The organism is Microbacterium trichothecenolyticum (genome assembly GCF_030818955.1).
In the GTDB taxonomy this organism is placed as follows: Bacteria; Actinomycetota; Actinomycetes; order Actinomycetales; family Microbacteriaceae; genus Microbacterium; species Microbacterium trichothecenolyticum_B.
On record NZ_JAUTBF010000001.1, the window covers coordinates 1,027,932 to 1,139,831 of the forward strand.

Annotated in this window: 111 protein-coding genes, 3 rRNA genes and 2 pseudogenes (2 of these 116 running past the window's edge); 31 read left to right on the top strand and 85 right to left on the bottom strand. The window is 69.1% G+C overall.

Going from position 1 to position 111,900, the window contains the following annotated elements; genetic code table 11:
- On the bottom strand, positions 1-293 hold the 5' portion of the coding sequence (locus QE412_RS04925) for a MarR family winged helix-turn-helix transcriptional regulator (RefSeq protein ID WP_307480848.1). Its footprint begins 133 nt before the window's first position; only the first 293 of its 426 coding nucleotides appear in the window; its start codon is at positions 291-293; its stop codon lies off the left edge, out of view.
- A gap of 38 nt (positions 294-331) precedes the next feature.
- Between QE412_RS04925 and QE412_RS04930 the strand changes: the two genes are divergently transcribed.
- On the top strand, positions 332-568 hold the full coding sequence (locus QE412_RS04930; protein WP_307480850.1) for a hypothetical protein: 237 nt from the start codon (positions 332-334) through the stop codon (positions 566-568).
- Between the two features lie 204 nt (positions 569-772).
- On the opposite strand, the gene uvrB is transcribed toward QE412_RS04930, so the two are convergent.
- Positions 773-2,842 (bottom strand): excinuclease ABC subunit UvrB, encoded by a 2,070-nt coding sequence (uvrB, locus tag QE412_RS04935; RefSeq protein WP_307480851.1) that lies wholly within the window; start codon positions 2,840-2,842, stop codon positions 773-775.
- A 91-nt stretch (positions 2,843-2,933) separates the two neighbouring features.
- Positions 2,934-3,536 carry a dephospho-CoA kinase gene (coaE, locus tag QE412_RS04940; RefSeq protein WP_307480852.1) on the bottom strand — a complete coding sequence of 201 codons (603 nt, stop codon included), beginning with the start codon at positions 3,534-3,536 and terminating at the stop codon, positions 2,934-2,936.
- Positions 3,537-3,648: 112 nt separating this feature from the next.
- On the opposite strand from coaE, the gene QE412_RS04945 reads away from it, so the two are divergent.
- Positions 3,649-4,017: a response regulator transcription factor gene (locus tag QE412_RS04945; RefSeq protein ID WP_307480853.1), complete on the top strand. Its 369-nt coding sequence runs from the start codon at positions 3,649-3,651 to the stop codon at positions 4,015-4,017.
- A 35-nt stretch (positions 4,018-4,052) separates the two neighbouring features.
- Here the strand turns inward: QE412_RS04945 and QE412_RS04950 are convergent, their stop codons facing one another.
- Together QE412_RS04950 and QE412_RS04955 are read right to left on the bottom strand one after the other, a co-directional pair.
- Entirely contained in the window at positions 4,053-5,216 is a 1,164-nt protein-coding gene (locus QE412_RS04950) for a diguanylate cyclase domain-containing protein (RefSeq protein ID WP_307480854.1), read from the bottom strand.
- Positions 5,213-6,553, bottom strand: a complete 1,341-nt coding sequence (locus QE412_RS04955) for a sensor histidine kinase (protein WP_307480855.1) — start codon at positions 6,551-6,553, stop codon at positions 5,213-5,215. Before QE412_RS04955 ends, QE412_RS04950 begins: the two co-directional genes overlap by 4 nt.
- A 1-nt stretch (position 6,554) precedes the next feature.
- On the opposite strand from QE412_RS04955, the gene QE412_RS04960 reads away from it, so the two are divergent.
- Positions 6,555-7,732, top strand: a protein-coding gene (locus tag QE412_RS04960; protein WP_307480082.1) for an IS3 family transposase whose coding sequence is annotated in 2 segments (ribosomal slippage) — positions 6,555-6,848 and positions 6,851-7,732 — 1,176 coding nt in all. Because the reading frame shifts where the segments join, the coding sequence is not laid out codon by codon here.
- Here QE412_RS04960 and QE412_RS04965 read toward each other — a convergent pair.
- From QE412_RS04965 to rpsA, 10 genes are all read right to left on the bottom strand, one after another.
- A complete protein-coding gene (locus tag QE412_RS04965) occupies positions 7,733-8,113 on the bottom strand; it encodes a hypothetical protein (protein ID WP_307480857.1) in 381 nt (126 codons plus the stop codon). It lies immediately after the preceding gene.
- 83 nt (positions 8,114-8,196) lie between these two features.
- The gene (locus QE412_RS04970) at positions 8,197-8,868 is read right to left on the bottom strand and encodes a hypothetical protein (protein ID WP_307480859.1); all 672 of its coding nucleotides are present in this window, start codon (positions 8,866-8,868) and stop codon (positions 8,197-8,199) included.
- Between the two features lie 69 nt (positions 8,869-8,937).
- Entirely contained in the window at positions 8,938-9,489 is a 552-nt protein-coding gene (locus QE412_RS04975; RefSeq protein ID WP_307480861.1) for a GIY-YIG nuclease family protein, read from the bottom strand.
- Positions 9,490-9,524: 35 nt separating this feature from the next.
- Positions 9,525-11,774: a maltose alpha-D-glucosyltransferase gene (treS, locus tag QE412_RS04980; protein ID WP_373426565.1), complete on the bottom strand. Its 2,250-nt coding sequence runs from the start codon at positions 11,772-11,774 to the stop codon at positions 9,525-9,527.
- 148 nt (positions 11,775-11,922) lie between these two features.
- On the bottom strand, positions 11,923-13,137 hold the full coding sequence (locus tag QE412_RS04985; RefSeq protein WP_307480863.1) for an MFS transporter: 1,215 nt from the start codon (positions 13,135-13,137) through the stop codon (positions 11,923-11,925).
- A gap of 142 nt (positions 13,138-13,279) precedes the next feature.
- Positions 13,280-13,396: ribosomal RNA gene (rrf, locus tag QE412_RS04990) — 5S ribosomal RNA — on the bottom strand.
- Between the two features lie 100 nt (positions 13,397-13,496).
- Positions 13,497-16,608, bottom strand: a 23S ribosomal RNA gene (locus QE412_RS04995).
- 416 nt (positions 16,609-17,024) lie between these two features.
- A 16S ribosomal RNA gene (locus tag QE412_RS05000) occupies positions 17,025-18,546 on the bottom strand.
- Together the 16S, 23S and 5S rRNA genes form the textbook arrangement of a ribosomal RNA operon.
- Positions 18,547-19,117: 571 nt before the next feature.
- A complete protein-coding gene (locus QE412_RS05005) occupies positions 19,118-19,291 on the bottom strand; it encodes a hypothetical protein (RefSeq protein ID WP_307480865.1) in 174 nt (57 codons plus the stop codon).
- A gap of 101 nt (positions 19,292-19,392) precedes the next feature.
- On the bottom strand, positions 19,393-20,847 hold the full coding sequence (gene rpsA / locus QE412_RS05010) for a 30S ribosomal protein S1 (protein ID WP_154921078.1): 1,455 nt from the start codon (positions 20,845-20,847) through the stop codon (positions 19,393-19,395).
- Between the two features lie 417 nt (positions 20,848-21,264).
- Between rpsA and QE412_RS05015 the strand changes: the two genes are divergently transcribed.
- Positions 21,265-22,260 (top strand): lytic transglycosylase domain-containing protein, encoded by a 996-nt coding sequence (locus tag QE412_RS05015; protein ID WP_307480867.1) that lies wholly within the window; start codon positions 21,265-21,267, stop codon positions 22,258-22,260.
- 347 nt (positions 22,261-22,607) lie between these two features.
- Here QE412_RS05015 and QE412_RS05020 read toward each other — a convergent pair whose 3' ends face one another.
- The 7 genes from QE412_RS05020 to QE412_RS05050 form a co-directional block, all read right to left on the bottom strand.
- Entirely contained in the window at positions 22,608-24,305 is a 1,698-nt protein-coding gene (locus tag QE412_RS05020; protein ID WP_307480869.1) for an ABC1 kinase family protein, read from the bottom strand.
- 49 nt (positions 24,306-24,354) lie between these two features.
- Complete coding sequence (locus QE412_RS05025; protein WP_307480871.1) at positions 24,355-24,933, bottom strand: PadR family transcriptional regulator; 579 nt, start codon at positions 24,931-24,933, stop codon at positions 24,355-24,357.
- 90 nt (positions 24,934-25,023) lie between these two features.
- On the bottom strand, positions 25,024-25,929 hold the full coding sequence (locus QE412_RS05030; protein WP_307480873.1) for a phospholipase: 906 nt from the start codon (positions 25,927-25,929) through the stop codon (positions 25,024-25,026).
- A gap of 381 nt (positions 25,930-26,310) precedes the next feature.
- Positions 26,311-27,990 carry a glucose-6-phosphate isomerase gene (gene pgi, locus QE412_RS05035; protein WP_307480874.1) on the bottom strand — a complete coding sequence of 560 codons (1,680 nt, stop codon included), beginning with the start codon at positions 27,988-27,990 and terminating at the stop codon, positions 26,311-26,313.
- A gap of 94 nt (positions 27,991-28,084) precedes the next feature.
- On the bottom strand, positions 28,085-28,768 hold the full coding sequence (locus tag QE412_RS05040; RefSeq protein ID WP_307480876.1) for an NUDIX hydrolase: 684 nt from the start codon (positions 28,766-28,768) through the stop codon (positions 28,085-28,087).
- A gap of 33 nt (positions 28,769-28,801) precedes the next feature.
- A complete protein-coding gene (locus QE412_RS05045) occupies positions 28,802-29,737 on the bottom strand; it encodes a G5 domain-containing protein (RefSeq protein WP_307480878.1) in 936 nt (311 codons plus the stop codon).
- Positions 29,738-29,831: 94 nt separating this feature from the next.
- Positions 29,832-30,386 (bottom strand): hypothetical protein, encoded by a 555-nt coding sequence (locus QE412_RS05050; protein ID WP_307480879.1) that lies wholly within the window; start codon positions 30,384-30,386, stop codon positions 29,832-29,834.
- A 162-nt stretch (positions 30,387-30,548) separates the two neighbouring features.
- On the opposite strand from QE412_RS05050, the gene QE412_RS05055 reads away from it, so the two are divergent.
- Positions 30,549-30,860, top strand: a complete 312-nt coding sequence (locus QE412_RS05055) for a hypothetical protein (RefSeq protein WP_307480881.1) — start codon at positions 30,549-30,551, stop codon at positions 30,858-30,860.
- A gap of 16 nt (positions 30,861-30,876) precedes the next feature.
- Here QE412_RS05055 and QE412_RS05060 read toward each other — a convergent pair whose 3' ends face one another.
- On the bottom strand, positions 30,877-31,704 hold the full coding sequence (locus QE412_RS05060; protein WP_307480882.1) for an SDR family NAD(P)-dependent oxidoreductase: 828 nt from the start codon (positions 31,702-31,704) through the stop codon (positions 30,877-30,879).
- Positions 31,705-31,891: 187 nt separating this feature from the next.
- Here QE412_RS05060 and msrB point away from each other — a divergent pair, with 187 nt between their 5' ends.
- On the top strand, positions 31,892-32,350 hold the full coding sequence (msrB, locus tag QE412_RS05065) for a peptide-methionine (R)-S-oxide reductase MsrB (RefSeq protein ID WP_307480884.1): 459 nt from the start codon (positions 31,892-31,894) through the stop codon (positions 32,348-32,350).
- A gap of 38 nt (positions 32,351-32,388) precedes the next feature.
- Positions 32,389-32,943 (top strand): peptide-methionine (S)-S-oxide reductase MsrA, encoded by a 555-nt coding sequence (gene msrA, locus QE412_RS05070; protein ID WP_307480886.1) that lies wholly within the window; start codon positions 32,389-32,391, stop codon positions 32,941-32,943.
- Between the two features lie 38 nt (positions 32,944-32,981).
- Here the strand turns inward: msrA and QE412_RS05075 are convergent, their stop codons facing one another.
- The gene (locus QE412_RS05075; RefSeq protein WP_307480888.1) at positions 32,982-33,380 is read right to left on the bottom strand and encodes an arsenate reductase ArsC; all 399 of its coding nucleotides are present in this window, start codon (positions 33,378-33,380) and stop codon (positions 32,982-32,984) included.
- 109 nt (positions 33,381-33,489) lie between these two features.
- Here QE412_RS05075 and QE412_RS05080 point away from each other — a divergent pair, with 109 nt between their 5' ends.
- Both QE412_RS05080 and QE412_RS05085 read left to right on the top strand, forming a co-directional pair.
- Positions 33,490-34,725, top strand: coding sequence for an NAD(P)/FAD-dependent oxidoreductase (locus QE412_RS05080; RefSeq protein ID WP_307480891.1), 1,236 nt, complete (start codon positions 33,490-33,492; stop codon positions 34,723-34,725).
- A 13-nt stretch (positions 34,726-34,738) separates the two neighbouring features.
- Positions 34,739-34,858: pseudogene (locus tag QE412_RS05085) on the top strand (VOC family protein); the annotation flags it as partial.
- On the opposite strand, the gene QE412_RS05090 reads toward QE412_RS05085, so the two are convergent.
- Positions 34,804-36,600, bottom strand: coding sequence for a 2-isopropylmalate synthase (locus QE412_RS05090; protein WP_307480893.1), 1,797 nt, complete (start codon positions 36,598-36,600; stop codon positions 34,804-34,806). The pseudogene QE412_RS05085 and the gene QE412_RS05090 sit on opposite strands and share 55 nt — an antisense overlap.
- A gap of 192 nt (positions 36,601-36,792) precedes the next feature.
- On the opposite strand from QE412_RS05090, the gene QE412_RS05095 reads away from it, so the two are divergent.
- On the top strand, positions 36,793-37,518 hold the full coding sequence (locus QE412_RS05095; RefSeq protein ID WP_307480895.1) for a FadR/GntR family transcriptional regulator: 726 nt from the start codon (positions 36,793-36,795) through the stop codon (positions 37,516-37,518).
- Here the strand turns inward: QE412_RS05095 and QE412_RS05100 are convergent.
- From QE412_RS05100 to QE412_RS05110, 3 genes are read right to left on the bottom strand one after another with little or no spacing between them, the layout of a single operon-like run.
- The gene (locus QE412_RS05100; RefSeq protein ID WP_307480897.1) at positions 37,475-37,975 is read right to left on the bottom strand and encodes a GNAT family N-acetyltransferase; all 501 of its coding nucleotides are present in this window, start codon (positions 37,973-37,975) and stop codon (positions 37,475-37,477) included. The two genes, QE412_RS05095 and QE412_RS05100, sit on opposite strands and share 44 nt — an antisense overlap.
- Positions 37,972-38,925, bottom strand: a complete 954-nt coding sequence (locus QE412_RS05105; RefSeq protein WP_307480899.1) for a dipeptidase — start codon at positions 38,923-38,925, stop codon at positions 37,972-37,974. Before QE412_RS05105 ends, QE412_RS05100 begins: the two co-directional genes overlap by 4 nt.
- Before the next feature lie 3 nt (positions 38,926-38,928).
- Positions 38,929-39,717, bottom strand: a complete 789-nt coding sequence (locus QE412_RS05110; protein ID WP_307480900.1) for a sulfurtransferase — start codon at positions 39,715-39,717, stop codon at positions 38,929-38,931.
- 124 nt (positions 39,718-39,841) lie between these two features.
- Here QE412_RS05110 and QE412_RS05115 point away from each other — a divergent pair, with 124 nt between their 5' ends.
- From QE412_RS05115 to QE412_RS05125, 3 genes are read left to right on the top strand one after another with little or no spacing between them, the layout of a single operon-like run.
- The gene (locus QE412_RS05115) at positions 39,842-40,603 is read left to right on the top strand and encodes a glycosyltransferase family 2 protein (RefSeq protein WP_307480902.1); all 762 of its coding nucleotides are present in this window, start codon (positions 39,842-39,844) and stop codon (positions 40,601-40,603) included.
- Positions 40,603-41,436: an endonuclease/exonuclease/phosphatase family protein gene (locus QE412_RS05120; protein ID WP_307480903.1), complete on the top strand. Its 834-nt coding sequence runs from the start codon at positions 40,603-40,605 to the stop codon at positions 41,434-41,436. The genes QE412_RS05115 and QE412_RS05120 overlap by 1 nt, the downstream gene beginning before the upstream one ends.
- On the top strand, positions 41,433-42,047 hold the full coding sequence (locus QE412_RS05125; RefSeq protein WP_307480905.1) for a hypothetical protein: 615 nt from the start codon (positions 41,433-41,435) through the stop codon (positions 42,045-42,047). Before QE412_RS05120 ends, QE412_RS05125 begins: the two co-directional genes overlap by 4 nt.
- A gap of 184 nt (positions 42,048-42,231) precedes the next feature.
- On the opposite strand, the gene QE412_RS05130 is transcribed toward QE412_RS05125, so the two are convergent.
- Positions 42,232-43,779, bottom strand: a complete 1,548-nt coding sequence (locus QE412_RS05130) for a catalase (RefSeq protein WP_307480907.1) — start codon at positions 43,777-43,779, stop codon at positions 42,232-42,234.
- A gap of 181 nt (positions 43,780-43,960) precedes the next feature.
- On the opposite strand from QE412_RS05130, the gene QE412_RS05135 reads away from it, so the two are divergent.
- Positions 43,961-44,176, top strand: a complete 216-nt coding sequence (locus QE412_RS05135; RefSeq protein WP_307480909.1) for a hypervirulence associated TUDOR domain-containing protein — start codon at positions 43,961-43,963, stop codon at positions 44,174-44,176.
- A 77-nt stretch (positions 44,177-44,253) separates the two neighbouring features.
- On the opposite strand, the gene QE412_RS05140 is transcribed toward QE412_RS05135, so the two are convergent.
- Both QE412_RS05140 and QE412_RS05145 read right to left on the bottom strand, forming a co-directional pair.
- Positions 44,254-45,717, bottom strand: a complete 1,464-nt coding sequence (locus tag QE412_RS05140; protein WP_307480911.1) for a cryptochrome/photolyase family protein — start codon at positions 45,715-45,717, stop codon at positions 44,254-44,256.
- Complete coding sequence (locus QE412_RS05145; RefSeq protein WP_307480913.1) at positions 45,714-45,869, bottom strand: DUF2256 domain-containing protein; 156 nt, start codon at positions 45,867-45,869, stop codon at positions 45,714-45,716. Before QE412_RS05145 ends, QE412_RS05140 begins: the two co-directional genes overlap by 4 nt.
- Before the next feature lie 133 nt (positions 45,870-46,002).
- Between QE412_RS05145 and QE412_RS05150 the strand changes: the two genes are divergently transcribed.
- Positions 46,003-46,134 (top strand): hypothetical protein, encoded by a 132-nt coding sequence (locus QE412_RS05150; protein ID WP_307480915.1) that lies wholly within the window; start codon positions 46,003-46,005, stop codon positions 46,132-46,134.
- A 230-nt stretch (positions 46,135-46,364) separates the two neighbouring features.
- Here QE412_RS05150 and QE412_RS05155 read toward each other — a convergent pair whose 3' ends face one another.
- Entirely contained in the window at positions 46,365-46,658 is a 294-nt protein-coding gene (locus tag QE412_RS05155) for a hypothetical protein (RefSeq protein ID WP_307480917.1), read from the bottom strand.
- Here QE412_RS05155 and QE412_RS05160 point away from each other — a divergent pair.
- The gene (locus QE412_RS05160) at positions 46,645-46,848 is read left to right on the top strand and encodes a cold-shock protein (protein ID WP_013583139.1); all 204 of its coding nucleotides are present in this window, start codon (positions 46,645-46,647) and stop codon (positions 46,846-46,848) included. The genes QE412_RS05155 and QE412_RS05160 overlap by 14 nt on opposite strands.
- 252 nt (positions 46,849-47,100) lie before the next feature.
- On the top strand, positions 47,101-48,195 hold the full coding sequence (locus QE412_RS05165; RefSeq protein WP_373426566.1) for a fatty acid desaturase family protein: 1,095 nt from the start codon (positions 47,101-47,103) through the stop codon (positions 48,193-48,195).
- 107 nt (positions 48,196-48,302) lie between these two features.
- On the opposite strand, the gene QE412_RS05170 is transcribed toward QE412_RS05165, so the two are convergent.
- Complete coding sequence (locus QE412_RS05170) at positions 48,303-48,806, bottom strand: metallophosphoesterase family protein (protein ID WP_307480919.1); 504 nt, start codon at positions 48,804-48,806, stop codon at positions 48,303-48,305.
- On the opposite strand from QE412_RS05170, the gene QE412_RS05175 reads away from it, so the two are divergent.
- Positions 48,771-49,331, top strand: coding sequence for a DUF3054 domain-containing protein (locus QE412_RS05175; RefSeq protein WP_307480920.1), 561 nt, complete (start codon positions 48,771-48,773; stop codon positions 49,329-49,331). The two genes, QE412_RS05170 and QE412_RS05175, sit on opposite strands and share 36 nt — an antisense overlap.
- A 63-nt stretch (positions 49,332-49,394) precedes the next feature.
- Here QE412_RS05175 and QE412_RS05180 read toward each other — a convergent pair whose 3' ends face one another.
- Positions 49,395-49,907: a glycine cleavage system protein R gene (locus QE412_RS05180; protein ID WP_307480922.1), complete on the bottom strand. Its 513-nt coding sequence runs from the start codon at positions 49,905-49,907 to the stop codon at positions 49,395-49,397.
- A gap of 62 nt (positions 49,908-49,969) precedes the next feature.
- On the opposite strand from QE412_RS05180, the gene QE412_RS05185 reads away from it, so the two are divergent.
- Both QE412_RS05185 and QE412_RS05190 read left to right on the top strand, forming a co-directional pair.
- The gene (locus QE412_RS05185) at positions 49,970-50,248 is read left to right on the top strand and encodes a DUF6412 domain-containing protein (RefSeq protein ID WP_307480924.1); all 279 of its coding nucleotides are present in this window, start codon (positions 49,970-49,972) and stop codon (positions 50,246-50,248) included.
- A gap of 146 nt (positions 50,249-50,394) precedes the next feature.
- The gene (locus tag QE412_RS05190; RefSeq protein WP_307480926.1) at positions 50,395-51,126 is read left to right on the top strand and encodes a YidC/Oxa1 family membrane protein insertase; all 732 of its coding nucleotides are present in this window, start codon (positions 50,395-50,397) and stop codon (positions 51,124-51,126) included.
- Here the strand turns inward: QE412_RS05190 and QE412_RS05195 are convergent.
- The gene (locus QE412_RS05195) at positions 51,080-52,339 is read right to left on the bottom strand and encodes an MFS transporter (protein ID WP_307480927.1); all 1,260 of its coding nucleotides are present in this window, start codon (positions 52,337-52,339) and stop codon (positions 51,080-51,082) included. The genes QE412_RS05190 and QE412_RS05195 overlap by 47 nt on opposite strands.
- Before the next feature lie 183 nt (positions 52,340-52,522).
- On the opposite strand from QE412_RS05195, the gene QE412_RS05200 reads away from it, so the two are divergent.
- On the top strand, positions 52,523-53,008 hold the full coding sequence (locus tag QE412_RS05200; RefSeq protein ID WP_307480929.1) for a helix-turn-helix domain-containing protein: 486 nt from the start codon (positions 52,523-52,525) through the stop codon (positions 53,006-53,008).
- 72 nt (positions 53,009-53,080) lie between these two features.
- Here the strand turns inward: QE412_RS05200 and QE412_RS05205 are convergent, their stop codons facing one another.
- From QE412_RS05205 to QE412_RS05215, 3 genes are all read right to left on the bottom strand, one after another.
- Positions 53,081-53,296 carry an SCO4848 family membrane protein gene (locus tag QE412_RS05205; RefSeq protein ID WP_307480930.1) on the bottom strand — a complete coding sequence of 72 codons (216 nt, stop codon included), beginning with the start codon at positions 53,294-53,296 and terminating at the stop codon, positions 53,081-53,083.
- A 23-nt stretch (positions 53,297-53,319) separates the two neighbouring features.
- Positions 53,320-53,661: a TraR/DksA family transcriptional regulator gene (locus QE412_RS05210; RefSeq protein WP_307480932.1), complete on the bottom strand. Its 342-nt coding sequence runs from the start codon at positions 53,659-53,661 to the stop codon at positions 53,320-53,322.
- A gap of 214 nt (positions 53,662-53,875) precedes the next feature.
- A complete protein-coding gene (locus QE412_RS05215) occupies positions 53,876-54,736 on the bottom strand; it encodes an NAD(P)H-binding protein (protein WP_307480934.1) in 861 nt (286 codons plus the stop codon).
- Between the two features lie 93 nt (positions 54,737-54,829).
- On the opposite strand from QE412_RS05215, the gene QE412_RS05220 reads away from it, so the two are divergent.
- The 3 genes from QE412_RS05220 to QE412_RS05230 all read left to right on the top strand — a co-directional run bounded on the left by QE412_RS05220 (position 54,830) and on the right by QE412_RS05230 (position 57,032).
- A complete protein-coding gene (locus QE412_RS05220; RefSeq protein WP_307480936.1) occupies positions 54,830-55,198 on the top strand; it encodes a winged helix-turn-helix transcriptional regulator in 369 nt (122 codons plus the stop codon).
- Between the two features lie 27 nt (positions 55,199-55,225).
- On the top strand, positions 55,226-56,257 hold the full coding sequence (locus QE412_RS05225) for an FUSC family protein (RefSeq protein ID WP_307480938.1): 1,032 nt from the start codon (positions 55,226-55,228) through the stop codon (positions 56,255-56,257).
- Positions 56,258-56,378: 121 nt separating this feature from the next.
- The gene (locus QE412_RS05230) at positions 56,379-57,032 is read left to right on the top strand and encodes an LON peptidase substrate-binding domain-containing protein (RefSeq protein ID WP_307480940.1); all 654 of its coding nucleotides are present in this window, start codon (positions 56,379-56,381) and stop codon (positions 57,030-57,032) included.
- Positions 57,033-57,047: 15 nt separating this feature from the next.
- Here QE412_RS05230 and QE412_RS05235 read toward each other — a convergent pair whose 3' ends face one another.
- The 5 genes from QE412_RS05235 to QE412_RS05255 all read right to left on the bottom strand — a co-directional run bounded on the left by QE412_RS05235 (position 57,048) and on the right by QE412_RS05255 (position 59,822).
- Positions 57,048-57,713: an SDR family oxidoreductase gene (locus QE412_RS05235; RefSeq protein WP_307480943.1), complete on the bottom strand. Its 666-nt coding sequence runs from the start codon at positions 57,711-57,713 to the stop codon at positions 57,048-57,050.
- 1 nt (position 57,714) lies between these two features.
- Positions 57,715-58,098: a PPOX class F420-dependent oxidoreductase gene (locus QE412_RS05240; RefSeq protein ID WP_307480945.1), complete on the bottom strand. Its 384-nt coding sequence runs from the start codon at positions 58,096-58,098 to the stop codon at positions 57,715-57,717.
- 72 nt (positions 58,099-58,170) lie between these two features.
- Complete coding sequence (locus QE412_RS05245; RefSeq protein ID WP_307480947.1) at positions 58,171-58,569, bottom strand: YchJ family protein; 399 nt, start codon at positions 58,567-58,569, stop codon at positions 58,171-58,173.
- A 33-nt stretch (positions 58,570-58,602) separates the two neighbouring features.
- Positions 58,603-59,148 carry a phosphoribosyltransferase family protein gene (locus tag QE412_RS05250; protein ID WP_307480949.1) on the bottom strand — a complete coding sequence of 182 codons (546 nt, stop codon included), beginning with the start codon at positions 59,146-59,148 and terminating at the stop codon, positions 58,603-58,605.
- Between the two features lie 161 nt (positions 59,149-59,309).
- Positions 59,310-59,822 (bottom strand): hypothetical protein, encoded by a 513-nt coding sequence (locus QE412_RS05255; RefSeq protein ID WP_307480951.1) that lies wholly within the window; start codon positions 59,820-59,822, stop codon positions 59,310-59,312.
- Between the two features lie 100 nt (positions 59,823-59,922).
- On the opposite strand from QE412_RS05255, the gene QE412_RS05260 reads away from it, so the two are divergent.
- Positions 59,923-60,843: a 5'-3' exonuclease gene (locus QE412_RS05260; protein WP_307480952.1), complete on the top strand. Its 921-nt coding sequence runs from the start codon at positions 59,923-59,925 to the stop codon at positions 60,841-60,843.
- A gap of 2 nt (positions 60,844-60,845) precedes the next feature.
- Here QE412_RS05260 and QE412_RS05265 read toward each other — a convergent pair whose 3' ends face one another.
- Together QE412_RS05265 and trpD are read right to left on the bottom strand one after the other, a co-directional pair.
- Positions 60,846-61,838, bottom strand: a complete 993-nt coding sequence (locus QE412_RS05265; protein ID WP_307480954.1) for a PHP domain-containing protein — start codon at positions 61,836-61,838, stop codon at positions 60,846-60,848.
- Positions 61,839-61,844: 6 nt separating this feature from the next.
- Positions 61,845-62,906, bottom strand: a complete 1,062-nt coding sequence (gene trpD / locus QE412_RS05270; RefSeq protein ID WP_307480956.1) for an anthranilate phosphoribosyltransferase — start codon at positions 62,904-62,906, stop codon at positions 61,845-61,847.
- 123 nt (positions 62,907-63,029) lie between these two features.
- On the opposite strand from trpD, the gene ctaE reads away from it, so the two are divergent.
- The 5 genes from ctaE (at position 63,030) to QE412_RS05295 (ending at position 68,063) form a co-directional block, all read left to right on the top strand.
- Positions 63,030-63,710 carry an aa3-type cytochrome oxidase subunit III gene (gene ctaE / locus QE412_RS05275; RefSeq protein ID WP_444875325.1) on the top strand — a complete coding sequence of 227 codons (681 nt, stop codon included), beginning with the start codon at positions 63,030-63,032 and terminating at the stop codon, positions 63,708-63,710.
- A 16-nt stretch (positions 63,711-63,726) separates the two neighbouring features.
- Positions 63,727-64,539, top strand: coding sequence for a cytochrome bc1 complex diheme cytochrome c subunit (qcrC, locus tag QE412_RS05280; RefSeq protein ID WP_307480960.1), 813 nt, complete (start codon positions 63,727-63,729; stop codon positions 64,537-64,539).
- A gap of 39 nt (positions 64,540-64,578) precedes the next feature.
- On the top strand, positions 64,579-65,637 hold the full coding sequence (qcrA, locus tag QE412_RS05285) for a cytochrome bc1 complex Rieske iron-sulfur subunit (protein WP_307480962.1): 1,059 nt from the start codon (positions 64,579-64,581) through the stop codon (positions 65,635-65,637).
- A complete protein-coding gene (gene qcrB / locus QE412_RS05290; RefSeq protein WP_307480964.1) occupies positions 65,634-67,478 on the top strand; it encodes a cytochrome bc1 complex cytochrome b subunit in 1,845 nt (614 codons plus the stop codon). Before qcrA ends, qcrB begins: the two co-directional genes overlap by 4 nt.
- 177 nt (positions 67,479-67,655) lie before the next feature.
- A complete protein-coding gene (locus QE412_RS05295; RefSeq protein ID WP_307480966.1) occupies positions 67,656-68,063 on the top strand; it encodes a rhodanese-like domain-containing protein in 408 nt (135 codons plus the stop codon).
- A 33-nt stretch (positions 68,064-68,096) separates the two neighbouring features.
- On the opposite strand, the gene QE412_RS05300 is transcribed toward QE412_RS05295, so the two are convergent.
- From QE412_RS05300 to QE412_RS05325, 6 genes are all read right to left on the bottom strand, one after another.
- Complete coding sequence (locus QE412_RS05300; protein ID WP_307480968.1) at positions 68,097-68,888, bottom strand: PP2C family protein-serine/threonine phosphatase; 792 nt, start codon at positions 68,886-68,888, stop codon at positions 68,097-68,099.
- Between the two features lie 3 nt (positions 68,889-68,891).
- Positions 68,892-69,308 carry a cytochrome c oxidase subunit 4 gene (locus QE412_RS05305; RefSeq protein WP_307480970.1) on the bottom strand — a complete coding sequence of 139 codons (417 nt, stop codon included), beginning with the start codon at positions 69,306-69,308 and terminating at the stop codon, positions 68,892-68,894.
- Between the two features lie 2 nt (positions 69,309-69,310).
- On the bottom strand, positions 69,311-71,074 hold the full coding sequence (gene ctaD / locus QE412_RS05310) for an aa3-type cytochrome oxidase subunit I (RefSeq protein WP_307480972.1): 1,764 nt from the start codon (positions 71,072-71,074) through the stop codon (positions 69,311-69,313).
- A gap of 2 nt (positions 71,075-71,076) precedes the next feature.
- Positions 71,077-71,955, bottom strand: coding sequence for an aa3-type cytochrome oxidase subunit II (ctaC, locus tag QE412_RS05315; RefSeq protein ID WP_307480975.1), 879 nt, complete (start codon positions 71,953-71,955; stop codon positions 71,077-71,079).
- A 165-nt stretch (positions 71,956-72,120) separates the two neighbouring features.
- A complete protein-coding gene (erpA, locus tag QE412_RS05320; RefSeq protein WP_136587724.1) occupies positions 72,121-72,486 on the bottom strand; it encodes an iron-sulfur cluster insertion protein ErpA in 366 nt (121 codons plus the stop codon).
- A 70-nt stretch (positions 72,487-72,556) separates the two neighbouring features.
- A complete protein-coding gene (locus QE412_RS05325; protein WP_307480979.1) occupies positions 72,557-73,951 on the bottom strand; it encodes a dipeptidase in 1,395 nt (464 codons plus the stop codon).
- Positions 73,952-73,997: 46 nt separating this feature from the next.
- On the opposite strand from QE412_RS05325, the gene QE412_RS05330 reads away from it, so the two are divergent.
- Complete coding sequence (locus QE412_RS05330; protein ID WP_307480981.1) at positions 73,998-74,570, top strand: DUF3043 domain-containing protein; 573 nt, start codon at positions 73,998-74,000, stop codon at positions 74,568-74,570.
- A gap of 105 nt (positions 74,571-74,675) precedes the next feature.
- Here the strand turns inward: QE412_RS05330 and QE412_RS05335 are convergent, their stop codons facing one another.
- The 34 genes and pseudogenes from QE412_RS05335 to rsmH form a co-directional block, all read right to left on the bottom strand.
- Complete coding sequence (locus QE412_RS05335; protein WP_307480983.1) at positions 74,676-75,701, bottom strand: quinone-dependent dihydroorotate dehydrogenase; 1,026 nt, start codon at positions 75,699-75,701, stop codon at positions 74,676-74,678.
- 10 nt (positions 75,702-75,711) lie between these two features.
- Positions 75,712-76,200: a transcriptional regulator NrdR gene (gene nrdR, locus QE412_RS05340; protein ID WP_307480985.1), complete on the bottom strand. Its 489-nt coding sequence runs from the start codon at positions 76,198-76,200 to the stop codon at positions 75,712-75,714.
- A gap of 12 nt (positions 76,201-76,212) precedes the next feature.
- Positions 76,213-77,514: a histidinol dehydrogenase gene (gene hisD / locus QE412_RS05345; RefSeq protein WP_307480987.1), complete on the bottom strand. Its 1,302-nt coding sequence runs from the start codon at positions 77,512-77,514 to the stop codon at positions 76,213-76,215.
- A 63-nt stretch (positions 77,515-77,577) separates the two neighbouring features.
- Positions 77,578-78,858, bottom strand: a complete 1,281-nt coding sequence (locus QE412_RS05350; protein WP_307480989.1) for a hypothetical protein — start codon at positions 78,856-78,858, stop codon at positions 77,578-77,580.
- Positions 78,859-78,948: 90 nt separating this feature from the next.
- On the bottom strand, positions 78,949-82,413 hold the full coding sequence (dnaE, locus tag QE412_RS05355) for a DNA polymerase III subunit alpha (protein WP_373426567.1): 3,465 nt from the start codon (positions 82,411-82,413) through the stop codon (positions 78,949-78,951).
- Positions 82,414-82,608: 195 nt separating this feature from the next.
- Positions 82,609-83,532 carry an RluA family pseudouridine synthase gene (locus QE412_RS05360; protein WP_307480992.1) on the bottom strand — a complete coding sequence of 308 codons (924 nt, stop codon included), beginning with the start codon at positions 83,530-83,532 and terminating at the stop codon, positions 82,609-82,611.
- 1 nt (position 83,533) lies between these two features.
- Positions 83,534-84,124 carry a signal peptidase II gene (gene lspA, locus QE412_RS05365; RefSeq protein ID WP_307480994.1) on the bottom strand — a complete coding sequence of 197 codons (591 nt, stop codon included), beginning with the start codon at positions 84,122-84,124 and terminating at the stop codon, positions 83,534-83,536.
- A 9-nt stretch (positions 84,125-84,133) separates the two neighbouring features.
- Positions 84,134-84,748: a DivIVA domain-containing protein gene (locus tag QE412_RS05370; protein WP_307480996.1), complete on the bottom strand. Its 615-nt coding sequence runs from the start codon at positions 84,746-84,748 to the stop codon at positions 84,134-84,136.
- Between the two features lie 120 nt (positions 84,749-84,868).
- Positions 84,869-85,171, bottom strand: coding sequence for a YggT family protein (locus tag QE412_RS05375; protein WP_307480997.1), 303 nt, complete (start codon positions 85,169-85,171; stop codon positions 84,869-84,871).
- Between the two features lie 5 nt (positions 85,172-85,176).
- Complete coding sequence (locus tag QE412_RS05380; protein WP_307480999.1) at positions 85,177-85,650, bottom strand: cell division protein SepF; 474 nt, start codon at positions 85,648-85,650, stop codon at positions 85,177-85,179.
- Between the two features lie 31 nt (positions 85,651-85,681).
- The gene (locus QE412_RS05385) at positions 85,682-86,365 is read right to left on the bottom strand and encodes a YggS family pyridoxal phosphate-dependent enzyme (protein WP_307481001.1); all 684 of its coding nucleotides are present in this window, start codon (positions 86,363-86,365) and stop codon (positions 85,682-85,684) included.
- A gap of 67 nt (positions 86,366-86,432) precedes the next feature.
- The gene (gene ftsZ / locus QE412_RS05390; RefSeq protein ID WP_307481003.1) at positions 86,433-87,620 is read right to left on the bottom strand and encodes a cell division protein FtsZ; all 1,188 of its coding nucleotides are present in this window, start codon (positions 87,618-87,620) and stop codon (positions 86,433-86,435) included.
- Positions 87,621-87,771: 151 nt separating this feature from the next.
- Positions 87,772-88,710 (bottom strand): FtsQ-type POTRA domain-containing protein, encoded by a 939-nt coding sequence (locus QE412_RS05395; protein ID WP_307481005.1) that lies wholly within the window; start codon positions 88,708-88,710, stop codon positions 87,772-87,774.
- Between the two features lie 2 nt (positions 88,711-88,712).
- The gene (gene murC / locus QE412_RS05400) at positions 88,713-90,119 is read right to left on the bottom strand and encodes a UDP-N-acetylmuramate--L-alanine ligase (RefSeq protein WP_307481007.1); all 1,407 of its coding nucleotides are present in this window, start codon (positions 90,117-90,119) and stop codon (positions 88,713-88,715) included.
- 222 nt (positions 90,120-90,341) lie between these two features.
- Complete coding sequence (locus QE412_RS05405) at positions 90,342-91,805, bottom strand: aldehyde dehydrogenase family protein (protein WP_307481009.1); 1,464 nt, start codon at positions 91,803-91,805, stop codon at positions 90,342-90,344.
- Positions 91,806-91,816: 11 nt separating this feature from the next.
- The gene (locus QE412_RS05410) at positions 91,817-93,331 is read right to left on the bottom strand and encodes an FAD-dependent oxidoreductase (protein WP_307481011.1); all 1,515 of its coding nucleotides are present in this window, start codon (positions 93,329-93,331) and stop codon (positions 91,817-91,819) included.
- Positions 93,328-93,714, bottom strand: coding sequence for a (2Fe-2S)-binding protein (locus QE412_RS05415; RefSeq protein WP_307481013.1), 387 nt, complete (start codon positions 93,712-93,714; stop codon positions 93,328-93,330). The genes QE412_RS05410 and QE412_RS05415 overlap by 4 nt, the downstream gene beginning before the upstream one ends.
- Positions 93,711-94,868: an NAD(P)/FAD-dependent oxidoreductase gene (locus tag QE412_RS05420; RefSeq protein WP_307481015.1), complete on the bottom strand. Its 1,158-nt coding sequence runs from the start codon at positions 94,866-94,868 to the stop codon at positions 93,711-93,713. Before QE412_RS05420 ends, QE412_RS05415 begins: the two co-directional genes overlap by 4 nt.
- Entirely contained in the window at positions 94,865-95,647 is a 783-nt protein-coding gene (locus QE412_RS05425; protein ID WP_307481016.1) for a GntR family transcriptional regulator, read from the bottom strand. Before QE412_RS05425 ends, QE412_RS05420 begins: the two co-directional genes overlap by 4 nt.
- A complete protein-coding gene (locus QE412_RS05430; protein WP_307481018.1) occupies positions 95,644-96,678 on the bottom strand; it encodes an ornithine cyclodeaminase family protein in 1,035 nt (344 codons plus the stop codon). The genes QE412_RS05425 and QE412_RS05430 overlap by 4 nt, the downstream gene beginning before the upstream one ends.
- Positions 96,675-97,677 (bottom strand): annotated as a pseudogene (locus QE412_RS05435) (proline racemase family protein). The gene QE412_RS05430 and the pseudogene QE412_RS05435 overlap by 4 nt, the downstream one beginning before the upstream one ends.
- A gap of 12 nt (positions 97,678-97,689) precedes the next feature.
- A complete protein-coding gene (locus QE412_RS05440) occupies positions 97,690-98,598 on the bottom strand; it encodes a dihydrodipicolinate synthase family protein (protein WP_307481020.1) in 909 nt (302 codons plus the stop codon).
- Between the two features lie 94 nt (positions 98,599-98,692).
- Positions 98,693-99,583, bottom strand: a complete 891-nt coding sequence (locus tag QE412_RS05445) for a substrate-binding periplasmic protein (RefSeq protein ID WP_307481021.1) — start codon at positions 99,581-99,583, stop codon at positions 98,693-98,695.
- Between the two features lie 67 nt (positions 99,584-99,650).
- The gene (locus QE412_RS05450) at positions 99,651-100,310 is read right to left on the bottom strand and encodes an amino acid ABC transporter permease (protein ID WP_307481023.1); all 660 of its coding nucleotides are present in this window, start codon (positions 100,308-100,310) and stop codon (positions 99,651-99,653) included.
- A complete protein-coding gene (locus tag QE412_RS05455) occupies positions 100,307-100,957 on the bottom strand; it encodes an amino acid ABC transporter permease (protein ID WP_307481025.1) in 651 nt (216 codons plus the stop codon). The genes QE412_RS05450 and QE412_RS05455 overlap by 4 nt, the downstream gene beginning before the upstream one ends.
- Positions 100,957-101,739, bottom strand: a complete 783-nt coding sequence (locus QE412_RS05460) for an amino acid ABC transporter ATP-binding protein (protein WP_307481027.1) — start codon at positions 101,737-101,739, stop codon at positions 100,957-100,959. Before QE412_RS05460 ends, QE412_RS05455 begins: the two co-directional genes overlap by 1 nt.
- A gap of 327 nt (positions 101,740-102,066) precedes the next feature.
- Positions 102,067-103,140 (bottom strand): UDP-N-acetylglucosamine--N-acetylmuramyl-(pentapeptide) pyrophosphoryl-undecaprenol N-acetylglucosamine transferase, encoded by a 1,074-nt coding sequence (locus QE412_RS05465; RefSeq protein ID WP_307481029.1) that lies wholly within the window; start codon positions 103,138-103,140, stop codon positions 102,067-102,069.
- A gap of 91 nt (positions 103,141-103,231) precedes the next feature.
- Positions 103,232-104,485: a putative lipid II flippase FtsW gene (gene ftsW, locus QE412_RS05470; protein WP_307481031.1), complete on the bottom strand. Its 1,254-nt coding sequence runs from the start codon at positions 104,483-104,485 to the stop codon at positions 103,232-103,234.
- A 10-nt stretch (positions 104,486-104,495) separates the two neighbouring features.
- Positions 104,496-106,028, bottom strand: coding sequence for a UDP-N-acetylmuramoyl-L-alanine--D-glutamate ligase (gene murD, locus QE412_RS05475; RefSeq protein ID WP_373426532.1), 1,533 nt, complete (start codon positions 106,026-106,028; stop codon positions 104,496-104,498).
- On the bottom strand, positions 106,010-107,116 hold the full coding sequence (mraY, locus tag QE412_RS05480; protein ID WP_307481033.1) for a phospho-N-acetylmuramoyl-pentapeptide-transferase: 1,107 nt from the start codon (positions 107,114-107,116) through the stop codon (positions 106,010-106,012). The genes murD and mraY overlap by 19 nt, the downstream gene beginning before the upstream one ends.
- Positions 107,113-108,525, bottom strand: coding sequence for a UDP-N-acetylmuramoyl-tripeptide--D-alanyl-D-alanine ligase (locus tag QE412_RS05485; protein WP_307481035.1), 1,413 nt, complete (start codon positions 108,523-108,525; stop codon positions 107,113-107,115). Before QE412_RS05485 ends, mraY begins: the two co-directional genes overlap by 4 nt.
- A gap of 64 nt (positions 108,526-108,589) precedes the next feature.
- Complete coding sequence (locus QE412_RS05490) at positions 108,590-110,380, bottom strand: peptidoglycan D,D-transpeptidase FtsI family protein (RefSeq protein ID WP_307481037.1); 1,791 nt, start codon at positions 110,378-110,380, stop codon at positions 108,590-108,592.
- A gap of 5 nt (positions 110,381-110,385) precedes the next feature.
- Complete coding sequence (locus QE412_RS05495; RefSeq protein WP_307481039.1) at positions 110,386-111,006, bottom strand: hypothetical protein; 621 nt, start codon at positions 111,004-111,006, stop codon at positions 110,386-110,388.
- Positions 111,003-111,900, bottom strand: the 3' portion of a protein-coding gene (gene rsmH, locus QE412_RS05500; RefSeq protein ID WP_307481041.1) for a 16S rRNA (cytosine(1402)-N(4))-methyltransferase RsmH. 56 nt of this gene lie beyond the right edge of the window; only the last 898 of its 954 coding nucleotides appear in the window; the start codon falls outside the window, past its right edge; it ends in the stop codon at positions 111,003-111,005. Before rsmH ends, QE412_RS05495 begins: the two co-directional genes overlap by 4 nt.

The following is a 111,900-nucleotide window of genomic DNA, read 5'->3' on the forward strand; positions in this document are numbered from 1 at the left end:
GTGAGGGCGATGTCCAGCACTCTCTCGTCGTCGGTGCGCCGGGTGCGCGCAACCCTCCCCTGCGCCTCGAGCCGCTTCACGAGGGGCGAGAGGGTCGCGGGCTCCATGGCGAGCTCGGAGGCCAACGCGCCCAGGGATCGTGGCGACTCTTCCCAGAGCGCGAGCATGACGAGGTACTGCGGGTGCGTGAGCCCGAGCGGCTCCAGCACCGGACGGTAGATCGACACGACGTTCCGCGCTGCGGTCACGAGCGCGAAGCAGACCTGGTTCTCGAGTTTGAGCGAATCCTCCACGCACCCTCTCCGTCCATTTCGTTAGTACACTAATTATCATGACACAAAGCGATTCGGACCGTCCGCGTCTCCGCGACCGCGTGCGCGAGGCCGGCGGTTGGTACCAGTACTTCAACACACGCCTCATCCGTGTCGCCGGCCCGGCATCGGTCGGCCCCTACGAGACCACCCCGGAGCCCGAGCGGACGGGACGCGCCTGCCCGCTCTGCGCTCACCCCATGTCGGAGCACACGGTGGACCGATCCGGGCCGAAGCCTCTCTTGCACTGCCCCTGAGCCCGGCGGCCCCGACCTTCACCCGCGCCCGGGGCTCACCCGCGCCCAGCACTCGCCCGCGCCCGGGGCTCACCCGCGCCCGGGGCTGACCCGCGCTTGTGGCTCACCCGCGCCCGGCATCCGCACACGCTCAGCACTCGCCCGCGCCCAGCACTCACCCGCGCCCGGGGCTCACGTCTGGCCGCTGGTGCCGGTGCCCCGCAATCACGCGTGCCCGGCCCGCTCCATCGCCCGGAGTTCCTTCTTCAAGTCCTGCACCTCGTCTCGGAGACGCCCGGCGAGCTCGAATTTCAGCTCCCCGGCCGCTGCGAGCATCTGCTGCGTGAGGTCGGCGATCGTCGACTCGAGCTGATCGGCGCCCTCCGCAGCGATCCCGGTACGACGCAGCTGCGGAGTGGGTGACTTGCCCTTGCTCGCCTTGTCGTTGCGCGCCAGCAGCTTGCGGGTGTCGGTGGCTTCGCGAGCGAGGACCTCGGTGATGTCCGCGATCTTCTTCCGCAGCGGCTGCGGGTCGATCCCGTGAGCGGTGTTGTACGCGATCTGCTTCTCGCGACGGCGTTCGGTCTCGTCGATGGCGTTGCGCATCGAATCGGTGATCTTGTCGGCGTACATGTGCACCTCCCCCGAGACGTTGCGCGCCGCGCGACCGATCGTCTGGATGAGCGAGGTTCCGCTGCGCAGGAACCCTTCTTTGTCGGCATCCAGAATGGACACCAACGACACCTCGGGAAGGTCGAGTCCCTCACGCAGTAGATTGATGCCGACGAGCACGTCGTACACGCCCGCGCGCAACTCGGTCAGCAGTTCGACGCGACGCAGGGTGTCGACGTCGGAGTGCAGGTACCGCACGCGCACGCCGTGCTCGCCGAGGAAGTCCGTCAGCTCCTCGGCCATCTTCTTCGTCAGGGTCGTCACGAGCACACGCTCGTCACGCTCGACCCGCACGCGGATCTCTTCGAGCAGATCGTCGATCTGGCCCTTGGACGGCTTCACGACGATCTCGGGATCGACGAGCCCGGTCGGTCGGATGATCTGCTCGACGACACCGTCGGCGATCCCCATCTCGTACCGGCCGGGGGTCGCGGAGAGGTAGACCGTCTGCCCCACCCGCTCCTTGAACTCGTCCCACCGGAGCGGGCGGTTGTCCATCGCGCTCGGCAGGCGGAAGCCGTGCTCGACGAGGGTGCGCTTGCGCGACGCATCTCCCTCGTACATGGCGCCGATCTGCGGGACCGTGACATGCGATTCGTCGATAACGAGCAGGAAGTCGTCGGGGAAGAAGTCGAGGAGGGTGTGCGGCGGGTCGCCCGGCATGCGCCCGTCCATGTGACGGGAGTAGTTCTCGATGCCCGAGCAGAAACCGAGCTGCTGCAACATCTCGAGGTCGAAGGTCGTGCGCATCCGCAGGCGCTGCGCCTCGAGGAGCTTTCCCTGCGCCTCGAGCTCCTTGAGCCGTTCCTCGAGCTCGTGCTCGATGGTGCCGATGGCGCGCTGCACCGTATCCGTACCGGCGACGTAGTGCGACGCCGGGAAGATCGGCACCGAGTCCATCTTCTCGATGACGTCGCCGGTGAGCGGGTGCAGGGTGTACAGCGCCTCGATCTCGTCGCCGAACATCTCAATGCGGATGGCGTACTCCTCGTACACCGGGATGATCTCGATCGTGTCGCCGCGCACCCGGAAATTGCCCCGCGAGAAATCGACGTCGTTGCGGTTGTACTGCATGGAGATGAACTTGCGGATCAGGGCATCGCGGTCGTACCGTTCGCCGACCTGCAGGGCCACCATCGCGCGCAGGTACTCCTCCGGGGCGCCGAGGCCGTAGATGCACGACACGGTGGACACCACCACCACATCGCGCCGGGACAGCAGCGAGTTGGTGGTCGAGTGCCGCAACCGCTCGACCTCGGCGTTGATCGAACTGTCCTTCTCGATGAAGGTATCGGTCTGGGGGACGTAGGCCTCGGGCTGGTAGTAGTCGTAGTAGGAGACGAAGTACTCCACCGCGTTGTTCGGCATGAGCTCACGGAACTCGTTCGCCAACTGCGCCGCCAGGGTCTTGTTGTGCGCCAGCACCAGCGTGGGACGCTGCACCTGCTCGACGAGCCAGGCCGTGGTGGCCGACTTGCCGGTGCCCGTCGCCCCCAGCAGCACGACGTCGGTCTCACCGGCGTTGATGCGCGCCGCGAGTTCGGCGATCGCCTGCGGCTGATCGCCGGACGGGGAGTATTCGCTGATGACCTCGAAGGGACGGACGGAACGCGTGGCCTGCATGCTCCCAGCGTAGGCGGGGCCTCCGACATCGGGGGCGGCTTGCGTTTCGCCCTCGGCGAGCGAGGAGTCGGGGCGCGTCTCAGATGCGCCGTCAACGTGCGTGGAGCACCCGCTCCCACAGGTCGTCGACCTGCCGGCGAGTGGCGTCCAGGTCGTCGGCGGTATCGATGACGACGTCGGCGAGAGCGAGGCGTTCGTCGTCACCGGCCTGTGAGGCGATCCGCGCACGGGCGTCGTCTTCCGTCATCCCCCGCGTCTCGATCAGGCGCCGCGCGCGCACCTGCGCGGGCGCGTGCGCGACCACCACCAGATCCCACGCATCGCCGGCCCGCGCCTCGGCGAGCAGCGGCACGTCGTACACGACGACGGCGTCGGGGTCGGCGGCGAACGCCGCGCGGAAGCGGGACTCCGATTCCTCACGCACCGCGGGATGCACCAGGGCGTTCAACGCGGCCAGCCGCTCGGGGTGCCCGAACACGCGAGCGGCTAGCCGCGCGCGATCGAGCGAGCCGTCGGAGCGCAGGACGTCCGCACCGAACTCCCCGGCGATACCGTCGAGAACAGGCGTTCCCGGTGCCTGCACCTGACGGACGATCGCGTCCGCGTCGACGACGATCGCGCCGCGCTGGGCCAGCAGAGCGGCGATGGTGGACTTTCCCGACGCGATACCGCCGGTGAGCGCGAGAAGAGGCACCCCACGAGGATGCCACACCCCCGCCGCCACACCCGGACCGCGTGCTCATCGGGTGGTGGTCTAGCATGCCTCCAGGGGCCGGATTCTCCGGCCGTGAGGATGGAAGCCCCCGATGACATCTTCGAACAGCGCGGTGGTGATCGAAGATGATCTCGATATCCGCACGCTGATCGCCGCTGTTCTCGCAGACGAGGGTTTCGACGTCCACGCGGCGCCGAACGGTATCGACGGCATCGAGCTCGTCCGTCGGTACACCCCCCTCATCACGACCCTCGACGTGAGCATGCCCGGGATCGACGGATTCGAGGCGGCTCGCCGTATCCGTGCGTTCAGCTCCACCAGGATCCTGATGCTCACGGCACGCATCGACGCTCTCGATCGGCTGACGGGCTCGACCCCCGAAGCCGATGACTATCTGACCAAGCCCTTCCGTCCGCGAGAGCTGCGCGAGCGCGTGCGAAAGCTCACAGCCCCGCTCTGAGGCGACGTCCGCGGAACGACGCCCGCGGAGCTCGGTCAGTGCCCCGTCAGGCCGAAGGGCTGCTCCCCCGTCGATGCGGCCTGGGCCGCAGCATCGTCGGCATGCTGGACGAGCGCGACCGCGTCGTACCCGTGCGTCTCCGAGAGCGCCATGCCCACCCCCGCGACCGGCACCACCGAGGCGCCCAACGCCGAAAGGTCGGTCACGACCCGTTCGTGAAGCATTCGAGCGGCTCGGCGTACGTCTGCCGTCGCCGTGGTCGTGAACGCGGCGACGAGGCCCGCGGCATCCCTCTCCCCCACCAACGCCATCGTGGGCGCATGGCGACGCACCGATGCCCAGAGCTCGCGCGCGATCTGCTCCGCGTCATCCGGACCGAATGCCGTGGACACCCGACGCAAGTCGTCGATACGGATGGCGATGACGCAGACGCCCTCGCCCATCTCCGCGGCGCGGACGCATATCATCGCGAGCGCGACCTCGAACGACTCGCGCAGCAGAACACCGTGGCGATCGACCGACAGCCGCAGGATGTCGGGGAGCCCGCGCAGGGCGGATTCGTTCGCGCGCAGGACCGAGGTGACGATCACGGCGGCGAGCACGAGGCTGATCGTCAGCAGCGCGGAGATGCGGGTGTCGAAGGCCGTGCGGAAGAGGTCGCTGTCGGGCCCGAGCGTGACGAAGACGCCGGTACGGCCCAGGAACCACACCCCCTCGATGATCAGCACGGCCGTGAGCCCGCCCGAGCTCCACCGCCGGACGATGGTTCCCCGGCGGGTCTCGATGGCCCCGAGGACGGCGAACAAAGCGTTGCCGAGGAACAACGGGACCGCTCCGGCCCAATCTCCGCCGTCCGGGCCCGCGGCGAGGGCCGAGACCACGACGATCGTGATCGCCATGGCCATCACGAGAACCGGCCCTCGCAGCGCGCCACGGTTGTAGGACACGCAGCCCAACCAGATGAAGCCGGTCGCAGCGACGAAAGCGCCGTTACCCAGCGCGACCGCCGTCCACGCCGCCGGAAGCAACAGCCACGCGAGGTAGCACACCGCCGACAGCGTCCCCGACAGAAAGGCGCTGGCCCAGAGCCGACCAGCCGAGGAGTCTTTCGACATCAGGGTGTCGAGCAGGTACATGACGGTCGCGACGAAGATCACGAGCGATGCCGCGGCGTGAAGGGTGAGTACGTCGAGGTTCATGTGTCGTCCCTGTGGAGCGGGAGTCGGACGAGGAAGGCGGCGCCTTCGCCGGGGGCCGCACGTACGGAGATCTCTCCCCCGTGCGCCTGCACGATGTCGCGACTGATGGCGAGCCCCAAGCCGCTGCCGTGGGTCGAGGACTTGCGCACCGCGTCGCCTCGGAAGAAGCGGTCGAACAGGCGTTCCTGTTCGCCGACGCTGATGCCCGGCCCGTCGTCAGAGACCACGATGAGCACGCTGCGGTCGTCGCCGGTGACGCTGACGGTGACCGTTGCACCCCTGCTGTTGTATTTGACCGCGTTGGCCAGGAGGTTGTCGACCACCTGGCGCATCCGACGCGCGTCGATGACGGCGGTCGTCTCATCGACCCCCGAGGCATCGACGCGGATCCCCTGTTCCGTCGCCCCCGGCAGAATCGACTCGATCGCCGCGCGCACGAGCGCCGACACGTCGGTGGCCTCGAACTCCAGCGCGACACCGAAGCCTTCGCCCGGCGCGGTGGAAAGCGCGAGGATGTCGGCGACGAGCTCAGACAGGCGCGACGCGTTGCGCTGGGCCACCTCCAGCCTCTCCCGCGTGACCGTGGTGAGCGCGGGATCCTCCAGCACTATGTCGAGATAGCCGAGGATCGAGGTGAGCGGGGTACGCAGTTCGTGCGAGACGCTGGCCACGAAGTCCTCACGTTCCCGACGCGCCTGTTCCTCGACGGTGACGTCACGCGAGACGACCACGGTCCCGGCATCCACCCCTTCTCGAGCGGGCAGGCGCCGCGCCGTGACGCTGAGAGCACGACGATCCTCCCCCGGTTGCCCGTACCAGACGAGCTCGCCCTCGAAGATCTCGCCGGCCCGAGCTCGTGCCAGGGGCGTGTCGCGGTCGGCGATGGGCGTCGTCCCATCGCCCCGGAAGACGGGCAGCTCCTGGCCGGAAGCGTCGTCGCGGTCGAGCAGTCTCGCGTGCGCGACGTTCGTGACGGCAAGCTCCCCGGAGGAGGTGATGCGGGTCACACCGAAGTCGACGGCGTCGAGCACCTCGGTGACCAGATCCTCCTGTCGTCGCGACCGATCCACGGCACGGCGCAGCTCCGACGACTGCTTCTCCAGGAGGGCCCGCTGCGCCCGGGCGCGGCGCGCGGTGACGTGCGCGATGCAGGCCACCGCCGCGAGGGTGAAGGGAAGCAGCAACGACGAGGCCGAGAACCGCTGGAGTGGATCGGTACTCAGCTGATGGAGCATGACGGCGCAGATACCGGCGATCAAGACGAGCACGGGTCTGCTGCACGGATAGGTGACATCTGATCTGGCTTGCCCCGCAGGACGGGCCTGGAAGGATGCCATCGTGCCCAAGCCTTATCCGAAGGAGTTCCGCGACGACGTGGTGCGTGTCGCCGAGAACCGTGAGCCCGGTGTGACGATCGAGCGAATCGCCGCCGACTTCGGGGTCCACCCGATGACCCTCACGAAGTGGCTCGCCCGCTCCCGCGCCGAGAAGACCGCTGCCGATACCGGTGCTCCGTCGCCAACTAACCGAGACGCCGAGGTCCGCGAACTGCGGGCGCGCAACCGGCTGCTGGAGCAGGAGGTCGAGGTGCTGCGACGGGCGACGGCGTATCTGTCGCAGGCGCATCTGCCGGGAAAAGGCTCTACCCGCTCGTGAAAGAGCTCGCCGGTGACGGGATCCCCGTCACGGTGACGTGCCGGGTCCTCAAGCTCGCCCGCCAGCCCTACTACCGCTGGCTCGCCAACCCCATCACCAACGCGGAGCTGGTGGAGGCATTTCGCGCGAACGCGCTGTTCGACGCGCACCGCGACGACCCCGAGTTCGGACACCGCCTCCTCGCCGATGAGGCCCGCGACGCCGGGGAGGCGATGTCCGACCGGACCGCATGGCGTATTACGTCGGAGAACGGCTGGTGGTCGGCGTTTGGCAAGAAACGCGCCCGCGGGAAAGGCCGCAAGGCCGGCCCTCCTGTTCACGACGACCTCGTCCAACGCGAGTTCATTGCGGACGCGCCGAACCGGCTCTGGCTGACCGACATCACCGAGCATCACACCGGCGAGGGCAAGCTCTACCTCTGCGCGATCAAGGACGTCTTCTCGGGCAAGATCGTCGGCTACTCGATCGACTCCCGGATGAAGTCCCGTCTCGTCGTCAACGCGATCGACAACGCCGCCGCTCTGCGCGGGAACGTCGCCGGTTGCGTCGTACATTCCGACAGGGGCAGTCAATTTCGCTCCCGGAAGGCAATCCGCGCCCTGGCCCGTCACCGCATGGTCGGATCGATGGGCAGAGTGGGAGCTGCGGGCGACAACGCCGCCATGGAGTCGTTCTTCTCGCTCCTGCAGAAGAACGTCCTCAACCGACGCTCCTGGACCACCCGCGAACAGCTGCGCATCGCGATCGTCACCTGGATCGAGCGAACCTACCACCGACGCCGTCGGCAAGACCGTCTCGGCCGTTTGACCCCGGTCGAGTTCGAGACAATGATGACCAAGACCCTGGCCCTCGCGGCCTGACTAACCCCTGTCACCTATCCGTACAGCAGACCCCACCCCGCGCAGGGCCAGAACGGCACCGATCCACATCGCGGGGAACGCCCAGAGCAGTCCGAACCCATCGGTCGGGGCGCTCTCGCGGAGCAGGGCGATCGCCACGACGTCCGCTACCGGCACGATGGGCGCGGCCCACGCGGGCAGCGACGCCCAGGGTACGAGCACCGCGACGATCCCGAGGACGAAGATGACGCCCGCGCCCGTCACGAACAGGGGTGCGCTGACGATGTGGCCCGACAGCATCGAAGCGATCGCACCGATCAGGGTGGCCGCCGACAGCATCAGCTGATTAGCGACGAGAGTCCGGCTCACAGCGGGGCGCTCACCGATGATCATGGGCGCCATGGGTCCGACCATAGCGTTCACCGGCCGGGCGCGGCGCGAGCGGGCCTGCGGCACGCCGGAGCCGGGGTACTCCCCCGGAGCGGTCAGAACCCGAAGTCGCCCCCGAAATCCCCACCGAAGTCGCCCCCGGCATCTCCCCATCCGGCGTCGACCGCCCCGGCATCCACGCCGCCGTCCCCGGCGAGATCCGCGCCCTCCGCCTCCATGCCGTCGGCGAAGCCCGCGTCGTAACCGGGATCGAACAGCGCCCCCACCAGCGCCGACCCCACCACGTAGCCGCCGATCGTGCCGAGCATCGAGGCGCCGAGCAGGGAACCGAACCCGGGCCCGTTCGAGAACGACCGTCCGCCGAACGTCCGCTCCATGAATCCGGGCTGCGTGTACTCGGCCCGCGTGGCGGCACGAGCGAGCGACGAGGGGTCGGCGTTCACCGGTCGCTCGGTCGGCGCCAAGCCCGACGACATCTCCTGGAGCACCTGCTGGCGCTGGGCGGGCGTCAGCCGGCCGAAGGCCTCGGCGTGCACCTGCTCCACGGTCTCGGGCGGGGCGGTTCGCAGAAGGTAGCGGTAGCGATCCACCGCCTGCTGGTCCTCGGCGGAACCGCTCGCGCTCGCGCGGGTATTCGGTGGCGGTGGCGGTGCGTACCGCCCGTCGCCGTCGCGCAGGTCGCTCGCCGAGCGACGCGGCGCCTCGGCGGCGTCACCACCGCGCCGGGGGTCGTCGCCGGAGCCGAACAGTCGATCGAGGAAGCCCATGACGTGTCCTTTCGCGTGTGATCCCCCACGGTAGAGGGCGCCGCTCGGAGCTGGCTGGGGCTTGCCTCGCTAACCGCGTCTCGCCAGCGCCTCACTCGTCCAGCGCGCATATCGCGCCCAGGGATCATCCACGCCCGCGGCAACGGCGGCGACGTGGATGTCGAGAGCGGCGCTGCGATGGAACCACTCGCTGCGGCCGAGGCGCTCACCGGCGAACTGCGCGTGGCGCCGGCGCTCCACGAGCCGGTCTCCGGGCTCGAAGGCAAGCACTTCGTCGTGCCAGATCGCGGCGAGGCGTCGGCGCGGGTGCGCGGTGGTGCCGATCTTGATCCGGTCCTCGTACCGCAGGTAGTACACCACGTCGACCCGGGGCGGGGGCAGCTCGTGATCGACCGGGTCTCCGTGACGCCACTCGCACACCGCGCAGAGCCAGCCGCTCGGCCACCGCACCCCGAGGCGCGAGCCGCACACGATGCACGGCGACGGCAGCAGATCGGTGACGCCCTCGGCGGAAGCTGCCCAATCGACGCTCGCGGCGAGATGCCAGGTGCACAGCGCCACGGGCGCGTCGCGCGCCGCCGAAGCGGGGCAGTCGCTGACGAGGCAGTGGGGATCGGACACGGGCCCACGCTACGTCCGACCCCCGACATCGTGCGTCAGTCGTCGGTCGACGCACCCTCGAGCACCAGGAAGAGACCGGCGTAGGGCCCCAGCTCGAGCGAGAAGCTCTGCAACTCGTCCACGCGTCCCACCACATCACCCGTCGTGGCATCGACGGCGGTGCTCTGCGGCACGAGCCACTCCGAACGCACCGTTCCCTCGATCGTCTCGCCCGAGAAATTCAGAACCGTGATCTGCAGAGGCGCGTCCTCGCGCAGGCGGTCCCCGCCGTCGAGGCGGTGCACCATCACGAGCATGCTCGGGTGCCCCACCTGCGGAATGTCCACCTGCGACGCCACCGCGATGCCGTGGTCGCGTCGCGTCCGCAGCACGTCTCGCAGCCCCGTCAGGAACGAGTCCGGGTCGGCCTGCTGGCGGCCGAGCGAGCCGTACAGCGAGCGAGCGCGTGTCATGCCGGACGCCGACGATGCGGCATCGGGGGCGACGTCGAGCAGATCGTGCGCGCCGCGCTCGATCCAGCGGGTATCGCCCGAGGAGATGAGGTGGCGAACGTCGTCGGCGGGCAGGGTCAACGACCCCGTGAGGTCCCACCCCGAGAGCGCGAACACGCCGGGCTGCCACGAGTTGTACTTGGCGAGCAGCAGGTGGGCATCGCGGATCGCGGGGACGTCGGACTCGGTGACGTCGGCCAACGTCGCCTTGCCCTGAGTGGCGGCGATGAGGGATGCCGTGGTGCAGGCGATCCCGTTCTGCGTGAACACGAGATTGAAGTCGGCCTCGACGGTCAGCTTCTCGGTCAGCTCGGCGCGCACCAGCTCGGCGATCTCGCCGCCGGTGTACTCACCATGACGGAAGGGGTAGACGGTGTCGCGATGCGTCGTCGCCCAGTGGACGAGCTCGTAGGTGAGCTCGTCATGATTCTGCATACCGTGGACGAGCTGGGCCGGCTCGAGTCCGGTCTCGAGGGCGGTCGTGAGTGCCAGGCGGAGGAACTCCGTGTTCGCGGTTGCGAGGGCGTGGTGATAGCCCGGACGCGTGACGAAGTCGTAGGAGAGGTCGGCGCCGACCGCCCCCGTGTCGCGGATGTCCTCCATCGTCAGATTCAGTTCTTGGAAGGTGAATCCGCCGACCTTGCGCACCATCCCGGCGATGATGTGGTTCGCGGCGTGCGACAGCGGGTGCCCCTCCGACCAGGCGGGCAGACCCTCGGCACTCTTCTCGACGCCGAGGAACCCGTTGGCGTCGAGCCGCAGCGCACTGGTGCCGAGATCGCCCAGTGAGTGCAGGGCATCGCCGATGACCAGGCGCATTCCCGCGAACGTCGGGTCGAGCCAGTTGATCGACGGCTGTCCCTCTTTGAAGTAGTGCAAGTACACCCAGCGCCGTTCCAAGCCGTCGGCACCGACCACGGGCGCTGTCGCGCTCCAGTTCGTCTCTTTCACCCCGGGCGTGTAGAAGATGACGCGCTGCAGCTCACCGATGATGTAGCCGCGGGCACTGAGTTCGCGCTCGGTGTCGGCGTCGAGGTTGACGGAGTCCCGTCCCGCGGGCACCTCGGGCAGCAGCCCCCAGTCCTCGCGCGGGATCTCCACCATGTGGTAGATACCGGGGTAGTCCTTGTAGGCCATCTCGGCCAGCCGGAAGTCCGCGCCTTTGCCGGTGTGACCGGGCACGATGTCGTCGATCACACTGCCGCCGTGCGCATCGGCGACATCGGCGACACGGCGGAACGCGTTCTCGTCGCCGAAGTCGGGGTCGATCTGCGTACTGATGCGGTCGAAATGCCCGTCGACGCTGGGCGTCTCCTGCCACCCGGTGATGCCGCCCGCACGCTTCACGGGCCCGGTGTGGATGCCGTTGATCCCCACCCACTCGAACGCCTCCCACAGCGCTTCATCACCGAGCGCGTCGAGGAACGACTCCCCCGGACGCGTGATGAGCGAAATGGGATAGGCGGTGAACCAGACGTCGGTGGACTCGATCGCTCGGCGCGCATCCGGTCGTGCGTAGGGATTGCGCCACATCGAGGGCTGGCCCGACAGTTGCCGGCTCAACACGTCGGCGTCCTTCAGCATCGACTGCCGCACGAGCCACTCGACATAGGACGGGTTCAAACCGTTGGCGTTGCGCGGGTCGGTGAGGAAGCGTCGAAGCGTCCCACCGCGGAACTGGTCGCGAGGGCGCAGACGTCGTGGGCGCGCGGGATACCTCTGCTCGTCGTAGCTGATCTCCGACGCCGGCTCGCCGGTCTCCTCTGCGGTGGACCCCTCGGTCACCTCCGTCACGTCGGGGCTCCGTTCGATCGCCCTCTCGTCGGCGTCTTCCACTCGCGACCTCCTCGCATCGTCGATACCCGACGCTACCGGGTGCGTACGACATCACTCCGGCCCATTGACCGCGACGGGTGGCGTGCGAGAAAGAGGGCGGACGCCGTCACGTCGACCGCGTCGGCGCGTGGCGAAGAGCCGCCCACGCCGACATCACGGCGATCGCGCACATCACGAGCACGACAATGAGGAACCAGAGCCATCCCGCCACGCCGAAGACCACGCCGAGAGCCCATCCGAACAGGCTCGATCCGCCGTAGTACCCGAGGTAGTAGAGCGACGACGCCTGCGCGCGCCCCACGGGTGCCGCGGCGACGGGCGTCCAACCGGACGCCACGGCGTGCGCGCCGAAGAAACCGGCCGTGAACAGCACGAGCCCGATCGCCACCACCCCGGTCTCCGGGACGGCCAAGAGCACCACTCCCGCTGCCATCACACCGGTCGACACCGCGAGGACGGGAAACCGCCCGTAACGGACCGCGAGGGCACCCGCGCGCGGCGATGACAACGTCCCCGCGAGGTACGCCGAGAACAGCAATGTGACGATGCCCGGCGCAAGCGAGAACGGCGGTTGCACCAGGTGGAACCCGAGGTAGTTGTACACGGCCACGAAGGCGCCCATCAGCAGAAACGCCTGGGCGTACAACGCCAACTGTACCGGTGATCGCAGATTCACGCCGATCCGACGCCACACGCCGGGCCCTCGCTCGGCCCTGTCGCGACCCGACACGAAGCCCCGCGCACGGGGAACCATGACGAGGAACAGCGCCGCCGCCACGACGCACAGCAGAATGACGGATGCCACTCCCCACCGCCATCCGCCGAGGTCGCCGACCCAGCCCGACACGACGCGACCCGACAGCCCACCCACCGTCGTGCCCGCGATGTAGGAGCCGGCGGCCGCCGCCACATGACGGGGATGGACCTCCTCGCTCAGATAGGCCAGCGCGACGGCGGGCACCGCGCCGAGCGCCGCCCCCTCGAGCAGGCGAATCGCGAGCAGGATGCCAAGATCGTGCGCGACAAGGCTCAGCGCCCCGAGAACAGTGGCGAGGATCACGCCCCACGCCATGGCCCCCACCCGGCCGATGCGATCGGCGACGACGGACCAGGGCAGCACCGCAGCCGCGAGTCCCAGCGTGGAAGCCGACACGGTCAGTGCCGCCGACGCGGGGCCCGATCCGAGATCGGCCGAGATCAGCGGCAGGACGGCCTGCGTCGCGTACAGCTGAGCGAACGTCGCCACACCGCCGAAGAACAGTCCCGCAAGCAGCAGACGGTAGTCGCGACTCCCGGGAACATGCCCTGGGAATGTGCTCACACATCGACTGTAGCGAGCACACGCGAAAACGACGAAGCGCCTCGTGCAGACCCCCGGAGAGGATGGCACGAGGCGCTTCGTCGATACACGTCGTAAATGCGAAATGGCCACCCAGCTTTGGGTGGCCATTTCGTTAAAGGAAGTCCGGCGGTGTCCTACTCTCCCACAGGGTCCCCCCTGCAGTACCATCGGCGCTGAGAGGCTTAGCTTCCGGGTTCGGAATGTAACCGGGCGTTTCCCTCTCGCTATGGCCGCCGAAACACTATTGATGTTTCAAAAACCAACAACGATCAATCATTGCTGCGTTCCCGACCGTACATCGAGAACCACTCAGTGGACGCAAGCACCAAAAACGGTGTGTTATCAAGTCATCGGCTTATTAGTACCGGTCAGCTTCACGTATTACTACGCTTCCACATCCGGCCTATCAACCCAGTAGTCTGGCTGGGAGCCTCTCACCCCAAAGGGCATGGAAGTCTCATCTTGAGGCCGGCTTCCCGCTTAGATGCTTTCAGCGGTTATCCATCCCGAACGTAGCTAATCAGCGGTGCTCCTGGCGGAACAACTGACACACCAGAGGTTCGTCCAACCCGGTCCTCTCGTACTAGGGTCAGATCCTCTCAAACTTCCTACGCGCGCAGCGGATAGGGACCGAACTGTCTCACGACGTTCTAAACCCAGCTCGCGTACCGCTTTAATGGGCGAACAGCCCAACCCTTGGGACCTACTCCAGCCCCAGGATGCGACGAGCCGACATCGAGGTGCCAAACCATGCCGTCGATATGGACTCTTGGGCAAGATCAGCCTGTTATCCCCGAGGTACCTTTTATCCGTTGAGCGACAGCGCTTCCACAAGCCACTGCCGGATCACTAGTCCCGACTTTCGTCCCTGCTCGACCTGTCAGTCTCGCAGTCAAGCTCCCTTGTGCACTTACACTCGCCACCTGATTGCCAACCAGGTTGAGGGAACCTTTGGGCGCCTCCGTTACATTTTGGGAGGCAACCGCCCCAGTTAAACTACCCACCAGGCACTGTCCCTGAACCGGATCACGGTCCTAAGTTAGATATCCAGAGTGACCAGAGTGGTATTTCAACAATGACTCCACACTCACTGGCGTGAATGCTTCAACGTCTCCCACCTATCCTACACAAGCCACACCGAACACCAATACCAAGCTGTAGTAAAGGTCACGGGGTCTTTCCGTCCTGCTGCGCGTAACGAGCATCTTTACTCGTAATGCAATTTCGCCGAGTTCGCGGTTGAGACAGTTGGGAAGTCGTTACGCCATTCGTGCAGGTCGGAACTTACCCGACAAGGAATTTCGCTACCTTAGGATGGTTATAGTTACCACCGCCGTTTACTGGGGCTTAAATTCTCAGCTTCGCCTTGCGGCTAACCGGTCCTCTTAACCTTCCAGCACCGGGCAGGCGTCAGTCCGTATACATCGTCTTGCGACTTGGCACGGACCTGTGTTTTTAGTAAACAGTCGCTACCCACTAGTCTCTGCGGCCACCACACCCTTTCGGAGCAAGTCCTAATAAGTGGATGGCCCCCCTTCTCCCGAAGTTACGGGGGCATTTTGCCGAGTTCCTTAACCACGATTCTCTCGATCTCCTTGGTATTCTCTACCTGACCACCTGAGTCGGTTTGGGGTACGGGCAGCTAGAACCTCGCGTCGATGCTTTTCTCGGCAGCATAGGATCACCCACTTTTTATCCGCATCGTGTCTCAGCCTGAATGACTCCCGGATTTGCCTAAGAGTCGGCCTACGCACTTGCACCAGGACAACCATCGCCTGGCTTGGGCTACCTTCCTGCGTCACACCTGTTAATACGCTAGCCGCACCAGCATGGGGTCGAGCGTTCACACACACCCGCCTCACCCCGAAGGGATCAGCTAAAGCATGAGCTAGGACTCTTAGCACCACTGGATTGACTGGGGCGGTTCTTCGCCGGTACGGGAATATCAACCCGTTGTCCATCGACTACGCCTGTCGGCCTCGCCTTAGGTCCCGACTTACCCAGGGAAGATTAGCTTGACCCTGGAACCCTTGGTCTTTCGGAGGACGTGTTTCTCACACGTCTTTCGCTACTCATGCCTGCATTCTCACTCGTGTAGCGTCCACGGCTGGGTCACCCCGCCGCTTCACTCGCCACACGACGCTCTCCTACCCATCAACACGGCTGGACCACGAAGGCCTACCAAAAATGTCAATGCCACAACTTCGGTGGCGTGCTTGAGCCCCGTTACATTGTCGGCGCGGAATCACTTGACCAGTGAGCTATTACGCACTCTTTCAAGGGTGGCTGCTTCTAAGCCAACCTCCTGGTTGTCAAAGCAACTCCACATCCTTTCCCACTTAGCACGCGCTTAGGGACCTTAGTTGGTGGTCTGGGTTGTTTCCCTCTCGACTATGAAGCTTATCCCCCACAGTCTCACTGCTGCGCTCTCACTTACCGGCATTCGGAGTTTGGCTGACGTCAGTAACCTTGTAGGGCCCATCGGCCATCCAGTAGCTCTACCTCCGGCAAGAAACACGCAACGCTGCACCTAAATGCATTTCGGAGAGAACCAGCTATCACGAAGTTTGATTGGCCTTTCACCCCTATCCACAGCTCATCCCCTCAGTTTTCAACCTAAGTGGGTTCGGTCCTCCACGACGTCTTACCGTCGCTTCAACCTGGCCATGGATAGATCACTTCGCTTCGGGTCTAGGACACGCGACTGAATCGCCCTATTCAGACTCGCTTTCGCTACGGCTACCCCACACGGGTTAACCTCGCCACGTATCGCTAACTCGCAGGCTCATTCTTCAAAAGGCACGCTGTCACCCCTACTAAGGAGGCTCCAACGGTTTGTAAGCAAACGGTTTCAGGTACTATTTCACTCCCCTCCCGGGGTACTTTTCACCTTTCCCTCACGGTACTTGTCCGCTATCGGTCATCTGGGAGTATTTAGGCTTATCAGGTGGTCCTGACAGATTCACACGGGATTTCTCGGGCCCCGTGCTACTTGGGATACTCTTCACGCCAAGAACAGGCATTTCGACTACGGGGTTCGCACCCTCTATGACCGGCCATTCAAAACCGTTCGTCTATACCCTCTTGTCACGTCGACTGCTCGGCAGAACAATCAGAAAAGTCCCACAACCCCCAACATGCAACGCCTGCCGGCTATCACACACGCTAGGTTTAGCCTCTTCCGGTTTCGCTCGCCACTACTCACGGAATCGCTGTTGCTTTCTCTTCCTGTGGGTACTGAGATGTTTCACTTCCCCACGTTCCCTCTACCCGCCCTATATATTCAGGCGGGAGTCACCAGGTACGCACGCGCCCTGGCGGGGTTTCCCCATTCGGACATCCTCGGATCAAAACTCGCTTATCAGTTCCCCGAGGCTTATCGCAGATTGCTACGTCCTTCTTCGGCTCCAGATGCCAAGGCATCCACCGTTTGCTCTTAAAGACTTGAAATCACATGAGTTGAATCGTCAAAAAATTGACTAATGATCTTTAAGATCATCTTCACGACACCATCCCGAAGGATCATGTCGAAGATGCTCGCGTCCACTGTGTAGTTCTCAAAGTACGGGCGGTACCCACCCCAGCAACCACAACCGTGGCGCCAGAACAGGCCCTCGAGGAACAGCCACCAACCACCACCAGCCTTCCGACTAGCCCGATCAGCGCCCGGCCCCTCAGGACCCAACAGCGTGCATGTCCCCACCCCTCCAACCCGGACCGTTCCCACAGCAAACTGCGTACTAGACCCGAAGATATCGGCATGAGCACCAAGTCAAATGTTCCACCCATGAGCTAACCAGCAGCACACATTCGGTACTGACCTGGCGCCTGAACAACCCCACTACAGGGCGTCAGATGCTCCTTAGAAAGGAGGTGATCCAGCCGCACCTTCCGGTACGGCTACCTTGTTACGACTTAGTCCTAATTACCGATCCCACCTTCGACGGCTCCCTCCACAAGGGTTAGGCCACCGGCTTCAGGTGTTACCGACTTTCATGACTTGACGGGCGGTGTGTACAAGACCCGGGAACGTATTCACCGCAGCGTTGCTGATCTGCGATTACTAGCGACTCCGACTTCATGAGGTCGAGTTGCAGACCTCAATCCGAACTGGGACCGGCTTTTTGGGATTCGCTCCACCTCACGGTATTGCAGCCCTTTGTACCGGCCATTGTAGCATGCGTGAAGCCCAAGACATAAGGGGCATGATGATTTGACGTCATCCCCACCTTCCTCCGAGTTGACCCCGGCAGTATCCCATGAGTTCCCACCATTACGTGCTGGCAACATAGAACGAGGGTTGCGCTCGTTGCGGGACTTAACCCAACATCTCACGACACGAGCTGACGACAACCATGCACCACCTGTTCACCAGTGTCCAAAGAGTCCCGTATTTCTACGGTGTTCTGGTGTATGTCAAGCCTTGGTAAGGTTCTTCGCGTTGCATCGAATTAATCCGCATGCTCCGCCGCTTGTGCGGGTCCCCGTCAATTCCTTTGAGTTTTAGCCTTGCGGCCGTACTCCCCAGGCGGGGAACTTAATGCGTTAGCTGCGTCACGGAAACCGTGGAATGGTCCCCACAACTAGTTCCCAACGTTTACGGGGTGGACTACCAGGGTATCTAAGCCTGTTTGCTCCCCACCCTTTCGCTCCTCAGCGTCAGTTACGGCCCAGAGATCTGCCTTCGCCATCGGTGTTCCTCCTGATATCTGCGCATTCCACCGCTACACCAGGAATTCCAATCTCCCCTACCGCACTCTAGTCTGCCCGTACCCACTGCAGGCCCGAGGTTGAGCCTCGGGATTTCACAGCAGACGCGACAAACCGCCTACGAGCTCTTTACGCCCAATAATTCCGGATAACGCTTGCGCCCTACGTATTACCGCGGCTGCTGGCACGTAGTTAGCCGGCGCTTTTTCTGCAGGTACCGTCACTCTCGCTTCTTCCCTGCTAAAAGAGGTTTACAACCCGAAGGCCGTCATCCCTCACGCGGCGTTGCTGCATCAGGCTTCCGCCCATTGTGCAATATTCCCCACTGCTGCCTCCCGTAGGAGTCTGGGCCGTGTCTCAGTCCCAGTGTGGCCGGTCACCCTCTCAGGCCGGCTACCCGTCGACGCCTTGGTGAGCCATTACCTCACCAACAAGCTGATAGGCCGCGAGCCCATCCCAGACCGAAAAATCTTTCCAACCCCCACCATGCGGTGAAAGCTCATATCCAGTATTAGACGCCGTTTCCAGCGCTTATCCCAGAGTCCAGGGCAGGTTGCTCACGTGTTACTCACCCGTTCGCCACTGATCCACCAAGCAAGCTTGGCTTCACCGTTCGACTTGCATGTGTTAAGCACGCCGCCAGCGTTCATCCTGAGCCAGGATCAAACTCTCCGTAAAAGAAAAATGCCGCCCAACCGGAATAAGGCCGGGACAAGCGAGTTCAATCTGACCAAAAAGATAAATCATTGCTGACTATCCATCGCCAACCCCCGAAAGAGTTGGACTTTGATCCAAAGGAATTTCTCGCAATCCGAAAAACGGACCGACGAGGAATAAATTGGCATTTGACAAGTGCACGCTGTTGAGTTCTCAAGGAACGGACGCACCCACAGAAACGATCTCTCGACCTACCCGTGAGGCAGTTCACTTCTATATGAGACCATTCGAACCTTGTGATTCTCACCGTGGGACCTATCAAGAAGATCAGCGTCGTAAGAACCGGTCGAATGACCAGAACCAAAACTCTACACCATCCGGCGGAGGTTTTGGACTGTTCACCACTTGAGAGGACGCGGGGCCTTTCGGCCGCTCCGCTCTCCCCTGTGGGGCGAACAAGTAATAAGTTACGCGGATCCCGCCCACTCGTCCAATCCACAGCGCCGCCCGGGCGTGTCGCGACGCCGAAACCGCGGAAAAACGCGGTTTTCGAGAGTTCGGCCCGCACCGGGCCGCCTGTGGCCCCGGAGAGTCAGACGAGCGATGAGATCGATGCCAGCGAGGCCGCGGCATCCGTGTGTCCCCCGGTGAACTCGATGCCACCGAAGAACATGGCGCCGAGGACGAGCGCGAAGACGAACAGGATCGACAGGAACAGCACGGCCACGCCGGCGAGGGTGATCAGGAGCGGGAGTCGGTTTGCCATGGAACGATCCTGCCCTGGGCTGTGGTCTGAATGCGGGGGCTTGCGCGGAAACGACCGAAGGCCGGCACCCCGAGGGGTACCGGCCTTCGATGAGGAACCGATCAGCGACCGGAGAGCTTCTCGCGAAGCGCAGCCAGCGACTCGTCGTCGGCGAGGGTGCCCTGGGCGGGCGACTCGGACGAGAACGAACCACCGAACGAACCGGTGTCGGTGGGGTTGGCAGCCTCGGCCTCGAGAGCCTTGGTGACGGCAGCCTTGTGAGCCTCCCAGCGACCCTGGGCCGCGGCGTACTCCTGCTCCCACTGCTCGCGCTGAGCGTCGAAGCCCTCGAGCCACGCACCCGACTCGGGGTCGAAGCCCTCGGGGTACTTGTACTCGCCACGCTCGTCGTACTCGGTGGCCATGCCGTACAGCGCCGGGTCGAACTCGGTGCCGTTGGGGTCGACCGACTCGTTGGCCTGCTTGAGCGACAGCGAGATGCGGCGACGCTCGAGGTCGATGTCGATGATCTTGACGAAGACCTCTTCGCCGACCGACACGACCTGCTCGGCGAGCTCGACGTGCTTGCCGGACAGCTCCGAGATGTGCACGAGGCCCTCGATGCCGTCTGCGACGCGCACGAACGCACCGAACGGAACGAGCTTGGTGACCTTGCCCGGAGCGATCTGGCCGATCGCGTGGGTGCGGGCGAACACCTGCCACGGGTCTTCCTGCGTCGCCTTGAGCGAGAGCGACACGCGCTCGCGGTCGAGGTCGACCTCGAGGATCTCGACGGTGACCTCCTGGCCCACCTCGACGACCTCGGAAGCGTGCTCGATGTGCTTCCAGGAGAGCTCGGAGACGTGCACGAGGCCGTCTACGCCGCCCAGGTCGACGAACGCACCGAAGTTGACGATCGACGAGACCGTGCCCTTGCGGACCTGGCCCTTGTGCAGGTTGTTGAGGAACGTGGTGCGCGACTCGGACTGCGTCTGCTCGAGCAGGGCGCGGCGCGAGAGCACGACGTTGTTGCGGTTCTTGTCGAGCTCGAGGATCTTGGCCTCGATCTCCTGACCGAGGTACGGCGTGAGGTCGCGGACGCGGCGCAGCTCGATGAGCGAAGCCGGGAGGAAGCCGCGGAGGCCGATGTCGACGATGAGACCACCCTTGACGACCTCGATCACGGAACCGGTGACGACACCGTCGTTCTCCTTGATCTTCTCGACGTCGCCCCACGCACGCTCGTACTGTGCGCGCTTCTTGGACAGGATGAGGCGACCTTCCTTGTCCTCCTTCTGGAGAACGAGGGCCTCGACGTGATCGCCGACGTTGACGACCTCGTTGGGGTCGACGTCGTGCTTGATCGAAAGCTCGCGCGAGGGGATGACACCCTCGGTCTTGTAACCGACGTCGAGGAGCACCTCGTCGCGGTCGATCTTCACGACGGTGCCCTCGATGAGGTCGCCGTCGTTGAAGAACTTCAGGGTCTTCTCGACAGCGGCGAGGAAGTCCTCGGCCGAGCCGATGTCGTTGATCGCGACCTGCTTGATAGCGGGAGCGGTCGTTGCGGTAGTCATGTAGTGGGTTGTCCTAGTTGGGTGTGGTGTCGGGCTCCGACTCCTGTGCTCATCGGTCGAGACCGGGAGCCGTCGCGCACACGCCCGCCGGAAGGCGAACGGATGCCACGAGTCGAAGCGAAGCGGATTGATCGTGCGATGCCACGGGGCAGCCGGAGAAACAGGCAAAGCCCCACGTGTGACGCCTCAGTCTAGCGCACACGTCTCCTCGCCGTCGTCGACCGGTGACGGACGCCCTTCCGCACTGCACGCGGTGGATGCACATACGGGCCGAGACCAGCGTTTTCTCCTCGGGCGATCTTGCACGAGGCGCCCAGGTGGTGTCCAGACAGGCGTGCCAGGCTCCCGGGCTTGTGCTCGCTCGACGCGGGCCGGACGGCGGTACCCGCGCCGTCCCCCTCACGTGAAACCGGTTCTATGCGATCTGACTCGACACCCCTGTCCAACCGCCGTACCCGCCGTCTCGCCTCTCGTCGCCTTCGCCGTCGCCCCGTACTGGCGACCGGCGCCCTCGTGATCGGCGTGCTGTCGGCAGCCACGCTCACCGGCACCGCGCCGGCGGCGACCGCCTCCGCCGTCGACCTGTCCGCCGCGACGTTCACACGGGTATCCGTGACCACGCCCACCGTACTCGCGACGCCGCCCCGACCCGAGGTCGACCAGGCACGCGCAGCGAGTGAAGCGGCGACGCAGGCCCTCGCGGCGGTGGCGACCGTACAGAACGACATCGCGGCATCCGGTCTCGACATCGGACAGCCCACGACCGTCGACACCGCGCCCCTCGAACAGGCCACCGAGCGTCTCAGCGATGCTCAGGTGTTGCCGGCGACCTTCCTGCCCGCCATTTCCGACGACGTGACGACCCTGACGACGTCGGTCGATCAGCGTGTCGCCGAGCTGCGAGGCGGCCTCGACGCCGCCGTCGCGAAGAAGAAGGCCGAGGAGGAAGCCGCCGCCGAGAAGGCCCGCCAAGAAGCCGAGGCGGCAGCCGCGGCCGAACGCGCCGCCGCTGAGGCCCGTGCGTCCGACTCGGGCAGCAGCACCGGCGGCGGAGGCGGCGCATCGTGGACGCCGGCACCCTCGGGTGGCGGCGGCTCCGGCGACAACAGTCCCTCGGGCGCTCAGGCCAGCGCACGCGCCATGCTCGGCAACTACGGCTGGGGTGACGACCAGTTCGGCTGCCTCGTGTCACTGTGGAACAAAGAGTCGGGCTGGAACTACCAGGCCTACAACGCCGGAAGCGGTGCCTACGGCATTCCCCAGGCGCTGCCCGGCAGCAAGATGTCGTCGGCCGGCGGCGACTGGCAGACCAACGCGGCGACACAGGTCGCGTGGGGGCTCGGCTACATCTCGGGTCGATACGGCAGCCCGTGCGGCGCCTGGGGCCACTCGCAGTCCGTCGGATGGTACTGAGCCGCAGCCGACCGGCCCGCACGACCGCCCGCACAGTCCACCATCACGCGCGCCGCGCCGGATTTCTCCGGCGCGGCGCGCTTTTGCGAGCACCCGGACATCATCGATCCAGGATCCCGGGTGAGACGCGCCTGGACAGGCCGGTGGGCAACGGGAGAAGGGAAGACGTGGACCTGCGCGGGTTGGACGCTCTGGCCTCCGCCGTGTTCGCGGAGAAAGCCGACGCGGGGCGGCGCCCCGATGGGTGCCCACACGGCGGCGACTGCTGGTGCGGCTGAGCGCCGCCGCACTGCTGTGGAGCGGTCTGACCTCGCTCATGGTCGCGTCGACCAGCGCCAGGACGGGGGTCAGCCGCCGTTGCGGCGGGCGATGAACCCCGCCAGAAGTGCGTGCGCGAGCGGTGCCACCGACACGATCATCAGAATCGTGCCGAGAGCGGCCTGCTCGGCCTGCAGCAGCACTCCCCCGATCAGGAGGCCGGTGAACAGCACCGACGACACCACCCTCCGCACCATGCGCTCGAGGTCGCGGAGCCGGCGCTCGATCCGCGGGGTCTCCACGGCGAGCGAGCCCTCTTCCAACCGCGAGATGAGGTTGTCGGCGCGCCGCGGCAGGCGTGCGGTGACAGCGGCCGCCGCCCCCACCTCGCGCACGAGGGCCTGCGCGGTGTGGCCGCTCTCCTCGCGGATCAGGCGCTGCGCATAGGGCTCGACCGCGTCCCAGAGATTGAAAGCGGGGTCGAGGGCGCTGCACATGCCGCTCGTCAGCGACATCGCGCGCAGGACCAGGAGGAAGTTCTCGGGCAGCTGGAACGGCAGGGCGCGCACGACGTCGCCGAACTCGATCGCGAAAGCTCGGAACTCGCGGGGGTCGACCTCTTGCAGTTCGGCGAACCCCATGCCGCCGAATCGCGCGAACAAGTGCGTCATCGCACGCTCGAGCTGGATCGTGTCTGCCGAGGGCAACAGCACCCCGACGTCGCGGATGCCGTCGACCAACCCCTTGCCGTCGCGGGAAGCCGCCGCGATGAGCACGCGGCGCAGCCCCCGCCTCAGGCTCGGCGGGACCTCGCCCATCATGCCGAAGTCGATGAAGGTGAACCGCCAGGCGGGGGCACCGGGCTCGGCGGACGGGACGGGCGTCACGAACACGTTGCCGGGGTGCGGGTCGGCGTGGAAGAAGCCCTCGTCGAAGAGCTGGTCGAACATGACCGCGGCGAAGCGCGCGGCGACCTCGGACGGGTCGATGCCGGCGGCGCGCAGGGCCTCGACGTCGTTGATCTTGATCGCCGTGACGTCTTGCAGCGTGAGCACGCGGCGGGTGGTGCGCTCCCAGACCACTTCGGGCACGTCCACGCCGCCCTCTCCCCCGAAATCGGCGGCGAAGCGCTCGGAGTTCGCGGCCTCGTGGAGGTAGTCGATCTCCTCGAGGCTCGTGGCGGCGAACTCCTCGACGAGCTGGGGCATGTCGACGCGGTCGCGCACGAGCGCCACCTTGCTGAGCCACACGCCCACCTTGCGCAGAGCCCGTAGGTCGACGTCGACGATCCGGTCGATGCCCGGGCGCTGAATCTTCAGCACGACCGCGCGCAGACCAGTCTCGTCGGCCAGCTCGTCGTTGAGGACCGCCCGATGCGCCTGACCGAGGGAAGCGGCGGCCAGGGGACGCTCGTCGACGCTCGCGAACGCCCGCTCCAACGGCATCCCGAGCTCTTCCTCGGCCCGCGCCCGCATCTGTGTGAAGGGCACCGCGGGCACCTCGTCCTGCAGGCCCTCGAGTTGCTTCGTGATCGAGGGAGGCAGCACGTCGAGACGTGACGACATGAACTGGCCGACCTTGATCATGAGGCCACCGAGATCGACCGCGAGCACGTGGAAACGCTGCGCGATGCGCTCGAGCCGACGGGTGCGGCCCCGGGCGGAGATCCACCCGAGGCCGAACCGCGGCAGGAACAACTCGTACCACCACGCCTGCACGAGGTAACGCGCGGCGAATCGCGTGATGCGGCGATAACGGGCCTTCAGCAGGGCATCGTCGTCGGTCATCGATTCTCCTGGATGCCGACGCGCGCAGTGCCGTCGAACAGGGCCGGCCTCAGCCCTGGGCGAGGATGGAGTAGAGCTTACGACGGGCTTCGTCGAGGATCTCGACCGCTTGCGCCACCTGCTCCTTGTCTCCCGTGCGTGCGACCTGGGCTGCCGCCTGCGCCAGCTCGACACCGGCTTTGGGCAGCGCGGTCATGCGTCCGCTGTCGCGGGTTCCGGCAGATTCCCACGGCGCCGTGCGCTCGGTGGTCTCGTCGCCCGCGGCGGCGCGCCCCTCGGCGGTGAGGGAGTACGTCTTGCGCCCGTTCGACTCCTCGGACTGTACGAGCCCCTCGTCGGTCAACAGCTGCAGCGTGGGGTACACGGATCCAGGACTCGGCTTCCACGACCCGCCGCTGCGCTCCTCGATCTCTCGGATGATCTGGTAGCCGTGCATGGGTTGCTCGATCAGGAGCGAGAGCACCGCCGAGCGAACATCGCCCTTGTTCATGCGCGGCCCCGAGTTGGTCTTCTGCTCGAACTGCGTGCGCAGCTGCTCGAGACCCTCGAGGATGTTGGACACCGGCCAGCCCGGGGTGTTGCCGCCGCCGCGTCCACCGAACGCGTCTCCCAGGAATGAACCACTCATGACGACCTCCTTGGCGCGGACCCGATCTGGGTCAGCGATACATAACGATATATCGCTGAGGGGCATGTGGGGCCGCAGTGCGGCGAATCGTCAGTACCAGTTCATCGCCTGCGAATGGCCCCACGCGCTGCACGGAGTGCCGTAGCCGCGCGAGATGTAGTCGAGACCCCAGGCGATCTGCGTCGCGGCGTTCGTCCGCCAGTCATCGCCGAACGTCGCCATCTTGCTCCCCGGCAGCGACTGCGGGATGCCGGTGGCGCCACTGGGGTTGTAGGCCTGGTAGTCCCAGCCCGACTCCTTGTTCCACAGCGACGACAGGCACGAGAACTGATCGCTCCCCCACCCGTACGTGTCGGACGCCAGCTGCGCCGCGTAGGCGCGGGCACCGTCGGGGGTGTTGACCCTGGCGAGGGCCTCCGCCGCCTCTTGCTGACGCTGGGCCTCAGCCGCGGCGGCAGCCTCGGCCTGGCGCTGCGCCTCAGCGGCGGCGTCGGCGGCCGCCTTCGCGGCCTTGGCCTCGTCGAGGCTGCCCTTCACCTCGGCCACGCGGGCAGCGACCCGGTCGGTCTCGACCTCGGCGTTCTGACTCAGCGCGGGCACGAGCAGGACGGGCAGCAGGTCGGTCGATCCCAGACGCTCGACCGCGTCTTGCAGCGCCCCGGTGTCGATCGAGGCGTCGCCGATCGAGAGCGGCAGGCCGGTGGAGGCGACGTCGGCCTGAACCGTCGTGGCACTCGAGAGCGCGGCCTGCGCCCCCGACATCGCGGTGGCTGCATCGGAGGTGATGGCATCGAGCGTGGGAGCGGTCGACACCGAGACCGCCGTGCCGGGCGCGGCGAACGACGACGCCGATGCGTCCGGCAGCGAGGTCGGCGCAGCGATCGCGAGACCGGTCGTGGCCACCATGCCGAGCGCGAGGCCCGCGCACGTGGCGGCGGTGACGAGAGTGCGACGGGCGCGGTTGACGTGGGCGATCTTCAGGTCGGAACGCAGCAAGGAGAAATCTTTCGTTTCGGGGCGCGGCTCGTCGGGAGGGAGCGCGGATTCGTGCCGTCGGGTCGACACAAGTCCCCGAGTGTGGGGGCTGCTTCTGGGCGTTATCTCCTCGTTACCTGAAAGAGACGTGGGAACGCGTCGGTGAGCCCCACCGCATGGAGCGCCCCCGACAGCGTTCCCGAAGACACGCGGGAACGCTCCTCGCATCACGGGCGGAAAAAGCTTTGACCGGGCTTTTCTTCGGGATCCTCGCCCTCGCGGGAGATCGATCGCCACCGCGGTCGCGTCGGAGAGCGCGCGCAGAACGCGAAACGGGCCGATCCGCGAGAGAAATTTCTCGACGGATCGACCCGTTCGGTCGCACTCAGCGCGTGGCAGCGGTCACGAGCGGTGAGCGCGGTAGTACTGCAGCAACCCCGCCGTCGAGGCATCCTGCGCCGCGAGCGCCTCGTCATCGCCCTCAACGGCGGGCGCGATCTGCAGGGCGAGCTGCTTGCCGAGCTCGACGCCCCACTGGTCGAAGGAGTTGATGCCCCAGACCGTGCCCTGGGTGAAGGTGATGTGCTCGTACAGCGCGATGAGCTGACCGAGCACCGACGGCGTCAGCGACGGCGCGAAGATCGACGTCGTCGGCCGGTTGCCCGGGAAGGTGCGAGCGGCGACGAGGGCTCCGGTCGTGCCCTCGGCCTCCACCTCTTCGGCCGTCTTGCCGAAGGCCAGCGCCTTGGTCTGCGCGAGGAAGTTCGCCAGGAGAAGACCGTGCACATCGCGGCCGTCGTCGGCCAGCGGGTAGGCCGGGTTGACGAAGGCGATGAAGTCGGCGGGGATGAGGCGCGTGCCCTGGTGGATGAGCTGGTAGAAGGCGTGCTGACCGTTCGTGCCGGGCTCGCCCCAGAACACCTCGCCGGTGTCGGTCGTCACGGGCGTGCCGTCCCAACGCACGGACTTGCCGTTGGACTCCATGGTGAGCTGCTGCAGGTACGCCGGGAAGCGGTGCAGCTGCTGCGCATAAGGGAGGACGGCGTGCGACTGGGCACCGAGGAAGTTCGTGTACCAGACGTTCAGCAGCCCCATGAGGACCGGCACGTTCTGTTCGAGGGGGGTGGATGCCACGTGCACATCGACCGCATGGAAGCCGGCGAGCAGTTCGCGGAAGACGTCGGGCCCCAGCGTGATCGCCAGCGACAGGCCGATGGCGGAGTCCACGGAATAGCGACCGCCCACCCAATCCCAGAAGCCGAATGCGTTGGTGGGGTCGATGCCGAACGCGGCCACCTTGTCGAGCGCGGTGGACACGGCGACGAAGTGGTGCGCGACGGCGGCGGTGCGGGCTTCGTCGGTGTCGGCGATCGCGCCCGCGGCGGCCAGCTTCTCCCACAGCCAGTCGCGCGCGAGGCGGGCGTTGGTCAGGGTTTCCAGCGTCGTGAACGTCTTCGATGCGACGATGAAGAGCGTGGTCTCGGGGTCGAGATCGGCGGTCTTCTGCGCGATGTCGGTCGGGTCGATGTTCGACACGAAGCGCGCGTGGATGCCCGCATCGGCATACGGGAGGAGGGCCTCGTAGACCATCACGGGACCGAGGTCGCTGCCGCCGATGCCGATGTTGACGACGGTCTCGACCTTCTTACCCGTGACGCCGCGCCACTCGCCCGCGCGCACGCGGTCGGCGAAGGCGCTGAGCCGGTCGAGCACCTCCTGCACGTCGTGGTCGACCTGCTGCCCGTCGACGACGAGCGCGGGCTCCGCACCGGCGGGTCGGCGAAGCGCCGTGTGCAGCACGGCGCGGTCTTCGCTGGTGTTGAGGTGCGCACCGCGGAGCATGTCGGCAAAGCGCTCGCGCACTCCGGTCTCAGCGGCGAGCGCCACGAGCGCGTCGAGAACCTCGGGCGTCACGAGGTTCTTCGACAGGTCGACGTGCAGGTCGCCGACGGTGCGGGTCAGAGCGCTCACGCGGTCGGGGGTGGTGGCGAACCAACCGCGGAGGTCGGGCTCGAAGTCGTCGCGCAGAGCACTCAGACGGGACCAGGCGGAGGTGGTGGTGGGGTCGATAGGCGCAGTCACGGAGACCACGCTAGCGACCCGCGCCGCACGCCGCGCCGCACGTGACGAACTGTGGGAGAACAGCTAAGGCGTCGCGCTCCGGGCAAGAGCGGGCTTACTCCCCCGGGAGCGGAATCTCGCGCGTCGCATCCCAGGGCTCCGTCCACCCGAGCCGGTCGAAGAGGCCGTCGAGCACCATCGCGGTGAAGCCCCACAGCGTCTGCGGCCCGGAAGCCGTCTCGAGTGCGAACGCCGGTCCGTGCCACTCGCGACCGTCGCGGCGGATCACCGTCGACCCGCGGCGCGCCGGGTCGAGCAGGTCGGCGACCGGGGCGCGGAACACGTCCGCCGACTCGGCCGCGTCGACGGCCCGTACGGGGGTCGGCTGCGACCACCAGCCGAGCACGGGCGTCACCTCGTGGCGGGAGTAGGCGAGCGGAACGGGTGCGAGCGTCCCGAGCACGTCGACACCCGCGGGATCGAGCCCCGTCTCCTCGCGTGCCTCTCGCAGCGCCGCCGCCACGGCATCCGTATCTCCCCGATCGACCCGGCCGCCGGGAAAGGCGACCTGCCCGGGGTGCGCGCGCAGGGTGCTCGCCCGCGCCAGGAGCAGGACGTCGAGATCGCTCGGGACGTGAGCGGCGACGCGGCGGCTCGGGATGCCGTCGAGCACCCCGAACAGGATGAGCACCGCCGCCGGTCGCGCCGCGCCCTCGACCGGAAGGGCCCGCAGGTCGGCGAACCCGTCGTGACCGAGGTCGCGGACGAGCGTCTCTAGCTGGGCGCGGGGTGAGGGCATGGACCGATTCCACCACCAGGTCCCGCGACACGGTCAGCCGTTGCAGGCCCACCCGTCGCCGTCACCGTCGAGCTTGTAGACGTCGGGCCCGACGACGCGCGCGACGCCGTCGAAGTACGACGGACCGTTGCCCGAGCCACCCCCGCAGTCGACGTCGGAGTCGATGGGCACGCAGGCGTCGGCGTAGCTCGCGTGGCATCCCTTCGCCTCCGCCTGCGCCTCGGCGGGAGGAGCGGCGGCGGGAGGCGGTGGCGCGACGTAGGTGCCGACCGACGTGACCTCGGACACGGGTGCGCGCGTGACCGACTCGCTCACGAGCACCCGCGCGGTCTCGACACCGTCCGTCGTCGTGACACGGTAGACGGCCCTCGACTCGCCGTCGACCCCGGCCGTCGTCACGCGAGACTCGCCGCGGGCGATTCCGCCGTCGTCGACAGAGGTCTTCGCGAAGGGAACGGCTGTGACGACGGAGACCTCGGTGGTGACCGCCACCGGCGTCGGCGTCACGACAGGCGTCGGCGTCGCGCTCGCGCGAGCGGACGGGGCGTTGGATGCCACGGGTTCCGCGACCGCCGGAGCGACCGGTGCGCGGGGAAGGGCAGCGGTGACTCCACCCGAGACCAGCACGATCGCGGCCGCCACCGCGGTGACGCCGAGAGCCGCCCGCCGGGACGCGAATCGGACCCACGTGCGCTTTCCGGTGAACAGAGCGACGATCCCCGTCACCAACAGCACGACCGCGGCGAGGACGACGACCGGCCAGAGAAGGAAGACGATCGGCAGAGCGACGACAGCGATCGCGATCCACGCCCAGAGCGGCAGGCGACCGCGGCGCCGCGTCACCGGGAGCGGCACGGGTCGCTCCCGTCCGTTCTCTCCCACGCGATCCGTCCACGCTGCACCGTCCCACCAGCGCCACCGCGACGCGTCGGAAGGGTCCGGAAACCACCCAGGCTGCTGCCCGCTCATGACATATCCCCCAATATGCGCCGGGCCCCCTCGCCCGACGAGTCGGCTCAGTGAAGCAGACGGCGGGGCGCGTGTCCAGCGTTCTCGGCCTCGCTCAGCAGCGTCTGCCGGGGGCGGCGCCCGCGGTCGGGGTGGTGGAGGTGTCGACGCGGACGCCGAGAGCGACCGTCCAGCCGGTGGTGTTGTCACCGGTCGTCGTCGCGAGCTGGAGGGCTCCCTCGTCCTCGCCGAACACGTTGTCGTCGGCGAGCGAGACGCGGGACAGGTTGGATGCCGACGAGGGGTAGGCCGCGTCCGCGTAGACGATCTCGCACGTGTCCTGCGGCAACGCGACCTGCGACGTCGCGATCGCGTTGGACGCGTCGGCGATGGCATCCACATTTGGGGAGACCTCGAAATGGATGTGGGGCCACCGACCGTCGTAGCAGCCGGGGAAGATGGAGGTGAACGACACGACGCCGTCCGACCCGGCCACCTGGATGGCACCGGCGCCCAGGGCGACGAGTCCCAGGATGCCGCGCCGCGACACGAGCGCGCGAATGCCGAACGGTGCGCCCTGGTCGACGACGGGCTCGTCGGCGCGGTCGAGGAGACGGCCCTCGTAGGCGGGGCCATCGGGGGTCATCTCCGTGTGAGGGAATCTGGTCATGTTCGCCTCCGGGTCGGGGTGCTGTCGATACCCGACTGTGAAGGGTGACCCCTGCCCGGCACCTCACCGATTCTTTGCGAAAGCTCTGAGACGTGATGCGCCGTCAAGGCCCCGCCCGCGGCGCGCGCGTGCGTGTGAAGATGAGGCGACGGAGGTGATCACATGGCGTCAGCGCTGCACGCGGTAACCCTCGTCGTGAACATGCCGATCACGAAGATCGACGCTCTCGACGTGATCGCCTTCGCGTCCGACGGCGGCATCGAGGATGCCGGGACCGCCCAGCCCCGGGTCTGGCTCGCGCCCCATGCGTGGGCCGAGGTGGAGATCCCGAAGTTCGCCGATCCCCCGCCCTTCGCGATCGACGTCTACTCCGACGTCTCGGGCGCGCTCGCCTGGGCGCAAGCCCGACGGCTCGCCGAGGCGCTCGAACGCCTCGGCTGGACCGTGGAACCACCGCGCGCGGGTGTGCAGTGACCACGGTGAAGAGGGGTCAGCCCTCGAGCCCCGCGAGGATCGCGCTGCGCTCCCACAACGACTTCGCCACGGCGGGGTCGTCGGCGAGGCGGCTCGTGCGCGCCGCCCTGTTGTTCGCGTAGAAGCCGCCCGGATCCCAGTCGACACCCGGCTTGCCCAGGGCGAGCCACGTCAGGCGCGCACCGCCGACCGACGTCGACGTCATCAGCCGCTGCGCGAGCGGTCCGCCGTACAGCCATTTCCACGGCCCGTCCGACGTCGAGCCGAAGCTGGACGCGATGACACCGGGGTGGAAGGCGACGGCCGAGAGCCCCCGATCGCCGTAGCGGCGGTGCAGCTCCTTCGTGAACAGCACGTTCGCGAGCTTCGCGTTTCCGTACGCGGTGGTCGACGAATATCGGTGCTCGGCCTGCAGGTCGTTCAGGTCGAAGCGCGGGAACAGGCGTGCGGCGGCGCTGGAGGTCTGGATGACCGAGGCGCGCGATTCGAGGAGTCGCTCGCGCAGCAGCGCGGTCAGCAGGAACGGCGCGAGATGGTTGACCTGGAAGGTCAGCTCGAGCCCGTCGCCGGTGAGCGTGCGCTCGCCGAACACACCGCCGGCGTTGTTGGCGAGCACGTCGATACGGGGGTATCTCTCGAGCAGGGATGCCGCGAGCTCGCGCACTTGCGCCAGGTCGCTGAAGTCGGCGACCAACGAGTCCACCCCGAGCGTGCCCGCGACGCGAGCGGTCTTCTCGGGATTGCGCCCGACGACGACGACCTCCTCGCCGAGATCGTGCAGCTGCTTCGCGGAGGCGGCGCCGATGCCGTCGCTCGCTCCCGTGATGACGATCGTGCGGGTCATTCGTACCTCCTGGTCGGTTCCCTCACGCTAGCGGGGCCGGTGGAGACGACTCCGGGGCTTGAAGTCGGCATCCGGAACGACCGAGAACTCACAGCCCGCTCCCAGTCCCGAGGGACCAAAAGCGACGGGGAAGGCGTTCTCTAGAGAGACGCCCGCCACCGGGTGTCTTGACGAGAGGACACGAACCGTGAGCACGGAGTACCGGAAGACGTCGGAGGCGCTCGGCCGCCTCACCGACCGCCAGTTCGCCGTCACGCAGGACGACGCCACCGAACCGCCGTTCCGCAACGAGTACTGGGACAACCACGAGGCAGGGATCTACGTCGACGTCGTGTCGGGGCAGCCGCTGTTCTCGTCGACCGACAAGTTCGAAAGCGGGTCGGGCTGGCCGAGCTTCACCAAGCCCATCGACGACGCCGCCGTCATCGAGAAGACCGACCGCACCCTGTGGATGACGCGCACCGAGGTGCGTTCCGCCGGTGCCGACAGTCACCTCGGGCATCTGTTCGACGACGGCCCGCGCGATGCCGGCGGGCTGAGATACTGCATGAACTCGGCTGCCCTCCGGTTCGTGCCCGTCTCCGACCTCGAGGAGCAGGGCTACGGTGCCTACCGCGCTCTGTTCCGGCAAGGACAGTCCTCATGAACCCCTTCTCGTTCTTCACCCGCAAAAGGAGCAACACCATGACCAGCGGACCCACCGACACCGGCGAGATCACGCGTCGCCCGGGCACCGAGACCGCCGTCCTGGCGGGCGGCTGCTTCTGGGGCGTCGAGGACCTCATCCGCCGCCAGCCCGGCGTGCTCGACACGCGCGTCGGGTACACCGGCGGACAGAACGACCACGCCACCTACCGGAACCACCCCGGTCACGCCGAGGCCGTCGAGATCGTCTTCGACCCCTCGCAGACGAGCTACCGCGACATCCTCGCGTTCTTCTTCCAGATCCACGACCCGTCGACCCTGAACCGTCAGGGCAACGACGTCGGGACGAGCTACCGCTCCGCGATCTTCCCGCTCTCCCCCGAGCAGGAGCAGGTCGCGCGCGACACCATCGCCGACGTGGATGCGTCGGGCATCTGGCCCGCGAAGGTCGTCACGACCATCGAGCCCGAGGCGCCCTTCTGGGAGGCCGAGCCCGAGCACCAGGACTACCTCGTGCGCATCCCGAACGGGTACACGTGCCACTTCGTGCGCCCCGGCTGGGTGCTGCCCAAGCGTGAGGAAGCGTCCGCGTGAGAAAGGGGGCCCGGATGACAAGCATCCGGGCCCCTTTCTCATGCCAACAGGTCGTCGAGCAGGCGCTGCACGCGCGCCTTGATGTCGTCGCGGATCGGTCGCACCTCGTCGAGGCCGCGGCCCGCGGGGTCGGTCAGTTCCCAGTCCTCGTAGCGCTTGCCGGGGAAGATCGGGCAGGCATCGCCGCAGCCCATCGTGATCACGGCGTCGGACGCACGCACGTCGTCGGTCAACAGCAGCTGCGGGACCTCGGCGCTGATGTCGATGCCCTCCTCCGCCATCGCGGCGACGGCCGTGGGGTTGAGCGACTCCCCCGGGGCGCTGCCACCCGAGAGCACGGTCACCCGGTCGCCGCCGAGCGTTCGCGCGTAGCCCGCCGCCATCTGCGAACGGCCGGCGTTGTGGACGCAGACGAAGAGGATCGTGACGGATGCCATCGGAACATCCTGACTCCCCGAGGTGAACGGAGGGTGTCTTGTGCCGGAGCGTCGTCGCGGCGACCGCAAGCCCCGGGGAGCGGTGGGTCTCGCTGCCTATGCTCGCGGTATGAGCGAGTACGACGTCGTCGTGGTGGGCGCGGGGCTTGCGGGTCTGCGCGCAGCCACCCGACTGGCCGAAGCCGGCCGTGACGTCGTGGTGCTCGAGGCGGGCGACGCCGTCGGCGGCCGCGAGCGCACCGACATCGTCGACGGTTTCCGTCTGGATCGGGGATTCCACGTCGTGAACCCCGCCTACCCCGCGGTCCGGCGATGGGTCGACGTCGATGCTCTCGCACTGCGCCGCTTCCCGGTCGCGGTAGGCGTGCGGCTCGAGGACCGGCTGGCGCGCGTGGCGCATCCCCTCCGGCATCCCTCCTCGATCGCCGAGACCCTGCGCAGCGGACTCGTGCGGCCGGCCGACCTCATGGCGCTGGCTCGGTGGGCGGCGCCGACGGTGGTCTCCGCCCGCGCGGCGAAGACCGGACCCGACCGGGCGCTCGTGGAGGCGTGGGATCGTGCGGGGCTCCGCGGGCCCCTCCGCGAGAGCGTGCTCGAACCGTTCCTCGCGGGCGTGCTAGCCGATGACCGGCAGGAGACCTCCGACGCTTTCGTCCGCCTGCTCGTCCGCAGCTTCGCGCTCGGGCGTCCTGGTGTGCCGGCCGCGGGGATCGGCGCGCTGCCTGCCCAGCTCGCCGAGACCGCCTGCCGCGCCGGGGCCGGCATCCGGCTCGGGCATCGCGTGGTCTCGACCCGTCCCCGCGCCCACGGGTGGCACGTCGGTATCGAGGATCAGGATGCCGTCACCGCCCGCGCCGTGGTCATCGCGACGGGCCTCGACCCTTCGCTCGACGTGCCGCTCCCCCGGCCGCGAGGCCTGCAGACGTGGTGGTTCGCCACCCCTGCGGCCCCGTCGAGCGACGCCGCGCTGCGCGTTGATGGGCGCCGCCGGGGACCGATCGTCAACACCGCGATCATGACGAACACCGCACCCACCTACGCGCCCCGCAGCCAGCACCTCATCCAGGCCACGTGCGTGATGCCCTCCGCGGCGTCGGAGTCCGGCATCCGTCGCCAGCTCGCCGAGATCTGGGAGGCCGACACCCGCGGCTGGCGCCTGCTGCGGCGCGACGACATCGCCGGGGCCCTGCCCGCGCAGGACCCGCCCCTGCGTCTCCGACGGCGCGTTCGTATGGGCGACGGGCGCTACGTCGCGGGAGACCACCGCGACACGGCGTCGATCCAGGGCGCCCTCGTCTCGGGGCAGCGGGCGGCCGAGGCGGTGCTCGCCGACCTCGCGGGGTGAGCGCACGCCCGACGCCCCGTCGCACGGGTGGCGGCCTCTCCACGCGGACCGCTACCCGCACGCCGGGGGCCCGCAGCACTACGCGGGCTGGCTCGAGAACGCGGCGGGGTTCACGGTGGAGGTCGTTGCCGACGCGTGAGCCGCCGCCCGCAGCACGGCGGTCATCGTGGCGGTGAGCACGGAATGATCACGGGCACCCGCCCAGCGCGTGCGCTCGCCGTCGCGGTACTCCACGAGGGTGAGCGCCTCGCCGCCACTCCCGGCCCCGATGCTCGTCTGGTGGAGCGAGACGACCTCGACAACGAGGCCGTGCTCGCGCAGAGCATCGGTCAGCGCTTCGACGGGTCCGATGCCCGCATGGCTCGTGCGCGCCGCGGCACCGTCCACGCGCAGGACGACGTCGGTCGTCTCACCGACGACCTCGACGCCCGCGAGGTCGATCCCCGCCGGCGCCGGTGCGAGATAGACCGCCGTGAAGATCCGCCACACGTCGTCGGATGTGACCTCGTCCCCCGTAGCGTCCGTATGCATTTGCACGTGACGCGCGAGATCGATCTGCAGACGACGCGGGAGCTCCACACCGAACGCCGTCTCGAGCAGGTACGCGATGCCGCCCTTGCCCGACTGCGAGTTGACGCGGATGACGGCGTCGTACGTGCGACCGAGGTCCGCCGGGTCGATGGGCAGGTACGGCACGCGCCACGCGAGATCGCGTTCATCGACGCCGGCGGCGAGCGCGCGGGCGCGGTGCTCGGCGAAGCCTTTTCTGATGGCATCCTGGTGCGTCCCACTGAACGCCGTGTGCACGAGGTCGCCGACGTAAGGGTGTCGCGCGGGCACCTCGAGCCGCGTGCAGTGCTCGACGACGCGGCGGACCGCGTCGATGTCGGAGAAGTCGATCATCGGATCGATGCCCTGGGCGTGGAGGTTCAGCGCGAGGGTGGCGATGTCGACATTGCCGGTGCGTTCTCCGTTGCCGAAGAGGCATCCCTCGACACGTTGCGCACCGGCGAGCACCGCGAGCTCCGCGCAGGCGACACCGGTCCCCCGATCGTTGTGCGGGTGCACCGACAGGATCACCGCGTGCCTGCGGGCGAGGTTCTTGTGCATGTACTCGATCTGATCCGCATACACGTTGGGGGTGGCGACTTCGACGGTCGCGGGCAGGTTCAGGATGACGGGGCGTTCGGGGGTGGCATCCCAGAGCGTCGTCATCGCGTCGCAGATCTCGAGCACGTAGTCGGGCTCGGTCAGGTTGAACACCTCGGGCGAGAACTCGAAGCGCACGTTCGGCAGGTCTCCGGCGAACTCGAGCACGTCGCGACCGCCCGCCCTGATGAGCTCGAGCAGAGCCGCGCGGTCCTTGCCCAGCACCGTGTCGCGCCACACCGGAGCGGTGGCGGCGTAGAGGTGGACGACGACCGGGGTCGGGATGCCGTGCACCGACGCCACGGTGCGCTCGATCAGGTCGCGGCGTGCCGGGGTGAACACGACCACGGTCACATCCGGCGGGATCGCCCCGGTCGTGGCGAGTTCGCGCACGAAGTCGAAGTCGGTCTGCGAGGCGGAGGGGTAGCCGACCTCGATCTCCTTGTATCCCATCGCGATCATCAGATCGAAGAACAGGCGCTTCCGGGCGGGGTCCATGGGTTCTGCCAGGGCCTGGTTGCCGTCGCGAAGGTCGACCGGCACCCACAGCGGCGCGGCGGTGAGCCGGTGTGCGGGCCAGTCGCGCTCGGTCAGGGGTAGCTCGACGCGCGCATGCACGTCGGCGTAACGGTGCGAGGGCATGGAGGACGCGCGCTGGGGGTTCCACCACGGGGCTCCGGAAGGGCCGACGGGCGTGTGGACGGTGGGAGAAGTCGTGCGGGTCATTTCGGGGTCTCTCTCGATCGTGAGGTGAGGGTGACCGGCGCACGTCGACTCCACGGTGGGGAGCCGGTCCGATCAGGCCCCGCCGTGGCGGCGAAGAAGGAGGCTCCGCGAGTGCATGGATCGACCGTAACACAACTCCTCAGACAAGTAGACATATCCGGCGAGGGCCTCGGCGATGCGAGGATGGCGGACATGACCTCCGTCCGCCGCGAATCCCTCGCCGACCAGGCCGCCGCGGTCCTTTACGCGCGCATCCGCGACGGCGAGTGGACGATCGGCGACCGCCTTCCCAGCGAGACGGCGCTGGCACCGCAACTCGACGTCGGGCGCTCCACGGTGCGAGAAGCCATCCGACAGCTCGCCGGGCGCGGCATCTTGACGACCCGCCAGGGCGCGGGCGTCTTCGTCTCAGCGCTCTCCGACCGCCCGCGCGCCTTCGACCGCGCCGACGTCGCGGCCGTCTTGGAGGCACGCAGCGCCATCGAGATCGAGAGCGCGGCCCTCGCCGCCGAACGCCGCACGGACGCTCAGCTCGCCGGACTCCGTCATCGTCTCGGGCAGCGCGCCGCCCACCGCGACGACGTGACCACCCACGTCGACACCGACATGGCGCTTCACCGCTCGATCGTCGAGGCCGCCGACAGCCCCGTGCTCCTGGAGTTGTTCGACCAGTTCGCTCCCCGCAGCCGCGCGGCGATGCTCGACATGCTGGCGGCGCGTGGCCATCACGGCAGCGAGGCGGACCAGGAAGCGCACGAACGCATCGTCGACGCCATCGACGCCCGCGACGCGGCGAGCGCGGCCGCCCTCACCCGGAGCCACCTCGTCGAGCTGCGCGTCCTGCTCGACGCGAACGCGGCCGGGCCGGCACGCGTCAGCGACCGCGAGCCGCCAGCGCCTCCAGCGCGTCGCCCGTGACGCGGCGCGTGGTCCACTCGTCCATCGCCTCGGCGCCGAGGGCCCGGTAGAAGCCGATCGCGGGCTCGTTCCAGTCGAGCACCGTCCACTCGAGACGGGAGTAGCCCCGGTCGAGGCACTCCGCGGCGAGAGCGGCCAGCAGTGCCACGCCGTAGCCGTTCGCGCGGTACTGCTCGTGCACGTAGAGATCTTCGAGCCAGATCCCGTGGCGCCCGGTCCACGTCGAGTACGTGAGGAACCAGATCGCGATCGCGCGAATCTCGCCCTCGCCCTCCACGACGAAGGCGAACGCGCGCGGGTCATCGCCGAAGAGCGTCGCGGCGATCATCTCGGCCGTGTTCTCGACGGCATCCGGCTCTTTCTCGTAGTCGGCGAGCGCCTGGATGCAGGCGAGGATGCCGGTCTCGTCTCCGGCACGTGCGGGGCGCAGCACGGCGCCGTCTCGAAGGTCGGTCATGTGCGGGGCTCCCAGCTCTCGGCCGCGACGCGGCGGAAGTTACCGCCGAGCACGGCGGCGGTGTCGATGTCGTTCCATCCCCGTGCGGCGAGGGCGGCGCCCAGGCCGACGAAGGTTTCGGGTGGCATCCATTCCATCGACCCCCAGCGGGTGTAACTGGCGTCGTAGAGCTCAGGGGTCGCTGCGACGGTGTCGCGGAAGGTCTCCCAATCGAAGGAGAAATCGGTGCTCACGCCGACGTGGGCGACGCCGACGATCTCGACGGCGTACTCGATATGACGCACCATCGCCTCGAGAGTCGGCGTGTTCGGCCCGAGGAAGATGCCGACACCGGTGATGCCGACCACTCCCCCGGTCTCGGCGACCGCGCGGGCCTGGTCGTCGGTGATGTTACGCGGGTGCTCCCACACGGCGCGCATGTTCGAGTGGCTGAACACAACCGGCCGGGTCGACACGGCGCAGATGTCGAACGTCGTGCGCGCCCCCACGTGCGAGCCGTCGGGCACCATGCCCCGCGCGTTCATCTCGGCGACGAGATCGCGTCCCCACGGGGTGAGCCCGTCGTCGACCGCGTCGAGGCAGCCACCCCCGGCGATGTTGGCGTGATTGTAGGTAGGGCCGAGCGTGCGCACGCCCTGCGCGACGAGGAGGCCCACGGCATCCAGGTCGCCGCCGAGGGGCGCACAATCCTCGAGGTCGAACGCGACGGCAGTCTCGCCGCGCGCCGCGATGCGGTCGATGTCGGCGACGCTGGCGGCCAGCTCGAGTCCGTCGATCGCGGTCACCTGCGCGCGGAAGGAGCGCAGGAGGGATGCCGTCAGCTCGGGCGCGTGCGGGGCGTAGCCGACGTTCAGCGAGACGTATCCGCCGCCCGCGCCGCGGTAACGGTGCAGCTCGGCGATGTCGGCGGTCTCGACGAGTTCGACGCAGGCGTGCTGGTCCCAGAGCACGGCTCAGGCACCCACGGCGGTTGCGGCCCGTGCGACGACCGACGCACCGGAATTGCCGGAGTCGTGCGCCGGGGCGAGCCCCGCGTCCAGTGCCTCGCGCTCGTCGAAGACAAAACAGTCGCCATCCCAGTGCGCGTCGCCCTGGTCGGCGAACCAGCCGAGGATGCCGCCGTCGAGCTGGTACGCGTCGAGGCCCTCGTCCCGCAGGTACAGCGCTGCCTTCTCGCAGCGGATCCCCCCGGTGCAGAAGCTGACGACCGTCTTGCCTTCCAGCTCATCGCGGTGGGAGCTCGCGGCATCCGGGAACTGCGTGAACCGCTCGATGCGCCAGTCCTTCGCGCCGGCGAACGTGCCGTAGTCGACCTCGAAGGCGTTGCGCGTGTCGACGAGCACGACCTCGCGGCCGTCGTCGTCCGCGCCCTGATCGAGCCAGCGGCGCAGGGTGTCGGGGCTGACCGCGGGGGCTCGGCCATCCTGGGGACGCACCTCGGGGCGGTCCATCCGGATGATCTCGCGCTTGACCTTCACCAGCAGCTTGCCGAAGGGCACGGCATCCGACCAGCTGTCCTTCGTCTCCAGCGCGGCGAAGCGGTCGTCGGCGCGCAGGGCGTCGATGAAACCGCGGACGGCGTCGGGATCGCCCGCGAGGAAGAGGTTGATGCCCTCCTCGGCGAGCAGGATCGTGCCGCGCACTCCCGCCGCCGCGGCACGCTCCCACAGCTCGACGCGCAGGGTAGCGGGGTCGTCGATGCGGGTGAAGAGATACGCCGAGACGTTCAGGACCGATGCCATGGCATCCACGATACGAAACCGCGGAGCCGCCTCCGTGTCATCCCGCGCCCCGGGGCGTCAAGCCGCCGCCCGGGGTCGGTGCCATCGCCTAGCGTGGGAGGCCACTCGTCGTCTGGAGCTCGTCGTGTCCGAAGGCCCCCCTCTGCCGGTCGTCGGCGTGTCGGTCGTCATCCCCGTCCTCAACGACGGACCGCACCTGTGGCGCTGTCTTCGTGCCCTGGCGTCGCAGACGCGGCTACCCGACGAGATCGTCGTCGTCGACAACGGCTGCATCGACGACAGCGCCGAGATCGCCCGAGGCGCCGGCGCCCGAGTGGTTCGCTGCGACGAACGGGGCATCCCCGCCGCGGCCGCCACCGGCTACGACGCCGCGCGAGGCGAGCTCGTGCTGCGCCTGGACGCCGACAGCCTGCCCGAACCCACGTGGGTGGGGAGCATGGTCGACGCGCTGAGCGAGCCGGGAGTGGATGCCGTCACCGGCGGCGCGATCTTCCACGATGGCCCCTCCGGTCGGCGCGTGGTCATGGCGCGGGCGTTCCTCGGCACGTATGCGAGCTTCGCCACCCCCGCGCTCGGACACACGCCGCTCTGGGGCTCGAACATGGGCTTTCGCCGGAGCGCGTGGCTCGCCGTCCGTGACGAGGTGCACCTCGACCCCGAGCTGCACGATGACCTCGACCTCGCGTACCACCTGGGTGTGCGTCACCGCATCGCGTTCGTGCCGGGGCATCACATGCGCGTGTCATCGCGCACGGTGGAGCCGCGGCGCTTCGCGCGCTGCTTCCGGCGGGGGGCCGGCACGGTGTTCGCACACTGGCCGGGAGACATCCCGCCCGCGCGGTGGGTGCGTCTGGCACGCGCGCGCCGCGCCGGGGCGGTCCGCTGATGGCCGGCATCCTGTTCCCGAACGTCGAGGCCCCCGATCTGCACGTGATGAGCTTCAACATCCGGCGCCGGTTCGAGCGCGTGACGTGGCCCCCGGCGGACCGCTGGCCGATGCGCAAACAGCGGCTGCGCACCTTCCTCGGCGCGAACCGCCCCCATCTGCTGGGTGCGCAGGAGGCGATGCCCGATCAGGCGCGGTGGGTGCAGGACGCTCTCGGCTCGTCGTACGGGCGGATCGGTGAGGGGCGCGGCAAGGCCCGCGACGGCGAGGGCACGCCCTTGTTCTTCGACCGCGATCGCATCGAGGTCGAGGACTGGGAGCAGGTCATGCTCTCGGACACGCCGGCCGTGCCCGGCTCGACGGGGTGGGGCAACACCATCCCCCGCGTCGCCGTCATCGCACAGTTGCGCGACCGCGCCACCGACGCCCGGTTCACGTTCGTGAACACGCACTTCGACGCCTTCTCCCGCCGCGCCCGGCGGCGCTCGGCGAGGTGGCTGCACGACCTCGCGGCCGCGCGGGAGCGACCGCTGCTCTTCACCGCAGACATCAATGCGCACGTGCGCTCCACCGAGCTGTCGGGCATGTTCGCCGACGGGCTCCTCGTCGACACGTGGTCGTACGCCCCCGTGCGCCACAGCGCGGAATGGGGCACGTTCAACAACTACCGCCGCCCGAAGCTCGGGGCGCGCCGCATCGACGCGATTCTCGCGAGCCCCGACGTCGGCGTCCGCGCCGTCGGCATCGACCCGCGCCCCACGGGAACGCAGTGGCCGAGCGACCATCTGCCGGTGCAGGCCGTCGTGCGGATACCGACCGGAGCCGGGTCGTGACCGGCCCCGGCACGGCCCGCTCGCTGATCCGTGCCCTCTACGCCAACCTCCAGCGCCCGCCCCGCAGCGTCACGGACTGGCTCGCGGATGCCGTGCGCGCCGTGGCGATCGTGCTCGTCATCGTCTCGCTGTTCGCACTGCCGTTCACGGACTTCGCGGTGCTGTCGATGTCGCTGCCGGCGGTCATGCTGTCGCGGATGATCGGCCTGCGCTCCGGTCTTGATCTGATCACCTGCGTGACCGTCTTCGTCGCCGCGGGCAGCAACGTGCTCGAGCTGTACCGCGCCTGGACGGGCTGGGACCTCGTCGTGCACTTCGCCTGCACGGGCGTGCTGGCTGCCGTCGCCCTCGTGCTGCTCGAAGATGCGGGTGTGGTGCCCCCAACGGGACGCCGTCGCACGCCCATCGTCGTCGCCACGATCACGGGCCTTGCCCTCAGCGCGTTCTGGGAGATGGTCGAGTGGTTCGGCTACCGCTTCATCACGGATGCCATCTTCGTGACCTACGACGACACGATCGGCGACATGATGGTCGGCGGCGCGGGAGCGCTCGTCGCGGGTGTACTGGCATCGCGGTTCCGGTTGACGCGGGAGGACCGGGCCCCGCTGTGACCGATGCGTGGTGCGCCGCGCGATTCTGATCGACGCGGGAGTAGTGCGCGGCGCTGTGACCCGACGAGTGCCCCGCCGCGGGCACGCCGTGACCCCACGCGCGAAGGACCCGCACACCACGCTCCGGCGCCAGCAGGAAGCGGCGATACCCCGCGAGGAATGCCGCCGCTTCACCCGGCGTAGATCAGATCTTGCCCGCGACGTCCGTGCCGACGAGGTCGCCGTCGGGGTTCGGCTCGCTGAGCTGCTCACCCGGGGCGGTCGCTCCCTCGAGCGGAGGAAGAGCGGCTTCGACGCGGGAGCCGATCTCGGCATCCACGTTCTTCCAGTACTGCACCGCGCGGTCGCGGACGTCCTTGCGGGTCACCCCGCCGACGTGCCCGGTGATGGTCTCGACGAGACGGTCGCGCTCCTCGGCCGACATGACGTCGCGCACGAGGGAGCCGGCCTGGCCCCAGTCGTCATCCTCGGGGTGCAGGGTGGCCGCCGAGCGGACGAGCTCGCCGTCGCTCTGCCAGCCGCCGTCGCCAGCGCGGCGCGGGTCGGCCGCGGGACCGCCGACGGAGTTCGGCGCGTAGACCGGCACCTCGGGCGGGTTGTACTCGTAGCGCATCGCGCCTTCCTTCGAGTACGAGTGCACCTCGGTGTGGGGACGGTTCACCGGCAGCTGCTGGTAGTTCGTGCCCACGCGGTAGCGGTGCGCGTCGGCATAGCTGAAGATGCGCGCCTGCAGCATCTTGTCGGGGCTGCCGTCGATGCCGGGCACGAAGTTCGACGGCTCGAAAGCCGCCTGCTCGATCTCGGCGAAGTAGTTGCCCGGGTTGCGGTTCAGCTCCATCGTGCCCACCTCGATCTCGGGGTAGTCGCTGTGCGGCCACACCTTGGTCAGATCGAACGGGTTGAAGCGGTAGGTCTTCGCATCCTCGTAGGGCATGATCTGCACCTTGAGCGTCCAGGTGGGGAAGTCGCCGCGCTCGATCGCCGCGTACAGGTCGCGGATATGGAAGTCGGCATCCTGTCCCGCGATCTGGTCGGCCTCGTCTTGCGTGAGCGTCTTGTGGCCGAGGTCGGTGTGGAAGTGGTACTTGACCCAGAAGCGCTCGCCCTCGGCGTTGATCCACTGGTACGTGTGTGAGCCGTAGCCGTTCATGTGACGCCACGATGCCGGGATGCCGCGGTCGCCCATGAGCCAGGTGACCTGGTGCGCGCTCTCGGGAGACAGCGTCCAGAAGTCCCACTGCATCGTGTTGTCGCGCAGGTGGCTGCCGGGCAGACGCTTCTGCGAGCGGATGAAGTCCGGGAACTTGATGCCGTCCTTCACGAAGAAGACCGGGGTGTTGTTGCCGACGAGGTCGTAATTGCCCTCGGTCGTATAGAACTTCAGCGAGAAGCCACGGGGGTCGCGCCACGTGTCGGGGCTCCCCTGCTCGCCGGCCACCGACGAGAAGCGCGCGAGCATCTCGGTCTCGACGCCCGGCTGGAACAGCGCCGCCCGCGTGTACGCGGAAACGTCGCCGGTGGTGCGGAACGTGCCGAACGCCCCGCCGCCCTTGGCGTGCACGACACGCTCGGGGACGCGCTCGCGGTTGAACTGCGCGAGCTTCTCGATGAGGTAGTGGTCGGTGAGAGCGATCGAGCCGTCGGCTCCGACGCTCTGCGAGTGCTCGTCGCTCGCGACCGGGGCACCGTTGTTGGCGGTGGTGGGGCTGTTGGCGGTGGTCGGCTCGGTCATGGCTCTCCTCACGTCGTGGGCCGGGAAACGAAGGCCCGCCTACGACGGTACGCAGGGGGTCCGACATCACGGAGGCATTGCGGTTCGCGCGCGAACCACGTAGGGGTGGGCGCCTGTCAATCCCCCGATCGGCGCCGGGCGGCCTCGACAGCATGGCGGCATCGAACGGAAGGAACACACCATGTCGAAGGATCTGTCCAAGGGCGACCGCGTCAGCTGGGACACCCCGCAGGGAAAGACGCAGGGCGAGGTCGTGGAGAAGAAGACGAAGGACTTTCAGCACGACGGCCAGAAGTTCACGGCCTCCGATGACGACCCGGCTTACATCGTGAAGTCCGAGAAGTCGGGCTCGAAGGCCGCGCACAAGGGCTCAGCGCTGAACAAGCTGAAGAGCTGAACGCCGGGCCGAACTCCTGAGTTTCGGGCGCCCCGCGCCCCATTGCGTGCGCCGAGCGGCGGCGCACGGCCCGTTTCTCAGGAGTTCGGCCCGCCGCCGTCAGCGTCCCGCGCGTCGCGCCGCTTGCGCATCTGCGCCAGCGCCAGCCCCAGCCGGTGATTGCCGGCCAGCACGTCCTCGTGCCGCTCCAGGAACGCCCAGTACGCGTCGGTGAACACCGAGTCCTTGGCATCCTGCGCCGAGGGCCACCACGAGCCCATCTTCTGCAGGTAGGCCCCGCCCGACACGTAGGGCTTCGTGGCGACGAAGCCGCCGTCGGCGAACTGGCTCATCCCCATGACGTTGGGCACCATGACCCAGTCGTACGCGTCGACGAAGAGCGCGAGGAACCACGCGTTGACCTGCCGCGGTGCGTACCCCTGCAGCAGGAACCAGTTGCCCAGCACCATGAGCCGCTCGATGTGGTGCGCATAGCCCCAGCGGTGCACGCGCTCGAGCACCGTGCGCACCGGGATCGGCAGGTCGCTCGGCATCCGCTGACCCGAGTACCAGTACTTCTCGACCCGCTTCTCCAGGTGCAACGCGTTGACGTGCTCGAGCTTCGGGTGCGCCCGGTACATGCCGCGCATGTACTCCCGCCAGCCGATCACCTGCCGGATGAACCCCTCGACGGATGCCAGCGGCGCATCGGTGCGGGTGGCTGCGGCGACCACTTCCTCGACGGTGAGCAGCCCGATGTTCAGCATCGGCGAGATGATCGCGTGGAAGAGGAAGGGCTCGTCGGCCTTCATCGCGTCTTCGTAGCGGCCGAAGTCGTGCAGGCGCTCGGCCACGAAGACGTCGAGCCAGTCGCGGGAGTCCTCGGGCGTCACCGGGAGCCAGAACTCCTCGGCTTTGCCCGGGTGGTCGGGGAACAACTCGTCCACCTCGGCGATGACCCCGCGGGTGATGTCGTCGTGCTCCAGCTGCGGCAGGGCCTGGATCTCCACGCCTTTCTTCGGCAGCGGCTTGCGGTTGTCGGCGTCGAAGTTCCACCGGCGGCCCGCGGGCTTGCCCCCGTCCATGAGGATGCCGGTGCGCCGGCGCTGCCAGTGGTAGAAGTCCTCCATGAGCGGCGTCGGGTGCTCCGCGAACCAGCCGTCGACCTCTTCTTCGGGGGTGAGGAACAGCCCGTCCGAGAGCACGTCGGTGTCGACGTCGTGCGCGGCGCAGATCGCGGCGATGCGTTCGTCGACGGGTCGGTTGGGATCGCTCATCCACTGCAGCTCGGTGACGCGGTGCTTCTTCAGCAGGCGCTCGAGGCCCGCTCTGAAGGTGAGGTCGTCGCCGAGTTCGATCCGCCGGACCGTCTTGCCGTCGGCCTCGAGCCGCGCGGCGGTGTGCCGCATGGCGGAGGTCAGCAGCACGATCTTGTGCCGGTGGTACGGGAGCTTGCGCCACCGCGGCGCCGACTCGATGAAGAAGAACTCCTCGACCTCCTCGTCGGCGAAGGAGGGGTGCTCAGCGAACTGCTGCGTCGCGAGGATCAGCGCGGCCTTCATGCGTGCCTCCTCGCCGCGGCGGCCTTCGACCGGCACCCGCGCGAGCAGTACAGCACCTGGTCCCATTGATCGCGGCCGTTCCACCGCTTGCGGTCGGTGAACGGCCGTCCGCAGAACGCGCAGGGCTTGGAGAGCACCTCGGGTCTCGACATGCCGTCATCGTCGCAAAGCGGGCATCGCCGCCTCGGGGGGTTGCGTCGCTCGCCGCCGCACCCCCCTTGTCATAGGATCGCGAACCGTGCAATCCCCGCGCGCGAACACGCGCCGCCGTGGTCGGGTCGCCCCATGGAATCGACACCGGATCGCACCAAAGACACCGCCGATCAGCCGGACGAGCTCGAAACGGCCGACATCCCCGAGATCCCCGCCACGACCGACGACGACGGCACACCGGTCGACAACCCCTCCGGCGGGTGAGCAGGCGTCGCGAAATCTCCCGGGCGGTGCAGGAGCATCCGTGCTAGCGTGGAGGTATTCGTTCTGGGACTTGCTTCATCGACGCCCGCCTCATCGCTGAGATGCCGGGCGCACGGCGCCGAGCCGTTTCCGATGGCGTTCCCACCCTCACTCATCGCGTGCGTCGCTCGATGGCTCCGGTCCTCGCGCCGCACTCGCGGAAAGTTCTCTTGTCTTCGTTTCCCCCCTCGTCACTTTCGTGGCGCCAGGCCGATCTCGACGTGTACGTCGCGACGGCCGGATCCGACTATGCCGGTTTCGTCGGCGCGGCCACCTCGGGCTTCGAGGCCCAAGGTCCGCTCGGTGAAGATCTCGGCATCCATGCGTCCGTCGATGCGGCTCGCGCCGCCGTCGACGGGCATCGCGTCCGCAGCACCGATACGGTGCCGCGGCGTCCCCGTCCGCTCCGCACGCGCCGGAGCGGCGCCCACGGCCGCATCTGCGGCCCAACATGAATAAAGGAAGAACACGATGGCCACTGGCACCGTGAAATGGTTCAACTCCGAAAAGGGCTACGGCTTCATCGCTCCCGATGACGGCTCCGCCGACCTGTTCGCGCACTTCAGCGCGATCCAGGGCAACGGCTTCAAGGAGCTGACGGAAGCACAGAAGGTCGAATTCGACGCCGAGCAGGGCCCCAAGGGCATGCAGGCGGCGAACATCCGCCCCCTCTGAGCTCCGCTTACACCGAAAGCCGGGAGCGTCGCCACGCGCGACGAGCCCGGCTTTCGTCGTGTTCGGACGGCTCGCCACATGGCGACCTCCGCATGTCAGGAGCCTGTCCATTCCCCGTGAGGCTCCTCCACATGTGGGCGTATTCCGCAGGCCCCATACGCGGGACCGTAGTGTGGGCCACAGCCGGGGCAGTCGCCTCGTCTCGCGGCCTCAGGCCACCCCAACTCGAGGAGCCAGTTCATCGCCTCCACCATCGTCGAGTCCCGCCTCGGCCCCGTTCGTCAGACCTATTCCGGCACCACCGAATTCCCCCCGATCGCCAAGGCCTACACCGAGCTGTCGCAGGTCGTCCGCGAGAGTGGCCTGCTCGTGCGCACCCGCGTCTTCTACGCCTTCGTCGGCACGGCGCTCGCCCTCGGCTTCGCGGGCTGCATCACCGGTTTCGTCATGCTGGGCGACAGCTGGTTCCAGCTGCTGATCGCCGCGGCCCTCGGCATCCTGTTCACCCAGGTGGCCTTCCTCGCGCACGAAGCGAACCACCGTCAGATCTTCTCGTCCGGTCCGGCGAACGACCGGCTGGCCCTGTGGATCGGCAACGGCATCGTCGGCATGAGCCAGTCGTGGTGGGCGTCGAAGCACACGCGCCACCACGCCAACCCCAACCGCGTCGGCAAAGACCCCGACATCGAGATCGACACCATCTCGTTCCTCGACGAGGACGCCGTCAAAGCCCGCGGCATCCAGCGCTGGATCACCCAGCGGCAGGGCTGGCTGTTCTTCCCCCTGCTCACGCTCGAGGGCCTGAACCTGCACGTCCTCGCGATCCGCCACCTGCTCTCTCGCGGTGAGGTCAAGGGACGCTGGACCGAGCTCGGGCTCATCGCGGTGCGTTTCGCCGTCTTCGTGGCGCCGGTCTTCATCTTCCTGCCTCTCGGCATGGCGTTCGCCTTCCTCGGCGTGCAGCTCGCGGTGTTCGGCGTCTACATGGGGGCTTCGTTCGCCCCGAACCACAAGGGCATGGCCGTCATCGCACCCGGCGCGAAGCTCGACTTCTTCAGCAAGCAGGTGCGCACCTCGCGCAACATCTCCGGCGGCTGGTGGGCCACCTGGCTCATGGGCGGCCTGAATTACCAGATCGAGCACCACCTGTTCCCGAACATGCCGCGGCCGCACCTGAGCCGTGCGCGGGAGATCGTGATCGAGCACTGCACGACGCTGAACGTGCCCTACGTCGAGACCACGTTGCTGCAGTCCTACGGCATCGTCATCGCCTACTTGAACCGCGTGGGACTCGCCGCGCGCGACCCCTTCGAGTGCCCGCTCACGTCGGCGGCCCGACGGGTCTGACCCGCCTCACACGCACGCGCCGAGGGCGCCGCGCCGGTTCTCCGGTGTCGGCGCCCTCGGTGCGTTCCGGGGCGACGGCGTTCCGCGCCGGGTGAGCCGCGGGCGGCTCAGTCGCGCACGACCTCGTGCACCACGACGTCGCGGATGGCCCCCTGCGCGAGGCTGAGCGTCATCATCGTGCAGCGCGGCTGCCGGCGCCGGTCCGTGGGCGAGCCGGGGTTGAGCAGGCGCAGTCCCGCCGGCGTCGTGGTGTCCCACGGGATGTGGCTGTGGCCGAACACGAGCAGGTCGGTGTCGGGGAACGCGGCATCCATTCTCTTCTCCCGCCCCGTGGCCGCGCCGGTATCGTGGACGACGGCGACACGGACGCCCTCGATCTCGGTCCGCGCGATCTCGGGCAGACGCGCGCGCAGGTCGGGCCCGTCGTTGTTGCCCCACACCCCGAGCACCGGGCCGAGGGCGGCGAGCTCGTCGAGCACGGATGCCGTGACCCAGTCGCCCGCGTGCACGATGAGGTCGACCTCGGTTGCCGCTCGCCGCACGGCCTCGGGCAGGGTCCGCGCCCGCTTCGGCACATGCGTGTCGGCCACGAGGAGCAGTCGGGATGCCATGCCCCCACGCTATCGAGGCCGGCGCGCGCCCGCGCCGCGCAGGGGCAGCAGCTGCGCAGGGGCATCGGCGACGTCGGAGCGGACCGCCCGGTCGACCCCGCCCCCGCGACCGACCCCGCCCCCGCGACCGGCGACAATGGAGAGGTGCCGGCATCCCGATTCCCCGTCGTCCCCCTGCTCGTCGACGCCGCGCTCGTCGTGGTCTTCGCCGCCGTCGGCCGCGCGACGCACGACGGCGACGTGTTCGGTCCCTTTGGCTCGGGCTTGGCGACGACCGCGTGGCCGTTCCTCGTAGCCCTGATCGTCGGCTGGCTCGTCGCACGGGCCTGGCGCCGTCCGCTCGCCCCGCTGCGCACGGGCGTGCCCGTGTGGCTGGTCACCGTCGCGCTCGGGATGGTGTTGCGCGCGATCAGCGGCCAGGGCGTCGCCGTGGCGTTCGTCATCGTCGCGACGCTGACCCTCGGGCTGTTCCTCGTCGGGTGGCGCGGCATCGTCCGGCTCGTGAGCCGGGTACGGCGCAGCTGACCACGAACGGTCGCGCTCGGCGCGCCCCGCGCGGCTCGCATGACGCTCGGCCGCGCGTCGTCCTCAGTCGGCCAGCGAGACGTCGACCTGGATCTCCGCCGCGAGCCGCTCCAGCTCCTCGATCAGGTCGTCCGTCTCGACCCCGCCGACGAGCGTCACGGTGATCGCGGCCTCGAAGAGACGTCCGCCCGCCATCGCGGCATCCGTGGTCTGCGTCGACATCCGCTCGATGCTCACCCCGCGCGAGCTCAGCGCCGCGGAGATCTCGCGCACGATGCCGGGGCGATCGTTGCCGATGACCTCGAGCGTCACGCTGTGCGGGGCGGATGCCGTGCCCTCGGGCGCTCCGGTGTGCACGGTGACGGTCAGGGTTCCGGCCAGCGCCTCCAGCGCGCCGCGCAACGCGTCGGCGTGATCGGCGGCGACCGAGACCTCGACGATGCCGGCGAACGCACCGGCCAGCTCGGCGAGCTCGCTGTTCTCCCAGTTGCCGCCATGGGCGTCGACGATGTCGGCGACCGCGGACACGAGTCCGGCACGATCGTCGCCGACGACGGTGAGCACGAGGGTGGTCATGGCCCCAGCGTAGCCATCCGCCCCCTGCTAGCGTGGGAGGCATTCGCGAAGGGGGTGGACGCGTGATCGCATCGTTGATCGGCATGCTCAACCTTCTGCTGGCCTTCGCCGAGGTGTCGCTCACCCCCGGTGACGGCGCTCCCCTGCTGGCCCTCGTTCTGGCCGCGGCCGTCGTCGTGACCGTGGTCGTCGTCATGGTGGTGCTCCCGGCCCTCGTAGCCGCCGCGCCGCCGCCGTCGCCGCGGCCGATCGATCCGTCCGCTCCGCTCGCGCAGAGCGACCCCGATGCCGCCGGGCACCCCCGCCCGCGCGCACCGGGGCGCAGCGTCCGCACCGCGTAATCCCACGCCCTCCCCGTCGATCGACGCCGGGAGGCGGCATCCGGGATCCGCGGTGCCGGTCGCCCGCGCGCCGACGGACAAACCCCTCTCCTCGCCGCGCCCCGCGACCGATCGACCCGTGATCGCCGCACAGAACGGACGCCCTCGTGGACCTCTTCGCCTTTCCCCCTCTCGCCTCGTTGCTCGACCTGACCACGCGAGCCCTGCTCGCCCTCACCTCTGCCCTCGAACCGCTCGCCGGCTCCGCCGCGGCGGCCCTCGCCGTCGTGGCCGTGACCCTCGCGGTGCGGCTCCTGCTGATCCCCGTGGGGGTGTCACAGGCGCGCGCCGAGCAGACCCGCGCCCGTCTCGCCCCGCGCCTGCGCGTGCTGCGCGAGCGGTTCGGGAAGAATCCCGAGCGGCTGCAGCGCGAGACGATGCAGCTGTACCGCGACGAGGGGGCGTCTCCGCTGGCGGGCTGCCTGCCGATGCTCGCGCAGATGCCCGTCGTCGGACTGCTCTACGCCGTCTTCCTGCACCCGACGGTGGGCGGGCAGGCGAACGCCCTGCTCTCGCACGAGCTGTTCGGCGTGCCCCTGGGCCGCAGTCTCGTCGGGGCGCTGTCGACCGGAACGGTGGATGCCGCCACCCTCGCGGTCGTCGGAGCGCTCGTGCTCGTCATGGTCGGTGTCGCCGAGCTCACCCGCCGCCGACTGCGCCCGGCCGTGGACCCCGCGGCGCCGGCGTGGATGGCGGGCATGGCGGGCGCGCTCCAATTCACCACGGCTGTCGTGGCGCTGTTCGTCCCGCTCGCAGCCGCGCTCTATCTGAGCGTCACGACGGTGTGGACGCTCATCCAGCGGATCGTGCTCCGGCGCCGATACCCGCTGCCGGAGTGACGGGGTCCCACCCGCGGGCCGTGGCGTTGACCGCCGCCATGGCCAGCACCAGCAGGGCCGCGGCGACGGGGAAAGCCATCGCGGTCGACAGCGACACGCTCTCGGCCACGGCTCCGGTGACCGACGACGACACCGCCTGCGCGAGGGTCAGCGCCGAGGCGAGGATCGTCATGGTCGTCGCGGTGCGCCCCCGGGGTGCCCGGGCACCGGCGAGGCTGAAGAGCGTGACCAGCGACGGCCCCACGCCGACGCCCATCAGGCACAGCACCGCGGTGACCGTCACGACCGATCCGCCGACGGTGTACGCGCCGGCCGAAGCCGTGAGGACGATCGCGAAGACGACCAGGCGCCACCGCAGGGCGAAGCGGGCGGGCAGCGCCGCGACGCCGAGGGCCAGGACGGCGGAACCGACGCCCATGACGCCGTAGAGCAGGGCACCGGCCTCGGGTGCTCCCTGCGCCTCCATGAACGCCGTCAGCGAGGTCAGGGTGGAGCCGAAGAAGAGGCCGATGCCGGACACCGCGGCCACGAGCACGAGGATCCGCGGATGCCGCAGCTCGCGCAGCGGCGCCATCGCCTGGCGCTCCGCCCGCTCGGGGACGGCGCGTCCGGTCGGGTGCAGCGCGAAGGCGGTGACGAAGACGAGGCTCAGGACCGCGGCTCCCGCGATCGGCGCCCACGGGGCGATCAGCGCCGCGAGCACGCCGACGACGAACGGACCGATGACGAACGCGGTCTCGTCGGCGGCGGACTCGTACGCCATCGCCCGTGAGAAGGTGCGCTCGCGCCGCGCGGCGTGCACGCGTTCGCCGATGAGCACCATCACGCGGCTGCGCGACATGGCGGAGGTCTGCGGACCGGTGAGGCCGATCGCGGCGGCCGCCGCGAGCAGCACCCCCTCGGCGGCGGCGCTCGCCACCACGAGTGGGAACACCGCGAGCAGGATGCCGTTGGCCACGCCCGCCGGCACCAGCACGCGCCGCTGCCCGTAACGGTCGGCGAGGTCGCCGAGCACGGGACCCGCGACGACGACGCCCAGACCGACCGCCGCCGAGGTGAGTCCGCCGAGCGCGACGGACCCGCGCATCGCGACGACCAGGGAGAGCACGCCCACGGTCATCATCGCGAACGGCAGCCGGGCGACGAACGCGACGGGGAAGTACCAGAACCCGGTGTGATGGATCAGCGACGGACGGACGGTGGGCGTGCTCATACGACGGACTCCGGGGGGGGCGGTGGATCGTGCCGCCTTGCCGGATGCGGTAGGTGGTGCACTGCGTGCGCGGGCGAACCCGCTCCGCCAGGGTATCGCGGCGGGCCGAGGGCGGCACGGGGCCGCAGGCTCGCGCCGTCGGTCGATCTGGGGACCCCGGCCGGACAGGCCTTTCTTCGCTCCGTGCTGGAGTTCCACGACATCGTGGATGCGGCCGACGCTCCGCACAGCGAGCTGACGCGCCGACTGGCCGGCGAGCTCGTGGTCAGCCGGCTCCTGCTGGCCGTGGACAGCTCGATCACGCAGTCGCTCGGCGGCTGGGGCGCCAGCGCACCTCCCGCGGGGAGCGAGCAGACCTACCGGCGATTCGTCGCCGCAGCCGAGCAGTCCCCCATCGAGAGCCTGACCCCGCTCGATCTCGCTCGAACCTTGTCGATGCCGCTGCGCACGCTGCAGGAACACGTGCACCGCGCGTCAGGGGCGACGCCCTCCGTCCTGCTGCGCGAGATGCGCTACCGCCGCGCGCACGGCATGCTGCGGACCTCTGACGCCACGCGCACGACGGTCACCGCCGTGGCCGAGGCGTGCGGCTTCGGCCACCTCGGCCGTTTCGCCGGCGAGTACAAGCTGCGCTTCGGCGAGGCGCCCGCCGAGACCCTCCGGCGCTGAACGCACCCGGGATCCGGTAAGAGGCCCCGGGTGCGAGACACGTGCCGGGACCGCCCGCGGCGACCGACCCCGTCAGCCGACGAGCGCCGCGATCGCCGCGACGACCGACGCGACCGCGAGCACGAGCGCCAGACCGATGAGCACCGCGTGCACGATGAGGAACGGCGTGGCCGTGCCCTGCGCGTTCCGGGCCCGCGGGTCCTTCGCGACCCGCACGAAGAACCGCGGCCAGACCACGACGTTGAAGACGGCATTGGCGAAGAGCAGGGCGATCAGAACGGGTTCCATGCTCCGAGCCTAAGACGCCGTCGTCATACCGCGCAGACGATGCAGCGCCGCGCGAACGGGCGCGCCTCGAGGCGGGCGTCGCCGATCGGTGCACCGCAGTTCTCGCACACTCCGAAGGTTCCGGATGCCACGCGCTCGCGCGCCGCGAGGATCTCGGCGCGCTCCGCCTCGGCGCCGCGCCGCAGCGCGTCGACCTGCGCCCACTCCCCCGACAGGGTCGAGCCCTCGGGGTCGTGCTCGTCGTCGGCGGTGGCGTCGGCCCGATCGTGGCGGAGGCTGTCCTCGTCGTCGCGCAGCCGGGCGAGGCGGCGGTCGACCTCGCGCGCGCGTTCATCGAGCATGCGCCCCGCCGTCACGGCATCCATGCTCCGACGCTAGCGCTCACCATCGACATCGGCGCTGCGACAGGAGCGGGGCAGGAGCGAGCTGCACCCCCATGGGACCGCGCCGCCCTCGTGTTCCGGCCCTGTCGGTCGCAGGTCTCGTGGGCACGTGGACGCTCAAGGCCCTCTTTCCCGCTGGTCCTGGCGATGCGTGGGCCCGCGGGTGAGGCGCCGGCATCTCACCCGCGGGCCGGTTTCAGCGCGCGGCGAGACCCGTGCGCAGCCCGTCGATGAGCGGGGTCGTCGGGCGCCCGATGATGCGCGCGAGGGTGCCATCGGTCTGCGACAGCGCGCCGCGGGCGATCGCGTCGTCGATGCCGGCGACGAACGCCGCGGTGCCGGCGTCGAGTCCGGCCGCCTGGAGTCCGGCGGCGAGCTGCTCGATCGTCACGGCGGTGTAGACCACCGGTCGCCCCAGAAGCTCAGAGGCCGTCGCGGCGAGCTCGTCGTACGTCCACGCCGCGTCTCCGCCCAGCTCGAGCGTGCGCCCGGCGAGATCGTCGGTCGTGAGCGCCACGGCGGCGGCCGCGGCGTAGTCGGCACGACTGGCGCTGGCGACGCGGGCATCGCCGACGGCGGCGACGATCTCGCCCGTGTCGGCCGCGCGGGCGACGGCATCGAGGTAGTTCTCGGTGTACCAGTTGTTGCGCAGGATCGTGGCATCCAGTCCCGCGGCGGCGATGGCCTCCTCGGTGGCCTTGTGGTCGGCGCCGAGAGCGTAGTCGACCTCGTCGACGCGAGGAGCGCTGGTGTAGACAAGACGCTCGACCCCGGCGTCGGCGGCCGCGGCGATGACGCTGCGGTGCCCGCTGACGCGGTCGGCGTCGGTGCCCGAGATGAGCAGCACCCGGGTGATGCCCGAGAACGCCGCAGGAAGCGTGTCGGGGCGGGCATAGTCGAGCTCGACGACGCCGATCCCGCGGGCGGCGAGGTCGTCGGCCTTCGCGAGCGTGCGAACGCCGGCGACGATGTCGGATGCCGCGACGCCGCGCTCGAGGAGGGCGTCGACGACGAGGCGGCCGAGGTGGCCCGTGGCGGCGGTGACGAGGAGGGTCATGGGTGTGTCCTTTCGATCGGTACGTGAACCCGAACGCGCCGCGGTGGTGCACATTCCGAAATGCAGGTACCCACTTTCTGGTTAGGTACTCACATGAGCGTCAGTCTTGCGGATCTCCGCACAGAGAATCCCGGCATCTTCGCGGACGGTTGCCCGACGCGGACGGTGCTCGACCACGTCATGGGCAAGTGGGGCGTGCTCGTGCTGATGGCCCTGTCCGACGGCACGCAGCGATGGGGCGTGCTGCGGCGCAATGTCTCGGGCATCAGCGAGAAGATGCTGGCCAGCACCCTCAAGACGCTCGAGGCGGACGGCCTCGTCGCCCGCACCGCGTATCCCGAGGTGCCGCCCCGGGTGGAGTACTCCCTGACGGAGCAGGGCGGCGACCTGATGTCGCGTGTGATCCCGCTCATGGAGTGGGTCGCCGCGAACGCCGACGACATCGTTTCGCGACGGCGCTGACGCGAAGGGCGCGCCTACGCTGGTTCCATGCGCCAGAGCCTGACCTTCCGCGCACCGCGCCGCATCCCCCTCCTGCAGGTCGCGAAGTCGGCGATCGCCATCGTCGCGGCCTGGCTCGTGGCCGGGTGGCTCGTGCAGGGCCCGCCGCCCATCTTCGCCGCCATCGCCGCACTGCTCGTCGTGCAGCCGAGCATCAACCAATCCTTCACACGGGCGCTCGAGCGCAGCGTCGGGGTGATCGTGGGCGTCGTGATCGCCGCGCTGTTGGGCCTGGCCTTCGGTTCGCAGCCGTGGGTGGCCCTGCTGTCGGCGGGCGTCGCACTGGTGGTGGCCTGGGCGGCGCGCATCTCCCCCGGGGCGACGAATCAGATCGCGATCAGCGCCCTGCTCGTTCTCGCCCTGGGCACGGCGACACCGAACTACGCCCTCGACCGGGTTCTCGAAACCCTCATCGGCGCGGCGATCGGCATCGTCGTCAATGCTCTGCTCGTTCCGCCCGTGCTGGTGCCGGCGGCCCGCACGAAGGTCGAGGTCCTCGGTCGTGAGCTCGCCGCGGCCCTCGAGCGCTTGGCCGGCGCTCTCGAAACGCCCCAGACGCCGGGCTCGCTCGAGGGCCTGCTGCTCGAGGCGCGCCTGCTCCGCCCGGTGCGCGACGCAGCAGACGACGCGATCCGCGACGGCGAGGACTCCCTCGCCTTGAACCCGCGCAGTGGACGACACCGCACCGACCTCGCGGCCATGAGCGGTCTGCTCCAGCGTTTCACCCCCGTCGTCACGCAGACGATCGGCATGACCCGCGCCGTCTACGACGGGTACGAGGAGACGATCGCCGACGAGCCCGCCGTCCGCGCGATCGCCGAGCAGTTGCACCGTGCGGCCCACGACGTGCGCTTGTCGTTCGCGCTCGACGCCGGGCCCGAACGCGTCGTCACCGAGGAGCCCGCGCTCACGCGCCCGCTGCAGATCCAGACGCCGTCGCCCGCGCACTGGGTGCTCGTCGGCTCGTTGCTGATGGACCTGCACCGCGTGCACGAGACGCTCCGCGACGACGAGGTCTGACGCGGCGGGTCGGCCCGCCGCGCGCCCGGTTCCCCGCGACCTCGACCTCGACGGCTCGGCGGAACCGTATCGATGCCGCAGCGACGGCCCCGACGCGCATACACGCTGCTTGACTGGACCCATGGGTACCGCGATGTTCCCCCTGGGCGCCGTCCTCTTCCCGCACACGCCGCTGGCGCTACGCATCTTCGAGGAGCGCTACCTCGTCATGCTGGGGCGGCTGTTGGAGGAGACCGACCCGGCCTTCGGGGTCGTGCTGATCGAGCGGGGTACCGAGACCGGCGGCGGCGACCAGCGCTTCGCCCTGGGCACGATGGCGCAGCTCAGCCACGTGATTCCGCAGGCGGGTCAGCTCCAGGTCGTCGCGCGCGGGACGGAGCGCTTCGAGATCGTGGAATGGCTCGACGACGCTCCATATCCGCACGCCGATGTGCGCCCTCTGCCCGACCTGGAGTGGAACGACGCCCTCACGCCCCTGCTCGACGAGGCCGAGAGGATCGTCCGCCGCGTGCTGGCCCGGGCTCGGCAGTTCGGTGGAACGCGGTGGGACCCGGAGGTCGAGCTATCGGAGGAGCGCTTGGCGCGCGCCTGGCAGGTCGCCGCGATCGCCCCGCTGGGCGAACTCGATCAGATGGAGCTGCTGCGCTCCGCGACGGTGGGAGGCCTTCTGCGCGCGACGATCGACCTCACGCTCGCCGCTGAACCCCTGCTGGCCGACCCGGTGCCCGACGGGGTGATCGTCGTCGACGACGAGAGCCCCGACGACGGGCTCTAAGACGCGCCGACCCGCTCAGCCCTCGGCTCGGCTGGCGCCGTCGACCACGGCCTCGGCGATCAGCGTGTCGCCCGCGCCGAACCGGATGAAGCGCCCGATGGTCGCGGGCTGCACCAGCACCGCGGCGGCCACTGCAGCGACATCGGCGCGACCGACCTCGGCCTTTCCCTGCGGGGCGGTGGTGATGCGCCCGGTCGCAGATTCGTCCGTCAGCGTTCCGGGGCCGAGGATGGTCCAGTCGAGGTCGCTCGCACGCAGGTGGTCGTCGGCGGCGAGCTTCGCATCGGCGTAGGCGAAGAACGCGTCGTCGGGGTCGACGCCATGGTCAGGGGTCGACCCGATCCACGACACCATGACGAAGCGCCGCACACCCGCCTGCGACGCGGCATCCACGGCCCGCTGGGCGGCATCGCGATCGACCGCGTACGTGCGGTCGGCGTCTCCGCCGCCGGCGCCCGCCGACCACACGATGGCATCGGCACCCGCGAACGCCTCGGCCATCGCCTCGACACCGGCCGCGGCCACGTCGAGCACCAACGGCGTGCCGCCCGCCCGCTCGATGTCGCCCGCCTGGTCGGGGTTGCGGATGACCGACGTGGCCTCATCGCCCCGGTCGGCGAGCAGGCCCGCCAGGTGCAGCGCCACCTTGCCGTGGCCCCCGATGATCACGATGCGCTGCACGTCACTGCCCTCCGACCTTCTCGATCGACATGTGCAGGATCACGCGATCGGCGCGGTCAGCCGGGGCCTCTTGCCGCGGGTTCCCGTATCGCTGGCCGAGGCGCACGTAGAACGCGCCCTCGGGGTCGGGAACCGCCGCGACCAGGCGGCCGCGCACCTCGATGTAGCGGTACGGGTGCTCCGGGTCGAACACCATGAGACTCATCGACGGATTGCGCTGGAGGTTGCGGTACTTCTGCCGGGTCACGGTGTGGGTGAAGAGCAGGTGCTCCCCGTCGAACTCGAACCACATGGGGTTCACCTGCACCGTGCCGTCGGGTCGGACGGTGCCGAGGCTGCCGTAGTTCGGGTTCTCGAGCAGATCGCGCTGGGCGTCGGGGATCATGGGGGTCCTTCCACGGGGTTCACCCCAGACGTTACGCCGGGGCGCCGACATCGGCGACCCGGGTTGACGTCCTCAGCCCACGTCGCCGTCGACGTACACCCACCGCCCGCCGCGCCGCACGAATCGGCTGTGCTCGCGGAGCACCCCGTCGTCGCCGCGCGCGGTCCACGCCGCACGGAACGTCACCGTCGCGGCATCGCCCTCCTCGTGCGCCTCCTCGACGACGAGTCCGCGCCACCGGGTGCCGTCATCGGCGGCGACGTCGTCGGGGCGGGTACGCGGATGCCACGACCGCACCAGGTGGCGCACGTCGCCCACGACGAACGCGGTGTAGCGCGAGCGCATCAGCCGCTCGGCGCTGGGCGCGGGCACCCCGTCGAGGAGCGGCCCGCAGCACGTCCCGAACGTCCCCGCCCCGCACGGGCAGGGCGCGCCCGCCGCGGGACGAGTGGATGCCGAGCCGAAAGACATCCCGCCAGCCTAAACGCGCTCACCCCGCCTGCGTCAGCGGAGGTCGCGGACGTGCAGAAGGGATCGCACGCGAAGCGCACGGCGCAGGTCCGGTCGGTCGAAGGCGTCGACCACGACCGCGGCGCCGACCCACCGCGCGCCGCTCATCTCGACCAGGGCGTGACACGCCGCGGTCTGCGCCCCGGTGTCGATCCAGTCGTCGACGAACAGCGCCCTGTCACCCGCCCGGAGCATCGAGCGACGCAGGCCCATACGAAGATGCCGGTCGCGGTAGTCCGGCCCGCTCGACACCTCCCACCACCGGTCGCTGTCGGCCAGCGGTTCGCCATCCTTCCGTACCTCCGCGAGACCGACGCCCAGCTCCCGCGCCACCAGGGCGCCGAGCAGACTCCCCCTCGACTCCGGGCCGACGACGACGTTCACCTGCTCGCCGTCGAACAGACCGGCCAACGATCGTCCGATCCGTTCGACGACCAGGGGGTCTCGCCACCAGCCGGTCACGTCGGCCTGGAAACCGCGGTCGGTGCGGTCACCCACCCAGCGAAACGTGGAACGAAGCCTCTCCCGCACGATATCCATGCGCGGATTATGCCCGGCGCAGCCATCGCCCCGACGCACGGCCAGACGTGCGGGCCCGTCCCTGTGGCGCCCGCACGTGTCAGGATGACTCCCGTGACCGACCGCCTCATGCTCCTCGACACCGCGTCGTTGTACTTCCGCGCGGACGTCGCGACGACGGTTTAGCTATCCCACGCCACGAGGAGCGCTCGCACCGTCGCCTCGTACTGCGTGCGGTCGAAGTGCAGCGTGAACACGGGCACCCGTTGCTCGGCGTCGAAGGGTTCATCGCCACTCTGGTATCCGATGTTCCTCCACTCGACCGTCGTGTCCATCACCCGGACGTCGGCGCTCACACCGCCACAGTCGAGACCCCCGCACCCCGGGCAGAACAGCAACCCGACACGACCGTCGGCATACCGCACCCACGGATCCATATCGGAAGCGTCCTCACCGAGGAGCGCGCGAAGACTTGCAGCGGTGACCCCGTCGGCGGGAAAACCTTCGGTCAAGAACGTGATGTCCTCGCACGTTCGACCATTGGAGAATGCCAGCCGATCGCGAAGCGGCTGGCCGTCAATCGTCCAATCGATGAACCTGAGCGGCTCGCAGGCAGTCGCGTCGACCCGCCTGCGGAGAAGTCCCCGGATCTTCACGTCCCATTGCGGATGCTCCGCCCAGCGCACGCCGAGCACCGCGAGAGGGGCGGCTTCGGCAGACATGGGGCCGAGCATACTGGCGGCGGGAAAACGAGCGCCCTCGGCCGATCTGCCACGTCCTCACTACTCTGAGCTCATGGCATCCTGTCCCGAGAAGTTGCTTTTGCTCGACACCGCGTCGCTGTACTTCCGCGCGTTCTACGGCGTGCCAGACAAGGTCAAAGCGGCGGACGGCACCTCGGTGAATGCCGTGCGCGGCCTGCTCGACATGATCGCCAAGCTCGTCACGACATACGAGCCGACCCGGCTCGTCGCCTGCTGGGACGACGATTGGCGGCCGGCCTGGCGCGTCGCCCTGCTGCCGAGCTACAAGGCGCACCGCGTCGTCGAAGCGGTCGCCGCCGGCACCGACGTCGAGGAGGTGCCCGACCCCCTCGAGGCGCAGATCCCCCTCATCCGACGCGCCCTCGCCGTGCTCGGCATCCCCGTCGTGGGGGCGGCCGAGCACGAGGCCGACGACGTCATCGGCACCCTCGCGACCCGCGCCGACGCCCCGGTCGACATCGTGACGGGCGACCGCGACCTCTTCCAGCTCGTCGACGACGAGCGGGGGGTCCGGATCGTCTATACCGCGCGGGGCATGAGCAACCTCGAGGTCGTCGACGACGCCGCGGTGGTGTCGAAGTACGGCGTGCATGCCGCCCAGTACGCGGATTTCGCCGTCCTGCGCGGCGATCCCTCCGACGGCTTGCCCGGCGTTGCCGGCATCGGCGAGAAGTCGGCCGCGGCGCTCCTCGCCGCGCACGGCACGCTCGACGGCATCCAGGCCGCGGTCGCCGCCGGAACGGCCGGCACTGCCGCGCAGCGCGCGAAGATCGCCGCGGCGACCGACTATCTCGGGGTCGCTCCCACCGTCGTCCGGGTCGCCCGCGACCTCACCCTCGAGCCGTTCGACGATCGCATCGGTTCGATCGACGACGACGCCGCACGAGCCCTCGCCGAGCAGTGGAACCTGGGCTCGTCGATGACACGTGCCCTGGCGGCGCTCGCCCGCTGACCTCAGCGTGAACGGGCGAGCCAGTCGCGCAGCCTCTCGAGCGGCCAGGTCGTGACGATGCGGTCGACGGGCACGCCCGCAGCCTGCGCCCGGGCGGCACCGTAGTCGAGCAGCGAGAGCTGGCCCGGCGCGTGCGCGTCGGAATCGATCGAGAACAGACACCCCGCCTCGACCGCCGCCGCGAGCAGATCGTCGGGCGGATCCTGCCGCTCGGGCCGCGAGTTGATCTCGACGGCAACTCCCGACGCGGCGCACGCCGCGAAGACCGCTTCGGCGTCGAACTGCGACGGCGGCCGCGTTCCGCGGGCTCCCTCCACCAATCGCCCCGTGACGTGCCCGAGCACGTCGACGCGCGGATCCCCCGCCGCCGCCACCAGCCGCCGGGTCATCGGGCCGTTCTCCATCCGCAGCTTCGAATGAGCGGATGCCACGACCACATCGAGCTCGCGCAGCAACGCGTCTTCCTGGTCGAGTCCGCCCTCGTCGAGGATGTCGACCTCGATGCCCGTCAGCAGCGTGAAGCCGTCACCGCGATGGGTGCGCACGATGTCCATCTGCGCCCGCAGACGCTCCGGTGACAGCCCATTCGCAACGGTCAGCCGCGGGGAATGATCCGTCAGCGCGAGATACTCGTGGCCCAGGGCTCGCGCGGCATCGACCATCGCCTCGATCGGCGTGAGTCCGTCCGACCACTCGCTGTGACTGTGCAGATCGCCACGCAGGCGCGCCCGCACCTCCGCCCCGCCCACCGGCGCATTCTCCGCCCGCAGCGCGGCGAGGCGCTCGGGGACCCCTCCCGCCAGTGCCTGCTGGATGACGGCGAACGTCGACTCCCCGATCCCCGCCCGCCGGCGTAGAGCCGGCTCACGCAACTCGTCGTCGTCGAGACCCTCGATGGCTTTCGCCGCCGTGCGGAACGCCTTCGATTTGTACCGCGACGACCGTTCCCGCTCGAGCAGATAGGCGATCTCGGTGAGCGCGTCGAGCGGGTGCATCGCCGGCTACTCCGCCAGCGCCTTCGTCGTGTCGACCCAGTCGTGGAGCTTCGCGAGAGCCCGGCCGTCGTCGACTGCGGCGGCGGCGTCGGCGAGAGCCTCGGCGAGGCGCTCGAGAATCGGACGCTGCACCTGAGCGGCATCTCGGAACAGCCGGTACGACACCAGGCCGGCAGCGGCGTTCAGAAGCACGATGTCGCGCACCGGACCGGTCTCTCCCCCCAGAACGCGCCGCACCACCTCCGCGTTGTGGTCCGGAGTGCCGCCCAGCAGATCGTCGATGTCCGCGAGGGGGATGCCGAGATCACGCGGATCCAGATCGTGCTCGTGCACGTCGCCGCGGCTGATCTCCCACAGACGGCTGTGGCCGGTGGTGGTGAGTTCGTCGAGGCCGTCGTCGCCGCGGAAGACGAGCGCGGTCGCTCCGCGGGTGCGGAAGACGCCCGTGATGAGGGGCACCCTGTCGAGGTGCGCCACGCCGACGGCGTTGGCCTCGGCACGCGCCGGGTTGCACAGCGGTCCGAGGAAGTTGAACACCGTCGGCACACCCAGCTCGGCGCGCGTCGGCGCCGCGTGGCGGAACCCGGGATGAAACGCCGAGGCGAAGGCGAAGGTGATGCCCGTGCGCGACAGGGTCTCGGCAACCGCCTCGGGAGAGAGCGTGAGCGCCACCCCCAGCGAGGACAGCACGTCGGACGAACCGGATGCCGAGCTGGCGGCGCGGTTGCCGTGCTTGACCACGGGCACTCCGGATGCCGCAGCCACCACGGCTGCCATCGTCGAGACGTTGACGGTGCCATAGCGGTCGCCGCCCGTGCCGACGATGTCGAGCACCTCGGCCCGCACCGGTAGCGAGACCGCCGCCTCGAGGATCGCGTCGCGGAAGCCGACGATCTCTTCGACGGTCTCGCCCTTCGCCCGCAGCGCGACGAGGAAGCCGGCCAGCTGCGACGGCGTCGCCTCGCCGGCCATGACCTTGCGCATCGCCCAGGTCGACTCCGACACGCTGAGGTCGTCGCCGGCCAGCAGCGAGGACAGCAGATCGGGCCAGGTGAAACGTTCCGCCATGCCATGATCCTTCCACACGTGAGTCGGCGACCGCGCACCGGGGCTCCCTCGCAGAACCCCGGTCGTACCGGGGATTCCTTGCGGATTCTGAGGCTCCCCTAAGTCTCGACGATGGAATATCCCATGCCGGGGATGCGAATATCGACCGCCGGGATCGCGCATAATGGAACTGTGACGACCTCAGCGACGTATTCCCAGGCCGTGCGTGCCGTGAAGCGGCCCGACCCGGTCGCCGTGGGCACCATCGTGTGGCTGGGCAGCGAGGTCATGTTCTTCGCCGGCCTGTTCGCGATCTACTTCACTCTCCGCAGCACCTCCGCGCCCCTCTGGGCCGAAGAGACTCAGCTGCTCAACGTCCCCTTCGCGACCGTCAACACGATCATCCTCGTGCTGTCCTCGGTCACGTGCCAGATGGGCGTCTTCGCGGCGGAGCGGTACCAGCCGTACCGCACCGGGAAGGCCACCGGCATCCTGAAGTGGGGAATGGTGGAGTGGTTCTACCTCACCTTCATCCTCGGCGCGGTCTTCGTGTCGGGTCAGGTGTGGGAGTACGCGACGCTGGTCGCCGAAGGCATGCCCATCAGCGCCAACCCCTACGCCTCGGCCTTCTACCTCACCACCGGCTTCCACGCCTTGCACGTGACGGGTGGCCTCATCGCCTTCCTGCTCGTGATCGGCCGCGCGTACGCCGTGAAGAACTTCGGCCGCAAAGAGATGACCACCTCGATCGTCGTGTCCTACTACTGGCACTTCGTCGACGTCGTCTGGATCGCCCTGTTCTTCGTCATCTACTTCCTCAAGTAAGAGAGCTGCACCCCACATGGCACGCGAGAAGAAGACTCGTCGGGCGTCCGGACGCCGTAGTCCCCTGGCCGCCGCCGCGCTGATCGGCATCGGACTCCTCCTCACGGGGGGCGTCTACGCCGGTGCATCGGCCGCGATGGCCGCGACCACCACCACGCCCACCAGCGAGGCCAACTCCGCCACGGCGGTCGAAGAGGGTGAGAAGCTCTTCCAGGCCAACTGTGCGACTTGCCACGGTCTCGACCTGCAGGGCAGCCAGCAGGGTCCCTCGCTGTTCGGCGTGGGCGAGCTGTCGGTGCACTTCCAGGTGTCGACCGGCCGCATGCCGCTGCAGGCACAGGGCCCGCAGGCGCCGCAGAAGCCGGTGCAGTTCACCGACGAGCAGATCAATGCGATCGCCGCCTACGTACAGTCGTCGGCCCCCGGCCCGACCTACCCGTCGGCAGAGCTGACCGACGGTGAGGGCGACCTGTCGCACGGTGCGGAGCTCTTCCGCATCAACTGCGCCATGTGCCACAACGTCGCCGGCGCCGGTGGCGCCCTGACCGAGGGCAAGTGGGCCCCCGACCTGCACACCGTCACCCCGGTCAACATGTACGCGGCCATGGTCACCGGCCCGCAGAACATGCCGGTCTTCAACGACCTGAACCTGACGCCCGAAGACAAGCGCGACGTCATTTCGTACTTGATGTACCTGCAGAAGTCCGAGTCCCCCGGTGGATACGCACTCGGGTCGCTCGGTCCGGTCTCCGAGGGACTGTTCATCTGGATCTTCGGTATCGGGGCGCTCATCGCTCTGACCGTGTGGATCACGGCCAAGTCCAACTGAGCGTCGTTCTCGACATCACGTAAACGCACGAGGAGCACCATGGCACACGAGGACGACGCACTCGAGCACGGGAGGGCTTCCTGGAAGCCCGGCTCGGGGCTCGCCGTCGCGGTTCCCGACGCCGCCCAGAATCCCGGCCTGCCCGGTCACCGCCAGCGCATGACCGACAAGGACCCCGAGGCGATGAAGCGTGCGGTCCGCACGGTCTACACGCTGTTCTACTTCTCGGTCGCCGCGAGTATCTGGGCGAGCATCGCCTACATGATCTTCCCGATCGAGTCGGGCGCGCTGATCGACATCCGCTACAACAACCTGTTCATCGGACTCGGTATCGCGTTCGCGCTGCTGGCGATCGGAATCGGCGCGATCCACTGGTCCAAGTCGGTCATGTCCGACAAGGAGTACATCGAGGACCGGCACGCCACACGTGGCCGCGACGAGGTGCGCGAGGGCGCGATCAACGTCTTCGCCGAGGCGAACGAGGATTCGGGCTTCGGCCGTCGCGAGATCATCCGCAACTCTCTGTTCGCGGCTCTCGCCGCGTCGGTCATCCCCGGAATCACCCTGTTCCGCGGTCTCGCGCCGCAGGACCAGGACCCGGTGAAGCTGCTCAGCCACACCATGTGGAAAGAAGGCGCACGTCTGACGCACGACCCCTCCGGTCGCGCGATCCGCGCCGCCGACGTCACCCTCGGTTCCGCCTTCCACGTCATCCCGGAAGAGTTGGCGAAGCTGAGCCACGACGAGGGATACCTCGAAGAGAAGGCCAAGGCGATCGTGCTGCTCATGCGTCTGCAGCCGGAGCAGCTGAACCCCGAGACCAACAACCTGGACTGGTCGTACGACGGCATCGTCGCGTACTCGAAGGTCTGCACGCACGTCGGCTGCCCCGTCGCGCTGTACGAGCAGCAGACCCACCACCTCCTGTGCCCCTGCCACCAGTCGCAGTTCGACGTCGCCAACGGTGCGGCCGTCATCTTCGGCCCGGCCGCCCGTCCCCTGCCGCAGCTCCCCATCACCGTCGACGCCGAGGGCTACCTCGTCGCGCAGAGTGACTTCCACGAGCCCGTCGGCCCCAGCTTCTGGGAGCGCTCATGAGCATCGGTACCCACCCCACCGAGAACGTCACGACCGAACCCGCGGTCCACGCCGGCGCACCCGCGGGCTCCGCGGGGCGCGACGGTAAGCCGCTGGGCGGCCGGTTCGTCGGCGCCGCAGCGAACTACCTCGATGAGCGCACGAGCATGTCGGGCATCGTCAAGGAGCTCGGTCGCAAGATCTTCCCCGACCACTGGTCGTTCATGCTCGGCGAGATCGCCCTGTGGAGCTTCGTCGTCGTGTTGCTTTCGGGCACGTTCCTGACGTTCTTCTTCCAGGCGTCGATGGTGGAGACCCACTACAACGGCGCGTATGAGCCCATGCGCGGTATCGCGATGTCGGCGGCGATGGAGTCGGCACTGCACATCTCGTTCGACCTGCGCGGCGGCCTCCTGGTCCGTCAGATCCACCACTGGGCAGCCCTCGTGTTCGTCGCCGGTATCGGCGTCCACATGCTGCGCGTGTTCTTCACGGGTGCGTTCCGCAAGCCCCGCGAGCTGAACTGGGTTGTCGGCTTCATCCTCTTCATCCTCGCGATGGCAGAGGGCTTCACGGGCTACTCCCTCCCCGACGACCTGCTGTCGGGTAACGGCCTGCGCATCATCGACGGCATGATCAAGGGTCTGCCCATCATCGGCACGTGGACCTCGTTCCTCCTCTTCGGCGGCGAGTTCCCGGGCACCGCGATCGTCGGTCGCCTCTACACGCTGCACATCCTGCTGCTGCCGGCGATCCTCGTCGCGCTGCTCGCGGTGCACCTCATGCTGATGATCATCAACAAGCACACGCAGTTCGCCGGGCCCGCCCGTTCGAACAGCAACGTCGTGGGCTACCCGATGCTCCCCGTGTACGCCTCGAAGATGGGCGGCTTCTTCTTCATCACGTTCGGTGTCATCGTGCTGATCGCCGCGCTCGTGACGATCAACCCCATCTGGAACTACGGCCCCTACGATCCGTCTCCCGTGTCGGCCGGTACCCAGCCCGACTGGTACATCGGCTTCGCCGACGGCATGCTGCGTCTCATCCCGCCGCACCTCGAGTTCGTGTTGTGGAACCACACCTGGTCGTGGAACATCATCATCCCCGTCGGCGTGCTGGGACTCTTCATCGTCCTCGTCCTCGTCTACCCCTTCATCGAGGCGTGGGTGACGGGTGACAAGCGCGAGCACCACATCGCACAGCGTCCGCGCAACGCGGCCACCCGCACCGCCATCGGCGCGGCAGGTGTGACGTTCTACGCCGTGATGTGGGCGGCAGCGTCGTCCGACATCATGGCCACGCACTTCCACCTCACGATGGAAGGCGTCATCCATGTGCTGCAGGCTTTGCTGATCCTGGGCCCGATCTTCGCCTACTTCGTCACAAAGCGCATCTGCATCGCGCTGCAGAAGAAGGACCGTGAGATCGCTCTCCACGGCTACGAGTCGGGCCGCATCGTTCGCCTCCCCGGTGGCGAGTACATCGAGGTCCACCAGCCGGTCGACGAGTTCGAGCGCTGGAAGCTGATCGATAACGAGACCTATGAGCCTCTCGTCGTCCGGCCCAACGCCAACGGAGAGATCCCGTGGCACGAGAACCTGCGCGCGTCGATCTCGCGCTGGTTCTTCGAGGACCGCCTGGCTCCGCTCACGCAGGCCGAACTCGATGCCGCGGCCGCTCACCAACACCACGAGATCGACCACATCGCGCATGAGGAGGCCGATGAGATCGCCGGCGCCGACGCCCGTGCCGATGAAGATGGCCGCCCGCGCAATGCGGTCGGCGAGCGGGCCGAAGTCGAGTTCCCCGCTCCCAAGGGCCTGGAAGAACGCAACCGTCCTGACAGCGACAAGAGCGAGTAGTCCTCCGATCTCAAGCCCCCGGCGCTTCGGCGCCGGGGGCTTCGGCGTTTCCGGGGGCGCCTGTCGATATCCCCCACCGACGGCGCTTTCGCTGCCTGGTCCCATCTGGCAGGATCCCGCGGCCGTGTGACGGCCACTCCCCTGCCGCGACGCCATCCGGACGCCTAGCGTGACATCATGACGAACGCCGAGCGCTATTTCTCCGCCCGCCTCGCTTTCGAGACCGACCCGTCGGACGTGTACGCCGCTCAGCGCAACGGTGACCGCTTCACCCTCGTCGATGTGCGCGGCGACGAGGCGTGGGCGCAGGGACGAATCACGGGCGCCCTCCACATGCCCTACCGGCAGATCGAGGAACGCGCACCCCGGGAGATCGATCGATCCGTGCCGGTCGTGGTGTACTGCTGGAGTCCGGGGTGCAACGCCGGTCAGAGAGGCGCTCTCGCGTTCGCGCGGCTCGGCTACGAGGTGCGGGAGATGATCGGCGGCTACGAGTACTGGGTACGTGAAGGTCAGCCGTACGAGAACGACGAGGGGCCGTGCACGCGGGTGTTCGATCCCACCGTCATGGTGGTTCGCAGCTGACGCGTCGCCGCCCGGGTCAGCGCGTACCCGCCGTCAGGCCGTTTCGACGTCTTCCGCGAACCACCGCGCGGCGGAACCGGAGAAGACGGGCTCCCCCAGTGGCGGCTCGTCATCGTCGACGATGTCGCACACGACCACGGTCACGTTATCGCGAGTGCCCGCCTCCAGCGCCAGCGCCACGGCAGCCGCAGCAGCCGAACGAGGGTCCTCGGCCTCGGCGATGAGCTGCGCGACATCGGCCTCCGGAACGTAGTCGGTCAGACCGTCACTGCACAGCATCCACCGGTCACCGACAACCGGAGGACGCTCGGCCACGGACACGACGTCGCCCTCGGCGCCACCCAGAGACGCGGTGATGATGTTGCGGCGCGGATGGGCCGCGGCGGCCTCGGGCGGGATGATGCCGTGGTCGACGAGGGCCTGAACGTATGAATCGTCACGCGTCTCGCGCGTGAACTCGCCGTCGCGCAGCAGGTAGGCCCGGGAGTCGCCGGTGTGCGCGAGCAAGAGCTGCCCGGCAGTGCTCAGGAAGAGACCGGTGAACGTGGTGGCCATTCCCTGGAGAGCCGGATCACGCTCCACATGAGCACGGATGTCCCAGTTGGCCTCGCGAACACGCACGAGCAGGTCGTCGGCGTCGAGGCCGGCGCCACGCGTGGCCACGAGACGATGAAGCAATGCCGCCGACGCCAGGTCGCCGGAGGGACCGCCGCCCACACCGTCTGCCACCGCCGCACCCCAGGACGCCGCGAAAGCGGCGTCCTGGTTGGTGGGACGGTGCGAGCCGGCGTCGGAGACGGCGGCCGCGATCAGCCGAACGGGCACGGGTCAGCGCGCGAAGTACCCGCGGTAGTACTCGTACACCCAGCCGACGATAGCAACGACGAAGACCAGGAACCCGACGGGGACGAGCCAGCTACCGACAGCAAGACCGATCATCGCAATCGCGGCGGAAGCCGCCAGCACGATAGGCCACCACGACCACGGGCTGAACTCTCCCACCTCGGGATCGCCGTCGTCGATGTCGGCCGTCAACATGTCTTCGGGCAGCTCACCGCGCTGTGCCTTGAGCACACGGTTGATGTAGAAGGCGACCATCGACGACATGAGGCCGAGGAAGACCAGCGCGACGGTTCCGACCCACTCGACGCCACCGTGCTGGATCAGGCTCCAGGCCGTGTAAACGACGGCGATGAAGAATCCGAAGCCCGCGAGGAGCCACCAGAGTCCGACATTGGTACGCATCGTTACTTGACCTCTCCGGCTGCGGCATCGACCACGGGGGCATCGGGGGCGTCCTTGGCCGGACCCACACCCACCGGGATACCGGCTTCGGGGTGGTTCAGGTCGAACGCGGGGCGCTCGCTGCGGATGCGCGGGATCGAGGTGAAGTTGTGACGCGGCGGCGGGCACGACGTCGCCCACTCGAGCGACGCTCCATAGCCCCACGGGTCGTCCACGGTCACACGCGGAGCCTTGCGCGCCGTGATCCAGACGTTCAGCAGGAACGGGATCATCGAGGCGCCCAGGATCATGGACCCCACGGTGGAGAGCTGGTTCTCCCACGTCCACCCGTCGGCCGCGGCGTAGTCCGCGTAGCGACGCACCATGCCGTCGACGCCCAGCCAGTGCTGGATGAGGAAGGTCATGTGGAAGCCGATGAACAGCATCCAGAAGTGCACCATGCCAAGACGCTCGTTGAGCATCTTGCCGGTCCACTTGGGCCACCAGAAGTAGAAGCCGGCGAACATCGCGAACACGACCGTGCCGAACACCACGTAGTGGAAGTGGGCGACGACGAAGTACGAGTCCGACAGGTGGAAGTCGAGCGGCGGCGAGGCGAGGATGACACCGGTGAGACCACCGAAGACGAACGACACCAGGAAGCCGAGGGCGAAGACCATCGGGGTCTCGAACGTCACCGATCCGCGCCACAGGGTGCCGATCCAGTTGAAGATCTTCACGCCGGTGGGCACCGCGATGAGCATCGTCATGAGGGCGAAGAACGGCAGCAGCACTCCACCGGTGACGTACATGTGGTGGGCCCACACGGCCACCGACAGCGCGGCGATCGCGATGGTCGCGTACACGAGCGTCTTGTAGCCGAAGATCGGCTTGCGGCTGAAGACCGGGAAGATCTCCGAGACGATGCCGAAGAACGGCAGCGCGATGATGTACACCTCGGGGTGGCCGAAGAACCAGAACAGGTGCTGCCATAGGAGCACGCCGCCGTTCTCGGGGCTGTAGATGTGGGCGCCCAGCACACGATCCGCGGCGGCGGCGAAGATGGCCGCGGCGAGGACCGGGAAGGCGAGCAGGATCAGGATGCTCGTGATGAGGGTGTTCCAGGAGAAGATCGGCATGCGCCACATGGTCATGCCGGGAGCACGCATCGTCAGGATCGTGGTGATGAAGTTCACCGCACCGAGGATCGTGCCGAAACCGCTGATGCCCAGACCCAGCATCCAGAGGTTTCCTCCGACACCCGGCGAGAAGCTCGCGTTGGCGAGCGGCTGATAGGCGAACCAACCGAACCCGGCCGCGCCCTGCGGGGTGAGGAAGCCGGAGACCGCGATGGTCGAGCCGAACAGGAAGAGCCAGAAAGCGAAGGCGTTCAGACGCGGGAACGCCACGTCGGGGGCACCGATCTGCAGCGGCAGCAGAGCGTTGGCGAAGCCGGCGAACAACGGCGTCGCGAACATGAGCAGCATGACCGTGCCGTGCATCGTGAACAGCTGGTTGTACTGCTCTTTGGTCGGGATGATCTGCATGCCGGGCTCGAAGAGCTCGGCACGGATGATCAGCGCCATGACGCCACCGAGCATGAAGAACATCACGGAGGCGATCAGGTACATGTACCCGATGGTCTTGTGGTCGGTGGAGGTGATCCACTTGACGACCAGGTTGCCCTTCTGCTCGACACGCGTGGTGCTCAGCAGTGCGGCTTGACGCGGCGGGAGAGTCGTCGGGCGCGAAGGACCCGTCCCCTGGAGCGGAAGCGTCGTGGCCATGATCACTCGTTCCCTTCGATGCCCGTCGGCAGGTTCTGCAGACGCGACAGGTCGCTGATGTCGCCCACGTCACCGGCGTTGCGCAGCGAGGTCAGGTACTGCTCGTACTCCGCCTCGCTCACGACCTTGACGTTGAAGAGCATGGCGGAGTGGTACTCACCGCACAGCTCGGCGCACTTGCCTTCGTACGTGCCCTCGCGAGTGGGCGTGAACGACCACTCGTTGTCGCGGCCGATGTACATGTCTTTCTTGTACAGGAAGTCGATGATCCAGAAAGAGTGGATGACGTCGCGCGAGCGCAGGTCGATCTTCACCTTCTTGTTCACCGGCAGGTAGAGCGTGGGCACGTCTTCGAGGTCGTACCCGTCGGACGTGGCCTTCGCCTGGACGCCCATGGAGTACACCGCGTCGGAGTTGTCTTCCTTCGTGCCGTTGTACTGGAAGTCCCACGCCCACTGCTTGCCGTACGCGGTGATCGAGACATCGGGGTTCGCGTACTGCGTCTCGAGCGTGTTCTGATCGCGCGCCGTGAAGGCGAAGAAGCCGACGACCAGGATCAGCGGCACGATCGTGTAGAAGATCTCGATCGGCATGTTGTACCGCAGCTGGACGGGCAGGCCCGACTGGCCCTTGCGCCGACGGTAGGCGACGACCGACCACAGCATCAGGCCCCATGTGATGACACCGACGGCGAGCAGCACGATCCACGAGTTGACCCACAGACCGGCGACCATGTCGGTGTGATTCGTGGCGGGTGCGCCGTCATCGACGAAGCCGGGCAGGAAGCCGTGGAGCTGGGCCGTGGTGCAGCCGGACAGGAGCGCGGCGGAGGCGATCCCGACGGGGAGCGCGGCCCAGCGAAGGCGACGTTTGGAGGGCACAGTGCACCTTTCCGGGTCGTGGATGAAGCTTTGACAGTCTACGGCAACCTCTCACGGTTCTCAGGCCATTCGTCCAGTGCCGAGACATCGAGAACCCCCGGTTTCCACGTGTGATCCGTGGGTCCCGGGGGTTCTCGAGAAGCAGCCGGCGAACGGCGCGAGAGCTCAGTGGAAGCTGTCGCCGCAGGCGCACGAGCCCTGCGCGTTGGGGTTGTCGATCGTGAACCCCTGCTCGGAGATCGTGTCTTTGAAGTCGATGCTCGCACCATCGAGGTACGGCACGCTCATGTCGTCGACGATGACCTCGACACCGTCGAAGTCGACGACCTTGTCGCCGTCGAGGTAGCGCTCGTCGAAGTAGAGCTGGTAAATGAGGCCCGAGCATCCGCCGGGCTGGACCGCGACGCGCAGACGGAGGTCGTCGCGACCCTCCTGCGAGAGCAGGCTCTTCACCTTGTCGGAGGCGGCGGCGGTGAGGCCGACACCGTGCTCGCGGGTCTCGGCGGATGTCGACAGAGTGGTGTCGGTCATGGCGATGCCCTTCGGGTCGATCGGTCGCGGGACGTGACGAGTCTACGCCCGCCTCGACCCACCGGCGCGATCAGATCACGCGCGCGTTCAGACGAGCCAGCAGGAGAGCCTCCGACACGAGCGCATTGCCGAACGTCTCGAGGTGCAGCGACTCGTTGGGGCTGTGCGCACGGGCGTGCGGGTCCTCGACACCGGTCACGAGGATCTGTGCTCGGGGGAACTCGCGAACCAGGTCGGCGATGAAGGGAATCGATCCGCCGACACCGACATCGACCGACTCGACGCCATACCCCTCCGCGAACGAGGCACGGGCGTCTTCGACGGCCCAGCCGCTGGTGTCGACCAGGAAGGCGTCGCCGCAGTCGACGTCGCTGAACTCCAGGTGAGCACCGAACGGCGCGTTCGCCCGGAGGTGGGCCTCGATCGCGGCGTACGCCTGCTCGGCATGCTGACCGGGAGCGACCCGTGCGCTGATGACGACGCTCGTTCGCGGAGCGAGGGTGTTGGACGCCGCGTGCACGGGAGTGGCGTCCCATCCGGTGATGGTGACGGAAGGCTTGTTCCAGATGCGGCTGAGGATCGAGTCGCGCCCGATCGGGCTGACGCCCTCGAGCAGACCGGACTCGGCGCGCAGCGTCGCCTCGTCGTAGTCGGGGGTCGCCGCGTCGCGTACCGCGAGCCCCGGGACCGCGACGGCACCGTCGTCGTCCCACAGCGTTGCCAGCAGCTTGACGGTGGCGAGCATGGCATCCGGGACCGCGCCGCCCATCATGCCGGAGTGCGACGCGTGCTCCAGCGTGCGCACCGTCAGGGTGAAGCGGGCGTTGCCGCGCAGCGACACCGTCAGGCCGGGCGTGCGCTCATCCCAGTTGCCCGAGTCGGCGACCACGATGACGTCCGAACGCAGCACGTCGGCATTGTCGGCGAGGAACTGTCCGAAGGAGCGGGAGCCGTATTCCTCTTCGCCCTCGATGAAGACCGCGATTCCCAGATCGAGGTCGTCGCCGAGCACCTCGCTGACGGCGCGGATGGCGCCGACGTGCGCCATGACACCGGCCTTGTCATCGGCGGCGCCGCGACCGTAGAGGCGTCCATCGCGGACCGTGGGCTCGAAGGGCGGGGACTCCCACAGCGCATCGTCACCGGGAGGCTGCACATCGTGGTGCGCGTAGAGCAGGACCGTCGGGCGACCGTTGCGGGCGGCGCGCGAGGCGAGCACCGCGGGCTGCCCGAGCTCGTCGGTCCCCGGGATCCGAGCACGCTTGATCTCGACGGTGTCGAACACTCCCGTATCCCTCAGCAACGCGGCCACGGCTTCCGCGCTCCGCACGAGCGCAGACTGGTCGAACGACGGCCAGGCGATCGACGGGATGCGCACGAGGGAGCCGAGGTCGGCGAGGGCAGCGGGGATGCCGGCGGCGGCCGCGGTACGCACAGCCTCCTGCCGGGACAGGTCGGGGATCATGCGGGTAATCTTAGATCTCCCGTTCCATGAACTGCCGAGGTTACCCGTGGCCAAGTCCCCCGCTCCCGCCCCCAACGACACTCCCGTCGAGCCGACGCTCCTCGGATCGGGCAAGGGCCGTGCGACGCCGTCACGCGCCGAGCAGGAGGCCGCCCGCAAGCGTCCGCTCGTGCCCGACACCAAAGAGGCGAAGCAGCGTGCGCGCGCCGAGCTCGCCGCCCAGCGCGAGAAGGCGCGCATCGGCATGGCCGCCGGCGAGGAGCGCTACCTGCCGGTCCGCGACCGCGGACCCCAGCGCCGCTACGCCCGCGACTTCGTCGACGCCGGCTGGCATCTGGGCGAGGGCGTCATGCCGTTCATGGTGCTGGTCATCGTGGCGACGCTGATCCCGGTGTCGTTCTTCCAGTACTGGTCGTTCGTCGCACTGTGGATCTTCATCCTCTTCGTCGTCGGCGACATGATCATCACGTCCATCCGGGTGAAGCGCGCCGCGAAAGAGAAGTTCGGCGAAGGCAAGCTCGAGAAGGGGCTGGGTTGGTACGCGGCGATGCGCACCGTCCAGATGCGCTTCATGCGCCTTCCGAAGCCGCAGGTCAAGCGCGGTCAGTACCCGGCCTGAGGTCGAACACCCCGTTGAGTGTCCAGGACACGCCGCACGGGCCGTGGGGCACGCGGCGTGTTCTGGACACTCAACGGGGATTGAGCGGCGAGACGCGAGCGTCGGTCAGCGGCGCAGGGCCAGACCGCGGTTGATCTGGCGCGCCCAGAGCGGGCCCCGGTACAGGAAGCCCGTGTAGCCCTGCACGAGCGTCGCGCCGGCCTCGAGGCGCTCGCGCACGTCGTCGGCGGTCTCCACTCCCCCGGCTGAGATCACGACGAACTCGGAGGGTACGGCCGCGCGCACCAGACGCAGCACCTCGGTCGCGCGCGCCTTCAGCGGCGCGCCCGACAGCCCGCCGGCGCCCGCGGCCTCGACCGTCGCGGCATCCGTCGACAACCCCGTGCGGGCGATCGTGGTGTTCGTGGCGATGATGCCGGCCAGCCCGGCATCGACCGCGAGGCGAGCGATGTCCTGCACCTCGTCGTCTTCGAGGTCGGGCGCGATCTTGACCAGCAGGGGGGTGTCGCCCGCGGCATCCCGAACGGCCGTCAGCAGGGGACGCAGCGTCTCGACCGCTTGCAGGCCACGAAGACCGGGCGTGTTGGGAGACGAGACGTTGACGACGAGATAGTCGGCCAGAGGCGCGAGCAGCCGGGCGCTGCGCACGTAGTCGGTGGTCGCATCCTCGACCGCGACGACGCGACTCTTGCCGATGTTGACGCCGACGACCGGGCGCCGCCGCCCGCGACGCAGACGCCGGAGCTTGGCCGCCGCCGCGGCCGCACCGTCGTTGTTGAATCCCATGCGGTTGATGACCGCGCGGTCGGCGACGAGGCGGAAGAGCCGCGGCTTCGCATTGCCCGGCTGCGGCAGGGCCGTGATCGTGCCCACCTCGACATGGCCGAAGCCGAGCGCGCCGAGGCCACGGACCATCGTGACGTTCTTGTCGAAACCGGCCGCCACACCGAACGGGGAGTCGAATCGCAGGCCGAGCGCATCGACGCCCTGCCCTTCCGCGGGCGCCGTGAAACGCCGGACGAGGGATGCCACTGGCGCGACACCCGCGGCGCGGATGACGAGAGCACCGAGGTGGTGCGCGAACTCGGGGTCGAGGCGGGTGAGGACCGAGCGGAAGAGAAGGGGATACATCCCCGCCAGGTTACTGGACGACGTCGTGCTCGCCGGGCCGGACGGGGCGCGCGGCGTGATCGGCGCGGAGCTGGGCGATGGCGGCGTCGAAGTCGTCGAGCGAGTCGAATGCCTGGTACACGCTCGCGAAACGCAGGTACGCCACTTCGTCGAGCTCGCGCAGCGGGCCGAGGATCGACAGGCCGATCTCGTTCGCGTCGATCTGCGACGATCCCGTCTGGCGGATGGCCTCTTCGACCTGCTGCGCCAGCACCGCCAGGTCGGCATCCGTCACCGGCCGCCCCTGACAGGCTTTGCGCACGCCCGACATGACCTTCTCGCGGCTGAAGGGCTCGACGACGCCCGACCGCTTGACGACGTTGAGGCTCGCGGTCTCGACCGTCGAGAAGCGTCCGCCGCACTTGGGGCACTGGCGGCGGCGGCGAATGCTCAGGCCGTCGTCACTGGTACGCGAGTCGATGACGCGCGAGTCCGGGTTACGGCAGAACGGGCAGTGCATCGGATCCCCGGCTCAGGCGTCGAACCGCGCGGTCACGGCCTCGCCGTGCGCGGGCAGCGCCTCGGCCTCGGCGAGGGTGACGATGGCGTCGCGCACCTGGTCGAGGGCGGCGCGGTCGTACTCGATCACCTGCTGCGGGCGCAAGAAGGTGGCAGCGGACAGCCCGGCACCGTAGCGCGCCTGTCCCCCGGTCGGCAGCACGTGGTTGCTGCCGGCGAGATAGTCGCCGAGGCTGACCGGCGTGTACGGGCCGACGAACACGGCGCCGGCGTTCACGAAGTCCTCGGGGCGCGGGTCGGCGAGGTGCAGCTCGAGGTGCTCGGGAGCGTAGGCGTTGCTGAAGGCGGTCGCCTGTGCGATGTCGTCGACGAGCACCACGGCCGACTGCGGACCATCGAACGCGGCGACGACGCGCTCGCGGTGCCGTGTCGCCGCGACACGAGGCACCAGGGCCTCGCGCACCGCGTCGGCGAGCTCGGCGGAGTCGGTGACCAGGACCGCGGAGGCCTGCTCGTCGTGCTCGGCCTGACTGACGAGGTCTGCCGCGACGAGATCGGCGCGCGCGGTGCCGTCTGCGACGACGAGGATCTCGGTCGCACCGGCCTCGGAGTCGGTGCCCACGCGCCCGGCGACCGCGCGCTTGGCCGAGGCGACGAAATTGTTGCCGGGTCCGGTGACCACATCGACCGGATCGAGACCGATCTCGGCGACACCGTAAGCGAACGCGCCGATGGCACCGGCACCGCCCATGGCGTACACCTCGCTCACCCCGAGCAGCCGGGCGGCGGCAAGGATGACGGGGTGCACGCGCCCACCGAACGCGGACTGGGCCGGGGAGGCCAAAGCCACCTCGTGTACGCCCGCGACCTGTGCCGGCACGACGTTCATCACGACGCTCGAGGGGTACACGGCCTTGCCCCCCGGAACGTACAGTCCCACGCGACGCACGGGCTGCCACCGCTGCGTCACGCGCGCACCGGCGCCGAGCTCGGTGACCACGGGGGGCGGAACCTGCGCTGCGGATGCCGCGCGCACGCGCGAGATCGCTTCGTCGAGGGCCGCACGGATCACGGGGTCGAGGTCGCGCAGTGCCTCGTCGAGGTGCGCCGCGGGGACGCGGATGGCGTGATCGCTGACGCGATCGAAACGCGCGGCCTGCTCGCGAAGCGACTCTTCGCCGCGGCGGGCGACATCGTCGACCAGACGGGCGGCGGTGGCGAGGGCCTCATCGCGCGCGGCCTCGGCGCGCGGGACCACCGCGAGGAATTCGGCCGGCGAGAGCACGCGGCCGCGGAGATCGATCGTGCGGAGCATGCTCCCAGGCTACCGGCCGACCGCGAGCCGCTCCGTTCGCGACGGGCGGCTCGCAGCCGGTCTTCAGCCGCGGGTCACGCCCGAGACGTCGTGCAGATAGCCGATCCGGCCGTCGTCGTGACGGATGACGAAGGTCTCGCCGCGGTCCTCCACCACGAGCGCCCAGGCCGTCGGGCCGATGCGGAAGATGGGCGTACCGTAGTCATCGACGACGTCGCGCTCGACCGGAGCCAGCGCCCAGAAGGCCTGGGCGTGGTGCGGCGCGTCGTGCTCCTCGGTCTCGACGTGCCCGGACGCACCGGCGACGCCCTGCCCCTCGTCTTCGGTGCGCAGCGGTGCGAAGACGTCGGTGGTGTTGTGGTCGTCGCCGTGGGCGGGCAGCACGCTCGTCGCCGGAGCGGCGTCGTGAGCGAGATCGGTCGAACCGGTGTAGCTTCCGGGCACGGGGCCGTCGGTGTCGACGTGCGCGTTCTGCCCCTCCGCCGCCGCGACGGCCTGGGGGCGCGGGGAACGCGGCGTGCGGGGACGGGGCACCACCGGTCGGATGGGACGCGCGTTGCGGTGTGCCGCGACCTCGTCGCGACCGCGGAAGTCGAGCGAGAACGGCCGGATCCAGGGCGCCGCCACGGTCAGCACGACGCCGGCCAGCATCAGGGCGGCTTCGACCCAGATGACCCACGAGCGCGTCCAGATCGCGGTGTCGCCGTACACCGCCACGGTGTCCCAGATCCATGAGAACCACACGAGGGCGGCGACGGAGAAGGCCACCGACGCGAACTGGTCGATTCCCAGCGACCCCACGCGGCGGATGCCCTGGGGCGACAGTCGACGCAGCACGACGAGGCCGACGGCCACGGTGGGAAGGGCGATGGCGGGAATCCACCAGAGACCGGACGACCAGACGTTCACCCCGCCGACGAGCACACCCGAGGGGGAATCGAGGATGTTGGTGCGGAAGAACGAGACGAAGAAGGCCACGACCCAGACACCGAGCAGTGCCACTTCGCGCACCGAGAACGGACCGACACCGACGTTGGGGGCGTCACCCGACGGTCCATGACCCGACGGTGCGCTCCCCGGCAGTGCCTGCCCCGTGGGCGGCTGACCCGACGCAGCCGACGTGCCGTGCTCATCGGCGGCGGCCGAGAAGGGCTGGTCGGGAGAAGCCGCGTCCGATGCGCCGGTCTCGTCGCGCCCGGTCGACGTGCTCGCCGATCCGCTCGACGACCGGGAATCGTCGGCGGATCGGTGCTCGGGGTCGTGCGGGGCGACGGTCGCGTCGACGTCGCGGACGCTCTCGGCGTCCGGTGCCGCAGCGTCGTCGTGAGGGTTCTGATCGGTCACGGTGGTCCTTTCGGCGGGCGGCGGAACGCCCGGTCATCCTATCCAGCGGGCTTTTGGCATCCACTGGGCTTGCGGCTCTCGACGGGGATGTCAGCCGAGGCAGTTGGGGCCGAGGAGGCCCTTGAGCTCGCCGAACAGGTCGGCGGTCACGCGCACCGGCAGGGGAACCTCGAAGACCTTCGCGGTGCCGCCTTTGTGAAGTTTGAGAACAACCTCTGTGTCGCCTGCGTGCCGGCGCAGCATCTGAGCCAACTCGCCGACGAGCGCCTCGCTCGCGCGCTGCTCCGGCACCATCAGCGTCAGGCCTCCCGCTTCGTCGAGACCCTCGAGGTCGGGGGCGAACGCACTCTGCGCGTGCAGATTCAGCCCGTCGTCGCGGCGCGACACGCGTCCGCGCACGACCATGATGCTGTCGGCGACGAGAGCCGGGGCGAACTCGGCGTACGTCTTGCCCATGAACATGACGGTCACCTCGCCGTTGAAGTCCTCGACGGTGACCATGCCGTACGGGTTGCCGCTCTGTTTCGCCACGCGATGCTGCACGCTGGTCAGCAGGCCCGCGACCGTCACCTGGTCGCCGTCTTGCACGTCTTCGGACGACAACAGGTCGTGGATCGAGATCGAGGCGTGCTTGGCCAACGGAACCTCGAGACCCGCGAGCGGGTGATCGGAGACGTACAGCCCCAGCATCTCGCGCTCGAAGGCCAGCTTGTCTTTCTTCGTCCACTCCGGGCGCTCGGGCACCTTGACGACCTGCTGCGGCTCGTCCCACAGGGAGTCGAAGTCGAAACCGACCTCGCCGTTGGCCTCGCGGCGCTTGTCGAGCACGGCGCCCTCGCAGGCGTCTTCGTGCACCTCGATGAGCGCGCGGCGCGTCGACCCGAGCGAGTCGAAGGCCCCCGCCTTGATGAGCGACTCGACCGTCCGCTTGTTGGCGACGTGCATCGGCACCTTCGCCAGGAAGTCGTGGAACGACGTGTACTTGGCCTCCTGACGCGCGGCGACGATCCCGTCGACGACGTTCGCGCCGACGTTGCGCACCGCGCCCAGGCCGAAGCGGATGTCTTCCCCCACGGCGGCGAAGAAGCGGATCGACTCGTTGACGTCGGGCGGCAGGACCTTGATACCCATGCGGCGGCACTCGTTGAGGTACACCGCCATTTTGTCTTTGGAATCGCCGACGCTGGTGAGGAGCGCCGCCATGTACTCGGCGGGATAGTGGGCCTTCAGGTACGCCGTCCAGTACGAGACGAGCCCGTAGGCGGCGGTGTGGGCCTTGTTGAAGGCGTAGTCGGCGAACGACTCGAGCACCTTCCACAGCGTCTGCTGAGCGACCTCGCCGAAGCCGCGCTCGGTCATGCCGCCGAAGAAGATCTCCTTCTGCTTGTCGAGCTCGCTCTTCTTCTTCTTGCCCATCGCGCGGCGCAGCAGGTCGGCCTGGCCGAGCGTGTAGCCGGCGACGCGCTGCGCGACGGCCATCACCTGCTCCTGGTACACGATGAGGCCGTACGTCGTGTCGAGGATGTCGGCCAGCGGCTCCTCGAGCTCGGGATGGATCGGCTCGATCTCCTGCTGCTTGTTCTTTCGCAGCGCGTAGTTGATGTGCGAGTTCACGCCCATGGGACCCGGTCGGTAAAGCGCGAGCACCGCCGAGATGTCTTCGAAGTTGTCGGGGCGCATCAGGCGCAGGAGGGAGCGCATGGGCCCGCCGTCGAGCTGGAACACGCCCAGCGTGTCGCCCCGGGCGAGCAGTTCGTAGGATGCCGCGTCGTCGAGCGCGAGGTCTTCGAGCACGAGCGGGTGGCCGCGGTTGGCCTCGATGTTGTCGAGGGCGTCATTGATGATGGTGAGGTTGCGAAGCCCCAAGAAGTCCATCTTGATGAGGCCGAGCGACTCGCACGCCGGGTAGTCGAACTGTGTGACGATCTGACCGTCTTGCTCGCGACGCATGATCGGGATGATGTCGATCAGCGGCTCGCTCGACATGATCACGCCGGCCGCGTGCACGCCCCACTGGCGCTTGAGGTTCTCGAGCCCGAGCGCGGTGTCGAACACCGTCTTGGCCTCGGCGTCGGTCTCGATCAGCGTGCGGAACTCGCTCGCCTCTTTGTACCGGGGGTGCTCGGGGTTGAACATGCCGTCGAGCGGCATGTCTTTGCCCATGACCGCAGGCGGCATGGCCTTGGTGAGCTTGTCGCCCATGCTGAAGGGGAAGCCGAGCACACGGCCGGCGTCTTTCAGGGCCTGCTTGGCCTTGATCGTGCCGTAGGTGACGATCTGCGCGACGCGCTCGTCGCCGTACTTCTCGGTGACGTACTGGATCACTTCGCCGCGACGACGGTCGTCGAAGTCGACGTCGAAGTCGGGCATGGAGACGCGGTCGGGGTTGAGGAAGCGCTCGAAGATGAGGCCGTGCTGGAGCGGGTCGAGGTCGGTGATCTTCATGGCGTACGCGACCATCGAGCCGGCGCCCGAGCCACGACCGGGACCGACGCGGATGCCGTTGCGCTTGGCCCAGTTGATGAAGTCGGCGACCACGAGGAAGTACCCCGGGAATCCCATCTGGAGGATGACGTCGGTCTCGTACTCGGCCTGCTTGCGCACGTCGTCGGGGATGCCGCCGGGATAGCGGTCGTGCAGGCCGTTCTCGACCTCTTTGATCATCCAGCTGCCCTCGGTCTCGCCGTCGGGCACCGGGAAGCGGGGCATGTAGTTGGCCGAGGTGTCGAACTCGACGTTGCAGCGCTCGGCGATGAGCAGCGTGCTGTCGCACGCCTCGGGGTGATCGCGGAACACCTGGCGCATCTCGGCGGGCGACTTGACGTAGTATCCGTCGCCGTCGAACTTGAAGCGCTTCGGGTCGTCGAGCGTCGACCCCGACTGCACGCACAGCAGGGCGGCGTGGCTCGTCGCGTCGTGCTGGTGCGTGTAGTGCAGGTCGTTGGTGCCCACGAGCGGGATGCCGAGGTCTTTCGACAGCTTGAGCAGGTCGCCCATGACGCGACGCTCGATCGACAGGCCGTGATCCATGATCTCGGCGAAGTAGTTGTCTTTGCCGAAGATGTCTTGGAACTCGGCCGCTGCCGCCCGGGCGGCCTCGTACTGCCCCAGACGCAGGCGCGTCTGCACCTCGCCCGAGGGGCAGCCGGTCGTGGCGATGAGGCCCTTGCTGTACGTCTGCAGCAGTTCGCGGTCCATGCGGGGCTTGAAGTAGTACCCCTCCATGCTCGCCTTCGAGGACAGGCGGAAGAGGTTGTGCATGCCCTGCGTCGTCTCGGACAGCAGGGTCATATGGGTGTACGCGCCCGAGCCCGAGACGTCGTCGCTCTGCTGCTCGGGGGTGCCCCAGCGCACGCGCGTCTTGTCGGAACGGTGCGTGCCGGGGGTGACGTACGCCTCGATGCCGATGATGGGTTTGATGCCGGCGTCTTTCGCCGTCTTGTAGAACTCGAAGGCGGCGAAGGTGTTGCCGTGGTCGGTGACGGCGATCGCCGGCATGCCCTGTTTGACGGCCTCTTGCACCATCGGCCCGATGCGGGCCGCTCCGTCGAGCATCGAATACTCGCTATGCACATGAAGATGAACGAAGGAGTCTGCTGCCACGTATCGAGTGTACGTTCGGCCTCCGACATCGACCGAGGAAGTTCACGGCACCCGCCCAGCCGGCGCCGCCGCCCCGGGCGCGTCGCTCGAGCTCCGGCATCCCGTGCACCACGGACGCCGTGACGCCGCCCGGCGCGAAGGGGCGCGTCAGACGCCGTCGCTCAGGATCTCCAGCGCGTGCGCGAGATCGGCGGGGTAGGCCGACACGAAGCTCGCCCACTCCCCCGTGCCCGGGTGGGCGAAGGCGAGGCGATGCGCGTGCAGCCACTGACGTGTGAGCCCGAGTCGCGCGGACAGCGTCGGATCGGCTCCGTACAGCGGGTCTCCCGCACACGGGTGGCGGTGGGCGGCCATGTGCACCCGGATCTGGTGGGTGCGTCCGGTCTCGAGATGGATCTCGAGCAACGACGCCCGCGGAAAGGCCTCGAGGGTCTCGTAGTGCGTCACGGAGTCCTTGCCGTCGGGGGTGACGGCGAACTTCCACGAGTGATGGGGATGCCGACCGATCGGCGCGTCGATCGTGCCGGCCAGCGGGTCGGGGTGCCCCTGCACGACGGCGTGGTAGATCTTGTCGACCTCGCGCTCCTTGAACGCGCTCTTGAGCACGGTATAGGCCCGCTCGGTCTTGGCGACGACCATGAGGCCGCTCGTGCCGGCGTCCAGGCGGTGCACGACGCCGCGTCGCTCGGCCGGACCGCTCGTCGCGATGCGGAAGCCCGCGGCGGCGAGGGCACCGAGCACCGTGGGCCCCTCCCACCCGACGGACGGATGGGCGGCGACGCCGGCCGGCTTGTCGACGACGACGATGTCATCGTCGTCGTGCACGATCCCCAGATCGGGCACCTCGACGGGAACGATCTCGGGCTCGCGCCGGGGCTCCCATTCGACGCTCAGCCAGGAGCCGGCCCGCAAGCGGTCGGAGCGGCCCGCGACGCGCCCGTCGACGCTCACGCCTCCTGCATCGGCCACCTCGGCCGCGAACGTGCGCGAGAAGCCGAGCATCTTGGCCAGACCCTGGTCGATGCGCGTTCCGTCGAGCCCGTCGGGGACGGGCAGGCTCCGTGACTCCATGTCAGCGCATGCCCGGCTCGCTCGACGCGTCGACCGCACCGCCGTCGGTCTCGGCGGGTTGGCGTGCACGCGACGCGCGGGTCTCGCGGGTGCCGTCGAGTCGCAGGCCGAACAACACGAGGAGCGCCACCGAGATCATCATCGACACGATGAACACATCGGCGACGTTGTAGATCGCGGGCATCATCCACGGCGTCGAGATGAAGTCGACGACGTGGCCCACCGGGAACCCGGGTTCGCGCAGCAGGCGATCGGTGAGGTTCCCGAGCACGCCGCCCAGCAGCAGACCGAGCACGATCGCCCACAGGCGCGAGCGTACGCGGCGCACGGCGAGGAAGACGATCACGCCGGCGACGACCGCGAGGGCGATGGTGAACAACCACGTGACGCCCTCGCCGAGCGAGAAGGCGGCCCCGGGGTTGCGGACGAGGTACAGCTGCAGCACGTCGCCGAAGACCGGGACGACGCGCTCCGGAGGGAGATTGTCGATGGCGACGGTCTTCGCCAACTGGTCGGCGGCCAGCACCACCACCGCAAGGATCGCGATGACGATGCCGGCCGCCGCCGGACGCAGAGGAGATCGACTGCGCAAAGAGTGGTCCTACAGGCCGATCGCCGACACCGGCGTCGAGCCCGAGGACGATGCCGTGGTGTCGAGGTCGCGGAGCTGACCCTCGATGTAGCTGCGCAGCTGCGAACGGTAGTCGCGCTCGAAGTTGCGGAGCTCGGTGATGCGGCCCTCGAGGACGGTGCGCTCCTTCTCGAGACGGGCACGCTCTTCGCGGCCCTTCTGCTCGGCCTCGGCGAGGATCGACGCGGCCTGGGCCTGCGCCTCGCTGACGAGCTGATCGCGCTGGGCCTTGCCCTCGGCGACGTGCTCGTCGTGCAGACGCTGAGCGAGCTCGATGATGCCGGCACTCTGCGCCGCGGGAGCCGCGTCGTCGGCGGCGGGGGCCGCAGCCACGGGAGCCGGGGACTCGGCCACGACGGGCTGCGCCGCCTGCGGCGCCTCGGCCGCGGGGGCAACGGCCGGGGCGGCCTCACCCGACTCGTAGGCAGCGAGCTTGGCCTTCAGCTCTTCGTTCTCGGCGATCGTCTTGCGCCACTCGACGACGATCTCGTCGAGGAAGTCGTCGACCTCGTCGGGGTCGAAGCCCTCCTTGAAGCGGACGTGCTGGAACTGCTTGGTGACGACGTCATCGGGGGTCAGTGCCATGGTGTTTCCTCTTTCGAGAGCTCTGAGTTGGAACTATTGGGGTGTCGCACCGGGGCGTACCGCTTCGGGACAGCATAGCCGTCGCCCTCCGTCGGTGTCGAAGGACGGCAGCTCCGAGAGTTATAGGGCAGCGAGCGACCGGGTGACACTCAGCAGCAAGAAGCAGACGAACAGGGTGATCGCGAAACCGAAATCGAACGCGATACCGCCGACGCGGAGCGGGGGAATGATACGGCGAATGAGCTTGATCGGCGGATCTGTCACGGTGTACACGATCTCCGCCGCAACCAAGGTCGCGCCGCGCGGACGCCACTCACGGTTGAACATCGGGATGTACTCGAGCACGAGGCGCGCGAGCAGCAGAACGATGTAGATGAAGAGGATCGCGCTGAGGACGGAGCCGATCAGGCTGACAACGGCCACGGGTCTTACGGCGACGTGAAGGGCACGCCCTCGGGGTCGGCCTGAGCGATCGCACCATCGCCGGACACGGCGATGTTCTCGGGCGAGAGCAGGAAGACCTTGCTCGTCACCCGTTCGATGCGACCGTACAGCCCGAGCGAGAGACCGCTCGCGAAGTCGATCAGGCGACGCGCGTCGGCGTCGCTCATCTGCGACAGGTTGATGATGACCGGGATGCCCTCGCGGAAGTTCTCGGCGATCGTCTGCGCGTCACGGTACTGCTTGGGGTGCACCGTGAGGATCTCACTGACCGGACCGACCGAGGGCTGACGCACCACAGCGGGGCGGTGCAGCGGGGTCACCGGGGCAGCCTTTTCGACGGGTGCGACCTGCGTCGGCTGCTGCTTCCGCGCGATGGGCTGCGGCGCAGTCTCCTCATAGGTCTCTTCCTCATCGGCGAGGCCCAGGTACACCATCGTCTTCTTGAGGGGGTTCGACATCGCTTCCTCCGTTCGCTCGTCTGGTTCGAGGCTAGTCGCGCGGGGGCCTCGGGCCCGTGATTGCGGACCCGATCCGCAGGTGTGTCGCGCCCATCGCGATCGCCTCGGGGAAATCGCCCGTCATGCCCGCCGAGATCCACCCGGCATCCGGCACGACACGACGCGCGTCGTCGGCGGATCGTCGCAGCCGCTCGAAGGCCCGCGCCGGCTCCTCGTCGAGCGGGGCGACGGCCATGACGCCGCGCAGGCGCAGGCTCGGCAGGCCCGCCACGTGCGCGGCGAGTTCCTCGACTCCCGCCGGGGCCACCCCTCCGCGGCCCGGGTCATCCGTCAGGTTCACCTGCAGCAAGACGTCGAGGATGCCGTCTGCCCCGGCCGCGTCGAGCGCGTCGGCGATGCGCGCACGATCGACCGAATGCACGGCATCCGCACTCGCCCGCACCGCGCGCGCCTTGTTCGTCTGGGCCTGGCCGATGAAGTGCCAGGTGAGATCCCGGATGCCGGTGAGTTCCGCGCGTTTGGCCGTGAGCTCCTGCTGCCTGTTCTCGCCGACGTGGCGCACGCCGAGCGCGTGCAGGTCGGTGACGAGGGATGCGGGGTGGAACTTCGTCACGACGATGCGGGTGACCTCCGCGGGGTCGCGGTGCGCCGCGCGGGCGGCATCCCGAATTCGCTCGTCGACGGCGGCGAGGCGGTCGGCCAGGGCGGTGTCCATGCTGCTCCTTCGACGACGAGAGCGGGCCCGGTGGACACCGGGCCCGCTTTCGGCGGAACTCTCGCGCTTACTTCAGGAAGTCGGGCACGTCGAGGTCGTCGTCGGCGTAGCCGCCGTCGTACGAGGTCTCGGGCACCCGGGCGGTGACGGGCGCCGGCTCGGGACGACGCTCGGTCGGGCGCTCGGCTGCGCTCTTCTGCTCTTGCGCGGCGTCGAGGTCGCGCGCCACGTCGTCGGCGGGGATGGCCGGAACGACGGGTGCCGTGACGGGACGTTGCGCGCCGACCGCGTCGATGCGCAACGAGGGCTCTCCGCCGTCGAAACCCGCGGCGATGACGGTGACGCGCACCTCGTCGCCGAGAGTGTCGTCGATGACCGTACCGAAGATGATGTTGGCTTCGGGGTGCGCTGCCTCTTTGACCAGCTGGGCCGCGTCGTTGATCTCGAAGATGCCGAGGTTCGATCCGCCCTGGATCGACAACAGCACGCCGTGCGCGCCCTCGATCGATGCCTCGAGGAGGGGCGATTCGACGGCGAGCTCGGCGGCCTTGATGGCGCGATCCGCTCCCCGCGCCGAGCCGATGCCCATCAGGGCCGACCCCGCACCCTGCATGACCGACTTGACGTCGGCGAAGTCGAGGTTGATGAGACCGGGGGTCGTGATGAGGTCGGTGATGCCCTGGACACCGGCGAGCAGCACCTGGTCGGCCGTGGCGAAGGCCTCGATCATCGAGATGCCGCGGTCGCTGATCTCGAGGAGACGGTCGTTGGGGACGACGATGAGGGTGTCGACCTCTTCCTTCAGGCGCCCGACACCGCCCTCGGCCTGGCTCTGGCGACGGCGGCCCTCGAACGAGAAGGGCTTGGTCACGACACCGATGGTCAGCGCGCCGATCGACTTGGCGATCTTGGCGACGACGGGCGCCCCACCCGTGCCGGTGCCACCGCCCTCGCCGGCGGTCACGAAGACCATGTCGGCGCCGCGCAGGGCCTCTTCGATCTCTTCCGCGTGATCCTCGGCGGCGCGTCGACCGACCTCGGGGTCGGCTCCGGCGCCGAGCCCGCGCGTGAGCTCGCGACCGACGTCGAGCTTGACGTCGGCGTCGCTCATGAGCAGCGCCTGGGCGTCGGTGTTGATCGCGATGAACTCCACGCCGCGCAGGCCGAGCTCGATCATGCGGTTGACGGCGTTGACGCCGCCCCCGCCCACACCGACGACCTTGATCACGGCGAGGTAGTTCTGGTTGTGGCTCATGCCGGCCTCCGTTTGTCCCCGAACCCGAAACTCTAAACCTCATGTTGAGGGTTAAAGAATTGCCCGGTATGCAATTCCTTAGCTCGAAGGTAGGCGGCGCGAAGGAGCCTGCCCGAGCGACACGCGGCGTGTCGGATTATCCCCTCGGATATCAGCGGACGACGCCGGCCTCGGGCGAGGTCACGTCGTACTCCTTCGTGCGATCCGGCGGGCTCTTCGCCATCAGCCGATCGAGCACGACCGCCTTCTCGGCCGAGCGGTCGGCGCTCCCCCACGCCACCCGCGACCCGGTCGCCCCGAGGGTGAGGGTCACGTCATCGGGCGTCGACGCGGTGACCCCGGTGACCTGCGTACGCACGGCATCCGGTAGAGCACGCATGACCCGTCCCGCCGCGCGGAAGGCCTCGGAGTCGGTCCCGCCCGAGATCTCCAGCAACGGTTCACCCGCGGGGGCGGCGGGCGTGGTCGAGAGAGCGACGCCCGCGGCATCCACGACCGTGAAGCCGGCCGCGGTCTGCAGCACACCGATCGGGGTGCGCTCGACGATGCGCACCACCAGGTCGTGCGGCGGCCGCGCCTCGAGTGTGTAGGTCTCCACGAGCGGGAAACGCACGAGCGCCGCCTTCACCGCGCTGTCGTCGACCAGGGCCAGCGGGGTGCCGATCTGTGCGTCGAGGGCGGTGGTCACCGCCGCGACGTCGAGCTGTGAGGCCCCCACCACATCGATGCGCTCGACGGCGAACAGCGGGCTGTACGCCGCTCCCACCGTCCCGACGACCATGACGACGAAAGCGGCGGCCACACCGATCCACACGCGTCGGCGGCGGCGTTGACGCACCGTGAAGCGGCGCACCTCGGCCGTCAGCGCCCGGCGCCGCGCCCGCGACGCGCGCCAGACGTCGCGCAGGCTCGCCCCCTCGGCATCCCGTTGCGACGCTGACGGCTCCGCCGCGACGGGGCGCACGAGCGGGGTCGTCTCGTCAGCGGGGTCGGGATGCCGCAGCGGCGGCGGCGCGACGGGCTCGTCGACCCGCCGACGGGCGGGCGGCCCCGACGCCGGGGCCGCGGGCAGGGGCGACGGCCGCTTCACGCTCAGACCGCCGCGGCCTCGGTACGCGAGAGCGCTTCGAGCACCTGCGGGATGATCTGGTACACGTTTCCGCAGCCCAGCGTGATGACGTAGTCGCCGGGACGGGCGATCTCGGCCGTGTAGTCGGCGGCCGCCTGCCAATCGGGCACGTAGTGCACGTGTGCCGGGTCGGCGAACGCGCCGCTGACGAGCTCGCCGGTGACACCCGGCACGGGGTCTTCGCGCGCGCCGTACACGTCGAGCATGACCGTGTGGTCGGCGTGGGTCTCGAGCACCTCGGCGAACTCGCGGTACATCTCCTGCGTGCGCGAGTACGTGTGCGGCTGCTGGATCGCGATGATGCGCCCCTCGCCCACGACCGTCCGCGCGGCCGAGAGGGCGGCGGCGACCTCGGTCGGGTGGTGCGCGTAGTCGTCGTAGACGCTGACGCCCTGCTGTACGCCGTGCAGCTCGAACCGGCGCACCGTGCCGCCGAAGCCCTCCACCGCGCGGGCGGCGCCCTCGAGCGAATGGCCGAGCACGCGGAGCACGGCAACCGCCCCCGCGGCGTTGACGGCGTTGTGGGCGCCGGGAACGCGCAACTGCACGTCGACGCTCTCGCCGTCGGCGGTCAGCGTGAAGGCGACCGGCCCGTCGGTGCGGATGCCGCTGAGCCGGACGTCGACGTTCTCTGCCGCGCCGAAGGTGACGACGTTCGCGTGCGTGATGCGCTCGCGCACCGCGCGGGCCCCGGCGTCGTCGGCCGAGATGACCACGGCCTCGCTCGCCGCGTCGGCGAAACGCGCGAAGGCGGCGTCGAACGCATCGCGCGAGCCGTAGTGGTCGAGATGGTCGGGGTCGACGTTGGTGATGAGCGCGACCGAGGTGTCGTACAGCTCGAACGTGCCGTCGGACTCGTCGGCTTCGATGACGAAGAGCTCGTCGGAACCGGTGCCGCTGGAGGCGCCCAGGTCGGCGATCACGCCGCCGTTGACGAACGTCGGGTTCTCGTTCAGCGCGCGCAGCGCCGTGACGATCATGCCGGTCGAGGTGGTCTTACCGTGCGCTCCGGCGACCGAGACCAGGCGGCGTCCGCCGATGAGCCAGTGCAGCGCCTGCGAGCGGTGGATGACGTGCAGGCCGCGCTGCTTCGCCGTGACGAACTCGGGGTTCTCGGGCCAGATCGCGCCGGTGTGCACGACGGTGTCGGCATCTCCGAGGTGGGCCGCGTCGTGCCCCACGTACACGGTGGCGCCCCGGGCGGCGAGGTCGCGCAGCGCTGCACTGTCGGCGCGGTCGGAGCCGGAGACCCGGATGCCGCGGTCGAGGAACATGCGCGCGAGGCCGGACATGCCCGAACCGCCCACACCGATGAAGTGCGCGGAGGTGATGGTCGCGGGGATGGGGAGGCTCAGGTCGGGTCTGATCATGGCGTCTGCGAGTTTACGTCGCCCATGCTGCGCATCGGCCTCGGCGCGCCCTGCGGGCCGGTGCGATCGCGCCGACGCGCGGAGCCGGCGTATCGCGCCGATGCGCCGTTCACCAGAACAGGGGATGCCGTGAGGACAGGCCGTCGCACCCGGCATCGGCCCTGTTCTCGTGGCATCCCCTGTTCTCGGCGAGCACGCAGGGCGTTCTCCGCCGCGGCGTCGTCAGTGCGTCGTCAAGACACCGTCGACCACGCGCGGCACGCCCCACGGGTTGGACTCGCGCAGCGGCTCGGGAAGCAGCGCGTCGGGCACGTTCTGATACGCCACGGGTCGGGTGAAGCGCGTGATCGCCGCGGCCCCCACCGAGGTCGTCGCCGGCGCGGTCGTCGCCGGGTACGGACCGCCGTGATGCTGCGCGTGCGTCACCGAGACGCCGGTGGGCCACTGGTTCCACAGCACGCGCCCCGCCCGGCCCGAGAGCACCGGCAGCAGATCGGCCGCGAGGGCGTCATCCGGATCGGCGAAAAGGCTCGCGGTGAGCTGGCCCTCCAATCGCGCCGCCAGAGCCGGCAGGACGCTCTCGTCGTCGTACTCGACGACGAGAGCGGCGGGGCCGAACACCTCGCCCGTGAGGGTCTCGAGGTCGGCGACGACCTGGTCCACCCCGACGCGCAGGAGGACGGGCGTCGGGCTCGCGGATGCCGCGTCGACGACTCCGTTCGCGACGACGACGTCGGGGTGGTCGGCGAGCGCGCCCAGGCGGCGGGCGAATCCCGCGCGCATCGCGTCGTTGAGCATCGGCACGCCGTCGGGCAGCACCGCGTCGGTCAGGATCGCGGGCAGCTCGGAGTCCGCCGGCACGAAGAGCAGTCCCGGCTTGGTGCAGAGCTGCCCCGCACTGCCGGTGACGGAGGCCACGAACCCGTCGGCGATCTCGCCCGCCCGGGCCCGCGCCGCGCCGGGTGCGACGAAGGCCGGGTTGACGCTGCCGAGCTCACCGAAGAACGGGATGGGCTCGGGTCGGGCTGCGGCGATGTCGAACAGTGCGCGGCCGCCTGAGATCGACCCCGTGAAGGCTCCCGCGGCGATCTGCGGCGCCCGCAGCACCCGCGCCCCCGCCTCGGTGCCGAAGACGGTCTGCACGAGCGCATCGGGGGCCCCGGCGGCCGAGGCGACCTCATCGATCACACGCGCCGTCTCCGCGCTCAGACGCGGGTGGCCCGGGTGCACCTTCAGCACCACGGCGCTGCCGGCGGCCAGGGCGCTGGCCGTATCGCCCCCGGCCACCGAGAACGCGAACGGGAAGTTGCCGGCCGCGAACACCACGACCGGTCCGACCGCGATCCGCACCCGCCGCAGGTCAGGGCGCGGCGCGCCCATCGGCCAGTCGGGGTCGGCGTGGTCGATGCACGCGTCGAGCCACTGTCCGCGAACGATCTCGTCGGCGAGGAAACGCAGCTGGAACGTCGTGCGGACCAGCTCCGCGGTCAGACGTGTCTCGGTCAGATGCGTCTCTTCGGCGGCGACGTCGATGAGGCCGGGGCCGGCACCGTCCAGGGCGCCGGCGAGCGCGCGCATCACCCGTGCCCGCTCGGTCGGGGCCGTCCGCGCCCAGGCGGACGAGGCCTCGGCGGCGCGGGCGACGATGCGGTCGACCTCTTCGGCGGTGGTGTCGGGGATGGTCATCGGTTCTCCTGTCAGGGGCGGTCGGGCGCCGCGGTGGCCGGCGCGAGCGCGTGCGCGTGCGGGCTCTCGGGCTCAGGGGGCGTCGACGCCCCTGCGAGCGCCGCGATCTCGCCGAGCGGGAGCGGGATACCGATCGACCGCTTGTGCAGCGGCTCGATCTGGGCGGTGCTCCATCGGCATCCGGTCCGTTCTCCGACCAGGCTCGCGAGGGCGAACCCGCAGACCCGGCCCTGACACCACCCCATCCCGGGACGCGCCGTGACGCGGACGTCGCGCGGGTCTTCGGCGCGCTGGTCGTCGACGGCCTCGGCGATGGCCGCCGCGTCGACTTCTTCGCATCGGCAGACGAGCGTGTCGGGCTCCAGCCACCTCGACCACTCGGTCGGCACGACGCTCGCGGCATGCATCGCGCGGGCGAAGGCGCGCGCCCGCGCGACGCGTCGACGCAGCCCTCGCCGACGCGCGGGGGCGTCGGTGCCGAGGGCGTCGGCCACCGTCGTGCGGGCCGCGAGCTCGCCCTCGGTCCACGATTGCACGGCGCCGCCGATCCCGGTCGCCTCCCCCGCGACGTAGACACCCGACAGCGAGGCGCGGTGATCGGCGTCGATGTCGACCACGAGCGAGCCGTCGACGTCGAGACGGGTGCGAAGCCCCAACTGCACCGCCAGCTCGAGCTGCGGCGTAAACCCCCACCCGAACGCCACGAGATCGGCATCCACACGGGTGGGCTCGCCCGTGGCGCGGCCGCGCGTGTCGACGCGAGAGAGCGAGACCCCCTCTGCCCGATCCTCGCCGTGCACGCGGGTGACGATCGTGCGGGAGCGGAAGGGGATGCGGTGACGCAGGAACGTGCGCGCGTACTCGGCCCCCTCGAGGAGCTTCCCGGGCTCGAGGGCCGCGTGCAGCGGGCGGCGGGCCCACCGCAGGAGCGAGTTCGCCTCGCACACGGCGACCACCTCGACACCGGCCTCGGCCAGTCCCGCCGCGACCGACAGCAGGAACGGCCCGGTCCCGGCCACCACCGCGCGGCGCCCGGGTGCGATCTGATGCGCTTTGACCAGGGCCTGCACGCCGCCGGCGGCCATGACGCCCGGCAGCGTCCAGCCCGGGACGGGCAGCTGCCGATCGTAGGCACCGGTGGCCAGGATGACTCGCTCGGCCGACACCGCGCGTTCGGCGGGCGGTACGGGATCGGCGCCGGCGACGGCGGCGGTGTGCAGCACGAAGCCGGTGCCGCCCGCGAGGATCTGCCACACCTGACGGCCGTACAGACGGCGGACGGCTCCGCGAGCGACCGCGGCGTCCAGCCGTGTGCGCAGGTCGACGAAGCGTCGCCAGTGGTGGTGACCGACGGACTCGTCGCGCGCGAAGTGCGGCAGATGGGGTTCGGACGGGTGCCTCCAGAACTGTCCACCGCTCTGCAGGCCCGCATCGATCACCGTCACCGTCATGCCCTGTTCGGCGGCGGTGACGGCGGCGGCGAGGCCCGCGGGGCCTGCACCGATGACGGCCAGTGTGCGCGTCATGAGACCTCTCTCGACGTGGGGGACGAAACGGCGTCGTCTCCATGCGGCGCCTCGCCCGCGGGGACGCACGGGCGCTCGGCGGCGTCGGCGGCGACGAGGGGAGCATCCGGATCCGCGCTCAGGACGCGGGCTCCGGCGACGGCGGGAACCAGGCACGCGCGCTGACTGCGCCGATCGTCGACGGTGAGCAGACAGTCGAAGCACACGCCGATGCCGCAGAACAGTCCCCGGGGGCGCTGCTGCACGCGGGTGGTGCGCCACGACGTGATGCCGTGCGCCATGAGCGCGGCGCCGACGCTCTGCCCGGCGACGAACGGCACGCTCTCGCCGTCGAACGAGAAGTGGGCGGATTCGGCGGCGCGCTCGCGATCCACGGCGCTCATGCGGCGGCCACCAGGTCGAGGCGCGCGGGGCGGAACGGGGCGAGGTCGAGATCGGGCGTCTGCCCCCGGAGCGCCTGGACGAGGAGCTTGGCCGTCCCGACCGACAGTCCGACCCCGGCTCCTTCGTGCCCGGTGGCGTGCCAGAGGCCGGGGAGACGGTCGTCTTCGCCGATGGCGGGGAGGTGATCGGGGCAGTACGGGCGGAACCCCGTGTACGTCCGCAGCACGTTCGCCCCGGCCAATGCCGGGAACAGCGCAATCGCAGCGCTGGCCAGTCGCGTCACCGGCTCCAACGCCCAGCTCTCGTCGAACCCGACGCGCTCGCGGCTCGCGCCGATGAGCACCGTCCCGCTCGGGGTGCCCTCGACCACCGGCGACACCTGAAGCCCGGCGTCGCCGCTGGCGACGTCACCGACGTACTCGGCTGCGTAGACCTTGTGATGCACGGTCACCGGCAAAGGCTCGGTCACGAGCACGAATCCCCGTCGTGGGAGGACCGGCAGATGCACGCCCGCCGACGCGGCGACCTCGCCGCTCCACGGGCCGGCGCAGTTGATCACGGCCCCGGCCGGGACGACCTCACCGCGCGTGCGGACGCCGATCGCGCGACCGCCGCGCACGAGGATCTCGTCGACGGGGTGGTGCGGTCGCACCTCGGCGCCGTCGGCACGGGCGAGCGCGAGCAGGTGGTGGGCGGCCAGCACCGGCTGCACCTGCGCGTCCTGCGGATAGAACGCTCCGGCCACGAGCGCCGGGGAGAGAGCGGGTTCGTAGGTGCGGAGCGCTGCCGAATCGGCGACGTCGTCGACCTCGATGCCGAGGCCCCGCTGGTGCTCGGCGAGAGCGCGCAGCGTGGCGGCACTGGCGTCGGACGTCGCCACCACGAGCCCGCCTTTGGCCTGGAACTCCCACTTCTCGGCGTGCTCGGCGAGGTCTTCACGCCACACGCTCTGCGAGTACCGGGCGAGCTCGAGCTCGGGACCGACCTCTTTGTCGGAGAGCAGGAGGTTTCCCTCGCATCGGCTGCTTGTGCCCGAGGCGATCGGCCCGCGGTCCAGAACCACGACACGCAGTCCCGCGCGCGCGGCGAAGCACGCCACGGCCGCGCCGACGATCCCCGCGCCGATCACGACGACGTCGGGGCTCCGGCTCATCGCGCACCTCGGCGTTGCGCGCCGGCGCCCGCGTCGGCGCCCGCGTCGTCGGCTGCGGCGGCGTCGGTCGCCGTCGGCTCGGCAGCGGCCGGCTCGGCCGCCGCGTCACGACCGGACCAGTCGGTGGTGACGTGGGCGATGTGCCCGCGCACCAGTTCGCGGGCGCCCGCGGCGTCACGGGCGGCGATGGCGGCGAGGATCTCATGATGCTCGCGCGCGGAGTCGGCCAGATGCCCCTGGGCGGCGAGGCGCGACAGACCGAAAAGCCGTGTCTGCGAGCGCAGTTGCGCGACGAGGTCGACGAGGCGGTCATTGCCGGTATAGCGCAGGATCGTCAGGTGCAGGTCGCTGTCTTTGGACAGGTACTCGACGAGCTCGCCCCGCTCGGCGTGGACGACGATCTCGTCGGCGAGGATGCGCAACGAGGCCAGCTCCCCGTCGGGGATGCGGGGGGTGGCTGCTTCAACAGCGGGCGGCTCCAACAGCAATCGGATGCCGGCGACCTCTTCGAGATCGCGATCGGAGACCTCGGTGACGAGGAAGCCCCGGTTGTTCAGCGGCGTGACGAGCCCCTCGCGGACGAGGTCGAGCATCGCCTCGCGCACGGGGGTCGCCGACACGCCGAACTGCTCGCCCAGGCTCGGCGCCGAATACACCTCGCCGGGGCGCATCTCGCCGCTGACGATCGCCGAGCGCAGCGCCTGCTTGACCGTCTCACGGATGTTCGGCTGCCGTTGCAGGCGCACGACGTTGCGCAACTCGCCCGGGCCCTCGGTCACGATCCACTCTCCCCTGCCACCGTCACGTGCGGCGTCCTGCGCCGCTCGGCCACGATCCGTTCCGCCATCACGAGGTCCTCCCATGCCATTCCCACGCCGGTGTAGAGGGCCGGACGCCCTCCGAGCCTCTCGGGTCTCGACCTCACCAGCTCCGCCAGAGTCGTCAGCGACTGTACGCCCGACTCCCACTCGTCGACCGGACGCGCCTGCATGAGGTTGCCGTTCTCGCGCAGCGCCGACGCGCGCCCTTCGACGATCACGTCGGCGGCCCGGACGAGCGTCGCGTCGATCTCACGGTGGTCGAGCCCATGCGCCCCGACCGCGGCGACGATGGCGTCTGCGCCGATGTCGTCCAGCCCGAGCACCGGCGTCGACGACGACGTCGCCGTGATCACCACGTCGCTGGCGCGGAGGTCGGCGTCGGTGGCGACGCGCGCCGGCACCGTGTCGGAAAGCCGTGCCGCCAGCGCGGCCGCCGCGTCGCTGCGCCGCCCGAGCACAGCGACCTGCTGCACCGGGACGACCGCGGCGAGCGTTCGCACGTGCGCCTCGGCCTGCGGTCCCGTCCCGATCACGGTGAGCAACGCGATCGAGGGCGAGGCCTGCTCGCCGCCGAGAAGGCCACGGATGGCCACCGCGGTCACGGCGGGCGTGCGCACGAGCGTGAGGGCGGCGCCCTCGAGCACCGCGACCGGGCGAAGATCGCTCCCGTCGAACAGCAGGTACCAGCCCTGGATCTTGGGCGCCCCGGCAGCGGGATTGTGCGGAGCCACGGTGAGGGTCTTCAGTCCCGCGTGCGTGCGCGAGTGGGCGGGCAGGAGCAGGAACTCCCCCACTGGCAGCGGCGACGAGAGGCGTGGCTGATCCGCCTCGGGGTCGAGCCCGTCGCGCAGGGCCGCGGTGATCGCCGCGACCGCGACCCGGGGATGCGCGATCTCGCGAATGGCCGCGGCGTCGATGAAGGCGATGTCGCCGGGCAGCCCCGGTGACTCCCCGGTCTCGGCGGACGACGTGCCGACGACGGCGTTCACAGCAGGAATCCGCGCGGGAAGGGATCCGACGGATCACGCATGTACTGCGCGGTGCCGGTGACCCAGGCGCGACCGGTGATGGTCGGGACCACTGCGGGGATGCCCGCGACCTCGGTCTGTTCGACGAGCCGCCCGACGAACGTCGTTCCGATGAAGGACTCGTTGACGAAGTCGGTGTGCAGGGGCAGCTCGCCGCGCGCGTGCAGCTGTGCCATGCGGGCGCTGGTGCCCGTTCCGCACGGCGATCGATCGAACCAGCCGGGGAAGATCGCCATGGCGTGCCGCGAGTGCCGGGCGGTCGAGCCGGGCGCCGCGAGGTAGACGTGGTGCACGCCGCGGATGCCGGCGTCGAGCGGATGGACCGGCTCCGCGTCGCGCCTCCACGGCCGCCATGATGGCCAGGCCCGCGCGCAACAGCTCATCTTTGCGGGCGCGCTCGAACGGGATACCGAGACTCTCCGTCGACACGAGGGCGTAGAAGTTGCCGCCGAACGCGAGGTCGTACGCGACCTCACCGTAGCCGGGCACCTCGACGGAGGCGTCGAGAATGTGCACGAACGACGGGACGTTGCGGATCGTCACCGCGTCGGCGTGCCCGTCGCGCACCTGGACGTCGGCGACGACGAGTCCCGCGGGGGTGTCGAGACGGATGGTGGTCACGGGCTCGGTGACGGTGACCATGCCGGTCTCCACTAGCACCGTCGCGACGCCGATCGTGCCGTGGCCGCACATCGGAAGGCATCCCGAGACCTCGATGTAGAGCACGCCCCAGTCGGCGTCGGGCCGGGTCGGCGGCTGCAGGATGGCACCGCTCATGGCGGAGTGCCCGCGCGGCTCGGTCATCAGGAAGGTCCGCACGTGGTCGCGGTGCTGAAGGAACCACTGCCGACGCTGCTCCATCGTCTCGCCAGGGAGGACGCCGACCCCGCCCACGATGACGCGGGTCGGCATCCCTTCGGTGTGCGAGTCGACCGCGTGGTACACCTCAGCGGAGCGCACGGGAACCCCCGATCACTTGTAGCCCTTGGCGAGCACGGCCTCGGTGTCGGCGATGATCCGGGTGCGCACGGGCTCGGGCAGCGGCAGGCGGGGCGGGCGCGTGGTGATGCCCGCGGGGGCGACCCCGGCCACCTGCTGCGACAGCTTGATCGCCTGCACGAACCACGCCTTGGAGTCCCAGCGCAGCAGCGGGTGCAGATCGCGGTAGATCTCCAGCGCGCGCTGCCACTTCTGCGGGTCGCCCGAGGTCGACAGCTCGTACAGCTCGACGGTGGCCGACGGGATGGCGTTGGGGTACCCGGCCACCCACCCGAGGGCGCCGTTGATGCCGAGTTCGAGCACGACGTCGTCGGAGCCGATCGAGATGTCGAGGTCGGGCACGAGTTCGCGGATCTCGAACGCGTGGCGCACGTCACCCGAGAACTCCTTCACCGACACGATGAGCCCGTCGGAGAACAGCCGCGCGAGCAGGTCGGGCCGCAGGTCGACCTTGGTGTCGATCGGGTTGTTGTAGGCGAGGATCGGCAGGCCCACCTCGGCCACGCGACGATAGTGGTCGACGACCTCGTCGTCGGAGGCGTTGTAGGCGTTCGGCGGAAGCAGCATGACAGCGGGGGCGCCGTTCTCGGCGGCGTGCTCGGTGAGGCGCACGCTCTCGAGGGCGCCGTACGCACCGACCCCGGGAATGACGGCGACGCCCTCGGGGGCCGCCTCGACCGCGGTGAGGAACACCTGCTTGCGTTCCTGTTCGGTCAGGGTCTGGTACTCGCCGAGCGACCCGTTGGGGATGATGCCGGTCACGCCGTTCGCCGTGGTGAAGCGGACGTGCTCGGCGTACGCGTCGTACGCGACCGAGAAGTCGTCGTGGAAGGGAAGGGTGGTGGCGAGGTTGACACCGTGCCAGGGCTTGCGTTCGGTCATGGGAGAGTCTCTCGTGTTAGCGGGGTGCGCACGTGTTATTGCAATTGTACAGGGTGGGGGTGTGCGACGGCTCGACGCCGCACACCCCAGAACGTCAGCTGGCGGGAACGATGTACTGCGTCGCCTGCACCTTGCCGAGATCGGGATCCAGGCCCGCCTTCGACAGCAGGCCAGCGATGGCTCCATCGGCGCGCATGGCCTCGATGTCGTCCGAGATCGCCGTCTTGAGCGAGGTGTTCCCCTTCGTCAGGGGGAACGCCGCCTCGGGGGCGGGCTCGAGCGCCTTGACGCGCGAATCGGGGGTCTTGTTCGCCAGGGCGATCTTCACCGAGTCGTCGCCCGGGAACTCCGCGACCGCGGTGCCGTAGGCGTCGATGAGAGTGGTGAGCCGGCCGGCGTCGAAGTCGGCCTTGAGCTCCACCGAGCTGGGGTAGGTCTGCAGCCGGTCGCCGAGGATCGCGCGCAGATCGTCGACCCACAGGTAGCCCTCGATAGTGCCGACCTGACCGGTGGACTTCTCGATGTCGGCGACCGACGTCTGTCCGTCCTTGGAGACGATCCCCATGCCGTCGAGGTACGTGGATGCCGAGAAGTCGACGGCCTTCAGACGCTTCTCGGTCGCATCGATCGTGCCGATGGCGATGTCGAGCGTGCCGTTCGAGATCGACTGCACCGCGTCGGCATAGGTGGCCTGCTGCCAGACCGGCTCGAGGCACTCCTTCTCGAGGATGTCCTTGACGATGTCGACGTCGATGCCGGCGGGCTCGCCGCTGTTGTAGCTGGAGAAGGGGACGATGTCGATGACGCCCACGGTCAGCTTGCCCGACGAGACGGTGGTGATGCCCTCGTGGGCCGGGGTGCAGCCGTCCGCGACGGTGCTCTGCGGGGAGCTGCAGCCGCTCAGGGCCAGCGCGGTGACGGCGGCAGCCGAGGCCAGCAGGCCGACGTGGCGGAGGGGACGGGACAGGGTGGGGCGACGGTGCATGGGATGTGCTTTCTCTCAGGGGTGAGCGGACGGGTGGAGCACGGGGGACGGAGGAGACGAGTCAGACTCATGCACGGTGGGCACCGAGCCTCTTCTCGAAGAAGACGGTGATCCAGGTGGCGGGAACCGAGACGACGGCGTAGACGAGGCCGGCGAGGACGAACACCTGCAGGTACTGGAAGTTCTGCGAGCCCAGCTGGTAGGCCTGCTTCATCAGCTCGGGCACGGCGATGCCGTACGCCAGCGACGTGCCCTGGAACATCTGGATGGCGAGCCCCATGAGGCCCGGGATCGCGGAGCGCAGCCCTTGCGGGGCGACGACCCGGGCGAGGGTCCAGCCGCGCGTGAGCCCCAGCGCGTCGGCGGCTTCGAGCTGCCCGCGCGGAACGGACTGGACGCCTGCGCGGATGATCTCGGACGAGTACGCGGCGGCGTTCCACGACAGACCGATGCACGCGGCGGTGAAGCTGTCGAAGGTGATCCCGACCTTGGGCAGGCCGAAGTACACCAGGTAGAGGATCACCAGTGCGGGCGCTCCGCGCCCGATCTCCACGATCACGAGACACGCCACGCGGACGACGGTGGCCCGCACCGAGACGCCGAATGCGAGCACGATGCCCAGGGCGTAGCCCACGACGATGGAGATGAGGGCGAGCACGAGGCTGATGCGCAGTCCGTCGAGCATCGACGGCAGGTAAGAGGCCCAGTCGGCGAGGAGCTGCATCATGCCACCGCCCGTCGAAGACGCGCATCCAGCCGACGCGACGCGTAGGCCACCGGCAGGCTGAGCACGATGTAGAGCCCGCCCGCGATGACGTAGGGAAGCAGCCCCGCCAGGGTGGGGTTCTGTCGCGCGAAGGACTGCGCCTGGAACACCATCTCGGCGACGACGATGGTCGAGGCGATCGAGGTGTCTTTCAGCAGCCCGACGAAGTAGGTGGCGATCGAGGGCGACACGATCGTGAACGCCTGCGGGAGCACGACGTGGAACAGGCGCGTGCGCGGGGTGAGGCCGAGCGCCTCGGCCGCCTCGGTCTGCCCGCGCGGCACGGTCTGGATGCCGCCGCGGTAGATCTCGGCGAGATAGGCGATCGAGACGAGGCCCAGGCCCACGATGGCCGACTGCAGGGCGTCGAGCTTGAATCCGCCGATGACGATGCCGAACTTCAACACGAAGAGCCAGACGATGATGGGGATGCCACGGACCAGGTCGACGCACACACGGCAGAGCAGTCGCAGCGCGAGGTGGCGGGACTGCAGGCCGAGCGACACGGGCAGGGCGCCGACCACGCCGATGAGCATGGCGCACACGGCGAGCAGCAGGGTGAGCGGCAGTCCTTTGAGGACCGCGACGGCGGCGGCGAGAACGTCCATCAGCGCTCCAGTACCGCGCGCAGGAACCGGCGGGTGCGCTCGACCTGGGGGTCGGACATGATCGCGCGAGGGTCGCCCTGTTCGATGATGTGCGAGTCGGCCATCACCACGAGGGTGTCCGAGACGTCGCGGGCGAAGTGCATCTCGTGGGTGACGACGAGCATCGTCATCCCCTCGTCGGCGAGCTCGCGCATCACCGCCAGCACCTCCAGGCCGACCTCGGGGTCGAGGGCACTGGTGGGCTCGTCGAAGAGCATGATGCTCGGCTCGAGGGCCAGAGCGCGCGCGATGGCGATGCGCTGCTGCTGACCGCCCGAGCAGCGCCCGGGGTGCTCGTTCGCCTTGTCGGACAGCCCCACCCGCGACAGCAGCGCGTGGGCCCGGTCGTGCGCCTCTTCTTTGCTGCGCCCGAGCACCTTGCGCTGCGGGAAGACGATGTTCTCGAGCACGCTCAGGTGCGGGAACAGGTTGAACGACTGGAACACCATTCCCACCGATCGACGGAGGGCGGCGAGATCGCGAGCGGTGACCGCGCGTCCGGGCTCGATGACGTGCCGATCGACGCGGATGACGCCGGAGTCGGGCCGTTCGAGCAGGTTGATGCAGCGCAGGAACGTGCTCTTTCCCGCCCCGGACGGTCCGATGAGCGCGGTCACCGTGCCCGGCTCGACGTGCAGCGAGACGTCGTCGAGCACGACGGTGTCGCCGTACCTCTTCGACAGATGCTCCAGGTCGATGCCGACGCGCTCCGCGCCGTGCGCGGATACCTCGATGAGCGCCATGGCCGCCTTCCTCTCGATGTGTGTCATCCCCACCCCGGAAGCCGCTTGCGGTATCGGGATATTACATGTGACATTGCACTGTCAGGTATAACGCACCACATGCCACCTACCGAATCGCTTTACATGAATTTCACATGTCGCAGCGCATCGTCATCATCACGAAACACAGCAGCTGCGGCGCCGGCGACCCGGCGAGGGGGACGCGGCCGGCGCGAGCACACGCGTGCACCCGTTCGCGACGACGGTCAGCGCCGACCTCGACGCGCGCTCTCAGCCGCCCTCCCCCGCGCAGCCGCCCTCCCCCGGGCAGCAGCTCAGCACCGCCTCTCAGCGGGCGAGAGCCTCGTCGACCAGGGCGATCACGTTCTCGGTGCCGGTACGGATGCCGGTGCGCGCGGCTGCGGAGCGCATGGCGCCCCGGCGTTCGTCGTCGCGCAGCAGCGGTACGATCTCGGACCGCACGCGCTCGGGCGTGAGATCGGCGTCGGCGATGAGCAGGGCCGCACCGGCGCGCACCGCCGCGGCGGCGTTCAGGCTCTGCTCGCCGTTGCCGACCGCGTAGGGCACGTACACCGCCGGGATACCGAGGGCGCCGATCTCGCTCACGGTCGCAGCGCCCGAACGCGAGACGATGAAGTCGGCCAGGGCGAACGCCAGGTCCATACGGTCGACGTAGCGCACGACGGCGTATCCGTCGACACCGGGGTCGGGCAGGTCGGAGTTCTGTCCCGTGACGTGCAGCAGCTGCCACCCGGCGTCGAGCACGTCGCGCCACGCCCCGCCGAAGGCCGTGTTCAGCCGCAGCGCCCCGAGCGAGCCGCCGAAGACGAGAAGCGTGGGGCGTGCGGCATCCAGACCGAAGCGGGCGGCGGCTTCGATACGTAGGGCCGCGGCGTCGAGGTCGACGATCTCGCGGCGCAGTGGCATCCCCACCACGCGCGCTCGGCGCAGGGGCGTGCCCTCGAACGCCACGCCGACCCCGGCCGCACCGCGAGCACCGAGCACGTTGGCCAGGCCCGGCTTGGCGTTGGCCTCGTGCACGACGAACGGCACGCGCTCGCGTCGCGCGGCGACGTAGGCGGGGGCCGCGGCGTACCCGCCGAAACCGACGACGACGTCGACCCCGCGCTCGCGGATCATGCGGCGTACCGCGGCGACCGCACGCAGGAACTGCGCGGGGAAGGCCGCCGCCGCCCTGTTCGGGCGTCGGGGGAAGGGCACCTTGGCGACGATGAGCAGTTCGTACCCGCGCAGCGGGACCAGCCGCGACTCGAGGCCCTCGCGCGTGCCGAGGACGAGCACCTCGGCCGAGGCGTCGCGCGCGCGCAGACCGTCGGCGACGGCGAGGAGGGGGTTCACGTGCCCGGCGGTGCCGCCGCCGGCGAGGAGGTAAGTCGTCACCGTAAAACCCTAGCCAGATCAGCGCGGGCCCCGGCGACCGGCGGGTCAGCGACGTGCGAGTCGGCGACGGGCGGGTCGGCGACCGGCGGCCTCAGCGCGAGCGGGTCGAGGGCGTCGAGGCGCGGCCGCGCGCGGGACGCGACGGTGCCGTGGCCATCGCCCGGCGATCCGGCAGCGTGCGCGCGCACGACAGCAGCACACCGCACGCGATGAGCACCGACAGCAGCGAGGTGCCGCCTTGCGACATGAAGGGCAGGGGAACGCCGAGAACCGGGAACACCCGCAACACCACGGCCACGTTGATCATGGCCTGACCCACGATCCAGATGGTGATCGCGCCGCACACGATGCGCACGAACGGGTCGTCGGTGCGGCGGATGATGTGAAAGGCCCCCACGGCGAACAGCGCGAACAGCGCGAGCACCACGACGCAGCCGATGAGTCCGAGCTCTTCGCCGACGATGGCGAAGATGTAGTCGTTGGCAGCGGCGGGGAGCCAGTCGTACTTCTCGGCGGAGTTGCCGAGGCCCACGCCGAACACTCCCCCGGCGGCGAGTCCCCAGATGCCGTGCAGCGGCTGGTAGCAGTCGCCGAGGTAGTTGGCGAGGCAGTCCTGGTCGAGGAAGCTCATGATGCGGCGCATGCGGTCGGCGCTCGTGAGGGCGAACAGGGCGATGGCGCCGAGGGCAGCGATCGCCGGCAGCACGAAGATGCGCAGGCGCAGGCCCGAGAAGAACAGCGCACCCAGCAGCACCAGCACGAGGATCATCGTCGTGCCGAGGTCTTTTCCCCCCATGACGGTCGCGATCACGAGCGCGGTGACCGGCACGATCGGGATGAACACGTGCCGCCAGTCGCCCAGCAGGGTCTGTTTGCGGTACAGCACGTAACCGAGCCACAGCGCGAGAGCGAGCTTGAGGAACTCCGCCGGCTGTGCCTGGATGCCGGCGATGAGGATCCAGTTGCGGTTGCCGTTGGCCGAGATGCCGAGCGGGGTGAACACCAGCAGCTGGAAGGCGGTGGCGAGGATCAGCGCCGGCCACGCCATGCGCTTCCAGAACTTCAGGGGCGCACGGCTGAGCACGAACATCAGCGGGATGCCGATGACGGCGAACACCGCCTGCTTGAGGACGTGCTCGAAGGGGCTCTGGCCGTCGTCGAGCGCCGAGGTGGCCGAGAGCACCATGATCAGCCCGAAGCCGGTCAGCAGCAGGGCCGCCGAGGTGATGAGGAGGAACTCGCTGGGCACGGGACGAAAGGCCCGGCCGAGCGACACCCGGGCGGCCAGGCCCGCGCGGGCGGGCTCGTCGGCGTCCTGACGGGGAGGCGGTGCCGTCGTGGTCACTCGTGTCCCCTCAGTCGTTCGAACGAGATGCTCCGTCGTGCCGCGAGATCCACGCCCGCACCGCCGCGGCGAACCGTTCGCCGCGGTCGGAGTAGGACGCGAACTGATCGAAGGATGCCGCCGCGGGGGCCAGGAGAACCGTGTCCCCGTCCCGCGCCGCACCCGCCGCCAGCTCGACGACCTGCGCCATGACGTCTTCAGTCTCGGCGTGGTCGACCTCGAACAGCGGCACCGCCGGGGCGTGTCGCGCGAACGCCGCGACGATGTCGTCGCGCTCGGTGCCGATGACGATGGCCGCGCGCACGGCGCCGCCGCGCGCACGGACCAGGTCGCTGAGGTCGACGCCCTTCAGCAGACCGCCCACGATCCAGACGGCGCCCGGGTAGGCCGCGAGCGACGACGCGGCGGCGTGCGGGTTGGTGGCCTTGGAGTCGTCGACCCACGTGATGCCCGCGTGCGCACCGACGACCTGGATGCGGTGCGGGTCGAGGCGGAAGCGCTCGAGCGCATCGTGGATCTGCGCGGGCGTCGCCCCCAGCGACCGCGCGAGAGCGGACGCGGCGAGGATGTTCGCCACCACGTGGGGGGCGGCCAGGCCGCGGGCGGCCAGGTCGGCGACGGTGGTGAGCTCGAGAGCCGAGGTCGCGCGCTCTTCGAGGAAGGCACGGTCGACCAGGATGCCGTCGACGACGCCCAGGTCGCTGGGACCGGGCACGCCGAGGTCGAAGCCGATGGCGCGGGCGCCCTCGATCACCTCGGCGTCCTCGACCATCGTGCGCGTGGCGACGTCGGCCTTGTTGTAGACGCAGGCCACCCGGGTGCGCGCGTAGACGCCCGCCTTCGCGTCGCGGTAGGCGTCGACGCTGCCGTGCCACTCGAGGTGGTCATCGGCGAGGTTCAGGCACACCGCCGCGTGGGGCGACAGGGCGTCGTCGCCGGTCTGCTGGTTGAGGTACCACAGCTGATGGCTGGAGAGCTCCACCACGAGCGCGTCGAAGCCGTTCGGGTCACGCACGGCGTCGAGCACCGGGGTGCCGATGTTGCCCACGGGAGCTGCCCGCAGCCCCGCGGACACGAGCATCTCGGCGGTGAGGCGGGTGGTGGTCGTCTTGCCGTTGGTACCGGTGATGAGCACCCAGTCCGCGGGGCGGCCGTCGGCGCGCACGACTTTGTCGCGCACGCGCCACGCGAGCTCGACGTCGCCCCACAGCGCGATGCCCTGCTCCCGCGTCCACGCGATCACCGGGTGGTGGGGCGGGAAGCCCGGGGAGGCGACGACCACCTCCGGCGCGAAGTCGACGAGCTCGGCCGGCGGGGTGTCGAGCGGCCCCTCGTGCAGACCGACGCCCAGCACGGGAAGCAGCCGTGCGTACTCGGCATCCGCTCTCTCGGTGACCACGAGCACCTCGGCGCCGAGCTCGGCGAGGGTGTCGGCGGCGGAGAAGCCGGTGACCGACAGACCGAGGACCGCGACGCGCAGGCCCTTCCAGTCCGCGTACCAGCTGGTGAGGGATGCCGGGGAGGTCATACGCGTGCCAGCCATTCGACGTAGAAGAAACCGATGCCGGAGACCGCCAGGAGCCCGGCGATGATCCACATGCGCACCACGATCGTCACCTCGGGCCACCCGCGCATCTCGAGGTGGTGGTGCAGCGGGCTCATGAGGAACAGCCGTTTGCCGCGCGTGATCTTGAAGTACGCCCGCTGCAGGATGACGGAGCCGGAGGCGATGACGTAGACGCCCGCGATGAGGATGAGAAGCAGTTCGGTTCGGGTGAAGATCGCCATCGCGGCGATGACGCCGCCGATCGCCATCGAGCCGCAGTCGCCCATGAACACCTTCGCCTTGGGCGCATTCCACCAGAGGAATCCGACCAGGGCGCCCACGAACGACGCCGAGACGATCGCGAGGTCGAACGGGTCGCGCACGGCGTAGCAGCCGGCCTGCACCGACGGGTCGAGCACGTCGGCGCACATCTGCTTGTTCTGCCAGAACGCCATGAGGCTGTAGGCGCCCACGACGAAGATGCCGGAGCCTGCGGCGAGGCCGTCGAGCCCGTCGGCGACGTTGACGGAGTTCGACGCGGCGGTGCCGATGAGCGAGATCCACGCGAGGTACAGCAGCCACCCGAGGACGGGGCCGAGGGCGAACAGCGACAGCACCTGGATGTCGCGGAACACCGAGATGTACTCCGATGCCGGGGCCTGGCCGAACGCGTTGCGGGCGTTCAGCGCGACGATCGCGAAGGGCACGACGACGATGACCTGCCCGGCGATCTTGCGCCAGCCCGACAGTCCCAGACTGTTCTGCAGGCGCACCTTCATGTAGTCGTCGATGAAGCCGACGACGCCGAAGCCGAGCATGAGCCACAGCACCAGCAGACCCGAGATCGTCGGAGGGTTGTTCCCGGCGTACGAGCCGATGAGATAGCCGATGATCGTGCCGAGGATGAAGATCGTCCCGCCCATGGTGGGCGTGCCGCGCTTCGCGCCGTGCGAGGGGTTGTGCACGTTCTCGGGGGTGCGGATGACCTGCCCCCAGCCCCACTTGCGGAACCACCGGAGGAACACCGGGGTGAGAAACAGGGTGAAGGCCAGCGAGATCGCCGCCGACGTCAGAAGTGATCTCACGCGAACAAGTCTCCCAGACGGTCGCCGAGGTGCCGGAGCCCCGCCGAGTTGGACGACTTCACCAGCACGCGGTCACCGTCGCGCAGCTCGGTCGAGAGGTAGTCGTACGCGGCGTCGGCGTCGGGGAAGAACACCGCTTCGCCGTCCCACGAGCCCTGGGCGATGGCCTCGAGATACATGCGCCGCGCGTCGGCGCCGATCACGACGATGCGCTGGATGCGCAGGCGCACCGCAAGCAGGCCGACGCGGTCGTGCTCTTCGTCGGCGTACTCCCCCAGCTCGTTCATCGCGCCCAGCACCGCTACCGTCCGCTCGTCGGGCCCGGTGATCTGCGCGAGGGTGCGAAGGGCTGCCGCCATCGAGTCGGGGCTGGCGTTGTAGGCGTCGTTGATGATGCGCACGCGCTCGGAGCCGAGGGGCTGCATGCGCCAGCGTTCGGCGATCTCGACGGTCTCCAGACGCGCGATCGCATCGGCGGCGGGCACGCCGAGGGCGACCGCGGCGGTCAGCGCGGCGAGGGCGTTCATCACGTGATGCTCGCCGAGCACCCGCAGCGTGAGCGTGTGGGGCTCTCCGTCGACGAGCAGATCGGCGCGTGTCCCGGATGCCGAGACCTCGACGTCGACGGCACGCACCTGCGCGCGCTCACCGCGGCCGAACCAGCGCACCTGCTGGCCGCGCTCGCGGGCGATGGGCTCCATCGCGGCGACCCGGGGATCGTCGGCGTTGAGCACGGCGAGACCGCCCTCGCGGGTGGCGCGCACCAGTTCGCTCTTGGCGTGGAAGGTCGACTCGATACCGCCGAAGCCGCCGGCGTGGGCCATGCCGACCATGAGCACGACGCCGATGTCGGGGGTGACGAGCCCGGCGAGACGCGCGATCGCGCCCGGCGCGCTCGCGCCGAACTCGCTCACGAGGAACCGTGTGTCATCGGTGACCCGCAGCATCGTCAGCGGAGCGCCGACCTCGTTGTTGAACGACGCGCGCGGCGAGACCGTCTCCCCCTCGTCCGAGAGGATGCGCGCGAGGAGGTTCTTGGTCGTCGTCTTGCCGTTGGAGCCGGTGATGCCCACGATCCGCAGGTCTCCCCGGGCACGGACGCGGGCGACGACGTCGCGGGCGAGGGCGCTGAGCGCCGCGACGACGTCGGGCACGACGATCTGACTCACGTCGTCGTCGAGTTCGCGCTCGACGATGGCCAGGGCCGCGCCCCGCTCGACGGCGGTGCCGACGAACAGGTGGCCATCGGTGGTCTCGCCGGGTTTGGCGACGAACACGCCGCCGGGCTCGATGAGGCGCGAGTCGGTGTCGACGAGGCCCGAGACCGTGGTGTCGGGGGTGTCGTCGCGGCGCACGACGAGGCGGCCGCCGAGGACGTCGGCGATATGGGAGAGGCTCGTGGAGATCATTGCTGTGCGAACGCCCTTTCCGTGTCGCATTCGTTACCGAGACGTCACCGGCGTTCGGGGTGTCTCAGCCGAACTTGGGCAGTTCGGGGGTCGTGGTTCCGGAGGGGATCACCCGATAGGTCTTGAGAACCTGCGTGAGGGCCTTCTGGAACGCGGGCGCGGTGGCCGCCGACGATTTTACCGTCCGCGGTTCGTCGAGATTGACCGCGACCACGTACTGGGGGTCGTCGGCCGGGGCGAAACCGATCATCGTGGTGAAGTAGGCGTCGGGCTTGTAGGCGCCCGTGTTCTCGTCGACCTTCTCACCGGTTCCGGTCTTGATGGCGATGCGGTAGCCGGGGATGGCGATCTTCGACGCCAGCTCACCCTGGGTGGCGACGTTCTCGAGCATCAGCGAGACCTCGTGCGCGGTATCGCTCGAGATCACCTGCGTGCCCTGGGTCGACGGCACGTCGGTGACGGTGCCGTCCGCGGCCGTGCATCCCTCCACCAGCGACAGCGGCATCTTCACCCCGCCGTTGGCGATGGTCTGGTATGCCCCCACCAGCTGCGGCACGGTGACCGACAGACCCTGCCCGAAAGCGGTGTTGTAGAACGTCTGGGTGTCCCAGTCGCTGACCGGGTGCAGGATGCCGGCCGACTCGCCGGGGAAGTCGATGGCGCTGATCGAGCCCATGCCGAATTTCTGCAGGTAGTCGAAGCGGGTCTCTTTCGGGATCATCTCGGCGAACTTCGAGATACCGACGTTGGAGGAGTCGATGAGCACGCCGGTGGGCGTGTAGACGTTGGGCCCGTGCGAGAACGCGTCGCGCACGCGCGCGTCGCCGAGCGTCTCGCTCCCCGAGGCCGTGACGGTGCTCTGGGGCGTGTACGAGCCGCTGTCCAAGCCGATCGCGGTCGTCAGCGCCTTGAATGTCGACCCGGGCTCGAACGGGCTCGTGAACGCGCGGCTTCCCCGGTCTACCGGCGCAGTCGCGGTCGGGTCGTTCGGGTCGACGGCGGGGTACTCCGCCAGGGCGCGGATCTTGCCCGTCTTGGCCTCGACGACGGTGATCGTGCCGCGCAGCGAGCCGGTGTTCTGCACCTGCTCGGCGATCAGCTGGGCCAGGTACCACTGGAGGTCGCGGTCGATCGTGAGTTTCAGCGTGCCACCGTCGACCGCGGGCTCGGCGACGGTCTCGGTGCCCGGCAGCACGACGCCGTCGCGGCTCTGCTGGAACACGACCTTGCCGTTGGTCGAGGCGAGGCAGTCGTTGTCGGCCGCCTCGAGACCCGCGAGCGGCTGGCCGTCGCTGCCGACGAATCCGATGAGATTGCCGCCGACGGCGCCGTCGGGGTACACCCGCCCGGCCTGCGGCGGGAAGCTCAGGAACGGCAGGCCGAGGGCCACGAGCGCGCGGTACTGCTCGGTGGAGACGTTCTTCGCGATCATCGCATAGCGCGAGTCGGGGTTCTCGGCGACGGCGTCGGTGACGCTCGCCTGCACCTCGGCGGCGTCTTGACCGGTGATCGCGGCGATCTGGGCGGCGATCTCGGGCCAGGGCGTGGTCGTTTCGTTGTCGTCGTCGTCGCGGGTGGTCACGCCCTTGGCCGCGAGCATGGGGTCGACCTGCACGTCGTAGCGGTTGACGCTGGATGCCAGGATGACGCCGTTCTCGTCGACGATGGAGCCGCGCGAGGCATACTCCACGCGCGAGCTCTGCAGGCCCATCGCGAGCGAGTCGTCGACGTGCTCCTTGGCGTTGACGACCTGGATGTCGACCAGGCGCACCACGAAGGCGAGCAGGATGGTGAGGACGATCGCGAGAGCGACGACGGTGCGACGCCGGGGGGAGCGGTGTGTGGTCGTCGTCATGGGTCTCATCGTGTCGCGGGAGTGGGCAGACCGTCGCTGATCGCCGGGGGTGTCGCCGATCCGGTGGCCGGCGGTGTCGTTCCGTTCGCATCGGCGGCGGTGCCGGCCGCGGGGGCGACCGCTCCGGCCCCGGCTGCCCCGGCCTGCGGGTTGGTCACGAGGGGCTTGTTCGCGATGAGCGCGTTGCGCACCGAGCCCCGGCCCATGGCATCCACCGACGACACGGCGTCGGCGGGCTTGTCGGAGCCGATGACGGCACCGTCGCTCAGGCGCAGGTAGGTGGGCGACTCGTCGATCACCATGCCGAGGGCAGCGGCGTTGGCGGCCAGGTACTGCGGCGAACTGAGGCCGGCGTTGGCGTCGGCGAGGATCTGCTTCTGATACGTCAGGTCGCGCTGCTGCTGGGTGAGCGAGGCGATCTCGAACGAGCTCTGCGTCGTCAGGATGCCGAGCCCCATCTGCACCAGCACGATCGCGAGCGCGCCGGTGACGGCGATGACGCCGAACAGACGCCGGGGCGCGCGGCGCCGGGTCGGCGCGGGAACGGCCTGCAGGCGCCGCGGCTGGCGTACGGGGGCCGGGAAGTCGGGAAGGAAGTCCGCATCGACGGTCCGGGCGGCACTCATGCGTCCTCCTTGATTCTCTCGGCCGCGCGCAGCCGTACGGGGGTGGCGCGGGGGTTCGCGGCCCGCTCCTCGTCGCTCGCGAGCTCGGCACCGCGCACCAGCAACCGGAACTTCGGAGCGTGCTCGGCGAGCTCGACCGGGAGTCCGCGCGGGGCGGTGGAGGTCGAGGCCTCGGCGAACATCCGCTTGACCAGGCGGTCCTCGAGCGACTGGTACGACAGCACGACGATGCGGCCGCCGACGCCCAGGACGCGAAGCGCGGCCGGGATCGTGCGATCGAGCACCGACAGCTCGGCGTTCACCTCGATGCGCAGGGCCTGGAACACGCGCTTGGCGGGGTGACGCTCGCGCAGCACCGCCGCCGGCGTCGCGGCTTGCAGCACGTCGACGAGCTGGCCCGAGCGTTCCAGGGGCCGCTGGGCGCGGGCGGCGATGATGGCGCGGGCATAGCGGCCGGCGAGCTTCTCTTCGCCGTAGCGCTCGAAGATACGCCGCAGGTCGCCCTCGCCGTAGGTGGCGAGCACCTCGGCGGCGGTGACGCCGGTGGTCTGGTCCATGCGCATGTCCAGCGGCGCATCCTGCGCGTACGCGAAGCCGCGCGCGGCCTCGTCGAGCTGCAGCGACGACACACCGAGGTCGAACAGGATGCCGTCGACCTTGTCGCCCCCCGCGGATGCCACCGCCTCGGCGATGCCGTCGTAGACGGTGTGGACGAGGGTCACGCGCTCACCGAAGCGGGCCAGCCGCTCCCCCGCGATGCGCAGCGCGTCGGTGTCGCGGTCGAGGCCGATCAGCCGGGCCTGCGGGAAGCGCTCGAGGAACGCCTCGGAGTGCCCGCCCATACCGAGCGTGCCGTCGACGAAGACGGCGCCCGGCTTCTGCAGCGCGGGACCG

What these genes read in the sequence shown, in the direction of transcription:
- QE412_RS04930 (WP_307480850.1), top strand. Translation starts at nt 332, where the DNA reads ATGACACAAAGCGATTCGGACCGTCCGCGTCTCCGCGACCGCGTGCGC.
- uvrB (WP_307480851.1), bottom strand. Translation starts at nt 2,842, where the DNA reads ATGCAGGCCACGCGTTCCGTCCGTCCCTTCGAGGTCATCAGCGAATAC.
- QE412_RS04945 (WP_307480853.1), top strand. Translation starts at nt 3,649, where the DNA reads ATGACATCTTCGAACAGCGCGGTGGTGATCGAAGATGATCTCGATATC.
- QE412_RS04950 (WP_307480854.1), bottom strand. Translation starts at nt 5,216, where the DNA reads ATGAACCTCGACGTACTCACCCTTCACGCCGCGGCATCGCTCGTGATC.
- QE412_RS04955 (WP_307480855.1), bottom strand. Translation starts at nt 6,553, where the DNA reads ATGGCATCCTTCCAGGCCCGTCCTGCGGGGCAAGCCAGATCAGATGTC.
- QE412_RS04965 (WP_307480857.1), bottom strand. Translation starts at nt 8,113, where the DNA reads ATGGCGCCCATGATCATCGGTGAGCGCCCCGCTGTGAGCCGGACTCTC.
- QE412_RS04970 (WP_307480859.1), bottom strand. Translation starts at nt 8,868, where the DNA reads ATGGGCTTCCTCGATCGACTGTTCGGCTCCGGCGACGACCCCCGGCGC.
- QE412_RS05005 (WP_307480865.1), bottom strand. Translation starts at nt 19,291, where the DNA reads ATGGCAAACCGACTCCCGCTCCTGATCACCCTCGCCGGCGTGGCCGTG.
- rpsA (WP_154921078.1), bottom strand. Translation starts at nt 20,847, where the DNA reads ATGACTACCGCAACGACCGCTCCCGCTATCAAGCAGGTCGCGATCAAC.
- QE412_RS05015 (WP_307480867.1), top strand. Translation starts at nt 21,265, where the DNA reads ATGCGATCTGACTCGACACCCCTGTCCAACCGCCGTACCCGCCGTCTC.
- QE412_RS05020 (WP_307480869.1), bottom strand. Translation starts at nt 24,305, where the DNA reads ATGACCGACGACGATGCCCTGCTGAAGGCCCGTTATCGCCGCATCACG.
- QE412_RS05025 (WP_307480871.1), bottom strand. Translation starts at nt 24,933, where the DNA reads ATGAGTGGTTCATTCCTGGGAGACGCGTTCGGTGGACGCGGCGGCGGC.
- QE412_RS05040 (WP_307480876.1), bottom strand. Translation starts at nt 28,768, where the DNA reads ATGCCCTCACCCCGCGCCCAGCTAGAGACGCTCGTCCGCGACCTCGGT.
- QE412_RS05045 (WP_307480878.1), bottom strand. Translation starts at nt 29,737, where the DNA reads ATGAGCGGGCAGCAGCCTGGGTGGTTTCCGGACCCTTCCGACGCGTCG.
- QE412_RS05050 (WP_307480879.1), bottom strand. Translation starts at nt 30,386, where the DNA reads ATGACCAGATTCCCTCACACGGAGATGACCCCCGATGGCCCCGCCTAC.
- QE412_RS05055 (WP_307480881.1), top strand. Translation starts at nt 30,549, where the DNA reads ATGGCGTCAGCGCTGCACGCGGTAACCCTCGTCGTGAACATGCCGATC.
- QE412_RS05060 (WP_307480882.1), bottom strand. Translation starts at nt 31,704, where the DNA reads ATGACCCGCACGATCGTCATCACGGGAGCGAGCGACGGCATCGGCGCC.
- msrA (WP_307480886.1), top strand. Translation starts at nt 32,389, where the DNA reads ATGACCAGCGGACCCACCGACACCGGCGAGATCACGCGTCGCCCGGGC.
- QE412_RS05075 (WP_307480888.1), bottom strand. Translation starts at nt 33,380, where the DNA reads ATGGCATCCGTCACGATCCTCTTCGTCTGCGTCCACAACGCCGGCCGT.
- QE412_RS05080 (WP_307480891.1), top strand. Translation starts at nt 33,490, where the DNA reads ATGAGCGAGTACGACGTCGTCGTGGTGGGCGCGGGGCTTGCGGGTCTG.
- QE412_RS05090 (WP_307480893.1), bottom strand. Translation starts at nt 36,600, where the DNA reads ATGACCCGCACGACTTCTCCCACCGTCCACACGCCCGTCGGCCCTTCC.
- QE412_RS05095 (WP_307480895.1), top strand. Translation starts at nt 36,793, where the DNA reads ATGACCTCCGTCCGCCGCGAATCCCTCGCCGACCAGGCCGCCGCGGTC.
- QE412_RS05100 (WP_307480897.1), bottom strand. Translation starts at nt 37,975, where the DNA reads ATGACCGACCTTCGAGACGGCGCCGTGCTGCGCCCCGCACGTGCCGGA.
- QE412_RS05110 (WP_307480900.1), bottom strand. Translation starts at nt 39,717, where the DNA reads ATGGCATCGGTCCTGAACGTCTCGGCGTATCTCTTCACCCGCATCGAC.
- QE412_RS05120 (WP_307480903.1), top strand. Translation starts at nt 40,603, where the DNA reads ATGGCCGGCATCCTGTTCCCGAACGTCGAGGCCCCCGATCTGCACGTG.
- QE412_RS05130 (WP_307480907.1), bottom strand. Translation starts at nt 43,779, where the DNA reads ATGACCGAGCCGACCACCGCCAACAGCCCCACCACCGCCAACAACGGT.
- QE412_RS05135 (WP_307480909.1), top strand. Translation starts at nt 43,961, where the DNA reads ATGTCGAAGGATCTGTCCAAGGGCGACCGCGTCAGCTGGGACACCCCG.
- QE412_RS05140 (WP_307480911.1), bottom strand. Translation starts at nt 45,717, where the DNA reads ATGAAGGCCGCGCTGATCCTCGCGACGCAGCAGTTCGCTGAGCACCCC.
- QE412_RS05145 (WP_307480913.1), bottom strand. Translation starts at nt 45,869, where the DNA reads ATGTCGAGACCCGAGGTGCTCTCCAAGCCCTGCGCGTTCTGCGGACGG.
- QE412_RS05150 (WP_307480915.1), top strand. Translation starts at nt 46,003, where the DNA reads ATGGAATCGACACCGGATCGCACCAAAGACACCGCCGATCAGCCGGAC.
- QE412_RS05160 (WP_013583139.1), top strand. Translation starts at nt 46,645, where the DNA reads ATGGCCACTGGCACCGTGAAATGGTTCAACTCCGAAAAGGGCTACGGC.
- QE412_RS05175 (WP_307480920.1), top strand. Translation starts at nt 48,771, where the DNA reads ATGCGTGTCGGCCACGAGGAGCAGTCGGGATGCCATGCCCCCACGCTA.
- QE412_RS05170 (WP_307480919.1), bottom strand. Translation starts at nt 48,806, where the DNA reads ATGGCATCCCGACTGCTCCTCGTGGCCGACACGCATGTGCCGAAGCGG.
- QE412_RS05180 (WP_307480922.1), bottom strand. Translation starts at nt 49,907, where the DNA reads ATGACCACCCTCGTGCTCACCGTCGTCGGCGACGATCGTGCCGGACTC.
- QE412_RS05195 (WP_307480927.1), bottom strand. Translation starts at nt 52,339, where the DNA reads ATGAGCACGCCCACCGTCCGTCCGTCGCTGATCCATCACACCGGGTTC.
- QE412_RS05205 (WP_307480930.1), bottom strand. Translation starts at nt 53,296, where the DNA reads ATGGAACCCGTTCTGATCGCCCTGCTCTTCGCCAATGCCGTCTTCAAC.
- QE412_RS05210 (WP_307480932.1), bottom strand. Translation starts at nt 53,661, where the DNA reads ATGGATGCCGTGACGGCGGGGCGCATGCTCGATGAACGCGCGCGCGAG.
- QE412_RS05215 (WP_307480934.1), bottom strand. Translation starts at nt 54,736, where the DNA reads ATGACCCTCCTCGTCACCGCCGCCACGGGCCACCTCGGCCGCCTCGTC.
- QE412_RS05220 (WP_307480936.1), top strand. Translation starts at nt 54,830, where the DNA reads ATGAGCGTCAGTCTTGCGGATCTCCGCACAGAGAATCCCGGCATCTTC.
- QE412_RS05225 (WP_307480938.1), top strand. Translation starts at nt 55,226, where the DNA reads ATGCGCCAGAGCCTGACCTTCCGCGCACCGCGCCGCATCCCCCTCCTG.
- QE412_RS05230 (WP_307480940.1), top strand. Translation starts at nt 56,379, where the DNA reads ATGGGTACCGCGATGTTCCCCCTGGGCGCCGTCCTCTTCCCGCACACG.
- QE412_RS05240 (WP_307480945.1), bottom strand. Translation starts at nt 58,098, where the DNA reads ATGATCCCCGACGCCCAGCGCGATCTGCTCGAGAACCCGAACTACGGC.
- QE412_RS05245 (WP_307480947.1), bottom strand. Translation starts at nt 58,569, where the DNA reads ATGTCTTTCGGCTCGGCATCCACTCGTCCCGCGGCGGGCGCGCCCTGC.
- QE412_RS05250 (WP_307480949.1), bottom strand. Translation starts at nt 59,148, where the DNA reads ATGGATATCGTGCGGGAGAGGCTTCGTTCCACGTTTCGCTGGGTGGGT.
- QE412_RS05260 (WP_307480952.1), top strand. Translation starts at nt 59,923, where the DNA reads ATGGCATCCTGTCCCGAGAAGTTGCTTTTGCTCGACACCGCGTCGCTG.
- QE412_RS05265 (WP_307480954.1), bottom strand. Translation starts at nt 61,838, where the DNA reads ATGCACCCGCTCGACGCGCTCACCGAGATCGCCTATCTGCTCGAGCGG.
- trpD (WP_307480956.1), bottom strand. Translation starts at nt 62,906, where the DNA reads ATGGCGGAACGTTTCACCTGGCCCGATCTGCTGTCCTCGCTGCTGGCC.
- ctaE (WP_444875325.1), top strand. Translation starts at nt 63,030, where the DNA reads ATGCCGGGGATGCGAATATCGACCGCCGGGATCGCGCATAATGGAACT.
- qcrC (WP_307480960.1), top strand. Translation starts at nt 63,727, where the DNA reads ATGGCACGCGAGAAGAAGACTCGTCGGGCGTCCGGACGCCGTAGTCCC.
- qcrA (WP_307480962.1), top strand. Translation starts at nt 64,579, where the DNA reads ATGGCACACGAGGACGACGCACTCGAGCACGGGAGGGCTTCCTGGAAG.
- qcrB (WP_307480964.1), top strand. Translation starts at nt 65,634, where the DNA reads ATGAGCATCGGTACCCACCCCACCGAGAACGTCACGACCGAACCCGCG.
- QE412_RS05295 (WP_307480966.1), top strand. Translation starts at nt 67,656, where the DNA reads ATGACGAACGCCGAGCGCTATTTCTCCGCCCGCCTCGCTTTCGAGACC.
- QE412_RS05305 (WP_307480970.1), bottom strand. Translation starts at nt 69,308, where the DNA reads ATGCGTACCAATGTCGGACTCTGGTGGCTCCTCGCGGGCTTCGGATTC.
- ctaD (WP_307480972.1), bottom strand. Translation starts at nt 71,074, where the DNA reads ATGGCCACGACGCTTCCGCTCCAGGGGACGGGTCCTTCGCGCCCGACG.
- erpA (WP_136587724.1), bottom strand. Translation starts at nt 72,486, where the DNA reads ATGACCGACACCACTCTGTCGACATCCGCCGAGACCCGCGAGCACGGT.
- QE412_RS05325 (WP_307480979.1), bottom strand. Translation starts at nt 73,951, where the DNA reads ATGATCCCCGACCTGTCCCGGCAGGAGGCTGTGCGTACCGCGGCCGCC.
- QE412_RS05335 (WP_307480983.1), bottom strand. Translation starts at nt 75,701, where the DNA reads ATGTATCCCCTTCTCTTCCGCTCGGTCCTCACCCGCCTCGACCCCGAG.
- nrdR (WP_307480985.1), bottom strand. Translation starts at nt 76,200, where the DNA reads ATGCACTGCCCGTTCTGCCGTAACCCGGACTCGCGCGTCATCGACTCG.
- hisD (WP_307480987.1), bottom strand. Translation starts at nt 77,514, where the DNA reads ATGCTCCGCACGATCGATCTCCGCGGCCGCGTGCTCTCGCCGGCCGAA.
- dnaE (WP_373426567.1), bottom strand. Translation starts at nt 82,413, where the DNA reads ATGCTCGACGGAGCGGCCCGCATCGGGCCGATGGTGCAAGAGGCCGTC.
- QE412_RS05360 (WP_307480992.1), bottom strand. Translation starts at nt 83,532, where the DNA reads ATGGAGTCACGGAGCCTGCCCGTCCCCGACGGGCTCGACGGAACGCGC.
- QE412_RS05370 (WP_307480996.1), bottom strand. Translation starts at nt 84,748, where the DNA reads ATGGCACTGACCCCCGATGACGTCGTCACCAAGCAGTTCCAGCACGTC.
- QE412_RS05380 (WP_307480999.1), bottom strand. Translation starts at nt 85,650, where the DNA reads ATGTCGAACCCCCTCAAGAAGACGATGGTGTACCTGGGCCTCGCCGAT.
- QE412_RS05385 (WP_307481001.1), bottom strand. Translation starts at nt 86,365, where the DNA reads ATGGACACCGCCCTGGCCGACCGCCTCGCCGCCGTCGACGAGCGAATT.
- ftsZ (WP_307481003.1), bottom strand. Translation starts at nt 87,620, where the DNA reads ATGAGCCACAACCAGAACTACCTCGCCGTGATCAAGGTCGTCGGTGTG.
- murC (WP_307481007.1), bottom strand. Translation starts at nt 90,119, where the DNA reads ATGATCAGACCCGACCTGAGCCTCCCCATCCCCGCGACCATCACCTCC.
- QE412_RS05405 (WP_307481009.1), bottom strand. Translation starts at nt 91,805, where the DNA reads ATGACCATCCCCGACACCACCGCCGAAGAGGTCGACCGCATCGTCGCC.
- QE412_RS05410 (WP_307481011.1), bottom strand. Translation starts at nt 93,331, where the DNA reads ATGACGCGCACACTGGCCGTCATCGGTGCAGGCCCCGCGGGCCTCGCC.
- QE412_RS05415 (WP_307481013.1), bottom strand. Translation starts at nt 93,714, where the DNA reads ATGAGCGCCGTGGATCGCGAGCGCGCCGCCGAATCCGCCCACTTCTCG.
- QE412_RS05420 (WP_307481015.1), bottom strand. Translation starts at nt 94,868, where the DNA reads ATGAGCCGGAGCCCCGACGTCGTCGTGATCGGCGCGGGGATCGTCGGC.
- QE412_RS05440 (WP_307481020.1), bottom strand. Translation starts at nt 98,598, where the DNA reads ATGACCGAACGCAAGCCCTGGCACGGTGTCAACCTCGCCACCACCCTT.
- QE412_RS05445 (WP_307481021.1), bottom strand. Translation starts at nt 99,583, where the DNA reads ATGCACCGTCGCCCCACCCTGTCCCGTCCCCTCCGCCACGTCGGCCTG.
- QE412_RS05450 (WP_307481023.1), bottom strand. Translation starts at nt 100,310, where the DNA reads ATGATGCAGCTCCTCGCCGACTGGGCCTCTTACCTGCCGTCGATGCTC.
- QE412_RS05455 (WP_307481025.1), bottom strand. Translation starts at nt 100,957, where the DNA reads ATGGACGTTCTCGCCGCCGCCGTCGCGGTCCTCAAAGGACTGCCGCTC.
- QE412_RS05460 (WP_307481027.1), bottom strand. Translation starts at nt 101,739, where the DNA reads ATGGCGCTCATCGAGGTATCCGCGCACGGCGCGGAGCGCGTCGGCATC.
- murD (WP_373426532.1), bottom strand. Translation starts at nt 106,028, where the DNA reads ATGGCTGGCACGCGTATGACCTCCCCGGCATCCCTCACCAGCTGGTAC.
- QE412_RS05485 (WP_307481035.1), bottom strand. Translation starts at nt 108,525, where the DNA reads ATGATCTCCACGAGCCTCTCCCATATCGCCGACGTCCTCGGCGGCCGC.
- QE412_RS05490 (WP_307481037.1), bottom strand. Translation starts at nt 110,380, where the DNA reads ATGACGACGACCACACACCGCTCCCCCCGGCGTCGCACCGTCGTCGCT.
- QE412_RS05495 (WP_307481039.1), bottom strand. Translation starts at nt 111,006, where the DNA reads ATGAGTGCCGCCCGGACCGTCGATGCGGACTTCCTTCCCGACTTCCCG.